This window comes from Candidatus Paceibacterota bacterium, from assembly GCA_035452965.1.
Classification (GTDB): Bacteria; Verrucomicrobiota; Verrucomicrobiia; order Limisphaerales; family UBA8199; genus UBA8199.
On record DAOTCE010000013.1, the window covers coordinates 1 to 115,343 of the forward strand.

General features: G+C 63.5%; 90 protein-coding genes and 1 tRNA gene (1 of these 91 running past the window's edge). 35 read left to right on the plus strand and 56 right to left on the minus strand.

Going from position 1 to position 115,343, the window contains the following annotated elements; translation table 11 throughout:
- Positions 1 to 120 precede the first annotated feature (120 nt).
- Positions 121 to 1,674 carry a murein biosynthesis integral membrane protein MurJ gene (murJ, locus tag P5205_11720; protein ID HSA11027.1) on the plus strand — a complete coding sequence of 518 codons (1,554 nt, stop codon included), beginning with the start codon at positions 121 to 123 and terminating at the stop codon, positions 1,672 to 1,674.
- Here murJ and P5205_11725 read toward each other — a convergent pair.
- The 3 genes from P5205_11725 to P5205_11735 all read right to left on the minus strand — a co-directional run bounded on the left by P5205_11725 (position 1,671) and on the right by P5205_11735 (position 5,414).
- Entirely contained in the window at positions 1,671 to 3,239 is a 1,569-nt protein-coding gene (locus P5205_11725) for a twin-arginine translocation signal domain-containing protein (protein ID HSA11028.1), read from the minus strand. The genes murJ and P5205_11725 overlap by 4 nt on opposite strands.
- Before the next feature lie 427 nt (positions 3,240 to 3,666).
- Entirely contained in the window at positions 3,667 to 4,812 is a 1,146-nt protein-coding gene (locus tag P5205_11730) for a hypothetical protein (protein HSA11029.1), read from the minus strand.
- Positions 4,813 to 4,871: 59 nt separating this feature from the next.
- Positions 4,872 to 5,414: a hypothetical protein gene (locus P5205_11735; protein ID HSA11030.1), complete on the minus strand. Its 543-nt coding sequence runs from the start codon at positions 5,412 to 5,414 to the stop codon at positions 4,872 to 4,874.
- A gap of 256 nt (positions 5,415 to 5,670) precedes the next feature.
- On the opposite strand from P5205_11735, the gene P5205_11740 reads away from it, so the two are divergent.
- From P5205_11740 to P5205_11785, 10 genes are all read left to right on the plus strand, one after another.
- Positions 5,671 to 6,381 carry a carboxypeptidase regulatory-like domain-containing protein gene (locus P5205_11740; protein HSA11031.1) on the plus strand — a complete coding sequence of 237 codons (711 nt, stop codon included), beginning with the start codon at positions 5,671 to 5,673 and terminating at the stop codon, positions 6,379 to 6,381.
- 9 nt (positions 6,382 to 6,390) lie between these two features.
- Positions 6,391 to 7,614 carry a COX15/CtaA family protein gene (locus P5205_11745; GenBank protein ID HSA11032.1) on the plus strand — a complete coding sequence of 408 codons (1,224 nt, stop codon included), beginning with the start codon at positions 6,391 to 6,393 and terminating at the stop codon, positions 7,612 to 7,614.
- Between the two features lie 2 nt (positions 7,615 to 7,616).
- Positions 7,617 to 8,654 carry a heme o synthase gene (cyoE, locus tag P5205_11750; GenBank protein HSA11033.1) on the plus strand — a complete coding sequence of 346 codons (1,038 nt, stop codon included), beginning with the start codon at positions 7,617 to 7,619 and terminating at the stop codon, positions 8,652 to 8,654.
- A 5-nt stretch (positions 8,655 to 8,659) separates the two neighbouring features.
- Positions 8,660 to 10,465, plus strand: coding sequence for a cbb3-type cytochrome c oxidase subunit I (locus tag P5205_11755; GenBank protein HSA11034.1), 1,806 nt, complete (start codon positions 8,660 to 8,662; stop codon positions 10,463 to 10,465).
- A 1-nt stretch (position 10,466) separates the two neighbouring features.
- Positions 10,467 to 11,249, plus strand: a complete 783-nt coding sequence (locus tag P5205_11760; protein HSA11035.1) for a cytochrome c oxidase subunit 3 — start codon at positions 10,467 to 10,469, stop codon at positions 11,247 to 11,249.
- A 6-nt stretch (positions 11,250 to 11,255) separates the two neighbouring features.
- A complete protein-coding gene (locus P5205_11765; GenBank protein ID HSA11036.1) occupies positions 11,256 to 11,573 on the plus strand; it encodes a cytochrome C oxidase subunit IV family protein in 318 nt (105 codons plus the stop codon).
- Positions 11,574 to 11,575: 2 nt separating this feature from the next.
- On the plus strand, positions 11,576 to 11,785 hold the full coding sequence (locus P5205_11770) for a hypothetical protein (protein ID HSA11037.1): 210 nt from the start codon (positions 11,576 to 11,578) through the stop codon (positions 11,783 to 11,785).
- On the plus strand, positions 11,782 to 12,207 hold the full coding sequence (locus tag P5205_11775; GenBank protein ID HSA11038.1) for a hypothetical protein: 426 nt from the start codon (positions 11,782 to 11,784) through the stop codon (positions 12,205 to 12,207). The genes P5205_11770 and P5205_11775 overlap by 4 nt, the downstream gene beginning before the upstream one ends.
- On the plus strand, positions 12,204 to 12,965 hold the full coding sequence (locus P5205_11780; GenBank protein HSA11039.1) for a cytochrome c oxidase subunit II: 762 nt from the start codon (positions 12,204 to 12,206) through the stop codon (positions 12,963 to 12,965). The genes P5205_11775 and P5205_11780 overlap by 4 nt, the downstream gene beginning before the upstream one ends.
- A 646-nt stretch (positions 12,966 to 13,611) precedes the next feature.
- A complete protein-coding gene (locus tag P5205_11785) occupies positions 13,612 to 14,790 on the plus strand; it encodes an ATP-binding protein (protein ID HSA11040.1) in 1,179 nt (392 codons plus the stop codon).
- Between the two features lie 24 nt (positions 14,791 to 14,814).
- Here the strand turns inward: P5205_11785 and P5205_11790 are convergent, their stop codons facing one another.
- Positions 14,815 to 16,656 (minus strand): cell wall anchor protein, encoded by a 1,842-nt coding sequence (locus P5205_11790; protein HSA11041.1) that lies wholly within the window; start codon positions 16,654 to 16,656, stop codon positions 14,815 to 14,817.
- 802 nt (positions 16,657 to 17,458) lie between these two features.
- On the opposite strand from P5205_11790, the gene P5205_11795 reads away from it, so the two are divergent.
- Genes P5205_11795 through P5205_11805 form a run of 3 tightly spaced genes read left to right on the plus strand, consistent with a single transcriptional unit; the run spans position 17,459 to position 19,558 of the window.
- The gene (locus tag P5205_11795) at positions 17,459 to 18,124 is read left to right on the plus strand and encodes an SCO family protein (protein HSA11042.1); all 666 of its coding nucleotides are present in this window, start codon (positions 17,459 to 17,461) and stop codon (positions 18,122 to 18,124) included.
- Positions 18,121 to 18,564 (plus strand): DUF420 domain-containing protein, encoded by a 444-nt coding sequence (locus tag P5205_11800; GenBank protein HSA11043.1) that lies wholly within the window; start codon positions 18,121 to 18,123, stop codon positions 18,562 to 18,564. Before P5205_11795 ends, P5205_11800 begins: the two co-directional genes overlap by 4 nt.
- A 7-nt stretch (positions 18,565 to 18,571) precedes the next feature.
- Entirely contained in the window at positions 18,572 to 19,558 is a 987-nt protein-coding gene (locus tag P5205_11805; protein HSA11044.1) for an L-histidine N(alpha)-methyltransferase, read from the plus strand.
- Positions 19,559 to 19,573: 15 nt separating this feature from the next.
- On the opposite strand, the gene P5205_11810 is transcribed toward P5205_11805, so the two are convergent.
- The 8 genes from P5205_11810 to P5205_11845 all read right to left on the minus strand — a co-directional run bounded on the left by P5205_11810 (position 19,574) and on the right by P5205_11845 (position 27,432).
- Entirely contained in the window at positions 19,574 to 20,461 is an 888-nt protein-coding gene (locus P5205_11810) for a dihydropteroate synthase (protein ID HSA11045.1), read from the minus strand.
- Between the two features lie 101 nt (positions 20,462 to 20,562).
- On the minus strand, positions 20,563 to 21,408 hold the full coding sequence (locus tag P5205_11815; protein HSA11046.1) for a lysophospholipase: 846 nt from the start codon (positions 21,406 to 21,408) through the stop codon (positions 20,563 to 20,565).
- Between the two features lie 40 nt (positions 21,409 to 21,448).
- Entirely contained in the window at positions 21,449 to 22,279 is an 831-nt protein-coding gene (locus tag P5205_11820; protein HSA11047.1) for a sugar phosphate isomerase/epimerase, read from the minus strand.
- Between the two features lie 62 nt (positions 22,280 to 22,341).
- On the minus strand, positions 22,342 to 23,310 hold the full coding sequence (locus P5205_11825) for a PmoA family protein (protein HSA11048.1): 969 nt from the start codon (positions 23,308 to 23,310) through the stop codon (positions 22,342 to 22,344).
- 4 nt (positions 23,311 to 23,314) lie between these two features.
- Positions 23,315 to 24,124, minus strand: coding sequence for a ThuA domain-containing protein (locus tag P5205_11830; protein ID HSA11049.1), 810 nt, complete (start codon positions 24,122 to 24,124; stop codon positions 23,315 to 23,317).
- A 35-nt stretch (positions 24,125 to 24,159) separates the two neighbouring features.
- Complete coding sequence (locus P5205_11835) at positions 24,160 to 25,467, minus strand: Gfo/Idh/MocA family oxidoreductase (protein HSA11050.1); 1,308 nt, start codon at positions 25,465 to 25,467, stop codon at positions 24,160 to 24,162.
- Between the two features lie 133 nt (positions 25,468 to 25,600).
- A complete protein-coding gene (locus P5205_11840) occupies positions 25,601 to 26,962 on the minus strand; it encodes an amidohydrolase (protein HSA11051.1) in 1,362 nt (453 codons plus the stop codon).
- Positions 26,959 to 27,432, minus strand: coding sequence for a GNAT family N-acetyltransferase (locus P5205_11845; GenBank protein ID HSA11052.1), 474 nt, complete (start codon positions 27,430 to 27,432; stop codon positions 26,959 to 26,961). The genes P5205_11840 and P5205_11845 overlap by 4 nt, the downstream gene beginning before the upstream one ends.
- 83 nt (positions 27,433 to 27,515) lie before the next feature.
- On the opposite strand from P5205_11845, the gene P5205_11850 reads away from it, so the two are divergent.
- Positions 27,516 to 27,803, plus strand: coding sequence for a Smr/MutS family protein (locus P5205_11850; protein ID HSA11053.1), 288 nt, complete (start codon positions 27,516 to 27,518; stop codon positions 27,801 to 27,803).
- A 71-nt stretch (positions 27,804 to 27,874) separates the two neighbouring features.
- On the opposite strand, the gene P5205_11855 is transcribed toward P5205_11850, so the two are convergent.
- Both P5205_11855 and P5205_11860 read right to left on the minus strand, forming a co-directional pair.
- Positions 27,875 to 30,367: a fibronectin type III domain-containing protein gene (locus P5205_11855; protein HSA11054.1), complete on the minus strand. Its 2,493-nt coding sequence runs from the start codon at positions 30,365 to 30,367 to the stop codon at positions 27,875 to 27,877.
- Positions 30,368 to 31,156: 789 nt separating this feature from the next.
- The gene (locus P5205_11860) at positions 31,157 to 32,623 is read right to left on the minus strand and encodes a neutral/alkaline non-lysosomal ceramidase N-terminal domain-containing protein (protein HSA11055.1); all 1,467 of its coding nucleotides are present in this window, start codon (positions 32,621 to 32,623) and stop codon (positions 31,157 to 31,159) included.
- 110 nt (positions 32,624 to 32,733) lie between these two features.
- Here P5205_11860 and P5205_11865 point away from each other — a divergent pair, with 110 nt between their 5' ends.
- The 5 genes from P5205_11865 to P5205_11885 all read left to right on the plus strand — a co-directional run bounded on the left by P5205_11865 (position 32,734) and on the right by P5205_11885 (position 36,111).
- Entirely contained in the window at positions 32,734 to 33,309 is a 576-nt protein-coding gene (locus tag P5205_11865; GenBank protein HSA11056.1) for a sigma-70 family RNA polymerase sigma factor, read from the plus strand.
- 40 nt (positions 33,310 to 33,349) lie between these two features.
- The gene (locus P5205_11870) at positions 33,350 to 33,664 is read left to right on the plus strand and encodes a hypothetical protein (protein ID HSA11057.1); all 315 of its coding nucleotides are present in this window, start codon (positions 33,350 to 33,352) and stop codon (positions 33,662 to 33,664) included.
- Positions 33,661 to 34,125: a hypothetical protein gene (locus tag P5205_11875; GenBank protein HSA11058.1), complete on the plus strand. Its 465-nt coding sequence runs from the start codon at positions 33,661 to 33,663 to the stop codon at positions 34,123 to 34,125. The genes P5205_11870 and P5205_11875 overlap by 4 nt, the downstream gene beginning before the upstream one ends.
- 129 nt (positions 34,126 to 34,254) lie before the next feature.
- On the plus strand, positions 34,255 to 35,628 hold the full coding sequence (locus P5205_11880; protein HSA11059.1) for a 3-deoxy-7-phosphoheptulonate synthase class II: 1,374 nt from the start codon (positions 34,255 to 34,257) through the stop codon (positions 35,626 to 35,628).
- Between the two features lie 240 nt (positions 35,629 to 35,868).
- Positions 35,869 to 36,111 carry a DUF5808 domain-containing protein gene (locus P5205_11885; GenBank protein ID HSA11060.1) on the plus strand — a complete coding sequence of 81 codons (243 nt, stop codon included), beginning with the start codon at positions 35,869 to 35,871 and terminating at the stop codon, positions 36,109 to 36,111.
- A 50-nt stretch (positions 36,112 to 36,161) separates the two neighbouring features.
- Here P5205_11885 and P5205_11890 read toward each other — a convergent pair whose 3' ends face one another.
- The 3 genes from P5205_11890 to P5205_11900 all read right to left on the minus strand — a co-directional run bounded on the left by P5205_11890 (position 36,162) and on the right by P5205_11900 (position 39,401).
- Positions 36,162 to 37,907 carry a hypothetical protein gene (locus P5205_11890; GenBank protein ID HSA11061.1) on the minus strand — a complete coding sequence of 582 codons (1,746 nt, stop codon included), beginning with the start codon at positions 37,905 to 37,907 and terminating at the stop codon, positions 36,162 to 36,164.
- 71 nt (positions 37,908 to 37,978) lie between these two features.
- Positions 37,979 to 38,959 (minus strand): hypothetical protein, encoded by a 981-nt coding sequence (locus P5205_11895; protein HSA11062.1) that lies wholly within the window; start codon positions 38,957 to 38,959, stop codon positions 37,979 to 37,981.
- A 368-nt stretch (positions 38,960 to 39,327) separates the two neighbouring features.
- Positions 39,328 to 39,401, minus strand: a tRNA-Gly gene (locus P5205_11900).
- Positions 39,402 to 39,554: 153 nt separating this feature from the next.
- On the opposite strand from P5205_11900, the gene P5205_11905 reads away from it, so the two are divergent.
- The 3 genes from P5205_11905 to P5205_11915 are packed head-to-tail and all read left to right on the plus strand — an operon-like array spanning position 39,555 to position 42,610.
- On the plus strand, positions 39,555 to 40,856 hold the full coding sequence (locus P5205_11905) for a Gfo/Idh/MocA family oxidoreductase (protein ID HSA11063.1): 1,302 nt from the start codon (positions 39,555 to 39,557) through the stop codon (positions 40,854 to 40,856).
- A 28-nt stretch (positions 40,857 to 40,884) separates the two neighbouring features.
- Complete coding sequence (locus P5205_11910) at positions 40,885 to 41,793, plus strand: sugar phosphate isomerase/epimerase family protein (GenBank protein ID HSA11064.1); 909 nt, start codon at positions 40,885 to 40,887, stop codon at positions 41,791 to 41,793.
- Positions 41,794 to 41,800: 7 nt separating this feature from the next.
- Positions 41,801 to 42,610: a sugar phosphate isomerase/epimerase family protein gene (locus tag P5205_11915; protein ID HSA11065.1), complete on the plus strand. Its 810-nt coding sequence runs from the start codon at positions 41,801 to 41,803 to the stop codon at positions 42,608 to 42,610.
- A gap of 142 nt (positions 42,611 to 42,752) precedes the next feature.
- Here P5205_11915 and P5205_11920 read toward each other — a convergent pair whose 3' ends face one another.
- The 6 genes from P5205_11920 to P5205_11945 all read right to left on the minus strand — a co-directional run bounded on the left by P5205_11920 (position 42,753) and on the right by P5205_11945 (position 47,748).
- On the minus strand, positions 42,753 to 44,135 hold the full coding sequence (locus P5205_11920; GenBank protein ID HSA11066.1) for an MFS transporter: 1,383 nt from the start codon (positions 44,133 to 44,135) through the stop codon (positions 42,753 to 42,755).
- A 3-nt stretch (positions 44,136 to 44,138) separates the two neighbouring features.
- The gene (locus P5205_11925; GenBank protein HSA11067.1) at positions 44,139 to 45,224 is read right to left on the minus strand and encodes a hypothetical protein; all 1,086 of its coding nucleotides are present in this window, start codon (positions 45,222 to 45,224) and stop codon (positions 44,139 to 44,141) included.
- 3 nt (positions 45,225 to 45,227) lie between these two features.
- Positions 45,228 to 45,989: an aldolase/citrate lyase family protein gene (locus P5205_11930; protein ID HSA11068.1), complete on the minus strand. Its 762-nt coding sequence runs from the start codon at positions 45,987 to 45,989 to the stop codon at positions 45,228 to 45,230.
- A 3-nt stretch (positions 45,990 to 45,992) separates the two neighbouring features.
- Positions 45,993 to 46,997, minus strand: a complete 1,005-nt coding sequence (locus P5205_11935; protein HSA11069.1) for an NAD(P)-dependent oxidoreductase — start codon at positions 46,995 to 46,997, stop codon at positions 45,993 to 45,995.
- Between the two features lie 205 nt (positions 46,998 to 47,202).
- Entirely contained in the window at positions 47,203 to 47,517 is a 315-nt protein-coding gene (locus P5205_11940) for a hypothetical protein (GenBank protein ID HSA11070.1), read from the minus strand.
- Positions 47,518 to 47,529: 12 nt separating this feature from the next.
- Entirely contained in the window at positions 47,530 to 47,748 is a 219-nt protein-coding gene (locus tag P5205_11945; GenBank protein HSA11071.1) for a DUF433 domain-containing protein, read from the minus strand.
- 429 nt (positions 47,749 to 48,177) lie between these two features.
- Between P5205_11945 and P5205_11950 the strand changes: the two genes are divergently transcribed.
- Entirely contained in the window at positions 48,178 to 51,114 is a 2,937-nt protein-coding gene (locus P5205_11950) for a choice-of-anchor Q domain-containing protein (GenBank protein HSA11072.1), read from the plus strand.
- Positions 51,115 to 51,422: 308 nt separating this feature from the next.
- Positions 51,423 to 53,141 (plus strand): 4-alpha-glucanotransferase, encoded by a 1,719-nt coding sequence (locus tag P5205_11955; GenBank protein HSA11073.1) that lies wholly within the window; start codon positions 51,423 to 51,425, stop codon positions 53,139 to 53,141.
- A gap of 31 nt (positions 53,142 to 53,172) precedes the next feature.
- On the opposite strand, the gene P5205_11960 is transcribed toward P5205_11955, so the two are convergent.
- From P5205_11960 to P5205_11990, 7 genes are all read right to left on the minus strand, one after another.
- Complete coding sequence (locus P5205_11960) at positions 53,173 to 54,732, minus strand: DUF853 family protein (protein ID HSA11074.1); 1,560 nt, start codon at positions 54,730 to 54,732, stop codon at positions 53,173 to 53,175.
- Between the two features lie 567 nt (positions 54,733 to 55,299).
- Positions 55,300 to 55,608: a DUF2249 domain-containing protein gene (locus P5205_11965; GenBank protein ID HSA11075.1), complete on the minus strand. Its 309-nt coding sequence runs from the start codon at positions 55,606 to 55,608 to the stop codon at positions 55,300 to 55,302.
- A gap of 51 nt (positions 55,609 to 55,659) precedes the next feature.
- Entirely contained in the window at positions 55,660 to 55,974 is a 315-nt protein-coding gene (locus P5205_11970) for a metal-sulfur cluster assembly factor (protein HSA11076.1), read from the minus strand.
- On the minus strand, positions 55,971 to 57,410 hold the full coding sequence (locus tag P5205_11975; GenBank protein ID HSA11077.1) for a cbb3-type cytochrome c oxidase subunit I: 1,440 nt from the start codon (positions 57,408 to 57,410) through the stop codon (positions 55,971 to 55,973). The genes P5205_11970 and P5205_11975 overlap by 4 nt, the downstream gene beginning before the upstream one ends.
- Entirely contained in the window at positions 57,394 to 57,903 is a 510-nt protein-coding gene (locus P5205_11980) for a DUF2249 domain-containing protein (protein HSA11078.1), read from the minus strand. The genes P5205_11975 and P5205_11980 overlap by 17 nt, the downstream gene beginning before the upstream one ends.
- A gap of 26 nt (positions 57,904 to 57,929) precedes the next feature.
- Positions 57,930 to 58,271 carry a cupin domain-containing protein gene (locus P5205_11985; GenBank protein HSA11079.1) on the minus strand — a complete coding sequence of 114 codons (342 nt, stop codon included), beginning with the start codon at positions 58,269 to 58,271 and terminating at the stop codon, positions 57,930 to 57,932.
- A 290-nt stretch (positions 58,272 to 58,561) separates the two neighbouring features.
- Positions 58,562 to 61,804: a family 10 glycosylhydrolase gene (locus tag P5205_11990; GenBank protein ID HSA11080.1), complete on the minus strand. Its 3,243-nt coding sequence runs from the start codon at positions 61,802 to 61,804 to the stop codon at positions 58,562 to 58,564.
- A 173-nt stretch (positions 61,805 to 61,977) separates the two neighbouring features.
- Between P5205_11990 and P5205_11995 the strand changes: the two genes are divergently transcribed.
- Positions 61,978 to 62,400 carry a hypothetical protein gene (locus P5205_11995; GenBank protein ID HSA11081.1) on the plus strand — a complete coding sequence of 141 codons (423 nt, stop codon included), beginning with the start codon at positions 61,978 to 61,980 and terminating at the stop codon, positions 62,398 to 62,400.
- Between the two features lie 47 nt (positions 62,401 to 62,447).
- Here P5205_11995 and P5205_12000 read toward each other — a convergent pair whose 3' ends face one another.
- Together P5205_12000 and P5205_12005 are read right to left on the minus strand one after the other, a co-directional pair.
- The gene (locus tag P5205_12000; protein ID HSA11082.1) at positions 62,448 to 63,062 is read right to left on the minus strand and encodes a methyltransferase domain-containing protein; all 615 of its coding nucleotides are present in this window, start codon (positions 63,060 to 63,062) and stop codon (positions 62,448 to 62,450) included.
- A 222-nt stretch (positions 63,063 to 63,284) separates the two neighbouring features.
- Positions 63,285 to 64,067 (minus strand): type II secretion system protein, encoded by a 783-nt coding sequence (locus P5205_12005; protein HSA11083.1) that lies wholly within the window; start codon positions 64,065 to 64,067, stop codon positions 63,285 to 63,287.
- Between the two features lie 149 nt (positions 64,068 to 64,216).
- On the opposite strand from P5205_12005, the gene P5205_12010 reads away from it, so the two are divergent.
- From P5205_12010 to P5205_12020, 3 genes are all read left to right on the plus strand, one after another.
- Positions 64,217 to 64,681, plus strand: coding sequence for a hypothetical protein (locus tag P5205_12010; protein ID HSA11084.1), 465 nt, complete (start codon positions 64,217 to 64,219; stop codon positions 64,679 to 64,681).
- Between the two features lie 232 nt (positions 64,682 to 64,913).
- Positions 64,914 to 66,407, plus strand: a complete 1,494-nt coding sequence (locus P5205_12015; GenBank protein HSA11085.1) for an MFS transporter — start codon at positions 64,914 to 64,916, stop codon at positions 66,405 to 66,407.
- Between the two features lie 62 nt (positions 66,408 to 66,469).
- Positions 66,470 to 68,575, plus strand: coding sequence for a M3 family metallopeptidase (locus tag P5205_12020; protein HSA11086.1), 2,106 nt, complete (start codon positions 66,470 to 66,472; stop codon positions 68,573 to 68,575).
- Between the two features lie 5 nt (positions 68,576 to 68,580).
- Here the strand turns inward: P5205_12020 and P5205_12025 are convergent, their stop codons facing one another.
- The gene (locus P5205_12025) at positions 68,581 to 69,576 is read right to left on the minus strand and encodes a hypothetical protein (protein ID HSA11087.1); all 996 of its coding nucleotides are present in this window, start codon (positions 69,574 to 69,576) and stop codon (positions 68,581 to 68,583) included.
- Between the two features lie 360 nt (positions 69,577 to 69,936).
- On the opposite strand from P5205_12025, the gene P5205_12030 reads away from it, so the two are divergent.
- The gene (locus P5205_12030) at positions 69,937 to 71,937 is read left to right on the plus strand and encodes a glycoside hydrolase family 20 zincin-like fold domain-containing protein (GenBank protein HSA11088.1); all 2,001 of its coding nucleotides are present in this window, start codon (positions 69,937 to 69,939) and stop codon (positions 71,935 to 71,937) included.
- 64 nt (positions 71,938 to 72,001) lie between these two features.
- Here the strand turns inward: P5205_12030 and P5205_12035 are convergent, their stop codons facing one another.
- Both P5205_12035 and P5205_12040 read right to left on the minus strand, forming a co-directional pair.
- Positions 72,002 to 74,518: an NPCBM/NEW2 domain-containing protein gene (locus P5205_12035; protein HSA11089.1), complete on the minus strand. Its 2,517-nt coding sequence runs from the start codon at positions 74,516 to 74,518 to the stop codon at positions 72,002 to 72,004.
- A 24-nt stretch (positions 74,519 to 74,542) separates the two neighbouring features.
- Complete coding sequence (locus P5205_12040) at positions 74,543 to 74,962, minus strand: hypothetical protein (protein HSA11090.1); 420 nt, start codon at positions 74,960 to 74,962, stop codon at positions 74,543 to 74,545.
- A gap of 745 nt (positions 74,963 to 75,707) precedes the next feature.
- Between P5205_12040 and P5205_12045 the strand changes: the two genes are divergently transcribed.
- On the plus strand, positions 75,708 to 76,538 hold the full coding sequence (locus tag P5205_12045; protein ID HSA11091.1) for a serine protease: 831 nt from the start codon (positions 75,708 to 75,710) through the stop codon (positions 76,536 to 76,538).
- 31 nt (positions 76,539 to 76,569) lie between these two features.
- Positions 76,570 to 77,613 carry a PDZ domain-containing protein gene (locus P5205_12050; GenBank protein HSA11092.1) on the plus strand — a complete coding sequence of 348 codons (1,044 nt, stop codon included), beginning with the start codon at positions 76,570 to 76,572 and terminating at the stop codon, positions 77,611 to 77,613.
- A gap of 122 nt (positions 77,614 to 77,735) precedes the next feature.
- On the opposite strand, the gene P5205_12055 is transcribed toward P5205_12050, so the two are convergent.
- The 3 genes from P5205_12055 to P5205_12065 form a co-directional block, all read right to left on the minus strand.
- Positions 77,736 to 81,428, minus strand: coding sequence for an immunoglobulin domain-containing protein (locus P5205_12055; protein HSA11093.1), 3,693 nt, complete (start codon positions 81,426 to 81,428; stop codon positions 77,736 to 77,738).
- Positions 81,429 to 81,559: 131 nt separating this feature from the next.
- A complete protein-coding gene (locus tag P5205_12060; protein HSA11094.1) occupies positions 81,560 to 88,105 on the minus strand; it encodes a putative Ig domain-containing protein in 6,546 nt (2,181 codons plus the stop codon).
- 524 nt (positions 88,106 to 88,629) lie between these two features.
- Complete coding sequence (locus P5205_12065; protein ID HSA11095.1) at positions 88,630 to 88,800, minus strand: hypothetical protein; 171 nt, start codon at positions 88,798 to 88,800, stop codon at positions 88,630 to 88,632.
- 284 nt (positions 88,801 to 89,084) lie between these two features.
- On the opposite strand from P5205_12065, the gene P5205_12070 reads away from it, so the two are divergent.
- Positions 89,085 to 90,113 (plus strand): uroporphyrinogen decarboxylase family protein, encoded by a 1,029-nt coding sequence (locus P5205_12070; protein HSA11096.1) that lies wholly within the window; start codon positions 89,085 to 89,087, stop codon positions 90,111 to 90,113.
- 190 nt (positions 90,114 to 90,303) lie between these two features.
- On the opposite strand, the gene P5205_12075 is transcribed toward P5205_12070, so the two are convergent.
- Positions 90,304 to 91,101 (minus strand): PEP-CTERM sorting domain-containing protein, encoded by a 798-nt coding sequence (locus tag P5205_12075; protein ID HSA11097.1) that lies wholly within the window; start codon positions 91,099 to 91,101, stop codon positions 90,304 to 90,306.
- An 844-nt stretch (positions 91,102 to 91,945) separates the two neighbouring features.
- Between P5205_12075 and P5205_12080 the strand changes: the two genes are divergently transcribed.
- Positions 91,946 to 94,600 (plus strand): tetratricopeptide repeat protein, encoded by a 2,655-nt coding sequence (locus P5205_12080; GenBank protein HSA11098.1) that lies wholly within the window; start codon positions 91,946 to 91,948, stop codon positions 94,598 to 94,600.
- Positions 94,601 to 94,628: 28 nt separating this feature from the next.
- Here the strand turns inward: P5205_12080 and P5205_12085 are convergent, their stop codons facing one another.
- The 4 genes from P5205_12085 to P5205_12100 form a co-directional block, all read right to left on the minus strand.
- Positions 94,629 to 95,426 carry a hypothetical protein gene (locus P5205_12085; protein HSA11099.1) on the minus strand — a complete coding sequence of 266 codons (798 nt, stop codon included), beginning with the start codon at positions 95,424 to 95,426 and terminating at the stop codon, positions 94,629 to 94,631.
- Between the two features lie 430 nt (positions 95,427 to 95,856).
- Complete coding sequence (locus P5205_12090) at positions 95,857 to 97,464, minus strand: glycosyltransferase family 39 protein (protein HSA11100.1); 1,608 nt, start codon at positions 97,462 to 97,464, stop codon at positions 95,857 to 95,859.
- Positions 97,465 to 97,478: 14 nt separating this feature from the next.
- A complete protein-coding gene (locus P5205_12095; protein ID HSA11101.1) occupies positions 97,479 to 99,842 on the minus strand; it encodes a hypothetical protein in 2,364 nt (787 codons plus the stop codon).
- Positions 99,843 to 99,966: 124 nt separating this feature from the next.
- On the minus strand, positions 99,967 to 100,488 hold the full coding sequence (locus tag P5205_12100; protein ID HSA11102.1) for an N-acetyltransferase: 522 nt from the start codon (positions 100,486 to 100,488) through the stop codon (positions 99,967 to 99,969).
- Positions 100,489 to 101,107: 619 nt separating this feature from the next.
- On the opposite strand from P5205_12100, the gene P5205_12105 reads away from it, so the two are divergent.
- Complete coding sequence (locus tag P5205_12105) at positions 101,108 to 101,416, plus strand: hypothetical protein (protein ID HSA11103.1); 309 nt, start codon at positions 101,108 to 101,110, stop codon at positions 101,414 to 101,416.
- A 100-nt stretch (positions 101,417 to 101,516) separates the two neighbouring features.
- On the opposite strand, the gene hypE is transcribed toward P5205_12105, so the two are convergent.
- The 13 genes from hypE to crtI all read right to left on the minus strand — a co-directional run.
- Entirely contained in the window at positions 101,517 to 102,572 is a 1,056-nt protein-coding gene (gene hypE / locus P5205_12110; protein HSA11104.1) for a hydrogenase expression/formation protein HypE, read from the minus strand.
- A complete protein-coding gene (hypD, locus tag P5205_12115) occupies positions 102,569 to 103,657 on the minus strand; it encodes a hydrogenase formation protein HypD (protein HSA11105.1) in 1,089 nt (362 codons plus the stop codon). The genes hypE and hypD overlap by 4 nt, the downstream gene beginning before the upstream one ends.
- Positions 103,654 to 103,947 carry a HypC/HybG/HupF family hydrogenase formation chaperone gene (locus tag P5205_12120; protein ID HSA11106.1) on the minus strand — a complete coding sequence of 98 codons (294 nt, stop codon included), beginning with the start codon at positions 103,945 to 103,947 and terminating at the stop codon, positions 103,654 to 103,656. The genes hypD and P5205_12120 overlap by 4 nt, the downstream gene beginning before the upstream one ends.
- Before the next feature lie 210 nt (positions 103,948 to 104,157).
- The gene (mutM, locus tag P5205_12125; GenBank protein ID HSA11107.1) at positions 104,158 to 105,012 is read right to left on the minus strand and encodes a bifunctional DNA-formamidopyrimidine glycosylase/DNA-(apurinic or apyrimidinic site) lyase; all 855 of its coding nucleotides are present in this window, start codon (positions 105,010 to 105,012) and stop codon (positions 104,158 to 104,160) included.
- A gap of 330 nt (positions 105,013 to 105,342) precedes the next feature.
- A complete protein-coding gene (locus P5205_12130) occupies positions 105,343 to 106,308 on the minus strand; it encodes an SDR family oxidoreductase (protein ID HSA11108.1) in 966 nt (321 codons plus the stop codon).
- 32 nt (positions 106,309 to 106,340) lie between these two features.
- Positions 106,341 to 107,711: a sugar transferase gene (locus tag P5205_12135; GenBank protein ID HSA11109.1), complete on the minus strand. Its 1,371-nt coding sequence runs from the start codon at positions 107,709 to 107,711 to the stop codon at positions 106,341 to 106,343.
- A 72-nt stretch (positions 107,712 to 107,783) separates the two neighbouring features.
- Entirely contained in the window at positions 107,784 to 108,536 is a 753-nt protein-coding gene (locus P5205_12140; protein HSA11110.1) for an exosortase-associated EpsI family protein, read from the minus strand.
- Entirely contained in the window at positions 108,533 to 109,537 is a 1,005-nt protein-coding gene (locus tag P5205_12145) for an exosortase/archaeosortase family protein (protein ID HSA11111.1), read from the minus strand. Before P5205_12145 ends, P5205_12140 begins: the two co-directional genes overlap by 4 nt.
- A 55-nt stretch (positions 109,538 to 109,592) precedes the next feature.
- A complete protein-coding gene (locus tag P5205_12150; protein ID HSA11112.1) occupies positions 109,593 to 111,074 on the minus strand; it encodes a phospholipid carrier-dependent glycosyltransferase in 1,482 nt (493 codons plus the stop codon).
- 11 nt (positions 111,075 to 111,085) lie between these two features.
- A complete protein-coding gene (locus tag P5205_12155; protein HSA11113.1) occupies positions 111,086 to 112,984 on the minus strand; it encodes a hypothetical protein in 1,899 nt (632 codons plus the stop codon).
- Between the two features lie 645 nt (positions 112,985 to 113,629).
- Complete coding sequence (locus P5205_12160) at positions 113,630 to 114,088, minus strand: SRPBCC family protein (protein ID HSA11114.1); 459 nt, start codon at positions 114,086 to 114,088, stop codon at positions 113,630 to 113,632.
- A gap of 3 nt (positions 114,089 to 114,091) precedes the next feature.
- Entirely contained in the window at positions 114,092 to 115,303 is a 1,212-nt protein-coding gene (locus P5205_12165) for an AarF/ABC1/UbiB kinase family protein (GenBank protein HSA11115.1), read from the minus strand.
- Between the two features lie 11 nt (positions 115,304 to 115,314).
- Positions 115,315 to 115,343 carry the final stretch of a phytoene desaturase family protein gene (crtI, locus tag P5205_12170; protein HSA11116.1) on the minus strand. It continues 1,492 nt past the right edge of the window, so the window shows 29 of its 1,521 coding nt (coding positions 1,493–1,521); the start codon falls outside the window, past its right edge; it ends in the stop codon at positions 115,315 to 115,317.

Genomic DNA, 115,343 nt, shown 5'->3' on the forward strand with positions numbered 1-115,343 from the left:
CTGCGCAAAACCCAGTGGCGGAAGGCGATGCTTGCTTGAAAAGGTGCGCCCTAGCGTTGAACCGCCTTTAGGCTTTAGGCCTTAGCCTCTGGCCCTTATCCTGCGTGCCGGATGTCTCAGATGTTGAAATCCTCCGGCGCAATGGCTGCCGCGACCCTCACCAGCCGCGTCCTGGGCATGGTGCGCGAGATGGTCTATGCGGCATTCATGGGCAACACCTGGGTCGCCAGCGCCTTCACCCTCGCCTTCCAGGTGCCCAACCTTTTCCGCCGCCTGCTGGGCGAAGGCGCGCTGACGGCCGCCTTCATCCCTATCTTCAAGCAAAAGGAGGTCAAAGAGGGGGAAAAGGAAATGTGGCGCTCCGCCAACGCCGTCATCTCCGGGCTGACCACCGCCGCCGGCGCGGTAACAGTACTGGTGGTGCTCGGGATCTCCCTCATACTCGGCGCCGGAAAATTCGAGCCAGAGACCCAGCTCATGCTCCGGCTCTTGCGGTTGATGTTCCCCTACATGCTATTGGTCTGCCTCGCCGCCGTGTTCATCGGCATGGCCAACGCCCGCGGCCACTTCTTTGTGCCGGCACTGGGAGCGGTGGTCCTCAACGTGATCATGATCGCCAGCGTGCTGCTTTTGGCCCCGCGCATGGGAGACCAACTCCAGGAGCAAATCTTCGGCCTTGCGATTGGTGTCCTGGCGGCCGGGTTGGCCCAGGCGTTCTTCCAGTGGCCGAGCCTCGCGCGCGAAGGCTACCGCTATGAGTGGGTCTCTCCCTGGCGCAACCCTACTGTCCGCGATGTCGTCCGCAAGATGCTGCCGGGTTCCATCGGCGTCGCCGCTTTCCAGATCAACGTGCTCATCACCCAGTGCTTCTCATTTTGGTACGACTCCACCATCGTCGCCACCTTCAACTACTCCGTGCGGTTGATGGAGCTGCCGCAAGGCCTGTTCGGAATCTCCCTGGCCACCTATTTGCTGCCGACCCTGGCCGGCCTGGCCGCCGCGAAGAAGCTCCCCGAGTTCCGCCAGACGCTGGCCCAAGGCTTGAGCTACCTGGCCTTCGCCAACCTCATCGCCGCGGCTATCGCCCTTGCGCTGGCGGTGCCCATTGTGCGGCTCATCTTCGAGCACGGCAAATTTGACCAGGACGCCACGCAGCGAGTCGCCCTGGCGCTGGCCTGCCTGGCGCCGGGGCTGCTCATGTTTTCGGCGAACAACATCCTGGCCCGCGCCTTCTTTGCCCTCAACGACATCAAGACCCCTATGAAGATCAGCATCGTGTGTCTTGTGCTGAACCTGGGGTTTGCCCTCTGGCTGGTGCAGTCCCACCGCGAAGCCGGCCTGGCCGTGGCCAACTCCCTGAGCGCCTCATTGAACACGGCATTGCTGGTGTACGCGCTGCGCCGCAAGCTCTCGCGCCTGGACCTGACTGGCCTGCGCCGCGCGCTGTTGGTGCTGGTCCCTAATGCCCTGCTGGCGGGAATGGTGGCTGCGGCGCTGGCCTGGCTCTGGGACCACCATCTCGGGCATGCCACGCTGATGCGCCAGGCCGGCATGGTCTTCATACCCGGCGGCGTCGCCGTGCTGGTCTACTGGCTGTTCGCGTTGTGGCTCAAAGTGCCCGCCGCCCAGGAGATGACCAGCCTGCTGGGGCAGCGCTTCCGAAAGCCGCGTTAGGCTTCCTCGACAACCTTCCAGCCGGTTGCCTCGGCCAACGCGTAAATCGGCTCTTTCAGATCGCCGTAGAACGTCACCCGGTGCCAGCTCCACTGGTCCCACATGCGAAACAGCTTCTCGATGTCTCCAACCGGCTCGGCGCACAGCTTCGTGCGGCAGGCGCGATCATCCGGATCGTTGGCTACTGCCAGCGCGCGGTGGAACAGTATTTCCTTGCGCCCCTGGTCAAACTCGAGGCTGGTCGTCATGTAGCCCGTCGGCAACAGCGACCGGACCGAAGCCCCCTGCCGGTCCTCCGAGTGCGTGAGAATCTCGTAAGGGTTCATCTTCCCCTCCGGGCCGAACGCCTTGCTGGGCGCCACGCAATGCGCGTAAATGATCTGCCGCTTCGAGGTGTCAATCACCGGATCTGAGATGTACCCGGGCCGCCCCTGCGTGAGCGTTGTCCCGATGACCATCGTCGCGGCTGAGCGCACATCACACTCGCAGCCGCCGATGAACCCTTCGTTGTTCAGTTGGTAAAAGCCCAGGCACGGATACGCGTGAATATGGCCCCCGTAAAACCCGCCGAGGCAGTTGATGGTCAAACCCTTCGCCCCGTGCCTGGCCAGCAGCGCCTTCTCTGCCAGATACATCGCCGCCGAGTTCTCCAGTTCCGCGCGCGTGACGCCTTCAATCTTCCTCGCCTCCTTCTCCCAACGATCCGCCACGGCTCGGGCCTCGTCCTTGTCCGCCTGCTTCCAGGCCTCGTTAAGTTCCGCAAACGGAATCATCTCCACCTTGACTCCCATCACCTCTCCGCCCGGCCCGGAATTCTGGTCTCGCACCGCGAGCACTTTCGCTTCGTTCAACCGGCGCGCGCATTCATCCGCGGCGAGGCACTTCACCGGATCCGCCTTGCCCGCCAGGCGGCCCGCGCCCGGAGTGCCTTTGATCCGCACCCGTTCCGTCGCCGCTACGAAATCGGCCGCCGAGCCGCCCCGCTTCGCCACCTGGAAGCACTTCACCGCGGCCACCAGGTCCCGCGGTCGCGACGAAGCCACAAACCCGACGTTCGGCGCCCCGCTGCGCAGGAACGCCGCGGTATACACCAGGAAGCCCCCGCTGCCGCCGAATTGGAAATCCGCGTAGAGCACCGGCTTGCCGGAAGTCGCCATCGTCTGCACCACGCGGTTCCAGCAGTTCATTTGGTAAACCACGTAACCGTCAATATTCCCAGCCGCCCGGTCCGCCTCCAGCAGCTTCTTCGCCTGCTCCTCGCCGGTAGCCATTGAACTCACGAACTCAAAGCCCGCGCACTCCTTCGCCAGCAGCGCGTTGATGCGATCCATGTGCGGGCGGAAGTCGAAGCCATGATTCGGCCAATCCGGCTGCGCCTGCTTCTCCGCGTGCAAGGCATACACCACCCGGATGCGCGTCTTCTCCCTCGGCTCTGCCGCGGGCAGCCACGCCGGTGCCGCCAGCACGCCCAGCGCGCCGGCGGTGGCAGTGCCCGCACGGGCAAGGAAGTTTCGCCGGTTCATGGGACAGCCGGCACAGCCTGAGAAGAGGTGGTTTGCTTTCATATCGGTGTTTTGTTCTTAAGAACAGTTTCAGAAGTTCATCGCGTGGCTTCGTTTACCCGGACCTGCGGCAAGCGCGTCAGCCGCCCGCGCAGCAACGCCTGGCGGCGCTCGGATAACTCGCTACGTATCCGGCTCATGTTTGCGAGTCTATTCGCCGCTGCAACGGGGTCAAGCCGGCAGAAATGGTCCCTCGATTCAACCCGACGCTGCCCGGATTCACGCCCTACCCCCCGAGGGAGTCTCACCGTATCCACACCGTATCCACACCGTATCCACACCGTGGATACAGCCTTGACATCAATGGCGGAGTCTGGCGTAACCCATTGTATTTGATGCACTTACGCTCCAATGGCCGCTGGGGGCCTTTTTTGAGGCCAAGAGAGCGTAAAAGCGCGGCCGGAAATCGGCGTGTTTGCGCGGGCAGCCCCTAACTTCGCGTCAGCACATTGACCAGGCAATGCAGGCAGCCAAAGTGCCGGTAAGCCGTCGTGCAGTCCACGGTCCGGACCTCGTATCCGAGACGTTCCCAGACCGCGCGGCCGGCGGCATTCAGCGGCTCCACGCCCCGGTAGGACGGGAGATAGACCAGCCGCCGGCCTCCTTGCTGGTCCATCAGCACATTGACATACGTCAGGTAAGTCCTCCCATCCCGCGCGGGCAGCACCGGGATGCGCACCACCCTGTAACCTGCCGCGGCGCATTGAGCGGCAACCGCGTCGAAGAGGCGCTGCGTTGCCGCCGTAAAATCCGGCCCCCCGGGCAGGTTCATGAACTCCTTCGTTGCGGCGCGGTCATGCTCCGCGAGTTGAACGGCCACCAACTCCCGCGCCAGGCCGGGATCGCCCACCAGCATCGTCCTGCCGCCCGCCGACGCCATGAACATCCCCGCGTGGTGGTCGGGCGCTTCGTCGAGCAAGATCACGGGGCGCCTCAGTTCACGTGCCAGGAGGTTGATGAACTCGGCCCGGCTGGCCACGGTCTGCTGGATGTTGCGCTGCAGCACCCGCGGCATGACGAACACGTTTTCGCCGTCCGTCAGAAAGTCGCCCCCGTCGAAATACAAGCCGCTGCGCCGCGCCCGAACGGACGGCCCCAGCGCCGCCGCGATATCCATTCCCACCCGCTCATCCCCGGCGCGCGCGGGCCAGATTTCCCCGCCGGCCTCGCCACGCGGGCTCCACAGCGTCGTTACGCCACCGGCCGACGGGCCAAAAGCCAGCCAGCGATCACGCGACCACGCCGTGATGGGATGCCCAACCACTATGGGCAGGAGCCTGCATTTGACCGGGCCCACGCTGGCGGCGAAGTCGGCAAACGCAAGCCGGTCGGGACAGACCACGTGGACGCGAACGTCCCCGTCGAGCGCGCCCAGAAAATCGCGGTGCACCGGCACCACAGCGTCTCTGGCGGACGGTTCATAATGCAGCACCAGATCCCGCAACTGACCGTCGCACTCCGAGAGAACCGGCCCGGACGGCGCCGCCCTCCGGTCCGGGCTGGTGCTCAGGGCCAGAATGGCGCCCCCGCCAACCAGGCCGATCATCACTCCGACCAGTCTTTGCCAACGAAACATACGCGCGGATTTCGGAATGGAGGTCTTGTTCGTCTTCGCGTTTCTCGCCGCCAGGAAAGCTATTGAAACAAAGCCACTGCCGGCCCCGCATTGGTCGCCACGGTCGAGAAGCTCAGCGCCGTTATCCCCAACAGCTCCAACGCCAACTTTGGGCCCGGCTCCCGCAGCGAAACGTTAATGATGCTGTTCGGCGGCAGGTTCGTGCGAGTGCTCAGCATGACCACCTTGGTCTCCCTGGGCTGGAGCGTCACGACCTGCTCCGCCTGCCACAAGGCGGATGGCAGGCGGATGGTGCGCGACAACGCGTCCATCGGCGAGGAGGCGGTCATGGCGATATCCACCGTGACGCTGGCCGGCTCGTCGGTCGTGTTGAGCGCAGTCAGATCGAACTCCGCCTGATCGCCCGCCTGGAGAACCCGGCCGCCCGCCGGGGCCAGCGACAGCTCGACTCCGCGCGAGACCAGCCGCGCCTTGGCGATCTTGGGCAAGGGCGCGTCGGCGTCATTCCCGGCGTCCAGGGGCGCCGCCAGGAACGCCGCTACGGTTAAGGTTGCGGTCCCGAGGGCCGCGGTGGTCATTGTCATTACGTCTTTCGCTTTCATGCTGTTTCTTTCAATTCACAAGGTTCACTCGTTCTCTGCCCGGCCATCCACGGGCCGCGGCAGCTTTCTCGCTCCACTAAAGCCCAAACCGGCCGGTGAGTTGTCAAAGCGGGGTAAGATGTTTGTAAAAAGGTTGTCTGGGCGCGGCTATCACCAAAGCAAAGGCAGAACTCAAGCGCAGCTAATGCCCCCACTTGCGCCCGCGAAACTCTGTGCTACGTTCCTTCGGTTTTACTAACTCAGACCACCAGGAAATATGCTGAAATTATTTGCGCTAATCACAGTTGCGAGCCTGGCAGGGGCCTTGCCGGTTGCGTCCGCGGGCGACATCACCGGCACGATCACCCTCAAAGGCCCGCCGCCCAAAGAAAAGGAAATCACCCCGCTGATGGAGGATCCAAACTGCGGCAAGTTGCACACCAAAATCCCCACCACCCGCTTCTATGTGGTCGGGCCTAAAGCAGAACTGGCGGACGTGGTCGTCTCCATCGAGGGCATCAGCGGCAAATCCACCGGCGCCTCCGCGCCGCCCGTCATCCTGGATCAAAAGGGCTGTGAGTACATCCCCTCCATCCTGGCCGTTCAGACCGACCAGAAGATCATCGTCAAAAACTCGGACCCCATCCTGCACAACGTGCACAACGTGCCGGCGGCGGGTTCGGGCAACAAAGAAAGGAACGAGGCGCAACTTCCCAACGGCGCCGACCTCACGTTCTCGTTCCCGAAACCCGAAAGTTTCCTCAAGTTCAAGTGCGACGTTCACCTCTGGATGTTTGCCTGGGTGAGCATCTTCGATCATCCCTACTTCGCCGTATCCGACAAGGACGGCTCCTTCAAGATCGCCAATGTCCCGCCCGGCAAATACAAGCTCCAGGCCGCCCACCGCAAGGCGGGCACCGTGACCCGGGAAATCGAGGTCAAGGATGGCGAGCCCGTCAAGGCCGATTTCACGCTGGAAGCCAAATAACAGGGCGCAATGGCTTCCAAAGGGTTGCATCGGTTCGCCGTCCTGACGGCCCTCGCGACGCTAGGTTTGATTGGCGTTGGGGGATTGGTCACCAGCCACGGCGCCGGCATGGCCGTGCCGGACTGGCCTAATACTTACGGCTACAACATGTTCTGCTTCCCCATCTCGCAATGGGTGGGAGGCATCTTCTACGAGCATACCCATCGCCTGGTCGCCTCGGCCGTCGGCCTGCTGACGGTTGTCCTGACACTCTGGCTCCACGGCACCAGCGCCCGCCCATTCATGCGCTGGGGCGGCTGGCTGCTCCTGCTGCTCGGCGTGGCCATCGCAATCGCCCTGCCACCGCGCCGGGTGGACGGCTTGGTCGTCGGCCTGACTGGTTTGGCGTCGCTGAGCGCGAGCTGGGTTTGGCCGCGCTGCCAGCCCAGCCCCAAGTGGCTCCGGTGGTGCGGCCTCGTGGCGCTCCTGGCGGTCATCCTGCAAGGCGTCCTCGGCGGCTTGCGCGTGGTCCTCCTGCAAGACGCCCTGGGCATCGTGCACGCGACGCTCGCCCAGCTCTTCCTTGTGCTGCTCTGCGCCATCGCCCTCTTCACCAGCCGCTGGTGGCAGACTGCGCCGGTCCGCGTCCCCCCGGCTGCCGGCCATCAACTGCCAACCCTCTTCCTCTTCGCCACCCTCTTGATCCTCGCCCAACTGACCCTGGGCGCGGTGATGCGCCACCAGCACGCCGGCCTGGCCATCCCGGACTTCCCGCTGGCTTACGGCAAGCTGTGGCCGGACATGGATTCGGAATCGGTCGCCCGCTACAACGCCCAGCGTCTGGAGATATTGGCCGTCAACCCCATTACGGCCTTTCAGATTGCCTTGCAGATGATCCATCGGCTGCTGGCAGTGTTGATTCTTGGCGCCGTCGCCTTTGCCGCCTGGTCTGCCCGGCGCGCGCTCGGCGCAGGCCACTGCTTGAGCCGCCTGGGCCTGGTCTGGCTTGGGCTGATCCTGGCACAAGTGCTCCTGGGCGCGATAACGATCTGGTCCGACAAAGCCGCCGACATCGCCACCGCCCATGTGCTGGTCGGGGCGCTCTCCCTGGCGCTGGGCGCGCTGATCAGCATGTCCCTCGTAGCGGCATCGCGGCAGAACGGTGCTGACTATCGAATTGCCAACCAACGGCCCGCCGCCGAATCGCGGCTGCGCTCGGAGCCCCAACCCTCCGCCAGTGCCGGTGCCGCCTGATCATGCAAGCCACTGCCCAACCCCTTGCCAATCGCATCTCTCAAACGAGAGTGGCCGCCGACGTCAGTCGGCGCATCATTGTCACTCCGAAGCTGGCGCCGGCTGATGTCGGCGGCTACGCCCTGGCGGAGAGCCTCGCAGCCGCCGGAGCGTCCAGCCTGAGCCGGGCCGCCTTTACGGAGAAGACCTGGCTGGCAGTCTATGCCGATTTGTTCAAGGCGCGGCTCACCTGCCTGGTGTTGCTGACCGCGGCGGTCGGGTTCTACGTCGGGTTCCGCGGGCCGGTGGACTACTGGCTCCTCGCCAACCTGCTCATCGGCACGGCCCTCGTTGCGGGCGGTGCGGCGGCGCTGAACCAGTTGCTGGAACGCGAGCACGACGCCAGAATGCGCCGGACGCAAGATCGTCCGCTGCCTTCCGGGCGCTTGCAGCCGCAGACCGTGCTGCTCATCGGCAGCGTGGCCGCGGTCCTCGGGCTGCTGTATCTCGCCCAGGCCGTCAACCTGGCTACGAGCCTGGTCGGTGCGTTGTCGCTCTTCTGTTATCTGTTCATCTACACGCCGCTCAAGCGCGCGACCTGGCTCAATACCGTGGTCGGCGCCGTTCCCGGCGCGCTGCCACCTTTGATGGGTTGGACCGCGGCGCGCGGGGAATTGAGCGGCGAAGGTTTGGCCCTGTTCGCCATTCAAGCCTGCTGGCAACTGCCGCACTTTATGGCCATCGCCTGGATCTACCGGGAGGAATACGCCCGCGCAGGCTTCCAAATGCTGCCGGTGCTGGATCCGCGCGGACACCGCACGGCCCGTGTGGCTCTCGGCTTCACCTTCGCCCTTTTGCTGGCGAGCTTGTGGCCATTCCTGCGGGGACTCACCGGCCCGATCTATCTCTGGACGGCGCTGGTCCTTGGGCTTGGCTTCGCGTGGTCTGCGCTCCAGTTCTCCCGCCAACTGACGCTTCCACGCGCCTGGCAACTGTTCTATGCCTCGCTCTTGTATCTCCCGCTGCTGCTGGCGGCAATGGTGCTGGACAAGCTCAAATAAGGACTATGCAAGCGACCGCGGAAGCTATTCCACAGGTTGAGCACAAGGAAGCGCATCACGAGGAGGCGGGATTCTGGCGCACCTATGTCTTTTCGACCGACCACAAGGTCATCGGCATCCAGTACGGCATCACCGCGCTGTGCTTCCTCCTGTTAGGCTTCTGCCTGATGATGATCATGCGCTGGCAGATCGCCCACCCGGGCGAACCAGTGCCGGTCCTTGGGCCCCTGCTGGCTGCGATCTTCGGCGATATCGCCGCACAGGGGACTGTGTCGCCGGACCTGTATAACGCCTTCGGCGCCATGCACGGCACGATCATGGTCTTCCTGGCCATCGTGCCGCTGGCCTTCGCCGCCTTCGGCAACTACGTGGTCCCGCTCCAGATCGGGGCGCCGGACATGGCGTTCCCCCGCATCAACATGGCCAGTTACCAGGCCTATGTCATTGGCGGGCTGATCATGTTCACCAGCTTCTTCATCCCCGGCGGCCCGGCGCAGGCAGGCTGGACGTCCTATTCGCCGCTGGCCACATCCATTCCCACCGACGGGCAGACATTCTGGATTATCGGCATGGTGTTCCTCATCACCTCGTCGCTCCTTGGCTCGGTCAACTTCATCGCCACCATCATCCAGTTGCGCGCGCCGGGCATGACCTGGATGCGCCTGCCGTTCTTTGTCTGGGCGCAATTCGTCACCGCCTTCCTGCTGCTGCTGGCGTTTCCGCCGCTGGAAGCCGCCGCCATCATGCAGTTGATGGACAAGGTGGCTCACACCAGTTTCTTCCTGCCCACGGGCCTGGCGATCGGCGGCAACCTCGCCAACGTCAGCGGTGGCGGCAGTCCCTTGCTATGGCAGCACTTGTTCTGGTTCCTCGCCCATCCGGAGGTGTATGTGCTGATCCTGCCGGCGATGGGTATTGTGGCGGAAATTATCACCAACAATACGCGCAAACCGATCTGGGGCTACAAATCCCTCGTCTACTCGGTCCTCGCGATCGGCTTCCTGTCCTTCATCGTCTGGGCGCATCACATGTATCTGACCGGCATGGGGGTGAAAATCGCCACCTTCTTCCAGACCACCACGATGATCATCTCCATTCCCTCGGTGATCGTCCTGACCTGCATGTTTATCTCTCTCTGGGGCGGGTCAATTCGCTTCAACACGCCGATGCTCTTTGTCATGGCCTTCCTGCCCATGTTCGGGATCGGAGGCCTGACCGGCTTGCCGCTCGGGCTGAGCTACGCCGATATTCACCTGCACGACACCTATTACGTCATCGCCCATTTCCATTACATCGTCGCGCCCGGGACTATCTTCGCCCTGTTCGCGGGGGTCTATTATTGGTTCCCCAAAATCACCGGCCGGATGATGAACGAATTCTGGGGCCGGGTGCACTTCTGGCTTTCGCTCATCTTTATGAACCTGGTGTTCCAGCCTATGTTCGCCCAGGGCATGGCCGGGATGCTTCGGCGCATGGCCGACGGCGGCGCGAACTACTCCCAGGCCAAAATGGAAGGCACCATCGGCGGCCTTAGCCCGTTCATGATGCAGATGCACACGTATATCCTCTGGGCGGCCGTTGCCCTGGGGCTGGCCCAGATCCCCTTCATCATCAATTTCTTCTGGAGCATCCACCACGGGAAGCCGGCGGCGTCCGACAATCCCTGGCAGGCCACCACCCTGGAATGGCAAACCCCCACCCCGCCCCCGCACGGCAACTTCCGCAAACCGCCCCGCGTTTACCGCGGCCCCTACGAATACAGCGTGCCGGGCCACCCCAAAGACTTCACCCCGCAAAATCAACCGGACTAGCATGGACATCCCCTACACAGTTCAGCCCCGTCCGGACACCGGCATTTACAACGCCAAAGTCGGCATGTGGCTCTTCCTGGCCTCCGAAGTCATGCTCTTCGGCGCGCTGTTCTCTTCCTATATCCTGCTGCGCGTGGGCGCCCCCGAGGGCACCTGGCCCCGCGGCTGGCTCAACGTCCCCATCGGCACGGTCAACACCCTGGTCCTCATCACCTCCAGCATTACCACCGTCATGGCCTGGGCCGCCTGCAAGATGAACCAGTTCGGCCGCTTCAAGCTCTTCCACGCCTGCACCCTCCTCCTGGCGCTGATGTTCGTTTGCATCAAGTCCTACGAGTACCACGACAAGTTCACCCATTACGAAATCACCCTCCAAGACGGCCGCTTCGCCGACGGCCACCTCGTCGCCAACCAGCCCAAGGCCGACCACGTCGTCATCTCCGGCCGCTACGTCCAGGACCGCAAAGAACTCTACGACCTCGAACCCCACAAAGGCCCGCACCACCACCAGGAAATCACCATCCCCCGCAGCCAGATCGTGAAGATGCAAAGCTACGGCCCCTGGCACAACACCTACCTGGCGATCTACTTCACCCTCACCGGCCTGCACGCCTTGCACGTCATCGGCGGCGCACTGGTCATCGGATTCCTCTGGGGCCCCGGCAGCCGGCTCTGGGCCACCGACCCCGAACGCTTCACCAACCGGGTCGAAATCTCCGGCCTGTTCTGGCACTTCGTGGACCTGGTGTGGATATTTCTGTTCCCTGTGTTATACTTACTATAAGAAGTTATGACTGCCCAGGACCAAGCGAATTTTGCCCGGCACGTGCGGGGCTACCTCTACGTCTTCTACGCGCTGCTGTTCGGCACGCTCATCACCGTGGGAGCCTCCTACATTCCCTTTGGCAACCACGCCGTCAATATCGCTGTTGCCTTGCTTATCGCCTCCGGCAAAGCGTTTCTGGTGGCCGGCTTCTTCATGCACCTGCTCTCCGAACGCAAAATGATCTACGGCCTGCTGGCCTTTACCGCCATCTTCTTCCTGGGCCTGATGCTCCTGACCGTCGCGGCGTATGCGGACTTCCCGCCGCTGACGGTTACCCGCTGATTATGTCGCTCAAGGCCTTTCATCTCATCTTCATCACGGCTTCCACCGCGCTGGCCTTCGGCTGCGCCGCCTGGAAGCTGAAGGACTTCTTCTCATCGGAAGGCCACGCGGCGGACCTCGTGTTCGGCTTGGGCGCTCTGGCTACAGGCATCGGCCTGATCATCTACGAGCGCCACTTCCTGAAGAAGCTAAAGAAAGTGAGTTACCTGTGAAGCATTACTGCCGCAAGGGCCCCGCTGCGGATTCCGGGGTTCAACCGTCCGCCGGCCTGCAAATCTGGACTGTGGCAGCTCGCGGCCGGGCGCCGTTAGGCTGCTTTGCCGCCCTTGCCGTCCTCAAGCCCGGCGCGCTCCTCGCCTGCGCCACCTGCTACGGTCAATCCGACTCCCCCATGGCCCAAGGCATGAACTGGGGCATCATGAGCCTGCTGGTGACTGTGGCGCTGGTCCTCGCAAGCTTCGCCCTGTTCTTTATTTACCTGGCAAGGCGGGCTGCCGCCGTTGCCGCCGCGCCCGAGGAAACCAGCCTTCAGAACTTGGGCATCCCGCTGACCTCAAGCTTCTCCCGCCATGGTCAGGAATCAGGGCTCGCGGGAACCTTCGCCGTCCCAAACCACGCCAACCCGGTTTTATGATGCAGAAACTCTTAGGGCTGCCGCCCGTAGCCTCTGAACACGGCCACCACGTGGATGACCTCATCATCTACCTCCACTGGCTCATGGGCGCCCTGTTCGTCGGCTGGCTGATCTACTTCACCTACACCCTCATCCGCTTCCGCCGGGCGCGCAATCCCAAGGCGGATTACACCGGTGTGCGGAACCACGCATCCAGTTACGTCGAGTGCGCCGTGGCGGCGGTCGAAGGGGTCTTGCTTGTTTTCATCGCCGTCCCGCTCTGGGCCCAGGCGGTTGACAAGTTCCCGGACAAGAAGGACTCCACCGTCATCCATGTCGTCGGCCAGCAATTCAACTGGAATGCGCTCTATGCGGATAAGGACGGGGAATTCGGCCGGCAGGACATGCGCTTTGTGAGTGCGACGAACACCTTCGGCCTCGACCCGAGTGACCCGCGCGGCAAGGAGAACATCCAGATAGCCGGCCTGGGGGAAATGCACGTCCCGGTCAACAAGCCGGTCATTTGCTACATCAGCTCCAAAGACGTCATCCACTCCTTCAAGGTGATCGCCATGCGCGTGACCCAGGATGCCATCCCCGGCCTGCGCATCCCGATGTGGTTCAAACCGATCAAGGAAGGCCGCTACCAGATCAACTGCGCCCAGCTTTGCGGCAACGCCCACGCCGCCATGTCGTCCGGCATGTTGGTCGTCGAAAGCCAGGCGGCCTACGACAAATGGCTCGCCTCCAAAGTCGGCGCCGCCACCAGCTTCGAATAACCCCGCCTCCTCTTTCGTCCTCGTCCTCCTCGTCCTCGCCGTCGTAATCGTAATCTTAATCCTGATCTTAATCCTAATCCACTCCCTCCCCCAATTGGCCATCGGCGATTGGCCATTGGCAATCCCTTCCCTTCGCCCCCTTCGCGCCCTTCGCGCGACCCCTCTCGGTTCCCCCGCGCTGCCCTCACCCGACCAGACCGCCCGCCGCTTGTGGCAGCTTTGTTACATGCTACCCTTGGAAGTGGTATCCAACTGTCCCGCTCCGCCCGCTCCTGCGCCATCTGGACGCGCAGCGAAGCCCGCCCGCACGCGCCTTACCTCACCATGGGCTTCCCTTTACACCCTTCACCCCCTTGATGCTATCTACACGCTTCAGTCGCTTCGCCTTTCAGCCTTCCCCACCACTCCCTCACTCCTGCCCGCTTCACGGCCATTGGTCGCCCCCGGCTTGGCTATCGGCTATTGGCCATCCCTTCCCGTCGCCCCCTTCGCGCCCACCGCGCGATCTCAGTATCCCTACGGCGCCCTCACCCGGCAAAGCCGCCTCCCGCCATTCGCTGCCGCAGGCTCCGTGAAGCGGAGCTGCCCCGGCAGGCCTGCCTCCAACCAATTAGGGTTTGCATAAAGTAAAGTCAGACTTTATCTTATGCGCATGTGGATTCCTCGCGCCCTTGAGCCGGTCCTGCTCCGGACTGTTGGGCAGCGCCCGGTGGTCGTCGTGACCGGCGCCCGCCAGGTGGGTAAGACCAGTCTCGTCCGACACCTGCTCGCCCAGCACCGCTACGTCTCCCTCGACCTGCCCAGCGAGGCCGAACAGGCCGAGCACGATCCCGCCAGCTTTCTGCAGCGCCATCCGCCCCCGCTGATACTGGACGAGGTGCAGTATGCCCCGGCGGTATTCCGCCATTTGAAATCCGTGGTGGACTCGCGTCGCGGAGAGAGCGGGCTGTTCGTGCTCACCGGCTCGCAGTTGTTTCCGCTCATGCGCGGCGTTTCAGAGTCGCTGGCCGGGCGGGCGGGCATTCTACAATTGGAGGCCCTCTCCTACGCCGAGGCGCTTGGCGGACACAGGCCGCTGACGGCCCTTGATTTCTCCCTGCGCGGAGGCTTTCCGGAGCTCCATGAAAAGCCGCAGCTCGACGGCCCGGACTTCTACCGCTCCTACGTGACGACCTACCTGGAGCGCGACCTGCGGGTCATGCTGAACGTGGGCAGCCTGCGGGATTTCGAGCGGTTTCTCCGCGCCGCGGCCTTGCGTTCGGCCCAATTGTTGAACAAAGCCGAACTGGCTCGCGACGTCGGCATCAGTCCGCCCACCGCGGCCCAGTGGCTGTCCGTGCTCGCTGCCTCTGGCCAGATCGTGCTCTTGGAGCCTTGGTTCTCCAACCGCACCCGTTCCCTCGTCAAAACGCCCAAGCTGTACCTGGCGGATAGCGGCCTGTTATGCGCCCTGCTCTCCGTGCAAACCGTCGCGGAGCTCCTTCCTTCGCCGCTCGTCGGTGCCGTCTGGGAGACCGTCGTCGCGTCGGAACTCCGCCGGGCGCTGGCTCATGCCGGCCGGGCCGGCGAGCTGTTCTTCTGGCGCGAACGCGATCGGGAGGTGGACTTTCTCCTCCACCGGGGTGGCCGGTTCTTGCTGGCGGAGGCCAAATGGACCGAATCGCCCCACCCGCGGAACGCGGCTAATCTCCTCGTCGTCGCCGCTCAACTACCCAAGGGCAGTGTGCGGCGGATGGCCGTCATCTGCCGTTGCCGGAACCGTTACCCGCTCGGGAACGGAGTGGAGGCGATACCGTTGGCCGATGTGAAGAGCCTGCTCGACTGAGCAAAGAAGTCACACTATTGCCTTCTACGGCGACCTTACTCGGTAAAACCGCCTCCCGCCGTTCGTCGCTCCCGAGTCCGTGAACTGGAACTGCCCCGACGTAACCTCCGTCAACCCAGTCACCGAAGCCCAATCGTTCAACGGCGCCCCCGGATCCGTCGCCGTCACCACCCCGAAGAATGCGCCCGGGGTATTGGTGAAGCAGAAGCGGAAAGAGCGGTTGGTTAGCGTTTGGGTGCCGGTCAGGATGATTGGGGAGGCGGGCGGGGCGGCCACCAACGCAGAACTGTGGTTGGCATACGAACCGCTGAAGACGTGGGTCAGACGCTGAGACGCGGGAAGCGGTGCGGTGCTGACCGCCACTGGCACTTTACGCCATGTCGTGCTGTTGTCGCCGAGTTGGCCGTAGGCATTGTGTCCCCAGGACGCGGTAGTGCCATCCGAGCACAGTGCCAGATTGTGCAGACCGCCTGCGACGATGGCCACTACCGTCTTGCCGTACAACGCCGAGACACCGGAATTCGTGTTCACCGCCACCGGCACGCTGCGCGGAGTCGTGGTGTTGTCGCCGAGCTGGTCGTAGTTGTTGTTGCCCCAGGCCGTCACTGTGCCGTCTGAGCACAGCGCTAAGCTGTGGTCCTGACCCACGGCGATAGCCACCGGCGTCTTGCCAAACAGCGCAGAAAGTCCCGCATTCGTATTCACCGCCACCGGCGCGTAGCGGTTTGCCGTGAAGGTATTGTCACCGAGTTGGCCACTGGCATCGGCGCCCCACCCGGCCATGGTGCCGTCCGAGCACAGGGCCAGACTATGGGAAGCTCCTGCCGCAATGGCCACGACCCACTTGCCGTACAGTGCCGAGACGCCTGACTCCGTGTTTACGCCCACTGGCGCGAGCCTTGGATATCCATGCTCTTGGTTGTCGCCGAGTTGGCCCGAGCCGTCGATGCCCCAAGCAGCGACGGTTCCATCCGAGCAAAGCGCCAAGTTGTGGTGACTCCCCGCGGCAATGCGAACCACTGTCTTGCCATGCAATGCCGACACTCCCGAATCCGTGTTCACCTCCACTGGCACGAGCGCTGTATTCGTGCTGTTGTCGCCGAGCTGGCCGGCGTTGTTCCAGCCCCACGTGGCCACGGATCCATCGGAGCACAGAGCTACGCTGTGGCGGTAGCCCGCGCCGATGGCTACCACCCTCTTGCCAGAAAGCGCCGAGCCTGGAGCCGTGTTAACCGCCACCGGCACCATGCTTTGAGAGCCCGATACTTGGTTATCACCAAGCTGGCCATAGTAGTTGTGGCCCCATGCTGCTACGGTCCCGTCCGAGCATAGGGCCAAGCTATGTCCAGCGCTCGGAGCAGCACCGCCAGCTGCGATCGCCACTACCGTCTTGCCGGCGAGCACGCCTGTGGCCATAACGGGCGCAGGCACGGGCCGAAACGTCGTGGTATTATCCCCAAGTTGGCCGCTGATGTTCTGCCCCCAGGCGAACGGACGGGTATTGGCCCACACAAGCATCAGGTCGTTGCCGTTGCCGCCGTAGTAGTCGGCGACGAACCCGTAAGTGACCCCGTCATAGCTCAGGACCACCGTCTGCCCTTGCGCGAGGTTGTCGAACGTGCCGCTGATGAAGGGTAATCCTCTGTTATTCACCACCATCAAGTCCGTGCCCGTCTCAGGAGCGAAGTTGAGCGTGAAGCTCACCGTATTGCCCGTGGCGGCATAGCCGTCGGCCGTGACCGGCACGTCGGTGGTAGAATTCCAGACGGCGTTCACTGTGTCGGCTAGGGTGATAGTGGGGGTCAGGCGTAGGGTCAGGAGCGCCCCAAGTGCCAGTCCTCCCAGGTGGCAAGCGCGGTTCTTCATAACTAGTTTGCTTCCGTTGATCGTTCTCGTGGCTTTGTGCCGCGAGGACCGGGGCCATCCCCGCTCAGCCCTGAAAAAAGAGAGGCGCGTCGCTGACGCACTCTCTTCGGGGCCACGACCAAGCGGCCTTCCAGAAAAGCACGCCAGGACGCGCGATTGCTCGCGCGCCGAGGCGGACTTTCTGGAGTTGCATTGGTCGTGTTTCGAAGAAGTCCAAGTCCTCGCACCGCAAAGACTCTGGCCAAGAGCACTGCGCTCACCGGCCTTGATGTAAAAGATCCACTAACCGTCTGCAGGATTGGCAAAACGCAGTGGAAAAGCAAGCCGCTTCTGAGCATGTCCTTCGGATCAACCTGGCCGGGTTGGCGGGCCTACGGCAGGTTTGTTACATGCTACACTTGCCCTCCATACCCCGGCCACGCTTCGGTGGCTCGAGCGCCATCTGGAAGCGCAGAGAAGCCCGCCCGACCGCGCATGCTCATTGACTCCAAAGCGTAACCCCCCGCCCAACTGCGCCATCTTGGCACACCGACCACACGAAGGCTGGCGACCATGCACCATCTAGCCTCGAGCCTGCAACCTTCCTTCCAGGCTACCCCGAGGCTGCCGGAGGCTTACCGGTGGCTTGGCGGTGGCTTGGCGGTGGCTTGCCGGTAGCTTGGCGGTGGCTACCCCGTAGAGAGGCCTTCCTGACCTCCAACTGTGCCATTTTGGCACACCCGGGCCGCCACACGCCGTCTTCCCGCGCATCGCGCCAGCGCTTGCCAGCGTCCGCGCTTGGGGTTATCTACTCTGCGGAAGTATGAGCAATCCTGATCCTCAGGCGCGCCGCCCCGGTTGGCCTCTCTTGGCCGGGGTGGCATTGGTGGTCGTGACCGTCCTGGCGGTGGTTCTTGTCGTGGGCCTTAAGTCACGCCAGCCGCCCGGCCCGCCGCTGCCCGTCTATGGCACCATCCCCGACTTCACCCTCACCAACCAGCACGGCGCCGCCGTCTCCCTGGCCGACCTGCGCGGGCGGGTCTGGGTCGCCGACATCATCTTCACACGCTGCGCCGGGCCTTGCCCGAACATGACCCGCCAAATGCGCCAGCTCCAGGATGCCTTGCCACCTGCCAGCCAGGCTCAACTGGTCACCCTCACCACCGACCCCGACTTCGACACCCCGGCGGTGCTGAACACTTACGCCGCGCGCTTCGGCGCCGACCCCAAACGTTGGATGTTCCTGACCGGCTCCAAGGACCAGATCGGCAAGCTGGCCATTGACTCGCTCAAGCTCACGGCCATCGAGAAAAATCCCGGGGAACGCGAATCGCCCGCGGACCTGTTTATTCACAGCACCATCTTCGTCATCGTGGACAAGCGCGGACAGTTGCGCGGCGTCTTCGAGACAGTGGGCGAGGGCATTGACCCGCGCGCGGTGCTGACACAGATTCTCGCCGCCGTGAAGCGATTGGAGCGCGAGCCATGACCCCGGCCGACCTGCCCGCCGTCAACGCCGCCCTCAACACGCTCAGCGCCGCCTTCCTGACCGCGGGGTACTGCTTCATCCGCTGCGGCCGCCGCCTCGCCCACCGCAACTGCATGCTCGCCGCTTTCGCCGCCTCCACCCTCTTCCTCGTCTGCTACCTTGCTTACCACACCTATCTCGCCTATTACCTCCACAAAGGCCCGACTGTTTTCCGCGACCCCGCCTGGTTCCGGCCCATCTACCTGGGCATTCTCCTCTCGCACACCCTGCTGGCCATGGCTGTTGTCCCGCTGGCCCTGATCACGCTCTGGCGCGCGCTCAAACAGCGTTTCGACCGGCATAAGAAGATCGCCCGCTGGACCTGGCCGATCTGGATGTATGTCTCCATCACGGGCGTGGCAATTTACCTCCTGCTTTACCAGATCTTTCCGCAGCGCTAAGCCACCGATGTCCCCGCTTGTTCAGGTAACCATTCACTCCAGCCAATTCCCGGAGAATGTGCGGCGCGATCTGCTGGAATCGCTGCGCACCCGCCGCGTCAACCACAAGTTCCACTACGACAGCGTTAAACAGACTCAGCAATGGCTGGCGCTGCACCAAGCATATTCCCCCTCGCGCACGGACCCGGACTGCGCCGCAGTCTACGATCGCAGCTTCGCCGCCGCTGCCTCCCGCATGGAATACCGGCGCGTGCACCTGATCGGCCTCGGCTGCGGCGGCGGGCAAAAGGACACGCGCCTGCTGAAACGGCTCCAGGATGCAGGCATGACCGTGCTCTACACACCCTCGGATGTCAGCGTCCCCATGGTCCTGGTCGCCCAGCAGGCCGCCACAAGCTTCATTCCGCCCGGGAACTGCTTCCCGCTGGTTTGCGATCTCGCCACCGCAGACGACTTGCCCGCCGCCCTCGACGCCTTGCCCGTCCCCAACGCGGCCCGGCTCATTACTTTCTTCGGCATGATCCCGAACTTCGAGCCACAGCTCATCCTGCCGCGCCTGGCCAGCCTGATGCGGCTCGGCGATTGCCTGCTCTTCAGCGCCAACCTCGCTCCCGGCGCTGATTACGCTGCCGGCGTGCAGCGCATCCTTCCCCTCTACGACAATGCTCTGACGCGCGACTGGCTGACCACCTTCCTGCTCGATCTCGGCGTGGCAGCCGACGACGGCGAACTTCGCTTCGTCGTCGAGGACGACCCGGCTGGCAGCGGCCTTAAACGCGTCGCCGCCTATTTCCAGTTCAGCTGGGCGAGGGAAGTTCGCGTGGATGCCGACAAGTTTGAGTTTTCTGCCGGCAACTCCCTCCGCCTGTTCTTCTCCTATCGCCATACGCCCGCGCGCGTGCGGGCGTTGCTCAGTCAGCATGGCCTCAAAGTGCTCGACCAGTGGATTGCCAAATCCCGGGAGGAAGGCGTGTTTCTGGCAACCTGCGCCTGAACCGCGCCGCCCGCGCTAATAAACCCGGAGCGTGTCCAGCACCGCCTTGACACGGGGAACCTCGTGCGTGCGGAACAAATCGGTCTTGCCCAGCGCGGCCAGAACCGCAAAGAAGGGTTCTGCGCAGCGCACCTCCTCGCAGAAATACTCGAAGGCGTGGGGCAAGGCATGGCAAATCGGAAAGCCCAGCGTGCGCAGCCGGAACGTGTTCAGGAACACGGTCATCTGGTGGCGCACCCGCACGCTGCTGTCCTGCAAGTTGCTATAGTAAAAGCCCAGGCCCGGATCTATGAAGATCTTCTCCACGCCGTTGCGGGCCGCGACCTCAATCTGACGCGCAAAGTAGTCTTGCATGAGCCCCACCGGATCGGCGCTGAGATCAAAATCACCCACTTCCCGCACGTTCCTTCCCTGCACGTAGCAGATTATGACCGCGGCATCGTGCGCCGCCACCATGCGAAACAGATCATCGCTGCGGTCGGCGCCAGTCAGATTCAGAATATTCGCCCCCGCTTCCAGGCAGGCGCGTGTCACTGCCGGCTGATACGTTTCCACCGAGACCAGGATACCCGATTCCCGCAAAGCCCGGATGACGGGGAGCAGTTTGCTGTTCTGACCCGAATCGTCCACCCGCGCCGCATGCGCCAGCGTGGATTCCGCCCCTACGTCCACAATATCCGCCCCCTGCTCGCGCATGACTCTGCCGCGACGCACCGCAATCGCCGTGTTAAGGCCGACGCTCTCCCGATACCAGGAGTCCGCCGAGAGATTGATGACGCCCATGATCGCGGATTGCGAGTTGAAGGCGAAATGCTTGCCGCCGACGGAGAATTCCTTCACCCGCGCCCCGGCAGCAGCGCGATTCCTTTCGAGTAACCCGGCCAATTGTTCCAGTCCCAGCATGGCCGCCAAGGTAGGGCAAATCCCGATTTAGCAAAGCCGGAACTCACTGCTCCGTATTACCGCGCGCGCCGTGACTCGAGCATGACCTCGAAACGCGGGCACTACCCGCGCTTCGCCGCATCCTTCAGCCAGGCCAGGATATAGGCAAAGACAGCGTCCTTCTCCGGCTCATTGTGCAGTTCATGATACGCGCCATCCCAAATCTTCAAGGTGCAGCACCTGCCGGCCCGCTCGGCGAATTGGCGGCTGGCATCCGCGGACGTCAATCGGTCCGCGTCTCCGTGCATGACCAGGGCACGCAGTCTCAGCTCCGCGGCATGCGCAAGGGCCCACAAGCCGGCCCGAGAGGCCTCCACATACAGTCGGGCTGAGATCAAGTCATGATTCAGCGGATCCTCCACGTATCGCCGGACAACCGCCGGATCGCGGGAAAGGGCTGCTGCCTCGCAACCACAAACATTCGAGTGGGCCGGCCGGACCCGATTCATCACCTTCGCCAGGATTACCCGATGCAGGGGTGGTTCAAAGGCCAGCCGCAACAAGGGTGCTGTGGCGATCACTCCAGCCAGGTGAGACTTGCGGCGCAGGGCAAAGTTGAGCGCCAAACCGCCGCCAAGACTCTGTCCATACAGGAAAATGGACTTCCCGGCATAGCGCCGGGCTGTGTCATCCAGAAGGCACTGAATATCATCCAGGCATGTCTCGTAGGATTGGACATGCCCCCTTTGACCCGGCGAATTGCCATGGCCGCGCAGATCAAAGGTGTTTAATACAAAGCCTGCCCTGGTCAGGAACCCTGCCACATGCGCATACCGGCTGCTATGCTCTCCAAGCCCGTGTATCAGACAGACAACTGCGTGTGGCGCCGACTCCGGCAGCCATTCCTGGGCAGATAGCTCCCAGTGGTCGGCCGTGTGCAGTGTGTATTGGTTTCTGGCGGGAATCATCGCGAGCAGCGGAGGCACACGAAGACACGGGCTCCGGGTTTCACTTAAGCAACGGTCTCAGGTGCTTGATCGAGCGCTCCGCCTGCTCCACCGTCCCGCATTCCACGGAAAGCACGATGTCGCGCGGGCAACCCTTGCGAATGATCTGAATGACCTTCTTCCAATCAATCACCCCGTCCCCACACGCGCAGCCGACCGGCGTGCCGGTGACTTTGCCCCGCTCGGCGCCGCCTTGCTGGACGGAGATGTCCTTGGCGTGCAGATGTACCAGCCTTTTGACGACATGCCTCAGCCACTGGTAGGGATCGTGGCCGCACAAGAAGGCATTGCCGGTGTCGAAGTTGATGCCAATGCTGGGGCTCCTGACGAGCTTCTGGATGCGGTCAAGACCGTCAGGATGTTTGCTATACTGCTGATGGCACTCCAAGCCGATGAGTATCCCACGCGGCTCGGCCACCTTGGCGGACTCCATTAGCGTGTAGCGCATCAGGACGAAATCCTCGGCCGCGGTGGTCCAGTCGGCCTTGGGTCCCTCGTCGGTGTTGACGACGGGGGCGCCGCATTCGGCGGCGAAACGGATGGCCTGCTTAAGGTATTCGGTGCCGATCTCGGGCTTGGTGATTGGGGTATGGGCGGACAGCCCGGAGAGCTTCACCCCCGCCCGGGCGCAGGCATGCCTCACCCGCAACGGGTCGTCGAGCATGGAAACGCTGTGGAAATAGCCAGCCTCGCTCAGCAGCTCGCGGCCCCAATGGACCATCGGCTCGACGTGCGTGTAGCCCAGGTCGGCGGCCTTTTCCACGCCCCACTCGAAGGGCTTGTCGTGGTGGCGGACAAATTCGAGGTTAATGCCAATGTGGATCTTGCTCATAGGATAGTGAGGAGTGTTGGAGTGCTGGGGTATTGGAAATGGAGAATTGGGCTAAGCGGCAATCACTTGCGTTCTTTATCCCACTGGTCGCAGCGACGCCGGATGAACTCGGTGGTCCTGGTTTCCGAATAGACTGTAAGCAGATAGCTCACGCTGAACTTGTCACCCGGCCCGTATTCCAGCGGCTGCTTGTCCAGCCCCTGCGTGACCGATAAATAAGCGAAAGGGTCGAGCATGGTAAAGAAGAAGCGGCGCGAGTCGGTACTGCCAAACAAGACCAGCATTCCCTCATGCCCGTTCAGCGCGCCTGAGACGCTCGTCCAGCGGGCGGCAATGACGTTCTGCGTGTTCGGACCATGGTAAGGCAGGCCCTCGGAGTTCTGGAACTTCGCCACGTGATTGAATGACTCCGGCAGTCGCAGGCCGAGCCCCGTGTAATTTGCCCCCCGGATCGTCACTCTGCCAGCGTTCGGCCCCACCTGGAACTGCCCATCCCATCGGAGGGCGACTTCCTGCTTTGCCTCGTCAACGGACAGCCAAAGAGTGCGCCGCTCGACAAGCACAGCGGCAGCTAAGGAGTCACTCGCCCCTCGGTTGGTCGGCCCCAGCCAGTGAATTAGCTCCGTGAACTGGGCCTCCGGCACACCCTTGGCGTCAACCGTAGCGCTCTGGCGCACTAGTTCGACGTGCTTCTGGATGCCGGGCGTTCGGTGCTCTTCCCAGAAGTTGATGCCGTTGACATGGACGGCATACATCAAGCCGTGATGATGCAGATGGTCCGGGGGCGCGTCGCGCAAGACGTTCTCTCCACGCAGGGTGTAAAGCTCGCGCACGTAAGGCTTGAACTGATTCGTGGCGAAGGCATAGACAAGCAGCTTGCGCCCCTTGAATTGGATTTCCAGTTCTCCCTGAGCCGCCTTCGAATCAATCGCGATGGCGGGGTTGGCTGCGCTGGCGGCGCCGGCCAGTGCCAACAACAGTGCGAGCCCAAAAGCGAAACGCCGGTATGGCAATGCTGGCTTGCGATGCATGTCGTTAGTTCTTTGGTTGTTGGACGGATTGCGTGGGCGCCGATGCGAGGCCCGCCGCCCAGGCGCAGCCGCGCCGAAACAGCTCCTGCGCGCCGGGCACACTGAACGCCTTGGCGTCGTGGCCAAGCAGGCAATGAAAGGTCCGCCCCTGCCCATAGTGCGATATAAAGGCCATCGGGTAGTATTTGCCGTCCACTTTGGACTTGGACTGCGCAAGGATTTCGATCGGGTGATCGCCAACCAGGCAAGTGTATAGTTCGTCCTCCGTGTCGAAGTCTGTCATGCCGCGCAGGATCGGATGATTGGGCCTGGTCAACTCAACGCGGAACGTTCCGTGGGGGTCATGATTGCGCACGCCTGACCCCTCCCCGGCCCACACCCGGCCGGCGATCTTCGCGAACTCCCGCCACTCGCCGACCCAGGCGCCGCAGGCGAAGTGTGCCAGCGCGACCCCCTTTCCACCTTCCACAAACCGGCGCAGGTTCTCGCGCGCCTGCTCGGCTGGTCCCGGCTGGTGCCAATTCTGAAAGTGCAGCAGGAGCAGGTCGTATTGGTGGATGGCCGCCGAATCCAGAAAGCCGGGGTCCTCCGCCGTGACAACCTCCAGCCGCAAGTCCTTGCGCAGCGCTTCAGCCAACGCGGGCGCCGTCTGCCGCCACAGGTGGCCAGGATAATCCACACCGGTGACCAACAAGATGCGCGCCTTCTCCCTGGTGGCGGCCGACACCGCGCCCGGGGCGGCGCACACCCGCCCCCCGCTGAGCACTATCAACACCGCCAGAATTACTGCCGTGCCTTTCTTATGCGTGTCCATTTGAATCCATCCACAGATAGACATTTCTCGCTCATTCAGATCATCTTCGTCCGCCCGGGTTCAGGCACCGGATAGCTGCCGTTTGGGCCCGGCCTGGTCGGAGGCTCCATCCCGTCTCGACATTCCTCCGGTCTCGGGGGGTAGTAGTAGTCCGAGGCCATGACCTGCTCCCACGTCACCTCCTTGCCGGTATAGCAAGAAAGCTGGCCCATGACCCCAATCATAGTGCTACGCGCCATGTAATCCCCGCAATTGATGGGATTGCCCGAGCGGACGCCCGCGAACAGCTTGTCATGCTCGACCTGGTAAGGATCGCACTGGCCCTCCCAGCGCCAGTTGGTCTCGCCCGAAATTCGGCAGCCCATGATAGAGGCCTTGCCTTTGCTGCCGAAGACCAGGCTCGAATACTCATCGTAGCAGCCTGTAGTCGTGCGGCAAAACGCGTAGACCCGCACACCCTTCTCAAACTCATACACCACCGAATGATGATCAAATACGTCTCCATAAAGCGCTTCCACCATGGTGGACCGGCCGGCCAAGCCGTGGCACTTCGTGGGGACTGCGTTGCCCAGCACCCAGCTCGCCCGATCCAGGTTGTGCACCAGGGACTGCGGCACGTCATCGCCCGACAGCCAGCGGAAGTGATATTGCGTGCTGCATTGCCAATCCAGTTCGCTGTACTTCGGCTTGCGTTCGGTGATGCGGTAAGGCGCCCGCAGGAAGTTCTCCTCGATGCTGACGACGTGGCCAATGGCGCCGTCCCGGATGCGCTGCACGGTCTCGTTATACCCCGTATGGAAGCGGCTATGCAGGCCCGAAACGATGCACAGCTTCTTCTCCCTGGCGAGGTCGCACGCCTGCTGCATGAGCCTAACGCCGAGCGGGTCAATCGCGTGCGGTTTTTCGACAAATACATGTTTGCCCGCCTGAATGGCCGCCATCGAGTGGAGCGGATGGAACTTCGCCGCATTGGCAATCAACACCACATCCGACGCCTCGATCACATGCTTGTAGCCATCGAAACCGGTGAAGCAGTGCGCGTCATCCACATTCACCTGCGCGCCCTTGGCCTGCGTGATCGCTTCCCGCGCCCCCTTGACTCGGTCCAAGAATATATCGCTCATGGCAACCAGCCGGGCGCCGGGGTCGGCGCTCAGCGCCTGTGCTCCCGCGCCGGTATTGCGGCCACCGCAGCCAATCATGCCCACCTTGATGATGTCGCTTCCGGCGGCATGGACGCCAAGGCTGACCGTGCCCACCGCGGCCGCGGAAGCAGCCACCGCCGAAGTCCGCAGGAAATCGCGGCGAGTGATGGTTTGCGCAAGGGGATTATCGTTCTTCATGGTCTCATTCAGCAGTTTGTTTCCACGCAACACGAGCTAGGCGCTCGCATGCGCCGCATTCAATCGCAGCCCGCATCACGTGGCAAACGCAAAATGAGCGCCCCGCCCGCCATGCGGTTCCTCGATGATGTCTTCAGGGCTGGCGGGGACGCTCGACCTCCCGGGCCGGGCTCAACTCGAGCACTGCCGCTGTCATGGCAGTGACGCCCGCTTTGATGCTCGGTTCGGGCTCCGGCGACCAGAATGGCGAGTGGAGAGAAGGCAGGGGTTTTCCCGTTTGCTTGCTCGCGTTGAGATCTTCAAGGCTGACCCCGCCGATGTTCAGCATGCAAATGGGAATCTTCGGCTCGGTCCGGCCAAACTCGGCGAAGTCCTCTCCCCCCATCGAGGCTCTCTTCTCGATGAGGTTGGTTTCACCGAACCAGCCTTTGAGCGCGCCCACCAGCCTTTCGGTCAGCTTCGGGTCGTTGTAAAGAGCGGGAGTGAGTTCTTCCATTACTCTCACCTCGGGCAGGCGGTCCTCCGGCAACCCCGCCGCCAGGGCCTGTCCGCGCGCTATGCGTTCAATGCCTTCCAGGGTTTGGCGCCGCGTTTCCTCGGCATAGGAGCGCACGGTCAATTGCAGCCGCACCTCATCGGGTATGATGTTGCGCCGGGTGCCGCCATGGATGGTGCCGACCGTTACCACCGCCGGTTCGCCGGGCTGCAGCTCGCGGCTGACAATAGTTTGGAGGGCGAGAACAATCTGCGCGGCGAGGACCACGGGGTCTTTGGTCTTCTGCGGGTAGGCGCCATGCCCGCCCACGCCGCGCACGATGACATCCACTGAATCAACGCTGGCGCAGAAGTAACCCGACCGGTAACCCACCGTCCCAACCGCCAGCTCCGCGTCGTCATGCAAAGCGAAGCAGAAGTCCGGACGGGGGAAGCGCTGGAACAAGCCGTCCTCGATCATGCCGGACGCCCCGCCGACGGCTTCTTCGGCGGGCTGGCCGACGAAAACCACCGTGCCGCGCCATTGATCCTTGACCTGACGCAGCACTCGCGCCGCGCCCACCAGCCAGGTCATGTGCATGTCGTGACCGCAGGCATGCATGACCGGCACTTGGTTTCCTTGCGCGTCCCTGGCGGTCACCTTGCTGGCGTAAGGCAGCCCCGTTTGTTCCTTTACAGGCAGCGCGTCCATGTCCGCCCGGAGCAGGACGGTGGGGCCGGCGCCATTGCGCAGCACGCCCACAACTCCGCCCCTGCCGACCCCGGTGGTGACTTCGCAGCCGGCTTTCCGGAGTTCCTCGGCCACGCGCGCGGCGCTTTGTGTTTCCTGGAAGGACAACTCGGGATGGGCATGCAGGTGCTGGTAAAGTTCAAGCAGGCCGGGGCACTCCTGCGTCACTCGTGAACGCACCATCTCCTCCGCCGGCGTGGCGCCCTGGCCCCGCAGGCAAGACGCCGCCAGGCAAGACGCCAGGATCCACTGCACCGCAGACCGTTTCACGATTGGCGCCCCTCCTCGCTCACATCCAACTCGAATATCTCGTACTTGGTGCGGCTCATGCCTAACCGCTCATACGATTCGCAAGCGCGGGTGTTATCCGCATGCACATAGAGCCGGAGACTGCAGACCTCCTTGCGAGCTTGCGCGAGGTTCCGCAGGTGGTTGAACAGCGAGCGAAACACCCCGGCGCGCCGGAACTCCGGCTTTACGTAAACGCTTTGAATCCACCACATGTTGCCGTTGCGCCAGTCGCTCCACTCATAGGTGATCAACATCTGCCCCACGATTGCGCCATGCACCTCGGCGACGTAATAAACGCCTTTGGCCCGGTCCGTCAGCAGGGCCGCAACGCCCGCCTCAACGCGAGCCGCCTCCAGCCTCAGCTCTTCGCTCTCCTGCGCCAAGCGCAGATTGAAGTCCGCAATCACCGGCGCGTCGCCCAGGGCCGCTTCCCGAATCTTGATTTCCATGCCAAAAGCTTAAGACGCGTAGGCCGGGAAGCAACTGGTTTCCCCTGGTGACAAACCGCGCGCCGGGAGTAGCATGGAAGGTGATGGACGACCCTGTTCAACTGCCGATTGACGGTGTGCTGGACCTGCACACCTTCAGCCCGCGGGAAGTCAAAGACCTCGTAACGGATTATCTGGCCGCCTGCCGGGAACGCGGCATTTTCCAGGTGCGAATCATTCACGGCAAGGGCATCGGCGCTCTCAAGCGCACCGTCCACTCGATGCTGTCCAAGCACCCCGAGGTCGTGTCCTTCGCCCTCGACCATCCCCAATACGGCGGCTGGGGCGCGACCATCGTCCACCTGCGCAAGCCGCAGGACCAGAACCAGTAAGAGGGAGCCCCGCCATGCGCAGGGTTGAGGTGCTGGTCTCTCCACTCCTCGAGCATTTCGCCCTTGCCCGGTCAAGGCGCAGCAAAGAAGCGCAGGGCATCCTTCATATACCGGGCGCGCACCTTGGCCGAGGAAAGGCATTCGAAGGGGAATCCAAGGCAAATTGCCTTCCCTCCGCCGTCGGATCCGTCGTATTGCACGGCAGCCGCTCCGGGACTTTCGGGGTAAAGCAGGCACGGCTGTGCGCCGGGTCCTGCCGGCCGCAGCCGGCAAACGCCGTTGATGAAGTAGCTTTGGTCGCTGGCATCACCGAACACGCCCGGCCGGTTGCGGCGAAAGATCGAACCTCTCGCCGGCACGAAGGAGAGGAACCGCGCGGAGGCCCCAGGCTCATCGGCCGGGACGGCGTGAAGTTGCCGGCTCAAGTCGTTGGCCCCATCCTCCGTGCCCCGCAGCGCTTCCGCAATGGCGGAGCCCGAGAGCAACAGATTCCCTCCCTGCCCGAGGTACGCCGTCAGGGCGCGCCGCTCCGCGGCGGTCACGATGTTTGTCGTTTGCCTCCCGGACGCCCAGAATACGACCTGATACCCATCCAGCGGGATGGTCCCGCTGGCGACGGCTTCGCGCTGACAGGAGTCGAACGCCACGCCATTCGCAGCCAGTGCCTGGCCGTGCTGGACCACATAATCAAAACCGTTGTTCAAGCGCGGAATGACCCGGTCCATCCTGCCGATGCCGGAGGGCGAAAGGTAGTTGGTGGCGCGCAAGGTCTGCCGGGGGTTGTTGAAACGGGCAAACTCGGTGAAGGCGTTCACAAATAACACTCGGGAGGCCGTCGCCTTGTTTGCCAGGCGGCAGCCCGCAACCTCTGAAGGCACCGACTCGCCGCCCGCGTTTACCGCTGTCACCTGGAAATAGACTGCCTGGCCGCGCGGCAAATCGGACACCGTTACCGCGGTTTGGGTGCCCGGGACACTAACCGGCTGTCCAAAGCCATATCCGTTCTCCGAACGGCAGACCAGGTAGCTGTCGACAGGATTCTGACGGGCATCCGACGGCTCGTCCCAGGCCACCAGCACCCCTTCCGGCACGCCGGTGACGCGAAGGTTCCCGGGCGGCCCCGGCAGGAACTGGAGCGGCAGCCCGTCGAACTCGTTCATGTATCGGACGAGGGCCTGGTAGCTGCATCGCGCGGCGATGTCCCGCACCTTCGGATCGCGCAGCAACCTGGCATCTGCCGGGCTGTCGTGAAACGCCACCTCAAGGATGGTAGCATCGAACTCATTCTGGATGGAGCGGTTGTTGATCTCGCCAAAGGCAAAGTCGCCGCGGGCAAACGCCACGGTCGAGCGTTTGAACCAGGGCAATTCGAGCGGCGGCACCGTCACCCCGCACAAGGTGGTAGTCAACTCGGCCCCCGCCAATTCCGCCAGGCGTCGTTGGTGCGGGGTATCGGTGCCGGGGAACCGCGCGGGATTATTCCAGAGACCGATGGCGCCACGGCCGCCGCCGGCATTGGAATGGAAGCCCAGGTAAACCCGCTGGTATATGTTGCCTTCCTGCTCCCGGTTCATCGCCCGGGCCATGCGCGGCGGAGCGCTGACATTGCTGGAGCCCTGGTCATCGGACCTCGTTGACAGGACGTTGGTCTGGCCCTGGCCCAGGCTGCTCCAAATCCAATACCACGACGCTTCATCTTCGCGCGGATAGGTTGAGATGGGCCCTCCCGGCGCGGGGACAACATCACCCATGCCATTCCCAAACCGGATGGCATCGGCCACGGCCACCGCTCCAAATCCGGGCGAAGGCTGCAGGTTGCTGACAACGACCGAGCCCCGCTTGCGATCGGCGCCTGCCTCGAAGTAGTACGTGCCCAGGTACACCCAGCCGTTGCCGACCATGTGATGAGGCACCCGCACGAGCGTCTGGCCTCCCGTGTGCAGGACCCGGTAAAGCTGGCTGGTGCGGTCCGACCCGTGCCGCACCCACGTATAAACGGGATAGTGACCGGCGGCGGGAAGCTTTGGTGTATAGGTCGCCGTGGCGGTTTCGGACTTGTCCAGCAGCACGAACCGATAGGGCACCGCCCCCACCCGGCCGTAGTAAACGGAGGAGCGGCTGTCGAACCACTTGCCGGAAAAGCGCACTCCCCGGGAATCATTGTCCAACACGACTTCATTCGGCTGGTAGCCGATGGGGCGGAAGGCGACCACCGTCGCACCGGAATTGAAGGCATAGGGGACAAAGAAGTTCATCTGGTCGAGGTTTCCATAGTCCTCGTTCATTTCCAGGGCAACCCCGCGCCCGGTAGTCCACCGTTTGCCGTTCCAGGCCCAGCCGTGGCCGGCGCAGGTATAAATGATTCGGCCCGACAACGCCCCAGCGCACTGCCGGGCCGCTCCAGCGAACTTGAACTCAGCATCCGTCAAGCCGCTGACAGCAGGTGGCCGCGCGTCGTCAGGCAGCGTCTCAAAGAACTCGTCCTGAGCGGGCAATCTGGACGGCAGGAGGCAGCTCAACAGAAGAGGCGCGAGGCCACAATGAACCAGTAGTCGGTCTTTCAAAGCGCCGTGCAGGAAACCGCATCCCGGCCGTCAGCGCCAGACAATAGTAACCGCTGAGGTCAGTTGGCACGCATATCAGTTTCATCGCGGATTTCCAAGGAACCCCAACTGCGATTCGTCGTCTGGAGCCCTCCCTTTTGCCCCCAGCACCCCCGCCGGACGGGCTCGGCCCCGTCGCCGTGCTACCGCGCTGGCATCGGCTCGCGGTTGGCTGGGGGATGGCTGGTTAGTGCTGTGGTGTCCCGGTGTGTATCCCATGGGGAGCGCTCCCCATGGGATACACACCGGGGCATAACCGTGCCGTCACCGTATCACCCAGCCATGGTTGCCGAGGTCAGTGGGGACTGATATAAGCTGGCAGGCAGCAATACTGTCCCAAAAATGGACAGTGCCGGGGATTGAGGCTGGGAGGCCCATCCGGTTCCGGCGGGAGGGCACTGATGGCCTTGGGTTCCCTTTGCCTGGGCGGGACATCTGACATCTGCAAACGCGGCGCGTGGGCATCCTGTCCGCTTCTACGGTTCAAGTGCTCCAAGCGGGCAGGATGCCCGCGCGCCGGTCTGGCGGCATGCTGTGTGGAACATGATCCGGGTTATGTGGATGAAAACCGCCGTTGGCGCTTCCCGAAGATTCGTGATGCACCGATTGTCTCACCCGCCCCCGATTCTCCGCCGGGTGCACGCGTTGAGGCAAGGATCAGCGCGGACTTACATCCGCGGCTACAAGGCGTGGCCGCCGTCGTCAGACGGCGCAAACATCACGTTGGCACGCCATCAACCCGTCCGGGCGCTAGTCCAGGCGCGCGAACAGCGCCATGAGTGTGTCCAGGATTTTCGGGGCGGCTTCTGTCTCCAGGTAGCTGGACCGGGCCCGCCATGTCTCGTAGCCGCCGAGCTTGTGCTGCTCGGGCGTGGGCAGGTAGCCGTTGTAGCCGTTGGCCAGCTCGATGGTGAAGGTCTGCTTGAAGGGGCTCTTCTGCTTGATCGCCAGCCCGATTTCAGCGAACACCTCGCACGGGATGGCCGCAATGCCTAGGTCGCCGATGCGCATCGCCTGGAGGATCAGCGGCACCTGGCTCGGGTAGTCCTTCATCAGCACCGTCTCGCGGGCATAGATTTGCTCGGAGGTTCTTAACGCTTTCCCTTTTGCCTCGGCCAATATCGTCTCAGCGCGGGCAACCTCTTCTTCGCAGGGCCGCCGCACGCCCAGGTTGATCTCCGTTTGCTCCACACCCAGCGGGACCCAATCCTGATACTGCAGCGTCCGGCAAACCCGGTGCACTTCAGCGGCGACGGCGTTGGCGACGGCCTGGATTTGCTCGTAAGGCTGTTTCGGCTCCGGCTTCCGGCGGAAGTTGATGTTGTTGATGTCGCCGCTGGTGCCGTTGGCCAGCATGGCGACGAAGGGCGGGTCGAGCCGGTCCGCGCCGAGCAACTGCTGGATGCGGTCGGCAAAGGCGCCGTAGTAATCCGCCGAAATGTCGTTTCCCCGGCTCGTGCCGACATAGTGCAGGGAGTAGTTGGCCAGCAAAGCGATGGCACGGCCTTCCGGCGACTGGACGGAAACGACGGAGACCTCGGGGTCGGTGGGGCCGACGGGCTCGACCAGGTCGGGGCTGGCATGGGGCGGGTTCATCTTGACGAGGTCGTTGGTGCCGCCGAAGGGATTGGGCGGGATGGTGCCGGGCTTCATTCTCCAACGCCGGTTAAAGACCTGATTGGGCTCACGGCCCGCGCCCCAGGCGATCCTGGCCGGGGCAAGGTTGTTAATCGCGCGCGCCACGCCGTCAGCAATGCGTTCCACCAGAAACCCACGGTAATGCGCGTCCGGTTCGCTCTGGAAAACGCCGGCGCAAGTCGGCGCCGTGTGGGTGTGAACGGCGGAAATGAGAATGTGGCCGGCGGCCAGGCCGCACTTTTCCTCGATCCTGCGCCTGGCGGCATCGGTTACTTCCCGCGGAATCATGCAACTGTCGCAAACCACAACGGCAAGGCGCGCGCGCCCGTTGTCCAGGACGAGGCAGCGGGCGTGCAGTTCGTCGTGTACGTGCGTGGCCGAGCGGTCGGTGAAATAGCCGTTGATGGATGTGCCCAGGCGGGGCGTGATGTTGCTGGCGGCGGCGCCGGCGCGGAGCTGGCGCGGCGGCTCGCCGGATTTGGCGGGCGCCGCGGGAGCGGCGCCGAAGCCCGTCATTCCAAAGCACAGGAGGGCCGCAAATGCCGCGCGGCGGAGATGCCTGAAAAGCGAAGCGCGCATAGACTTGTCGGCATTAGTTCAAAGTGATTGGCGGCGGTTGTCAAGGCCTTCCCTGCCCGCGCTTGGCGTGCTTTTGACTTTTGGCCCGGGGCAGTGGCATAGTGCGCCGGATGGAACGGACCGATGCGGAGTTGATTGCGGCGGTGCTCAAGGGCGACGCCGCCAGCTTCGAGCCGCTGGTCCAGAAATACTCGCCGCGACTCTTTGGGATGGCCCGTCGCTACGCCCGCCGCGAGAGCGAGGTGGAGGACATTGTGCAGGAGGCCTGGCTGAAGGCTTACGCAAACCTGCGCAGCTTCCGCGGCGACGCGCCCTTCGAGCACTGGCTGATGCGCCTGGCCATTCGCACCTGCTACGATGCGCTGCGCAGCCAGCGGCGCAACCGCGAGACGACCTTCGCCGACCTGACGGAGCCGGAGGGAAATTGGCTGGAGCGGTTCATCAGCGAGCCGGAATCGGCCAGGGTGGACGCCGAGGGCGCGCGGCAGCTCATCGCGCGCCTGCTGGAGCGGCTTTCGCCGGCTGCCCGGCTCGTCATTACCCTGGCGCATATCGAGGAAAAGTCGCCGAAGGAAATCGCGAAGCTGACCGGCTGGTCGGTGTCCATGGTCAAGGTGCGGGCCTTCCGGGCGCGGGCCGAGATGCGCAAGTGGCTGTCGCGGATGGCCAAAGAAAAGTACCTGTAACCGCGCCCGGCCACGGAGCGTCTGAACCGTTGCAGACTGTATGAATCTGGGCGAACTGGAACATAAACTCATTGCCGCGGCGCGGGCGAATCCGCCGAGCGACCGCGTGCCGTATGCCTTCGAGAAGCGCATCATGGCCCGCCTGGCCGCCCGACCGGTGATGGATGGCTGGGCGTTGTGGGGGCGCGCGTTGTGGCAGGCCACCGCGCCGTGCGTGGCCATCATGCTCCTGTTGGGCGCCTGGTCATGGCTGGCGCCACAAAGCAGCGCGCCGGCGGGTGACTTGAGCCAGGACCTGGAGCAGACGTTGTTGGCGGCAGTGGACCAGGATTCAACTGTTGATTCGACCTGGTGAATAGCTGGAAGGTCATTCTTGCCACAATGGTCATCTTCGGCACCGGGGTGGTGACCGGGGGGCTGCTGGTGGGTTTTGCCGAACGCGGCCGCGAGCACCGCCCACCGCGGGTTGGGGGTGTGGTCCGTCCCGCCCAGCCTTCCTCCGCGGGCGCCATGCGGATCGAGTTCCTGCGACGCGTGGAGAAGGAACTGGGATTGACTCCACAGCAGCGCGAGCCAATTGACCGGATCCTTCGCGACGGCCAGGAGCGGATGAAGAAGCTGATGGACACAGTGGAGCCCCGCCGGCGGGAAGAGTACAGGAAGACCGTCGAGGAGTTTCGGGCGGTGCTGACACCCGAACAGCAGCGGCGGCTCGACGGGCTGCTCAAACAGCAGCAACGCGCGCGCGACCAACGAAAGGCTTCCCCGCCGCGAGGCCGTCCGCCGCAAAGCCCGCCCGCGAACACGAACCTCTGACCAACGGGAGCGCCGGGCCCCGCGCAGTGCCGGCCTTGAGGGCACATCGCCCCGGGCTGTCACGTCCTCCGCATGCGGCACCGCTTTACATTTGAGCCCAAATCTCCGAGGCTAAGATTTGAGATAAGTATGACGACTGGATCCGATAAAGCCTCCGCTCGCGAAGATTGGTCGCCGACGTCCTGGCAAAGCCGGCCCGCCGCCCAGCAACCGGTCTATCCCGACCCCGACGCGCTGCACCGCGCGCTGGGCCAATTGGCGCGGCTGCCGCCCCTGGTCACCAGTTGGGAAATCGAGAACCTTAAGCAGCAGCTGGCCGAGGCGACTCGAGGCGAGCGGTTCCTGCTCCAGGGCGGCGACTGTTCTGAAAGCTTCGACGATTGCGAATCCGCCGCCATCGCGAGCAAGCTCAAGATTCTCCTGCAGATGAGCCTTGTGCTGGTGCAGGGCGGGAAGAAACGGGTGACGCGCATCGGCCGTTTCGCGGGCCAATACGCCAAGCCACGCTCCGCCGACACCGAAACGCACAAGGGCACCACCCTGCCCAGCTACCGCGGCGACATGATCAACCGCGCCGGCTTCTCCCGCGAAGACCGGACGCCGAACCCCGACTTTCTGCTGCGCGCATACGAGCGGTCCGGCCTCACGATTAACTTCATCCGCTCCCTGATCGAAGGCGGCTTTGCCGATCTGCACCATCCGGAATACTGGGAGCTGGGTTTCGTGGCCAACTCACCCCACGCCGCCGAATACATGCGCATGGTCCAAACCATCGGTGAGTCGCTGCGCTTCATGGAAACGATCACCGGCAGCGTGCTGGCCGACATCAACCGCGTGGATTTCTACACCAGCCACGAGGGCCTGCATCTCTATTACGAGCAGGCGCAGACCCGCCAGGTGCCGCGCCGCACCGGCTGGTACAACCTCTCCACCCACTTTCCCTGGATCGGCGACCGGACCCGCGCGCTGAACGGGGCGCACGTCGAGTATTTCCGCGGCATCGCCAACCCCATCGGCCTCAAGATCGGCCCCTCAGTCACCCCAGACGAGGTGCTGGCGCTGGACGCGGTGCTCAACCCGCAGAATGACCCGGGGCGCCTCACCTTCATCCACCGGTTCGGCGCGGACCGCGTCGAGAAGTGCCTGCCGCCGCTGGCCGAGGCCATCCAGCGCGCCGGCCGCAAGGTGTTGTGGTGCTGTGATCCCATGCACGGCAACACCGAGACGACCAAGGGCGGCATCAAGACCCGCCGCTTCGAGAAGATCCTCCGCGAGCTGGAGACTTCCTGCCGCATCCTCAAGGACTGCGGCACCCACCTTGGCGGCGTGCACTTCGAGCTGACCGGGGACAATGTCACCGAATGCGTCGGCGGCGCCAGCGGCGTCACGGAGGCCGATCTCAGCCGCGACTACCGCACCACGCTCGACCCGCGCCTCAATTACGAGCAGTCCATGGAAATGGCCCTGCTCCTGGCGCGGCTCTTGTCGCAGAACCGCGAGTAGTTGGCGTGGTGTTCATGAACAAAGTGGCCTGTATTTTACACATGTGCTGCGCCGGGATTATTGCTCGCTTCAGCGCACAAATCGAACTGAGCGCCGACTGTCGCCAAAGTAATCCCCTCCTCTGCGGAGAACAGAGCCACGGCGCACAAACCGCCACGCCCAAGCTTCCCGGAGGACAACCAAATACGCCATGACAGAGGAAGTTCCTCAACTGGGCAAACCCCAACTCGTCAAGCTCTGATGGATCAGGAGACCATCAACCAGGCGGAGTGGCGGAACCCGGACAATTGGAGCGGGCCAAAGTGGCTGTCCGTGTACTTCAGCAAGCGCGATTCGAGAGTGTGGGTGCCGGAGCAAATACCGGCCCTCGGTTGGACGGTCAACCTGGGCCGTCCGGGTGGTGTGGCGTGGCTGTTTGCCGTAATCGTCGGGCTGCCGTTGCTGGTCCTGGGGGCATGCCTGTTGGCGATCTCCTTTCGCTGAGCGCCGTTGGGGCTGGGCGCTTTTGGTGAAGCGCGGGCCGGAATGCAAGATCACTTGGGAATGCTCACAACCACTTCCTGGACTGTGACCGTCCCGGTGAAAGGCACGGTGAGCACGATACGCCCTTCTTCAGGCCCGGCTCGACCGTCTTTGCGATACGGATTGTGCGGCAGCACAGGCCAGGTAATGCTCGACTTCCCGGGCAGCACGACGCGCCAGCCATTGTGCTCAAACCAGGTTCCTGCTTGCGCGGCTGTCAGCTTCAATGGTTCTGATCCGAGCCGGCCGGCCTTGCCCGAGGCGGCGCGCCAACCTGTCCCGGGCGCAGGCAGGAAGGTGACGTGCGCTTCCACTGGAGCAGTCGGTGCGTAAGCCCGCGCCGCAAAGGTCAGCCGCGCCCGGTCAGGCTTGGAAACGTCCAAGACCACGCTGCACTCCGCCGACCCGTATTCGAGCCCGAGACGCTGGCCGTCAGATGCCAGAGTGGCTTTGGAGGGGACGTGGAGGAGGCCGGCAGGCTGCGAGAATTTGGGGTTCTCATCCCCGGGATGATGTTTGAGCAAGCTGGTGTCTCCGACCGTGAAGGTGCTCCAGAGCGGCTGCAGCTTTGTGTTTCCACCGCCCAGGATCAGACCCGTGCTTTCGTGGAAGAGGCTGATCAGGTTCTGACGGTCCTGAATCCAGCGGCTGGAGGACACAGGGCAAGTGTAAGCCGACAGGACGCCGCACCACGGGCCCTTCCGGACCACGGAGGCTTTCCCGTCATCCGTCACGAATACCGAATCGCGGTCCAGGCTCGGGGAGGAGGCAACCGAGCCTTCTTCGCCGTAAAGCAGCAGGGAGGCCAGTGTATCGGCGTGCTCAGTCGGCGGCCGTCCCCTGAGCCGGTTCCATTGCAGGCGCAACAAATCGCGTCCCTCGGCGCAGAATGTGAAACCTGCACCGGGCAGGGTGATCCTGCGCAAATAGGGATTCCGCTCGTCAATCGTCTCAATGCAGCTCCCATCGGGATAGGTGAACCGCGAATGGAACCGGGCGGCGCGCTCAAGAGCATCGAAGACCTTCCTGTCTTGCGAGAGGCCGTAGTAGGTTCCGAGCGCGTCCACGTAAACGGTGTTGTAATTGACGACCGGGCCAAGGTGTTCCGACCAGAAACCAATCCGGTCCTGCGCTTCAGCTACACGGGCGAGAAATGCGCCAGCTGTGGCGCACCACTCCGGATGATTCAACGTCTTCCCGGCAACATAGAGCCCCATGGCATGGTGGGCCGGAATGTTATGGACCCGGGACATTTCGCGCTTCACGATTCCCGAATATCCAAGCTCCAGCGCACTCTGCCAGCGCGCGCGCCGCTCAGGCGGCATGGCGCTTTGAATCAGGCTGAAGGCCCTTGCCCAGCGTGAATAGACCCACGGATTGAAGTGGTTACCCCAGGTCGAGTTGTCTTTCTTGCGGAAGACCCAGCGGCCTTCCTTGTCCTGCGTGGCGGCGAGCACATCGCCACCCCGCATGATCGCCTCAAGCAGACTTGGATCATGGTAGCAGGGATTTCTCGAATCGTTCAGCGCCCAGGCGGCCGCCAGAGGATAGATCACGTTCTGGTCTGTGGGAATCCAGATTCCCTTGCCAAAACACCCGTTTGTCCGGTCCTGTCCCTTTAATATGCTGGGAACCGCCTTGGCCAGCACCGGCAGAAACTCCCGCTTAAAATGCCAATGGGAGGTGTCTGCTGCCTCGGCTCGGCCTGCGACCGCTGCAGCCAGAAGTAACGCAAAGTGAAGGAACGACCATCTCATGTGCCAGCGCGGCCGTCCTCGCATATCTTCGGTGCGGCCGTCTTCGTCACACTCAACCGGCTGCCGGGGCGCTAAGGCACCCAGCGCGCGCGGTAGAACCGGCGGGGCATCCCAATCGCTTCGTCGTCCACGCAATCAAAGTAGCCGCCCATTGTGACGTTGGTTCTTAAAGGCACCCAATTCAGAAGATTCGTAGAGGCATCGACCGCAAAGACCAAATCAGGGATGCCGGACAGGCGCAAGACCGGAGCGCCGCCCAGCAATCCAAATAGCCGGACTTGCGGCGAAGGCAGCGAAGCGGTAACGAGGTAGTTGTCGAATACCATGTAATTGTCGCCCGGCGCGCTTGGCTCAAAGACCACCCACCCAGCATCAATGTCTCCCAGATTCAGCGGCGAACCAAGCGTGGTGATTGGCTGGTTGGTCGCCAACAGGGCACCATTGAACGTGGCGCTCCAGCGGTTACTCATAAAATCCAACTCCAAATTCAGCGGGTATGCAACGCCGTTCGCGAACTCCAGTCCGGTTGCCACTCGGGAGTTGGTGCTATCCAGGTAATAGTAAACCTTGCGTTCATAGTTGTCGAAATCCAGGCTAACCAGTTCATCTCCCTCCTGATTGTAAACGCTCCAGAAAAAGTTATCGTAGTTCTCATTCGTTTCGCTGGAGTCATAGATGCTGAACATCACCGAGAACTTAACATACGGGAGGGTCTTGTTGATTGGCTGGTAGACTAGCAGGTAGTTATCTCCCTCTGCTGGCGCCTCGAACCCGATGTAGCCCTGCTGCCCTTGCCCAGGGAACTCGCCCACCACCAGACCATTGCCGCCGGAACCTATGCCCCTCCAACCCGCCTGACCTGCCAGCGTGAATTCGGAATTGTAGCCCTCGCTGATTTCAAAGCCGGTCGAGTAAACGGTCGTTGCAAGCAGAGCGGCCGGATTGAAGACGGCAAGGATAACAACGATGATCAGTGGAATGACACTAAGAAGCAATCGCCCTTTCGTAGCACCGTCCCGATAGGAAAAGTAGTTAACAGACGTGGTCACCATGCGATGCTACCTTGCCCCCCCGCACAGTCAAGGCCAAACCGGGGAAAGGGGTCAGGAACACCTTTTTCGGAGCCGAAGGCGACGTGTCCTCCTCGATGAAGTGGGCAGTCCCGGCGTTGCCCGAGAGCAGCAGACCAGGCCAACCTAAGTCCCTCACCCCACCTCGGGCAACACCGACCGGCAACTCCCCCATCCTCCCGTCGCTCTCCACGTCTACGCCGCCCTCGTCACCTCATTGGGCGCGGCACCAACACACGGGTTCGATTCCCTTAAAGTGGGTCGGACGGAGGAGGGGATGTACTGTTTTTCCCGAGGTCGCAGTTTACTGCACTTTTACCGCACACCTTCAAAAAACCCAATGAAATCAATGGAGCGGGTGAAGGGAATCGAACCCTCATCTCAGGCTTGGGAAGCCCGCATTCTACCACTGAACCACACCCGCCACCGTTGCTCTCTATATGTAGCAGGAACCCCGCGTCGGCGCAATACCCTTGTTGCCCTTATTTCACCTGCGGGCCTGGCCCGTTCCTCCCGGCCATTTAGGGATTTACTTGGCCTGAATTTTCGGCCTGAATGACAGTCTATTAACTTTATCATGAATACCGTATCCAACAGTTTGACTTCACGCCGGGATTTCCTAAGAACCTCTGCACTGGTCGGCGGCGCGTTGGCCGCCCCGGCTATTTTGCCGGGACAACTCTTCGGCCAGGGAAACTCTGACACCCTGCGCGTCGGCTTGATCGGTTGCGGCGGACGGGGTTCCGGCGCCGCCAGCCAGGCGATCAATGCCGACCCCAAGGTGGTGCTGACCGCGATGGGCGACGCGTTCGAGGATCAACTCCAACGCAGCCTGCAGAGCCTTCAAAAGCAGCACCCCGACAAGGTGAAAGTCACCCCCGAGAAGTGCTTCGTCGGGCTGGACGCCTACCAAAAGGTAATTGACAGCGGCGTGGATGTCGTGCTGCTGGCCGCTCCCCCGGGCTTCCGCCCCGTCCATCTCAAGGCGGCGGTTGACGCCGGCAAGCATATCTTCTGCGAGAAGCCAATGGCTACCGACGCGCCAGGTGTTCGCGCCGTGCTCGAGTCGGTCAAGGCGGCCAAGGTGAAAAACCTCTCGCTGGTAGCCGGTTTTTGCTGGCGCTACGACGATGCGCGCCGGGAGTTCTACAAGCGCATTCACGAAGGCGCGATCGGCGACCTCCGCTCGGTTTATGCCACTTACTATGCGGGGCAGGTCAAACCGATGCCCGCCCCCGGCGAGCGCCCGGCAGGCATGGGCGACCTGGAGTGGCAAATGCGAAATTGGTACAACTTCACCTGGCTCTCCGGCGATGGCTACGTCGAACAAGCCTGCCACAGCGTGGACAAGGTGGCCTGGGCGCTCAAAGATGTGCCGCCGCTTAAAGCCGTCGCGGTGGGCGGGCGCCAGACACCCAATCACCAGGGCAATATCTTCGATCACATGTTCGTCGTGTACGAGTATCCGGACGACCTGCGCGCGTTTGTAGGGCAGCGGCAGGTGGGCAACACGTACACCGACAATTCCGACTACATCATGGGCAGCACCGGCTTCGCCAAAATTCAGGGCTGGACCGGCGTGATGATCAAGGGCAAGGAAAACTGGCGCTACAAGGGCCCCAAGACCGACATGTACCAAAACGAGCACAACGAACTGTTCGCCAGCATCCGCAGCGGCAAGCCGATCAACGACGGCGTGTGGATGGCGCACAGCACGCTCTTGGGCATCCTGGGCCGAATGGCCGCCTACACCGGCCAGGAAATCACCTGGGAACAGGCTATGAATTCACAGGAGAAGCTGGTGCCTGACCAGCTTGACTGGAAGATGAAGCTGGACTTTCCGTCCATGGCCCAGCCGGGCGTGACCAAGCTCGTGTAAGCCGTGCCGGCACTATTCGTCTTGTCATATGAATCGGCGTGAATTTCTGAATGCCGGCGCGGGCGCGCTTGCGCTGGCGGCTTTGGCTCCGGGGACGTCGTTTGCCGCCGAAGAAAAGCCAGCCGTGGCCGCCCCGAAACGGGCCATCAAAAAGGGCATCATGTGGGGCACGGTGGGGGTGGCGGGTTCCGTGGCCGAGAAGATGAAGGCCATCAAGGCGGCCGGCTTCGACGGCGCAGAGATGATGAGCCACATGGAGGTGGAGGAGGTGTTGCGCGCGCGCGACGCCGCGGGCCTAGCGATCCCGAGCGTCTGCAATCGAGATCATTGGTCCAAGCCGCTATCCCACCCCGATCCCAAGGTGCGCGAGGAGGGGCTGGAGTCGCTCAAGCAGGCTTTGCGCGACGCAAAGCGTTACGGCGCATCCTCGGTCCTGCTGGTGCCGGCGGTAGTCAGCAAGGAAGTCGCCTATGACGACGCTTACAAACGCTCCCAAGCGGAAATCCGCAAGGCCATTCCGTTGGCCGAGGAGTTGGGCGTCAAGATTGCCATAGAGAATGTCTGGAACCATTTCCTGCTGAGCCCGCTGGAGGCCGCTCGCTACGTGGACGAATTCGACACCCCGGCCGTCGGCTGGCACTTTGATGCCGGGAACATCCTCAACTACGGCTGGCCGGAGCAGTGGATTCGCATCCTCGGCCCGCGCATGAAGATGTTCCACATCAAGGAGTTCAGCCGCAAGAAGCGCGACAGCGAGGGCCTTTGGAAGGGTTTTGACGTCAAGCTGCTCGAGGGCGACAACGACTGGCCGGCGATTTTGAAAGCGGTGGACGACATCGGCTACCATAGCTGGGCCATCACCGAACAGGGCGGCGGCGGGAGCCCGGAAGGGCTCAAGGACCTCGCCGACCGCCTGGGCAAGATTCTCGCCTCTTGAGGCGCCCATGAAACGCAACCTGAAGAAAGGACTGTGGTACTCTTCCGCGCCGGGTGGGTCAGTACTGGAGAAGTTCCAGGCAGTCAAAGCCGCCGGCTTCGACGGCATCGAACCGCCCAGCCACCTGGACCAGGAGGAAGTGCTGCGCGCGCGCGAGGCGACCGGACTGGCCATTCCCAGCGTTAGCTGCGGCAAGCACTCGCGCGGCCTTTCGCATCCGGACACCGCGCAACGCACCGAGGCGGTCGAGGGCCTCAAACACGCGCTGCGCGACGCCAAACGCTACGGCGCCTCATCCATCCTTGTGGTGGCCGGCGGCGTAACCCAGCAAGTCTCCTACGCCGACGCTTACCAGCGCGTGCAGGAGTCAGTGCGGCAAGCCGTGCCGCTGGCTGAAGAACTGGGCGTAAAGCTGGCCTTTGAGAACGTGTGGAACCATTTCCTGCTCAGCCCGCTTGAGGCCGCCCGCTTTGTGGACGAGTTTCGCAGCCCCGCGGTGGGCTGGCAATTCGACGTCGGCAACGTGATAAACCTCGGCTGGCCCGAGCAGTGGATTCGCATCCTGGGCCCGCGCATACTAACGTTGCACATCAAGGAGTTCAGCCGCAAGAAGATGAATGAAAAGGGCCCATACGCGGGCTTCGCCGTTGAGTTCCTGGAGGGAGACAACGACTGGCCGACGGTGATGAAGGCGGTGGACGCCATCGGCTACCACGGCTGGGCTATCGTGGAGCCGGCGTGGCAGCCTAAAGATGTGGATCCGGCCGTCCGCCTCAAACAAATCTCCGCCAAGCTCGATCAAATCCTCGCCACGTAATTGCCGGGCAGCACTTGTCCGCAGGCGCTCAGCACAACGCCGGCTTCAAGTCGAGCATACCCAAAGCCACCCGGTGAGAAATAAACGTCTCCACCGGTCCGTGATGGCAGCGTGAGGCCGCGTGTGAAGGCAGGCGGAAGGGTCACTCATCCTCCATCAACGGCTGGCCCCTGGTCTCGGGCGCGCGCAGCAGGACGAGCAATCCCAGGAGATAGATGGCCGCCAACGTGACGGCGCCGACGCGGAACGGGTCGGCGACGCCGAGCGCCCGGAAACCGTCGCGTATCGAGTTGCCCAGCACCATGACGATTGCCGCGGAAAGGCGGGCGACATTGTAGCCGAAAGCGGTGCCTGTGGAGCGCAGGCGGGTGGGGAAGATCTCCGGGAAGTAGATAACGAACCCGCCCATGACGCCGATGGTGAAGAAGCCGACCAGCGGCAGCAGCACGTAGGCCTGCCATTCGGACTGGAGCGTCAGAAAGGCCAGCGCAATGGAGAAAAAGCCCCCAAGAAAGACCGCGGTGAAACTGACGCGGCGCCGGATATGATTGGCCAGGACTGTCAGCGTGAGGATTCCCAGGAAACCGCCGACGTCCTGCAGGAGCGTGGCCACGGCCTTAACACGGCCGATGTGCTGGGCAAGCTCGGCGGGCAGCGTCTGGCCGCGGAGCTCCGGGGGTGTGAGCGCGCTGCTGATGAGTTCCGGCGACCAGAAACCAACGCCCCAAACGCCGACGATGCCCGCCGTCGCGAGCCCAACCGCCACGAGCGTGTGCCGCCGCCAGCGCGGGTGGCCGAACATGCTCCTGAGGTCGCCCATTTGGCGCGCGAGGTTTTCGCGGGCCAGCGTGCGCGCGGCCTGCCACTTCTCGGACTCGCGCAGCGTGGGGATGACCAAAACCGTTAGCAGGGCCGGCGCCGCGCCGACGAAGAACAGGAGCCGCCAGCCGGGGGCGCTCGTGCCCAGCCAGTCCAGGGTGTAGGTTTGCTCCGGGAGAAAGAGCCACCGCGACAGCACTGAGCCGGACATGTTGCCCAACACCGAGAGCGCCGAAAAGAGGCCGAGGCAAAAGGAGCGGGCGTGGTCGGGCATGGTTTCGGCGATTAGAGTGGCCGCCGCCGCGAAGGCGCCGCCGATGCCGCTGCCCATGAGGAGCCGGTAGAGGCAGAAGTCCCACCAGGTGGTCGCCAGGCCGCACAGGCCGGTGAACAGGGAGTAGAGGAAAATGGACGCGGCGAGGGTCTTGACGCGGCCCCAGCGGTCGCCCATGACGCCAAAGAAGAGGCCGCCAATGGCCCAGCCGACCATGGTGGCGGCGGTGGCCCAGGTGGCGTAATCCACGACGAGGCGGTGCGTCTGCGGCAGGCCGAGCAGGTCGGACAGCGCGGGCGAGCGGGCGAGCATGAAGATGCGCTGGTCTGTGCAGTCGAACAGCCAGGCGAGCGCGCCCACACAGAACACCCACCAGTGGTAGGGCTTGAGGCCTTGATACCAGCGAACACGGGGCGTGGAGGATTCGTTCATGGCTTAAGAGGGGAAACAGCGCGACCAGATGCCGCCGGCGTGTTCGGGCGAGGAGACGACGGTGATGACCGCGAGGCCGGCGGACGGGAGCCGGGTGAAGATCCAATCAAGGTCGCGCCCGGATAAATTGCCCCAGATGACCAGCGGCTTGTGGGCGAGGATCTTCACATGCGCCGCGTGGAGGTCTTCGGCGGAAGGGCCGCTTTCGTCAACGTGCAGCTCGAGCGCGAGGAAGGGCATGCGGAGGTAGTAATCTGTTGGCACGAACTTCGTCGGGTGCTGGTGCATGATGACGGCATCGCAGGCGCGCGCGATGCGGTCGTCGTGCTCGCGGATGAACTTATCGTAGAGCGCGGGGGAGAGCAATGCCGCAGCGTCCTCCTGGTGCCAGACGGTTCCCGGCGGCGCCCAGAGGTTGTAGTAGAACGAGCCGACACCTCCGTGGAAAAGGGGAATGCGGGCGAGCTGGAAGCGGGCGAAGGCGATCCAAAATTCCGTGAGCTGACGGCAGACTTGCTTCACCTCGCCGGGCCGTTCGAGCATCGCAAGGATGAACTCCGTGCCGCCATAGAGGGCCGAAAGCAGGTCCGCAATGCCGCGCATTCGCGTGGTGCCGATCGGCCACCGCCCGTCGCTGTGCGCGGCCAGGCGGTCGAGGAAATCCCCGGCAAGCCGCATCCAGGAGGAGCGGGGATCAAAGGCGGGGAGCGAATCGGGCCCGGAGAAGCGCGCCGGGCTCCGGGCGTGGATGGAGCCGGTGGCGTGGTCGGCGAAGATGGGACAGCCCAGGGCCGCTTCGAGCCACGGGATGCCCCAGAAGGCGCTCGCGCTCCAGATGAAGTCCCCGCCGCAGGCTTCGTGCAGGCCGAACAGCCGGTCGCAGTCGTCGAGGTAAGGCGCGACGGCGAAGTCTTCCGGCGCTAGTGGCCGGTCCGTGGACAGGGAGCCGGAGGCACGGTAGCGGCGGAGAGGGTAATCGCTGCCGACAAAGAAGCCGAGGAGCGGTCGATCGTTGGCCCGCTGGTAAAACTGCCGGAACCGCGCAACGCGTTCTTCGACGGGGAAGTGTGGGGCCGAGCCGGCGGGCATAAGTCAGCGCCCCGCAGCCTTGAGCGACGCACGCGCGCTTTGCTCGATGAACACGTTGTCCAGGCCGAGCGCGAGCATGGTGTAGCCCTCGTCCAGCGCCCGGCGGACATTGGCCTCGCTGGGGCGAATGATATGCAGGCCCGCGGATTGCTTGTGCGCGCGGCAGGCGGCGCGGTATTTGTCCAGCGCGGCAACCATCTGCGGATGATCGAGCTGGCCCGTGATGCCCATCGAGCCGCTAAGGTCCAGCGGGCCAATGAAGACGCCGTCCACCCCTTCCACGCGCAGGATGGCGTCAAGATTGGCGATGGCGTCCTTGTGTTCGATCTGCATGACCATGGCGATCTCCTCGTTCGCCGACTCGATATAGGTTTCGAAGTCCGCGCCGTGGAGATTGGCGCGGGAGTAGCCGAAGCCGCGGACGCCGCGGGGAGGATATTTGGCCTCGCGCACCGCCGCTTCGGCCTCGGCGGCGGTCTTGACCATAGGGATGATCAGTCCGCGCGCCCCGGCATCGAGCGTGCGGTGGATCCAGATTGGGTCGTTGAGGGGCAGCCGCGCCACGGAGACGCAGTCGAAGCCGCCGAGCGCGCGGAAGAGGTTGGCCGTCGTTTCCAGGTCAATCGCGCCGTGCTCCAGGTCCACGCAGACCCAGTCGAAGCCCGCGCGCGCCATGACCTCAGCGCAGGCGGGGTGGCCGATTTGAATCCAACTGCCCAGCGTGACCTGACGTTCGAGCAGCGCGCGCCGCAACTTGTTCTTCATAGATTAACTTTGCTGTCCAAGTTTCGCCAACACCTCCGGGTTTAGCAGGTCCATGTCGGCATGCTTCCCCGCCTCCGCCAGGAGAATGTTCCGCAGCGCGCGGCTGGCCATCCGGTCGCACGCCTCGCGCGTGCTGCTGCTGATGTGCGGCGTCATGATCACGTTGGCCAGCGCGCGCAGGTCTTTCCCCGGCGCCGCGGGCTCGTAGGGTTCCTGTTCAAACACATCCAGCGCCGCGCCCGCGAGCCGTCCGCCCGCCAGCGCGTCGTATAGCGCCGCCTCGTCCACCACCGCGCCCCGGGCCGTGTTCACCACCCAGCAACGCGCCGGCAGCCGCCGCAGCCGCTCGCCGTTCAGGAAGTGGCGGGTCTGTGGCAGAGACGGGATGTGCAGGCTCACGAAATCCGCGCCGTCCACTGCCTCCCCGAAATCCCTGACGACCGACGCAAAGCCGCACTCCGCGCACAGCCGCTCCACGTCCAGGTCTGCGACCTCACAGCCTGCCACCTTCATGCCCAGGCCGCGCGCGGCCATCTGGCCCACACGACGGCCGATCGCGCCGCAGCCAATCACCGCCAGCGTCTTTCCCTTCAACTCGCTCCCCATCTGGGGCGCCCAATCCCCCGCGCGCAGCCGGGCCGCCTGGGCCACGGTGTGCCGCGCCGCCGCGAATAGCAGGTTAATCGTGTGCTCGGCGACGGAATCATCGAGCGCGCCCGGCGTGTTAGTGCATAGCAAACCGCGCGCTGTGGCTTGCGCCTTGTCCACCCCGTCGTGTCCCACTCCGAACCGGGCGATAATCCCCCCGGCGCTGAGCGCCTGGTACAACGGCCCGTGGTAGCGCTCGACCCCGATGATGGCGTGGCGCATCTTGCCAACCCGGATAGCCTCCGCCAGGGCTCCCTCCTCTGCCGGCGCGCGCACGCAGTCGCAGCCTTCGTCCGCCGCGCGCACAAACAGTGTCTCCGCTTTGCGGTATTCGAGATCAGTTACGGCGACTCTCACCATGACACGGTTCTGGGGTCTGGCCAGCCCGCAGAGTGTGACGGCCCCACCTGCGAGTGTCCAGCCAGGAAAGCCGTGTGGCCGAGCAGGTCGTGGCGCGCGGACCAAGGCGCGGCGGGACGCGGGCCGAACGATGACGAAAGTCCCGGGTGATGCGACGCTGCTCCGCAGGGACTCCTACATCGTGATCCGAGGAGTGAATGCCGGACTACCACCGCAGTTCACGGTAGCTGCCAGGCTGGGTGGCGGCGGCTGCCGCGGTGATTTCAGCGAGGTGATCCTGGATGTCCGGCCAGCTTGTGGTTGGCAAGACGAGGATCGCGAGGCGGCGGCCGGACAAGTCTTGCTGGTGGCGCAGGTTCTGGTCTGTGGTAATTAGAACGTCAAAGAGTGGCTCAGCCGCGTTGAGCAAGTCCCCATTGGCAAGTGAGGTCCATCCCATCTCGTACGCCGTGGAAACGGAATGATCCGCGAGCGTGCGTCGCAACGGCGCCGGTGTGCCCTGGTCGAAGAGTATTCGCATGAGCGGAAGCGCTCAGGCCGCCGCTAGACTCTCTTCAGCGTGGCGAAGCACAGCAGTCACTTGCTCGCGGGCGACGCCGGGGAACCACTCGAGGAAGTCTTCGACTCGCGCACCGTCCTCAATGTTCTCGAACAAGGCGCGGACCGGGACACGCGTGCCCTTGAAGATCCACGCGCCGCTCACCTTGCCGGGAATTCGTTCGACGGCCGGGCATTGGGTCCAATCGATCATCAAACCTAAGCTGCCATTGTTTCCAGGGGCCGGCAAGCACCCAATCCCGAGCCCGGCCTATTGGGCGCAGACTGTTTCCACCAACACGTGGCGGCAGGCATCTTGCCTGCCGTAGAGCCGGGCAACATGCCCGGCGGAATGGACGCGGGTTTAGGCTGGGCACGCCGGTCCGGGCGGCAAGATGCCGCCCTTCACGGCAGGCAGGATGCCCGCCGCTACATAGCAGTAGTGGCAGAATGCGCCCGCCGGCGTCGGAGCTGTGGTTTTCTCTCTTGCCCTGGCTGCGGTCTTCTGCTACAAGGGGTCCCGGCTGGTTTGCCACCGGTTTGGGTGCCGGAGGCCGGGGACTTCCTTTCAAGCCCCCAGTCGCGCCGGCCGGAGCTGGATTGCGAGCCGGGAAACGCAGATGAAATTCAACCCTCGGAGACTATGATACGTAATGCCTTCTTACTGGCGGCGGGCAGCCTCGTGTGCGCGGCGCTCACCGCGTCGGCCACGACCCGCTATGTGAACCTCAACAACCCCGCGCCGGCTCCGCCCTATACGAGCTGGACCGACGCCGCCACCAACATCCAGCACGCCATAGACGAGGCGGTGGATGGGGATGAGATTATCGTCACCAACGGCGTCTATGCCACAGGCGGCCGAGCCGTGTACGGCACGATGACCAATCGCGTGGCCATTGACAAGACGGTGACGGTGCGCAGTGTCAACGGCCCGCTGCTGACGGTCATCGAAGGCCGCGCGGTGCCGGGAACGACGAATGGGGATGGGGCGATTCGGTGCGTGTATGTGGGGACCAACGCGGTGCTCAGCGGGTTTACCTTGACCAACGGCCACACGCGGGAGTATTATGAGGACTCTTACGAGGAGCGGAACGGAGGCGGAGCATGGTGTGAGACGTCGGGGGTGGTCAGCAACTGCACCTTGAGCGGCAACTCGGCCGGCATTGCTGGCGGCGGGGCATATCGGGGCACCCTGAACAACTGCACCTTGAGCGGCAACTCGGCCTCCTCTGGCGGCGGGGCGTATTCTGGCACCCTGAACAACTGCACCTTGAGCGACAACTCGGCCTCCGGGGGTGGCGGGGCGCATTCTGGCACCCTGAACAACTGCACCTTGAGCGGCAACTCGGCATCCTTCTCTGGCGGCGGGGCGTATGAGGGCACCCTGAACAACTGCACCTTGAGCGGCAACTCGGCCACCTATGGCGGCGGGGCGTCTTACGGCACCCTGAACAACTGCACCTTGAGCGGCAACTCGGCCTCCTCCTCTGGCGGCGGGGCGTATGAGGGCATCCTGAACAACTGCACCTTGAGCGACAACTCGGCCTCCTCCTCTGGCGGCGGGGCGTCTTACGGCACCCTGTACAATTGCACCTTGAGCGGCAACTCGGCTAACTGGGGCGGCGGGGCGTATGGTGGCCTCTTGAACAACTGCATTGTCTACTACAATTCGGCTGGTGGCGGGCCAAACTACGCTGGCTGCAGCTTCAGCTACTCGTGCACGACGCCGCTGCCAGGGGGCACAGGCAATTTCACCGCAGCGCCCCAGTTTGTGAACACCAATGGCTGGAGCAATCTGCGCCTTCAAACCGGCTCCCCCTGCCTCAACGCGGGCAACAATGCTTATGTTGTGGGGGCGATCGACCTGGATGGCAATCCCCGCGTTGTCGGCAGAACGGTGGATGTGGGAGCCTATGAAGTTCAGCCCGTGCTTCATTACGTGACGATGACCAACAGCAACCCGCTGGCTCCCTACAGTTCGTGGACCACCGCCGCCACCAACATCCAGGACGCGATAGACGTGGCGGTGGCAGGAGATGAGATTGTCGTCACCAACGGCGTCTATGCCACGGGCGGCTGGGCCGTGCACGGCACGATGACCAACCGGGTGGTCATCAACAAAGCGGTGACAGTGCGCAGTGTGAACGGACCGCTGCTGACGGTGATCGAAGGGCGGGCGGTGGCGGGGACGACGAATGGGGATGGGGCGATTCGGTGCGCGTATGTAGGGACCAACGCAGTGCTGAGCGGCTTTACTTTGACCAACGGCCACACGCGGGCAACCGGGCAGTTTATCAAGGAACTGATGGGAGGTGGAGCATGGTGTGAACCGTCGGGGGTGGTCAGCAACTGCGTCTTGAGCGGCAACTCGGCGTACGAAAGTGGCGGCGGGGCGTATGAGGGCACTCTAAACAACTGCACCTTGAGCGGCAACTCGGCGTCCCGACGTGGTGGAGGGGCTTGTGATGGCACCCTGAACAACTGCACCTTGAACGGCAACTCGACTTACGAGGGTGGCGGCGGGGCGGCTTATGGCACCCTGAACAACTGCACCTTGAACGGCAACTCGGCCGATTTTGGCGGCGGGGCGTATTATGCCACCCTGAACAAGTGCACCTTCATCGGCAATTCGGCCCGCCTCGGCGGTGGGGCGTATGATGCCACCCTGAACAAGTGCATCCTGAGCAGCAACTCGGCCACTGCCGATGGCGGCGGGGCGTGTAATAGCACCCTGTACAACGGCACATTGAACGGCAACTCGGCCTCCAACTCTGGCGGCGGGGCTTGTGATGGCACCCTGCACAACTGCACCTTGAGTTGCAACTCGGCCTCCTCCGGCGGCGGGGCGTGTCGGAGCATCCTGAGCAACTGCACGTTGAGCGGCAACTTGGCTGACTGGGGAGGCGGGGCGAATAGTGGCGCCCTGAAGAACTGCATTGTGTATTACAACTCGGCTCCCAACGGCCCAAACTATTGCTACGGCAATCTCGAATATTCCTGCACGACGCCGCTGCCTGAGGGCGCAGGCAATTTCACCAATGCGCCGCTGTTTGTGAACACCAACGGGTGGTGCAATCTGCGGCTCCAAACCCACTCACCCTGCATCAACCGGGGGAACAGTGCCTACGCCCCCGGCTTGACCGACCTGGATGGCAGCCCGCGGATCGCCGGCGGCAGGGTGGACATCGGCGCCTACGAATTCCAGGGCGCGGGGTTTAGCGGTTTCACCGCCTGGCTCTGGCAATACGGCCTGCCCAGCGACGGCTCCGCCGACTACACCGATACGGATGCCGACGGCCACGACAACTGGCAGGAGTGGCGTTGCCAGACCGATCCCACCAACGCGCTCTCGGCGTTGCGGATGGTGTCAGCCCTGCCCGCCGGGACCAATGTGATGGTGGCCTGGCAGAGCGTGGCCGGGATGAACTATCACCTTTTGCGCAGCACCAATCTGTCGGCGCAACCCCCGTTCTCGCTCGTGGCGACCAACTTGGCGGGCCAGACCAGCGCCACCAGTTACACTGACACCAATGCCGCCAGCCTGGCCCCGCTCTACTACCGGGTCGGGGTGGGGGACTAGCCGGAACATTCCGCACCTGCGAGGCCGGCGCGCGGGCATCCTGCCCGCTTACACGGTTAGAGTGCTCCAAGCGGGCAGGATGCCCGCGCGCCGGTCGGTCGGCATTTCATACGGAACATGAAATATCCGTGTTCGCCGGGCGGGGCGCGGCCGGGGGGGTTCCGCCGGGCAGGATGCCCGGCTCACCGGCAGGCAAGATGCCTGCCGCCACGTGGTGGTCGTAGTAAGGAGCGCGGAGCCAGTGCGGCGAAACTCGCCCAAGCTTGACGGGGCGGCGCGCTTGCGGCCAAGCTTTCGGGCCATTGCTTATGAAACTGAGCCCCAACCAATCGCTGGCCGGCATTTTGGAGCCGGTTTTTGCCATACGCACCGAGGACGATCTCGGCATAGGCGATGCCGAGGGGGTGCGGCAGATGATTGACTGGTGTCATCGTCATCAACTCAACATCCTTCAGACCCTGCCGATCAACGAGGTCAGCGACGACAACAGCCCTTACAACGCCCTGAGCTCGCTCGCGCTCGAGCCCGCCACGATTGCTGTTTCCCCGCGCCACATCCCGGACCTGGCGCCGGGCGTTTTCGCGAAGCTGGCGCCGCCTGAGTTGCTGGCTGAGTTGCGCAACGGGCCGGTGAATTATCCCGGCGTGAAGAAGCTCAAGCGCAAGCTGCTCGAAGCGGCGTTTGAGAGCTTCGCGGCGCATCACCTCAACCGGGACAGCGAGCGATCCCGGCAGTTCGACTCGTTCCAGAAGGAGAACGCCGCCTGGCTGTCCGATTACGCCCTGTTCCGCTTGCTGATGGAGGAGAACGGCGGCTTCCCCACCTGGGACCGCTGGACGGTCAAGCACCGGTCGCCGCAGGCCGCTCGCGCCTGGCTTGAATCACTGCCGGAGAAGCGCCGCGCCGAGCTGACCCGGAAGCAGCTTTTCTTCATGTATGTCCAATGGCTCGCCTTCGACCAATGGCAAGCCCTGAAGGCCTATGGCACCACTCGGCACGTTTATCTGATGGGCGACATCCCTTTCGGCGTGGGCCGATTCAGCGCGGACGTCTGGGCCAACCGCGACATTTTCGACCTGGACTGGAGCGGCGGGGCGCCGCCCGAGAAGGTGTTCAAGGTGGACGCCTTCACCGAGAAATGGGGGCAGAACTGGGGCGTCCCCAATTATCGCTGGGAGGAATTGCGCCGGCGCGACTTTGATTGGTGGCGCACCCGCGTCGGCAACATCCAGAAGGTTTTCCACCTCTACCGCATTGATCATGTGCTGGGCTTTTTCCGCATTTACTCGTTTCCGTGGACGCCGGACCGCAACGCCGAGTTCCTGCCGCTGACCGAGGCTGAAGCCGCCGTCAAGACCGGCGGGCGCCTGCCTGGGTTCAAGCAATTCCCCGACGACACCCCGGAGCACCAGGCGGCCAACCAGGCCCAGGGGGAGGAAATCCTGCGCGTGGTGCTGGAGGGCTCCGGGGAGACCACCGTCGTGGCGGAGGACCTGGGGGTCGTGCCGGAATACGTGCCGCCCACTCTCCTCAAGCTCGGCATCCCTGGGTTCCGGATCCCGATGCTCTTCCGGGAGCACGACGGCCGTTACCTGGACCCGGGGACCTATCCGCGCCTCTCGCTGGCCCAGCCCACCACGCACGACCATCCGCCGCTGGCGGCGGCGTGGGCCGAGTGCTGGCGCAACATTGATGCGGGCAAGGAGGTGGCCATCCAGCGGCGCGAGCTGCGCCAGATGCTGGAGTTCGCCGGCCTGAAGGGCGTCGAGCCCGCGCGCGAATTTACCGACCAGCTTCACGAAGCCTTCACCCGGCGCGTCCTGCAATCGCCCTCCTGGCTGGCCGTGTTTCAGATCACCGACGTGTTCGGCATGACTGCCCGTTTCAACACCCCCGGTTCAGTGTCGCCCACCAACTGGACGCACCGCCTCCCGTTCAGCGTTCAGGAATTGGACGAGGACCCGTTCCTGTTGCAGCAAGCGGAGATGTTTTCCCGGCTCGCCAAGGAGAGCGGGCGGGTGAGCTGACCGGTTGGCCGGTTTCGGACGGGGGCGGAGCTTACCGCCGGCGTCCGCCCATGATGCCGCCGAGCACCCCGCGCATGATCTGGCGGGTGAGGCCGCCGACCACGGCCGTGGTGACGGTGCGCGTGGCGCTCTTGGCGATCATGGTTGCGAAGGTGTCCGGCTGGCGTCCCGCCGGGCGCTTGGGCACGGTCGGCAACGCCGGCGGAGCGGCCGGCGCGGGTTTGCCGCCGCGGGCTCCGAAGATGGAGCCGAAGAAGCCGGGCTTCTCTACTTGCACCGGTGGCGCCTGGGTTTGCCCGGCGCTGGCCCCGACGGCCCCGGTCAACCGCTCGTAGGCCGACTCACGGTCAATGGCTTTCTCATAGAAATCCGCCACAATCGAGTTGGCCATGAGCGCCTTGCGCTGCTCGGGCCGGATGGGTCCGATTTGGCTGCGCGGCGGCATGACGAAGGCGCGTTCGACAACCGTAGGCTGGCCGCGTTCGTCGAGCAGCGAGACCAGCGCCTCGCCCACCGCCAGTTCCCCGAGCACGGATTCGGTGTCGAGCTGGGGATTGGGGCGGAAGGTTTCGGCGGCGGCCTTGACGCGTTTTTGGTCGGCCGGGGTGAACGCGCGCAAGGCATGTTGCACCCGGTTGCCGAGCTGGCCCAGGACGCTGTCGGGCACATCGCGCGGGTTCTGGGTCACAAAGTAAACACCCACGCCCTTGGAGCGGATGAGCCGCACGACCTGCTCGATCTTCTCGAGCAGCACGGAGGGCAGGTCCGCGAAGAGCAAATGGGCCTCGTCAAAGAAGAACACGAGCTTGGGCTGCGGCAGATCGCCAACCTCCGGCAGGTTCTCGAACAGCTCGGAGAGCATCCACAGCAGCAGGGTGGCATAGACCTTCGGCGAGGTCATGAGCTTGTCGGCGGCCAGAATGTTGATCATGCCGCGGCCGGCGGCGTCGGTCTGGATGAGGTCGTTCAGGTTCAGCGCCGGTTCGCCGAAGAACATGTCCCCGCCTTGCGCTTCGACGGCGAGGAGGTTGCGCTGGATGGCTCCGATGCTCGCGGCGGAGATGTTGCCGTATTGGGTGGTGAAGGCGGGAGCATTCTGGCCCACGTGATTGAGCATGGCGCGCAGGTCTTTCAGGTCGAGCAGGAGCAGCCCGTGTTCGTCGGCAATGCGGAAGACCAGGCTCAAGACGCCCGCCTGGGTTTCGTTGAGCACGAGCAGGCGCGACAGCAGTAGCGGGCCCATCTCGGAAATGGTCGAGCGCACGGGATGGCCGCTTTGGCCGAAGACGTCCCAGAACGTGACCGGAAAGGCGGCGGGGGCGTAGGTGTCGAAGTGCAACTGCTTCACGCGCTCCAGCACCTTGGGCGACTGGCCGCCCGGCTGGCTCAGGCCGGCGAGATCGCCTTTCACGTCGGCGAGGAACACCGGCACGCCCTGGGCGCTGAATCCCTCGGCGAGCCCCTGCAAGGTGACGGTCTTGCCCGTGCCGGTGGCGCCGGCGATGAGGCCGTGGCGGTTGGCCATCTGCGGCAACAGAAACAGGTCCGTGCGCGAATTGCGCGCGACGAGGATAGGTTGGGACGTGCTCATATTCGGATGTGGTTTGGAGTCATTTCTTCGGCCTAATGAACCCTCGCCCGGCATGGTTTGCAAGCCGGGATTGCAGCCGTGCCCGGCCTGGCGGCGGCCGGCGGTTCTGGGCGGCACATAGTGCGCCGCTGCAATCCAAGGTGTGCCGGAATGACACGACGCTCAGATGCTGAAACTCGAAGTGTGCCACTTTGGCACGTTTTAAGTCAGCACCGCCGCCCAATCGCTGCCGCCGTGGGGATCTACTTGGGTTTTGCAGGGCTGGTGGATCCCGAGAGCGCGAATTGGGGCGAAAACTGGCGTAAGTTCTTTAATCGCAGTGAGTTACCACAATCGGAGGGGCTCTGGGGGGCAATTACGCGTAAGTAACGTGGGCGTAATGGGTTACCCAGGTGAACCTACGGTGTGGATACGGTGTGCATACGGTGAGGATACGGTGTGTCTCCCTGGTGGGCCGGGGCCCGGGGCAGAAGGCGAAGCGCCAAGCCGCTTTTTCATGAACGGCTACGCTCGTGTTGCGTTGCGGGCCCTGCGCTGTGCCACCCCCCGGTCCAGGCTGTCGTCGGCTTAGTGCCCCGAGCAGCCGTAGGATTGCCCGGTCTCGATGGCAGGCGGCAGCGGCTTCAGCTTGGTGAGCTTGACGCGGAAGTCCTCCGGGCCGCGCTCCAGGTAGTCCCAGGTGAATGCCTCGGGAAACTCGGCCTCGAACTGGTAGCGCAGCGGCACGGGGTCGTGGTCGTTGAGCAGGATGAAGTGATCGCCCACGGGCAATTCACGCCAGGTCTTGAGGATAAGCCCGTGCTTGATCGAGCAGGGGATGGGACGCACGTCCATGACTTTGTCCGCGCCGATGAGGGGTGCTGTTGGTGTGTTCATTTGAATTATTGATGATGGGTGATAGGTGATGGGGGATTGAGTTCGAGGTGGTTAGCCGTTCATGCCCACGCATTCGCGGGCGTAATCGCTCATCATGGAGGGATGCCACGGCGGATCCCAGACGATCTCGACTTCCGCCTCCTCGACCGCTTCGAGGTTGCGCAAGGCGTTCTTCACGCCCCAGGCGATGCTCTCGTGCATCGGGCAACCCCGCGTAGTGAGCGTCATTTGGACGGTGACCCTGGCGCCCTCGATGCAGGTGCCGTAAACCAGGCCCAGGTCCACGATGTTGCAGCCGATTTCCGGGTCAACGACCTGGCGGAGGGTTTGGAGGATCAAGGCTTCGTTCAGTTCCGGTGCGCTCATAGACTGGCGGCTGCCGCCCGCCGCAGGGTAAGGGGTTGGATTTGAGGGCGGATAAGGTGGCTGAGGATTTTGATGACGTTCAACGCAAGCGTTCCGAGGCCCAGCCCGAGCAGCAGGAGACCGCCTCTCACTGCCGCCGCGTTTCCCAGCACGATGGCGATGCTGGTGCCAGCCAGGCTCGCCACATACAACCAGTAGCCCGCGACCTGCAGGGCGGGCGAATAGAGATCGGCCAGCGAGGGAACTTTGCACAAGCCGATTTGCCGGCTGTAGCTGCCATACCAGACCAGGAATGGGAGGATTTTGTAGAACATGCCGATGATGGCGAAGGAAACCACGCCCATGAGCGCGAGGAATCCATATACATTCTCAAGCTGGCCGGTCAGGGCTGTGAGCGGCAATCCCGGCCACGACAGCCCGAGCGCGAGGATTGCCAGCGGCCCGAGCAGGCTCAGGGCGGTCAGAAAATAGCGCATGCCCCAGTCCAGCGTGGCGCGCTTGCGCGCGCGGAGAATGGCCAGCAACTCGATGCCGAAGCACGCCAGGCCGGCCACGACCACCAGGGCAAAGGCCATCTTGAGGGGGTGGCGAAGCAGGACGGCAACGAAAGAACCGAGCAGGCCCACGTTGAGCAGGAGCACGGAGGCTCCAGCCCGGCGGGGGCTCTGGATCTCACTCAGCGTGAACATTGGCACGAGCTTGTAGGAGATGCCCACGATGAGCATCACGAACACGCCCAACGCGCCCAGGTGCGCGTGCGCATGCATGGCGCTGATCTGATCGAAGCGCGCGACCAAGGCGGCCACGGCTTTCAGTCCGACCAGGAGCGTCCCAAACGGGTTGCCGGGCGCCAGCGCCGCGGCGGAGTCGTAGCTGCACTTGCCCACGGCGATGGTCAGCCCCGCACATACCGCCAGCGACAGCCAGCCCAGCGCGGACGCGATGGCGGCGGCAACGACATTCCAGCGCGGCACGCGGAGCAGGGTCCGCGCGATGTTGTAAACGAAGAGGCCCACGCCCACGGTCAGCACACAGCCAAAATGCCCGACCTGTTTCATGTTCCAGGCCCAGAACATCCAGACCATGCCGGCGAACCCGACCAGGTGCAGGGCGAATTGCCAGGCGGCGAGCCTCTCGCTGTGGAGCCTGGTCTCCAGCGCGACCGGCACGAGCTGGTACATGGCGCCCATAACGACGGTGCAAATCCAGCCCAGCACGAACAGGTGCGTGACGGCAATTACGTACTGGTTGTAGTGGTAAGTCGCCAGCATCTCCGGCCGCAACACGAGCAGGACCACCCCGGTGAACAGGGCCAGCAACCCGGCCGCCAGGAAGCGCAAGGGAAGGGCGATGGATGGCGCGTTGAGGCTGGAGACGGAAGTCGTGCCCGGCGAGGACACAGCGCGCGGGATCATGGTCTTAACGGCGTCGGACATGGGTGATGAAACTTCCATCGGCCTGTTCTTCCGTCTCGCCCACAAAGCCGCGTTCCTCCAGGTGAGCGTAAAGGTGCATCGGCCGCCGGTCTGTGCGCGCACGCAGCGCGGCGCCCTCGGGTAACGACGCCAGCGCCTCCAGAATTGTAACCAGCGGTTGGGGCGGCTCCAGCCCGCGGGCGTCAACTTCGACGACGGGCGGGCCCGTGCAGGAACGGGGATGCGAGCGTGCGGTACCGGGGTTTGGCTTGGCGGGCCCACTGCCACCGCGCGTGAATAGCACTTCACAGTCGCCACCGGGTGTGGCTTTGGACTGATGGGAAAATCCCTGCCGGGCCAGGACCGCATACAAGGGCACGGGTTCGAACGGCGCAACCAACATGAACTGCTCGTTGCCTTTGAGGCCAGCGACCGCCCGCATAATCCTCTCAAATGGCTCCCGGCCACTGCGGATGTCTTCCCGGACATCCAGGGTGACGATGCGTTGGTTCATCGGTGATTGGCCGGCGCTGGATTGCTTCAGGCCGGCTTGAAGAGTGTCAGCAGCATCGAAAACTGTTTGGTCGCTTTGACCGCGTGTGGCACGTTCGGCGGCATGTGCAGGAAGTCGCCGGGCTTGAGTTGGTGCGGCTTGCCGGCCAGCGAGAACTCGCATTCGCCGGATAACACCTGGATCAAGGCTTGCTGGGTGGAGGTATGTTCGGTCAGTTCCTGGCCCTCAGCGAATCCAAACAGCACGACCCGCACGGTGGGCGTCCGCAGCAGGGTGCGGCTGACAATGCCGTTGGGGGCAAACTGTGTTTCCTGCACCAGCGAAATGATCTTTTCGCTCTTGGCATCCAATAATGGTTGCTCACTCATGCCGGCAACCTAAGCCAGCTCAGGAAGCCGTGTTTTGATTCAAATCAAAGAAAGCAGGATTTCGGCGGGGGACTGGTTTTGGCGGGTGTTGCCGGGCGGAGACTCATTGCCACAGCCGCAGGGAACAGAGCCTCCATGCACCGACTGCTGCGCGGTCGCTGGCTTCGCAGCCAGCGCGGTGTTGCTTCGGATCACCTTTCCAACCGCGCGGAGGCCGGGTTTACTGGAACCAATGACTCTGCGCCAATCACCGCGTTTCAACTGCCAACAACTGGCGATACTCTTCGTATTCAGCGCATCGGCGGCGCCGAGGTAACACCGAGCCGCAGCGGCGGGAGAAACCGGGTTGCCAGCTTCTCGGTCAGATTGAAGATGACAAAGCCATCGGCGCCGAGTTCGCGCGACAATTGGATTTGCGCGGCAAGTTGCTCCGGGCCGGAAAGTTCGTGGGCGCCGATGCCCGCGTAGCAGGGGATCTTGTGGCTGACCGCCGCGACCTGTTCGCGGACCCACCTGGAGAAAGCGACATCCTCGCCCTCGTAGTTCATCGGACAGACAAAGTCCAGGTAACCGGCGTCAACCCAGGCTTTTGCGTCCTGTCCCACCACTCTGCGGGCGCTTTCCCAGTTGCCAAAGACCGCCGCGGAGACCTTTATCCCCGGCTTCAGCTGGTGGGCCTCCTGGCTCACCGCGCGCACCAGCCGTGTGACTTGTTCGCGCCGCCAGTCCCCAAACGGCTGGGCAGACTTTCCGGCCAGCACGTCTTCGGGCCACCTCTCGACCTTGCTGCCCGCAGCTTGCTCGAAACGCTCGCGGCAACCCTCGCAATAGCAGGCATCGGCATTCGGGTAGCGGATGTAATCGAAGTGGATGCCGTCCACGTCGTACTGGCGTGCAAGCTCGAGCATGGAATCGCGCTCCAGGGCGAAGTTCTCCGGGTGTGAAGGACAAAGCCATGTAACCTCTCCGCCTTTTCGGTCCTTTTGTGTGCGGCCGGCAGCGCGCAGCTTCGCGACGAATTCGGATGGGGCACGCAGCAGGTTGTGGTTGACCTTCCAGACATGCATCTCAACGCCGTACTTGCGGCAGGCTTTGAGGCATTCGGCCACTTGATCGCCCTCCTCGGCGACCTTCGGGCTCACCGGGAGAACTTTGCTGGGATAATAAGCCACACCGGCCCACACAAGGTTCGGGATGATGGCGTTGAATCCGTTGGTCTTGAGCACGGCGATCGTCCTGTCCCAGCCCCAGCCCTCGATCCCAAAGGCCGAGTGGATCCAGGTGGCACGAAACTCCCCCGGCTTGGACGTTTGTGCGCGGAAGAAGGCCTCCTGCTCAGCCGGGCTCCTGGCTGGAGCAGCACTTGCTTTCACCAGCCGCACACCGGCGGCCTCACCCCAATTCAGCCTGAGGGCGCCGTCATTCTCGCGTTTGCGCAGCCTGGTCTCGCGCCAGACCGAACCGTCCTCACGCAATAGCAGTGCTTTCCATGAGCCTTCGGGGAGCCGCAAGCACACCGGCTCCGACGCCGGGCCGTCCTTCCGGATTTCGATGGCCTCGCGGGTGGCCCGCAGGCGCAAGACCAGGTTCTGGAAGCGAACCCGATCCACCGCGAGCTCCGGCCAGTCCGCGGGCAGCCGCGGGTCGAGCTTGAAGCCGTCGGCTCGCGGGGCGAAACCGAGAAAGCCGTTCAGCATGATCTGCGGGACCATTGCGCTTTCGAAGAACTCCATGTCCAGCCCGAGGCCGCCCGCCGTGCCGCCGCCTTGCAGTGAGCCTTCGCGCGACCCGTTGTAATACTTCCGATAGCCGCCGGCGGCCTGCACCTCGTCGAACCACGGCACGATTTCGCGCAGTCGCTGCCACGCGTTGTCCGGTCCGAGAACCCTGAGCCGCGCCATCAAGTCGTGGTAGGCGAATCCGAACACCGCGCCTCCATCCTGCACCTGGCCGCCCCACGGGATGCTCTCCGGACTGCTCCAGGCCCAGAAATACCAGTCCACGTTGCGCCTGGTTGTGGCGCGCGGCCCGAAACGCCAGTGGTAGATGTCTGTGCCTTGCGAGGTGTCGCCCGCCACCACGCGGTCACCGTTAATCCAGCTCAGGATGGCGCTCGCATGCCGCGGCATGGCGAAGTCGTAGTAGATTGCCTCCAGGTTGAGAAACGTGAACCCGTAATCGTGCGTCTTGCCATCGGCATCCACACACGCATTGAAGCGTTGGGTCTCGGGGTTCCAGAACACGCGGTTGCCTTCGGTTTTCACCTCCGCCGCATGGCGCTCCAGCATTGCCGGGTCCAAACTCAACACGCCGCCGGGTATCTGCCATTCCGGGTGCGCCTCGATCTCGCGCTCGATGACCGCCATCACGCGGACCGCGTCGTAATATTGGATTGTCGCGTAGGTATCCAGCCCGCCGAACGGCAAGAGGTCCCAATAGTTGTTGCCAATGCCCTGACCGGTGTGAATGGTCTTGGCGCCGTCCGCGCCTCGCTCCAGACCGCTGCGGCCATCATGCCCCACCCAGTCGGTGTAAACGGCCTTGCGCTCCAGCGCGTGGTGCTCGGTCATGACGTGCCGCAAGGCAGTGCGCATGCGATTGATCTGCGCGCGCAGGAATTCCAAGTCGCGCGTCCACCAGAAGTATTTCGCGCAGCCGCGCACGAAGTTCTGACTGTTGATGTTGTGCCGGGTGTCGTATTGCGAGAAGAACGCCTGTATCGTGACGCTGCACGGCGCGGTGTTGCCCAGGCCGATGCGCAGTTGGGCGACTTCACCGGTCCACTGCGGGTGGCGATACATCGGGATCATCGTGCAGCTGATGCGGTCGCCTTTCACCGCCTCAAAGTACATCCGCCGGCCAAGACTGAAGTTGGTCGCCGAGGGGGTGGTCCATTCGACAAATGGCCGCACCGCGCCCCGGCCGTCGGTTTGCCAGCGGAGTTGGAGGAAAGGAACCTCGAACGTGTGACACTTCCACGGCGGCGCGGTCACCACCGCGGCGGCGTTGGTCGCCTCCAGGCGCCAACCATCGTCGTGCACGCCGGCGTCGCGCAGTCCGGTTAGCTTCCAGCCAGCGGGCTTGCTGAGGTCGTTTGGCCGCCAGCCCGGTCCTATGGTGTCCTTGAACGAGAAATGCCAACCGCAGCCGCGCCGGCCCTGGTTCCAGAAGGGAAATGGCCAGCCGAGCTGGTGGGCAATGCTGGCGTGCTGGTGCGTCGCCACGTAACCTTCCGGATCCACAATCCGCGCGCCGAGCGTCTCGGACCACGCCTGGCGCATGGCGTCAGCCTTGTTCTCCGTCGAAACAGCGGGCCACAGCGAGGCATCCGGGAGCCACTCATCCCAAAGCGTGGCCTTGGGACCCGCCCCCGGGTAATGCAGCCAGAACAGGTCGCGCAAGGAGGCCATCTCCTTCTCGTGGCCGGGCACCTGGAAGCGAGGGAAGTCATCCGGTGGAGCGGATTGGGCTGCCAAGCCTGACAGCAGCAGCATTATACAGGTTAGAATCACTGGTTGTTTGCGCCGGCTCATGATATGTAGCGGGCCTTAATACTCGAAGCCCGGACGCCGCGCACGGCAAAAATGTTCTCGCTGATCCTGATTGTCAAAACCGGCGTGGCTGCTACACTCTCGTTGACCGTGTGTATTTGGGCGCACCCTGTTTGGTGCGCCTTTTTTGGATCAACCACCTGCGAGGACATCGCATGGGCCGTTCCTATTGGTTTGAGTGCTTCAAGTGCGGTTACCGGGCCAGAGTCTCCGGGCGCGCCGACCGGGGCGTGAGCCTTTCCGTCCAGACCATCCTTTGCCGCGAGTGCCGGGAACTCTATGACGCCGTCACGCGGTTGAAGGTTCCGGCTGAAACCGCCGGCTGGGGGAACTTCGGCCGGTTGTCGAAGGCCAGGCTGCCAGGAGTGCGCCCGACACTCAGAACCCCACCGACCTTCCAAGCGGCTTTGAACCGGCTGCTCCCGGCCGAAGCGAAGCACTACCAATGGCTCAATTTCAAACCGCAGTGTCCCGTTTCGGCGGTTCACCGGGTTCGAGGCTGGAACGATCCGGACAAATGCCCCAAGTGCGGCAGCTTTCTGGAGAAGAGCGCGCTGCCGTATCGGGTCTGGGATTGAGACACAACCTCGGGAGCGTCGCCCCGGGTGGGGCGGGTGGCCGAAGGCTACTTCCGCGCGTAGTAAACGACCGCCGGCGGGAAATTGAGCAAGACCGGGACGGTGCGCAGGCTCTTAAACCGCGAGCGGATGCGCTTCCGGTCAATCAGCGAGTATTGGAACTGGATGTACCAGCCGCCCTGATTCAGCGCGCTGTTGACGGCGTCAATCAACGCCTGCGCCCGCTCACCACGGAGGTTCCCCAAGGGAATGCCCGAGATCACATATTCCGTTTTGTCCATTCCCCGCCGGTTCATTTCCGACAGGAGGTGGCCGGCGGAATCAGAAATCACTTCGACCCGGCCGTTGATGCCGGCGCGGTCCAGGTTGTCCCGCGTCTTGCGCGCCAGCATGGGGTTGATTTCGCAAGCCACTATGTGCGCTTTGGGGCAGCGGGCGGCCAGGCGGAGGGTCAAGGCGCCATTGCCGGCGCCCAACTCGATGATGCGCCCCGAATAAGCCGGCGACACCGGGGCAATCATCTTGCCGATGAGAAACCTCTGCGAGGGCACAATGGCGCCCGTCTGCCTGAACTTTATCAGGGCGGCGCCCATGAAGTGCAGGTAACTTGCCACTGTGTTATTCATCGAGACTCTGTAATCATCCGGACTAGGTTGGGGCATGGTCACCGAATGTTACCTCACGCCCAATTGGCCTTTTCTTCTCATTGCCTGCAGCGCCAGGTGTTGGCCAAGACCTGCCGCTCCAATCGCCCACTGGCGTACCAACGGATAAAAGCTAACACGCCTGCCAGGGCGTTTCCAACCACAATTTCACGGGAGACACGCCGGGGGGCGCAGTTTGCCATCGCTTTCACACTGCGGCGGGCAGCAGGCCGGCGTCCGCTACGGCTTCCAGGCAAAGGCCAAACGGTTCGATTCGTTGACCGCCCAGAGGTTCAAGGGCCAGACCGTGTTCCCATACCGGATGTAGCGCGCGCTGCCGTCCACATAGGCGAAGTTGGACCCGCCGGAGTATCTGCCCTTGCGCGTCACCGAATGGCACCCCTGCTCGACCTGATCCAGGTCATTGCCCACGCCCTCGCTCAGGTCCATGAAATAGTGCGTGGATCGGGGCGGGTTTTCGCCGGGCAGATTCTTCTTCTCGCCGAAGAGGAGTGTTTCCGACGGATGGATCACGGCGGTTTCCCTCATGGAACGGGCGGCATCCAACGCATCACTGAAGTAGTCGTTCCACCCGTTGATCAAGTAGCTGCGGTCGGCGCGATCAGCGGGCATCAGCGACGACCGGTCGGTCGGGGGCGGGCCGCGGAGGGCGTCGGTCGTGCAGACCAGCAGATTGGTGGTGCGGTAGTATTCCAGCAACTGCGTGGGCCAGCGCCAGCTATTCGTGCGCGGGGGGAACAGCCCGTCAAAATCGTCGGCATACAGCTTAACCGACAATCCCAATTGCTTGAGGTTGTTGACGCACTTGATGCGGTTGGCGGACTCTTTGGCCCGGGCGAGCGCCGGCAGGAGCATGCTGGCCAGAATGGCGATGATCGCAATGACCACCAGCAGCTCGATCAGCGTAAAGGCTGATGATTTGGCGGGGCGCACTTGCGCCCGCGGGTTTGCCCGGTTGCGGCTGGGGGCGTTCGAAATCCGGCGGTAAATGCCTCGATTCATGCTCTTGCTGCAGTTTGTATCTTAAGATTAGACTGACATTGTGCCTGATGCCGCCGGGGCTGCCGGTCGGCGCGTTGTGGTCGGATCCCGATTCATCCAACGTTCCGCTCGAATATCTTTGGCCGCGTCAGCGTCAACCCATCGCCCATATGACATGGAAACAATGGCTGCTGGTCGCGCTGGCCGTCGTGCTCGGCGGCGTCTCGCTTTATCTTAACCAAGACTGGTTTGCGAGCGAAGATATTCAAATTCATCATCGTTCACGGCCGGCGCGCGCCGGCATTCTGCGCCGCAGCAAGCCTCTGGTCCCGGCAGACACCGACCCGGTTTACTTCGCCTTCGAGCCGAGACTCAAGCTCACGTCTCTCAAAGTCATACCGGTTCATGAAATTGAGACCAACAAGTACCCTCATCCGATCTGGCACCTGGTTTCAGATTCCAACTCAGTTCCGGTATCCGAATGGTCTTACGGGACGACAATCCGGGGCATGCGGCCATCCGTAAAGGGCGCGACCCCCGATCCGCTGCGCCCGGGCGTTAAATACCGCCTCCTTCTCGAGACCAGCAAGACTAAAGTCGAGCACGACTTCACTCCCCAGCCCCGGACGCGGTAGATGCCGGGCCCTCCGGCCCAACCAGCCAGGACGCGCGCCACGCGTCAATGCGCAGACATACAACACTTCCCGTGCCAGTTGCCAGCGCCGCGTGAGGACACGCGGCCTGCAGGGCCAGGGCAGAACATGCTTTACCCGCCGGCGGGGCAGCCTCTACCCTTGCCGGCCAGAATGACGAGCAGCCACTGGCCCCGGGCGGCAATGAATGAGCCGGCCTCCACCATCAACCCCCATGGCTGACCCAGCGATCCCGCCGGCAGCCGCAGCGCCCACGAGTTTTCTGGGCAAGTTCACAATGCTCTTCCGCGCGGTACGCGAGCTATGGATTGTCTTTGCCATCGTCCTGCTGAGCAACCTGGCTTACCGGGTGGTGAATTTCACCTTGCGCCTGTGGCTCTCCTCGGACCTGGGGTTCAACGACGTCCAGGCCGGCATGGTGGTGCTCTTCTGGTCCGCCGGCTTAACGCTTTGCATCGTGCTGGTCGGTTCGCTGACCGATGCGCTCGGGTTACGCAAGACGTTCCTGCTGGGATTTGCGCTATGCATCATTTCGCGTGTGTTTGTCACGTTCTCCACGACCACGTGGGCCGCGCTGGGAATCGGCCTGACCTTGCTGGCGCTCGGGGAAGGCATGGGCGCGCCGGTGACCATTGCCGCCCTGCGGCGCTACACCACGACCGCGCAGCGCTCCATCGCGTTTTCCGTATTCTACGCCATCATGAACGCAGGGTTCCTCATCGGCGTTCTGATATTCGACGCCTTGCGCGCGGCGCTGGGGGAACACGGCAGCCTGACTTTGCCCGGGCTGGGCATCGAGCTTAGCACCTACCGCGCGACGCTGCTGGCCAGCTTGGCGCTTTCGGTCCCCAGCTTCCTGATCATTTACTTCTGGCTGCGCGAGGGGGTGGAGGCCACGGATCAGGGCGTCGTCATCACGCCGGAGCAGCCGAAGTATCCGGGCAAAAATGCCTTGCAGGTGCTCAAGCTCACTGTCGGGGATACCGCACGCGCTACGGTACGCATCTTCGCCGGGCTGTGGCGGCAAGCCGGCTTCTACAAGTTCCTGGCCTTCCTGACCCTGGCGGTGTTCATCAAGATGATCTTCGTACACATGGACTACACCTACCCGACTTTCGGCATCCGCGAACTTGGGGAAGGGGCGCCCGTGGGACATCTCTACGGGCTGAACAACATACTCATCGTCATCCTGGCGCCGTTGGTAGGTGTGCTGACGCAGCGCATACCCGCTTATCGCATGGTGATCTTTGGCAGTTTCATCGCTGCGTCGTCGGTCTTCATCATGGCAGTGCCGCCACAGTGGTTCCGGCCGCTTGCCGACGACTGGTGCGGCCATTACATCGCCCACGTCTGGCTGCGAGTCAATGGCCCGGTCAATCCCTATTACGTGATGATCTTCCTCTTCGTCCTGTTCCTCTCGATCGGCGAGGCCTTCTACTCGCCGCGGCTTTACGAATACACCGCGGCCATCGCTCCCAAGGGCCAGGAAGCCTCCTACATGGCCATGTCCTCCCTGCCGTTCTTCCTGGCGAAGATAGGCGTGGGGCCGCTCTCCGGGGTGCTGCTGGCTCAATTCTGCCCGGCGACGGGGCCCCGCCACTCGGAAACGCTCTGGCTGATCATCGGCCTGAGCACGATGATCGCGCCGGTGGGGTTGTTCGTGTTCCAGCGTTTCATCCGTGTGCACGAAGCCGGACGCGAGGACTGAAGTCGAACGCGGCGCCGAAATCCGCTTGAATGAAAGAGCTCAGGCAGTAGCTTCGGGGTAGAATGTACTGGAAATGCGCCCTGTTTGCTCTGCTCGCCCTCCTTGTAACAGCTCTCGCCGGCATGGCCCAACCCACTAACCAGATAGACCGATTGAAGGAGTTCAAGAAGCGCGCCGCCGCCTTCAAGTCCGTGATCACGCTGCCGCTATTCGAGACGACCAGCAACGCAATCCGCTTTGAGCTGCGTCAAACCATCGCCGTCGGCAACGCCGCCCTGGACCGCCTCGGGGCCCTCCAGCCCCGGGAGGTCAAGTTCGAGAACACGGTTCGGGCCCTGGACGACATCAACTACCAGGTCAGCCTGACCGCCGACCGTTTCGGGCTGATCAAGGAAACCAGCACAAGGGCCGCTTTGCGCAATGCGGCCACCGAGGCGCTCAAGGAACTCCAGGAATGGACCGTCGGCCTGGACTATCGCGAGGATGTCTACCGAGCCATCAAAGCCTACGCCGACCGCAAGCCGAGGCTGAAGGTCGAGGAGGCGAAGCTGCTCGCCGAAACCATGCGCGATTACCGCCGCGCCGGCCTGGACCTGCCCAAGCCCGAGCGCGACGAGGTCGAGCGTCTGCGCAAGAGCCTGACGCGCCTGATGACCGACTTCGAGTCCAACATCAACAAGGCGAGGAAGACGGTGAAGTTCACCCGGGCCGAGCTGGAAGGCGTGCCCGACAGTTTCCTGGCGCAGGCGAAGAGCGGCGATGACGAATACACCGTCAAGGTGAACGTCACCTGGCACTACCAGAGCGTGATGGAAAACGCCCGCCGCGAGGCCACCCGCAAGCGGCTGCTGCTGTCGCGCGACAACCTGGCCCGCACGGAAAACCTACCGCTGCTGGAGAAGATCCTGCCGCTGCGCGATGACATCGCGCGCAAGCTCGGCTACCCGTCCTGGGCCGACTACCAAACCGAAATCAAGATGGCCCGCAACGCGGCGGCGGTGGTTGACTTCCTGGAGAAGCTCAAGACCGGCCTGCAGCCGAAGTTCGACGCCGAGCTGGCCGAGTTCCGCCGGATTAAGGCCAGGGAAACCGGCGATCCCAACGCGCAGGTCCACATCTGGGACTGGCGCTATTTGAATAACCAGCTCAAGAAAGAGAAGTACAACGTGGACGCGGAGCAGTTGCGCGTGTTCTTCCCCTACGAGCGCGTCCTCGACGGCATGTTCAAGATCTACCAGACCATTTTCGGGCTGAAGTTCGACCCGGTCCAGCCGCCCTACAAGTGGGTTGACGACCTGCAGCTCTACGCCGTTTCGGACGCGCAGACCGGCGAGCCGCTCGGGGTGTTCTATCTCGATATGTTCCCGCGCGAGGGCAAATACAATCACTTCGCACACTTCCGTCTCGTCCAGGGCAAGCTCCTCGCCAGCGGAAAGTACCAGCGCCCGACGGTCGCCCTCATCTGCAATTTCCCCTCGCCCACCAAAGACAAGCCCTCGCTGCTGTCGCACAGCGACGTCGAGACGATCTTCCACGAGTTCGGCCACGCCATGCATTCCATGATGACGCGCGCGAGCTACGCCCGCTTCGCCGGCACCAGCGTCCCGGGCGATTTTGTCGAGGCGCCCTCCCAGATGCTGGAGAACTGGGTCTGGGACAAGAAGGTGCTGGACAGCTTCGCGGCCGACTACCGCGACCCTTCCAGGAAGATCCCCGCCGACATCCTGGCCCAGCTCAAGGCCGCCAAGCTCGCCACCGAAGGCACCCGTTACCGCCGCCAGCTCGCGTTCGGCCTGACGGATATGGCCCTGCACACGCAAATCCACACCAGCAACGCCACCAATGCGCTGCCGCTGTCGAACAAGGTCCTGGGCGAGGTGTTTCTGCCGATGGCGCCGAAGACCGCGTTTGTCGCCTATTTCGGGCACCTGATGGGCTATGACGCCGGTTACTACGGCTACGCGTGGGCTGATGCCATCGCGGCGGACATGGCCACGGTCTTCGAGCGCTCTCCCAACGGTTACTTCGACTCCGCCGCCGGCCGCCGGCTGCGCGACGAGATCTACGCTCCGGGCGACTCCCGCGATGCGAACGTCTCGATCGAGGAGTTCCTGGGCCGCCCGCGCTCGCTGGAGCCCTTCCTGCGCAAGCTCGGCATCGAGAAGTAGTAAGACTACGGGCGCTCCCGCATCACGGCCGCGAACCGCAGGCCCCGCGTGCTGATCCGCAGCTCGCGGAAGCGAAATTCCTCCATCAGAGCGTGATAAATGACCACGCCCATGAGAATGACGTCCGCCCGGTTCTTCGGCAGGCCAACGATCTTCTTGCGCTCCTCCAGCGGCACTCCCCACAGCCGCTCCGTATGCCACGCCACCCGCTCCACACTCAGCCTGGCCGCCTCCAGCCGCGCGCGGTCAAACACCACGAGTTCGGCTTCCATGCAGCCCAGAATGCTCGCCGTCCCGCCCACGCCGACCAGTTGCACGCCTCCTTGCGCCTGCGCCGCAGCCGGCGCAAAGAGGTTCAAGCCTTCCATCAGCTTTGGCCGCATTTCCCTTTGAACGAACTCCTTCAGCCATTGGCGGCACGCAGCTAGTTCCGCCGGTTTGGGCGGATCGCCGCACGGGAAGGTTTCCATGAGCCGCACCGTTCCCAGCGGGAAGCTGTGGCCGCCCATTCGCCGCCCATCCCGCCCGAAAACGCATTGAGTGCTGCCGCCGCCGGCATCCAGCACCAGCAAGGGCAGCTTCGCCAGCTCCGGGTTGGTCGTTACACCCTGAAATCCCCAATCCGCCTCCTGCTCACCCGAGATGACCTCGACTTTCACACCGGCAGCCTTTTCGATGGCTGTGGTCAGCTCGTGACGGTTGGTCGCATCCCGCGCCGCGCTGGTGGCGAAGACAAGCACCGAAGCCGCCTGCAGTTCCCGGGCCCTGGCGGCGTACCCTGCCACCGCCCGGGCGGTCGCATCCATCGCCTCGGGGCGCAGGCGATGCGTCTGGTAAAACCCCTGGCCCAGCCGCGTCTGGTGGCTCTGTTCGCACACGGGCTGCACCTCGCCTCCCGCCACGTCGGCCACCAGCAGCTTCACCGAGTTGGTGCCCACGTCAATGACCGCGCGGCGGATAGGTTGGCTAAGAGCCGCAGTCGCCAGGAGCATGCTATCCATTCGGTGGACTGTAGCCAACGGCAACCGCAAAGGCAACGGCTGCGCAAGGCCTCAGTCCTGGGTGGGGCCGCCTGTTCGGATTAATGTGCATGGGTAATTACTGGCTACCCACCCTCCCCGGGCATTGGGGACTCCTGACGAGGATATTGAAGGCAGAGTCGGCGAGGCAGGTGAGGTAGTCTGCCGAAAGCCAGCGTGTGGGCAGCCCTAAAATGAACTAAACTATGCTTTGACCCGTTTCGCGGCTCGTGGCGCTGTCCGGCATGTTGACATTCATTCCTCGCTCGCCGAGTATTCCCTGGCCTGGCTGCCCGCTTGGGACTGCCGGCCGATCTGGCGCTGACTATGCCCTGCCGAAGTATGAAAATGCCGCGAATTGCCCTCACCCTGCTCGTCTCGGTTCTCCTTGCCGCCCCCCTCCGGGCTGCGGCGCCGTTGCCGGTAACGGCGTCCGAGGCGGAGGCGTGGCTTCGCCACACGATCCCGTTGCCCAGGCAGATTGAGATCAAGTCGAAGGTAATCCTGCCCGCCGCCGACATCCGTATCGTCGAGCCGGCCGACGCCAGCCCTGTGGCCAGGCAGGCGGTGAAGGAATTGCGCGAACGCCTTTCGGCAGAGGCGAAAGCGGGTCAAAAGGTGGACGCGGGCTTCAGCCTGATGCTGCAGCTCGGAGGCCCGGAGGCGGCTGAGTTGAAGGCGCTCAAGAACGCTGATCAGGCCTGCCGGATCATTCCGGACGAGGCCGGAATGTCGCTCCGGCTGGTCGCGCTCACACCGCGGGGGCTCTATTACGCGGCCAAGACGATGCAGCAGTTGCTCAAGGCGCGCGCCGACGGCCGGATCGAGATCCCGCTGGCACGCGTCACCGACTGGCCCGACATGGAGAAGCGGGGGCTCTGGGGCTCGGATTGCCACGACCACTTGCGCTGGCTGGCGGACCGCAAGATGAACATCGTGGAGCAGATTTCGGACATTGGGGTGAATGCGCAAGGCAAGCCCTACGCACGGCTCAAACAAGGGCGCGAGCCGATGGTCGAGGACGGGCCGCGCTACGGCATCGAGCCCGTGCCGGTGGTCCTTCACCTGGAACAGCTCTCGGCCAAGGGAATCTTCCAGGCTTATCCGCAGCTAAAGTCGCAGGGCGGCCAGGAGGGCGCCATCTGCTACTCGAAGCCGGAGTTCGCGGGGATTCTGGCGGAGTGGCTCGTACAACTCGGCGGCCTGCCGGGAGTGGGCGAAGTGGACGTGTGGCTGGCGGAGAACATGCACGACCAGGGGGGCTGCCAGTGCGCCGCATGCGCCAGGGAGGACCGCAGCGTGCTCGAGACGCGGACGGTGGTGGCGGCCTGGAAGAAGGCCCGGGAGAAGCTGCCCACACTGGCCATATTCGTGCTGACCAGCGAGGAAACCGAGAAGAGCAATCCGCGCATCCTGCAGGAGCTGCCGCCGGAAGTGAAGCTGTGGTACTACCACAGCCTGCTGACCTACAACAGCTCCGAGGCCCCGATGCTGCGGAGGTACTTGGAGGAGGCCGCACAGGGCGGGCGCTGGATCGGGGTCTGCCCAAACCTGACGGCTTTTGTCAACTTCACCCACCCGTTCACCGGGGCGGGCTTCGTGCACTACAGGATGAATGAGTTTGTGAACAAGGGGATGTCGGGGCTGATCGGATACGCCACCCCGCTGGTGCATTACTCGGTCTTCAACGTGGAGGCGGCGGCGGAGTGGAGCTGGAACGCCAGGGGCCGGACGCCGCGCGAGTTCGCGCTCTCCTGGGCGGTGCGGCGGGGAATGAAGGATCCCGGGAAGTTTGCGGACTGGTCGCAAGCGCTCGGGCCGGTGGCGTGGGACGTTTACGGTTCGGACTGGCCGAGCGGCGAGATGCGGAGCACGCCGCCGCCCGTCGCGGACCGGCTGCGCAAGGGTGAGTTCCGCGGGCTGGGCTCAAACCTCTGGGGCGTGTACCGCTCGCCGTGGGGGGACATCAAGACCGTCGAGCAGCTCAACAACGATGTCGCCCAGGCGGATCGGGCGGTGGCGCTCGCCCGCGAGTTGGGGGACGAAGGAATTACACAGGAGAGTCTTGTGGTGCAGGGCTACATCCGATCGCTCAAGGCGCTCTACGAACTGCGCGAGATCATCAAGCGCACGGGTCAAGTGCCGCCGGACCGGCGTGAGGATGCCAAACGACACTTCCGGATGTATGCCGACAGCCTGAGGCAAACCGCGGCGGCGCTGCCCAAGTGGGAGGCAACGGTCCGACGGCACGGCGACGAGGGCAATCTCACCGGCAAACCGGTCAAGGTGATCACGGGGGCGCTGGAGCAGATGCGGCAGTTGCATACCGACCTGGGACTGTGAGCGGACAGCCGGCTGCCGGCAACGGAACGTCGCAACGCCTCCAAGGACCTGCGTCGCGCGGCCCTCAGTTGGCGGTGGTCGTTGCCCGGTAGGTGATTATGCGCGCCGAGGGCTGGCCGGGGGCGGCGATCAGGAGACCGTGCTCAAGCAGTTCGCGGCCGCCCAGTTCCCGGGCGGCGGCGGGATCGTCGAGGTCGGCCACCACGTAGCTGGCCAGGGGATCGAGGTTGCGGAGCTGGAGGCGGGCGGACTCGTAGTTGCTGCCGGCGCGGCGGAACACCTGGACCATGCCCCAGCGCTGTTCCGGCAGGTCGAATTGCCAGGCCAGCCAGAGCTCCTCGCTTAACTGGTAGGAGGTCAATGGGTAGAAGTCGCCCAACATGCAGTCGGCGACCTGCCGCCACTGCTCCGACAGCCGCCGGATCAGGGGCCAATCTATGCCGGGCTTGCGGACGTCAGCGCAGAGGGCGAAGGCCGGCGACAGGTAGCTGCGCACCGAATACACAAAGTCGCGGTCGGTGTAGTAGGCGCCATGTCCGTAGTAAGGAATCCAGGAGGAGAGACCGTAGGTATGACCCTGGTTGCCGGGGGCGAAGTCGGGGTTGCCGTCGAAGGCCTGGTAGTCGCTGCGCAACAGCGGCACGGCGCGGCGAAGCGTCTCCAAGTCGTTGCGCCGGCCGCCCGAGGCGCAACTGTCAATCAGCAGGCCCGGGTGCCGCCGCCGCAGCTCGTCCCAGTAGGCAAGGTAACCCTCGATGTGACGCATCTCGGCCAGGCCCTGGCGGTCGGGCGCATCCGCCGCGCGCCAGTAAGGCAGGGGATCAATGTTGAAATCCTGCCGGTAGAAATCAATGCCCTCGCGGGTGAGCATGGCGTCCACATGGTCGGTCAGCCAGCGGCGGGCGTCGGAGTTGCCCAGGTTCAGCAGCTTCTGTTCGCCGTCGCGGCCCAGCAACCAGGCGGGGTTGTTGGTGTAGAGGAATGTCCCGGGCGTCACCCGTTCCGGCTCGAACCAGACGATGAGCCCCGCGCCTTTCGAACGCGCCAGCTCGCTCACCGGCCGGAAGCCGCGCGGGTAGCGGATCGGATCGGGCATCCAGTTGCCGACCTGGGGCCAGTCGGCGCACGTGTACCAGCCTGCATCAATCCACCAGTAGTCGAGCTTCACACCGGCTTGCGCGAAGCCTGTGATGAATTGGCGTTCGCCCTCCTCACTGGTCCTGATGCCGGGGAAGAACCCGCCGCTGCACGAGCTGAGGATGGGCGGCGGCGGCTTGCCGTCGCGCGTGCGCGGCAAGTTATGAGCGAGCATCCAGCGCCGCCACACGTTCTGCGCCCGCACGCGGTCGCCTTGCCAGAACTGGAGCGCGATCAACGGCGAGCGCGCCTCTTCCCCCGGATGCAGCTTGAACCGCGTCAGCTCCTGCCCGCCGCGCATTTGCAGCCCGTCGTCGGCGTCGCGGGTGAATCGGGCGTTCCACTGGCCGGGCCAGCCAATCACGACGATGAGCCCCTCGCCGGGCCATTCGAGGTTGAAGCAGGGAAAGCCAACGCTGGTGGGGCGCCCGCCGGCGGGGGCGAACCGATGTTCGGACTTCGGCTCCAGGGTCAACCGGCGCGGCGCATAGCTGTTGGGGCTGCAATCATCCCCCGCGTGATGGTTGAGGACGTACTCACCCGAACCGGTCCGCCTCAGCGTGAGGTCCACCGCCTGGATGTCCGACAGGATCGGCGTGTCGGCGGGGCCGGTGTTCCTGAAATGCACCACCCACTCGACGGTGGGGAAGTCCCCATACTCGATCCCCACAAGGCGGACCTGCAGGCCGGTCGCGGGATCGGTCCACACTGCGGTTCGCTCCGTGCGCTGTGCGTCCAGCTTCCGTGCGCTCCGCTGGCAGGGCCAGGCCTTGAGCAGCTCGGCCGAGTTCCTGCCGTCATAGACAAAGGAGAACGGCGCATCGGTCGAATAAGCCGCCCGTTCACCCTCGCGCAGCGGGAGGTCGGCCAGCCAAAGCGTGCTGCCGTCCAGCAGCGTGACTTTCGCCTCGGCCCAATCCGCCTGATCGCAGGCGATGCCGTCCGGCGTCTCTTCGATCTGCAAGACGAACTCCGTTGCCCCGGCCAGTTTCACCGCGACGCGTTTGCCCGCCATGCCCTCCCGCATCATTCCCGAGCGGAACCGTTCTTCCCCGCGCACCTTCACCGAGAAATCCACGCTGCCGCGCCCGCCGCTGGTCTGGTCGTTGGTGTCCACCCCGGCAACGGCCTCGAAGAGTCCCCCCGCGCCGGGCAACAGGACGAGGATCTTGCTGGGCGCATGGCAAAAGAGGCCGCGCGTGAATTCCTTTTCCCCGAGGTGCAGCGGCCGGGCGCCGCGGGCGTTCTTCTGCACCGGGCCGTGGTTGGCCAGGACCACCAGGCCGGGCTCCGGCTTCTCCGGGGCCTGCGCTCCCGCGAGCTTTGCCGCCGCCCAGCGCCGCGCCTCGGCCAGCTCCGCCGGGCCGACCGCTGCTCCCGCCGTTTGCGCGCCGATTGCCAGCAGCGGACACAGCAACGCGGCGGCGGCCAGGCTCTTGCGCATGCTCATCCTTTCCGAGTTGCGCCCTCAGGGTTTTGCGGCCGGCTGCCTGGCGCCGCCGCAGCCGACGCGTACGCTGCCGCACATGCCGCCGAAGCGCGCGCGCTGAACTGATCCTGATAGGCAATCGTTTTTTGCGCGTCCGCATGTACCCAGCGCTGCGCGGGTGACGTCCTTGTATGCCTCGGCGTAGCCCTGCTCGTTGTCAACATCCCAGCCGAGGGATTTGAAGAGCGGGTCGAGGAATTCGCGGCGGAGCTGGGTTTCGTTGTAGTGGGGCGATTTGTAAGCGTCGCGGTTGCGGTCGAACCGCTGGACGAGGTCCAGGACTGCTGGTGGTGGTTGCGCCATCTGGGCGGGAAGTGTCTTTGGTGAAGGGGGAAAATTCAAGGTTTTTGGGGTGACCACGGATGGATAAAAACGACGTTGTCCCACCTTGGCCTTCATAATCCGGTTCTTGACGAGGCGGGGAAACTGCATTTTGCCGGCGCTAACCGTGCCTGCGTTTTCGTTGATTGCGATTCCAGATCGTTCGCCAGCCGCAACTGGTGAGACGATCCGTTCACTTCTCACTATTGACACTATGGCTGCGCCTCGGCATCAGAAGGGCATGGCGGCACGGAGCGGTTTACCGCAACGCTGATCGCTGGCGAGCCAGACATTCTTTAGGTGGTATTGAGGACTCCTGACGGGGAGGAAGGGGAAAACACGGAATTGAGCAAGGCCTCTGTCTTGGGCGGGGCCGCCTCGCCGAGGCGGCCAAACGGTGGCGCTTTCGGCGAGAGTGCCCTGCCGGACTGAGGGGTTGCGGATTTGAGTTGTTTTTGCGCAAGTATCTGCAGTTGCGCCACTTGTGACGGATTTGGCCTTTGGCAGCAGCGGGCGGCCGATCTTTCTCCGTAAGTGCAACAATGACAGTGGGTTACGTTACTTGTCGCCGCTGATGTCAAGGCTGTATCCACGGTGTGGATACGGTGTGGATACGGTGTGGATACGGTGAGACTCCCTTGCGGGCGGCGATCATCCCAGGGGCATCGGCAAAGAAAATCGCTTGGCATTGAGCCGGGCAGGCGGCTGGTCCCTTGACCGCAGGCCGGGGCGGGTTAAGGTGCACGTAGATTTTCGACCGCGCCTGAAGGCGGCGAAGCTCGGCTTCGTCGCTGTCGGACCAGGAACCGTGACCTTAACGCAGATGAGAGAGAGTTTGGGAGCGAGGCCGGCGGTGTGGCTGTGCGCCGCGCTGGTGGCGGCGGCTGTATCGGCTGCCGCTCCCATGGCTCCGGGCGCGGAGACGAACCGGCCGGGGCGTTCGGCTGGCAAGGTGAAGTCCGCTCCCGTTCCCGCCAGCAAGAGCGCCTCCCTGCCGGTCCTCCCGCGGCCTGCCGCGGCTCGGCGCGCGGACCTGCCCAGCGCCTTTGCCGCAGCCGTCCCGGCCTCGGTCGCCGAGCTGAGGTCCATCGAACGGCACATCAAGTCGCTGGCGGCGCGGTTGTCGCCGTCGGTGGTGGCAGTGGGGGTCGGGAGTGGCAACGGCAGCGGGGTGGTTATCTCGGCGGACGGCCTGGTGCTGAGCGCCGGGCATGTGTGCGGACGGCCCGGCCGCAGCGTGCGCTTTACGTTCCCGGACGGCAAGACGGCGCGGGGCAAGACGCTGGGCGTGGATGACGAGCGAGACACGGGCCTGATGAAGATCACCGACCGCGGTCCCTGGCCTCACGCGGAGCCGGGCGACTTGCAGCAAGCGCGCGCGGGCGACTGGGTGCTGGCATTGGGCCATCCCGGGGGATTCGACCCGAAGCGCTCGCTGGTCGTGCGGTCGGGGCGGGTCATTCGTTTGACGGGGGATGGGCTGCAAACGGATTGCACCATCAGCCCCGGCGACTCGGGCGGGCCACTGTTCGACATGCACGGCCGCGTGATTGGCATCCATAACGCCATCAGCACTTCGGTGGCGGAGAATTATCATGTGGCCATCACCGAGTTTTACGACACCTGGGAAGTCCTGGCCAAGGGGGCCGACTGAAGCCGAGGCGCAAGGCTCGCCCCGACTGCTTATGAATCTGCGGCCTGGTTCCCACCACGCGCTGGCGGCCATTGCGCTGGCGTGGCTGACGCAGCTTGGGCTGGCGCAGGAATTATCCACGTCCCGGCAGCTGCCGCGCGATCGCTACCGGAACGGAGAGGGGACGTTGCGCGCCTTCGCGCCGATCTCGGCCGCCACCCGCCATTCCATCGTCAAGTTCAACGTGGACGGGGCGACGGTGGCGCTGGGCGCCGTGGTGGATGCCAATGGGCTGGCGCTGACCAAGGCCAGCGAGCTCAAGCAGGGGAAGCTGACGTGCTGGCTTGCAACCGAGAAGGAGGTGGGGGCGGAGGTGATCGGCATTGATGAGGACGAAGACGTGGCGCTCGTGCGGGTGCGGGCCCGGGGCTTGAAGCCGATCTCGTGGACTGAGGGTGCGGTGGCCGTGGGACAATGGGCCATCACCCCCGGCATCTCCGAGACCCCTCACGCCGCCGGCATCGTCAGCGCGCTGCCGCGCCGGATACGGCCCCCGCGGGCGCTCATCGGCGTTCAGTTTGACTATGGCATCGTCGAGCCCAGGATTGATTTGATCCTGCCCGGACTCGGCGCCGAGAAGGCGGGCCTGCAACCGGCGGACTTGATTCTCGCCATCAACGGCATGGCCGTCACGAATCGCGAGCAGGTGGTGGAGACGCTGCGCGAGTTTCGCGAAGGCCAGACCGTGCGGCTGCGCGTGCAACGCGCGGAGCAGCAATTTGACTCGCAAGTGCGCATGATGGTGCCGCGGTCCGGCCAGCCCGGGGCAGAGCTCTATTATCAGCAACGGAACAGCCGGCTGGGCGGAGCTGTCAGCGAGCGGGCGGGAGGGTTTGAACTGGCGATCGAACACGACTCGGTGCTGCGTCCGTGGCTTTGCGGCGGACCGCTGGTGGATCTGGACGGCAAGGCCATCGGGCTGAACATTGCCCGCGCGGGACGGATCACCACCTACGCCTTACCAACCGCTCTCGTGAAGCGGGTGTACGAGCAACTCAAGCTCACGGCCAACGGAGCCGCCACGACCGGCAAGTGATACCCCTTCGCAGGAGACTCCGGCAGGAATCAATCGCAACCTCCCTCCCGCCTTCGGCAGGTTCAACCTCTCAAATGGGGTTGGTGCCAGGAGTATTCAGGCGCGTCTGGCCGCTGCCGCGCTCAAGGCGCGGATTGGGCGCGATAGAAGCGGCGGGGGAAGTTGGTTGCCTCGGAATCGGTGTAAACCTGAAGACCGTTGGTTAGCGTATTGGTGCTTAAAGGAATCCACCCTGACAAGTCAGTCGAGGCCAGGATGCTGAAGATCTGGTCGTGAGCACCGGTAACGGTGAACTGGAACTGGCCGTTCTCCAGGCGCAGGGGTGAAGAAAGCGCCAGCGCCTGGGGCAGGCTCAAGGCCAGGGACGCATTCGAGCTAAACACGCTGCCGGCCAGGTTGGTGACCATGACCGAGTAGTTGCCGGCGTCGGCGGGCTGGCTGTTGGTGCGGGTGAAACTGCTGGCGGTGGCTCCGGGCAGGTCGTCGCCTTCGAATCGCCATTGGTAGCTGAGCGGTTCGGTGCCGGCGGCAGTGACCGTGAATGTCGCGTTTGAACCTCGTGGAATGGTCAGGCTGACGGGATGGGTCAGAATCGCCGGGGGCACCAGCACGACCAGCGTGGCATTGGAACTGGGCGCTCCGCCAAAGGAGTTGCTGACGACGACGGAGTAATTTCCCGCATCGGCGGGCTGGACATTCGCGCGGGTGAAGCTGGAGCCGGTGGCGGCCGGAAGGTCAGCGCCGGCGAAACGCCATTGATACGTCAGCACAGGCGAGCCAGTGGCGATCACCGTGAAAGTGACATCATCGCCCTGGCTGACCGTCTGGCCCTGCGGGTGGGCGATAATCACCGGCGGGGCGTTCACGACGAGCGTCGCATCGGAGCTGACCACTGAGCCGGCGTCATTGGCAACGACAACCGAGTAGTCGCCGGCATCGGCCAATTGCACATCAGTCAGGTTGAGGCTACTGGCGGTCGCTCCGGGCAAGTTAGTGCCGGCCAGGCGCCACTGGTAGCTCAAAGGCGCGGTGCCGGTTGCGGTGACGGCGAAAGCAACGTTGGCACCGGCCATTACCGTCTGGCCTTGCGGCTGCGCGGTAATTATCGGCGGCACGCCGGCCACAATGCGCAGGGCGACACTGCCGTAATTGCCATTGTAGCCGTCCACGGCAATCTGGTAGGTGGCGCCGCTTGTCGCGGCGAAGGTCACGAGGCTGGTGACGCCGCCGTTCGGATCGTCGTCGTTGCTGGCGACCTCGGCCAGGGCCGAAAGCTCGGCGCCGGCATAGACGGCCAGCACGGTATCGAACACTGTGCCGGCGGTGGAAATGGTCACGGTGTCCGTGGTCGGGGCGGTCCACGACCACCAGATCGAGCGCCCCCCGTAGATTCCGGCGTGGTAGGGTTCATCCATTTGCCTGCCGCCGCCCGTGTTGTCGCCATTTGTCACCACCAGCGCGCCGGAGACCAGGATGCGCTTCTCGAAATCGTCGTTTGGCGGCGCCGGCGCGTCGTGCCACTGGGCAAAATGGTAGGAAGGCAAATCGCCAGCGCGGGTGAAGTTGCCCCCGAAATAGACATCCGTGCCGCCGACGGCCAGTGTGGCAACCGGCTGGTTGATTCCGCTGCCCAACGCGGTCCAATTGGCACCGTCCCACCGGGCGACGTTGGCGGCTTCGGTCGTGCCGGCCAGGGTGAATGAGCCGCCGACGAACAGGACCTGGCCTTGGACATCGAGCGCCGCCACCGAGGCATTGGTTTCCGCATTGTTCACGCCGCCGCCCAGCGCCGACCAGGCCATGCCGTCCCAGCGAGCCACGCCCGTCGCGCTTTCGCCCCCAGCCTCGGTGAAGTCGCCCCCGGCATACAGGCCGTTGCCGGCAACGGCGAGGGCATGAACCGCGTCGTCCATGCCCAGCCCAAGCTCCGACCAGTTGGCGCCATTCCAACGGGCGATGTTATTGACGGTTATGGTGCCATCGGCTGTGCTGAAGCTCCCGCCCACGAATAGATCGGGACTGCTGCCGGCCAAAGCGAACACCGGCCCGTCCAGGCCTTCGCCCAAGGCGTTCCAAGCCGCGCCGTCCCAACGGGCGATGTAGTGGACGGGGACGCCGCCGGCCATGGTGAAACTGCCTCCGGCATACACATCGGCATCCACGACGGCTATGGCCGTCACGGCATCGTCCATGCCCCCTCCGAGCGCCGACCAACTGCCGCCGTCCCACTTGGCGATGTTTGCCGCGCTTACACCGCCGGCGGTGCCAAACGATCCGCCGACATAAAGGTCGGTGCCGCTAATACAGAGAGCTGAAACCGGTCCGTCCACCCCCGCATCGAGCGCCGACCAGAAGCTGCCATTCCAGTGGGCGATGTTGTTGGCGGGATACTCACCGGCAACGGTGAAGAATCCGCCCACATAGACATCCACTCCACTGACGGCAACCTTCAGCACCGTGCCGAAAGGCACGTTGCCGCTGCCGGCTCCCAGAGCGGACCAGGTAAAGCCGTTCCACTGCGCCAGGTTGTTCGCGCTCAAGCCTCCGGCGGTGTCGAAATCGCCACCGACGTACAAGGTGGTGCTGTTGGTGGCCAAGGCATAGACACTGCCGCCGACGCCGGAGCTGAGCGGGGTCCAGGCGCTGCCGTTCCAGCGGGCGATGTTGCCGGCCGGGTAATTGCCGGCAGCGGTGAAGGCGCCGCCCACATACACGTTGTTGCCGCTCACCGCGATGGCGAAGACGAGTTCATCCACTCCGTTGCCAAGGGCGGACCAGGTGCTGCCGTTCCACACGGCAATGTTGGCCGCGGCGACACCGCCGGCGGTGGTGAAGCCGCCGCCAGCATAGACATTGGGGCCGCTGGCGCCGAGGGCCAGCACGGTGCCATCGGTGCCATCGCCAAGGGCGGACCAGGCGCTGCCGTCCCAACGGGCGATATTGGTCGCGGCAATGCCGCCAGCGGTGGTGAAGGAGCCTCCGGCGATCAAGTCGGTTCCGCTGACGACCAGTGCGGCCACACCAGCGCTGTTATCGGGGTTGGCGTCGCTGAGACCGTCGCCGAGGGCGGACCACGTTGACCCGTTCCAGACGGCAATGTTCGCAGCGCTGACGCCGTCGGCGTGGGTAAAGGACCCGCCGGCGTAAAGGCTGGTTCCGCGCACAGCCAGAGCGGCGACGGCGCCGGAGCCGTCGTCGTTGTCAACGCCCGACCCCAGAGCTGACCAATCTGCCCCATTCCAGCAGGCGATGTTCGTGGCGCTGATGCCGCCCGCGCCAGTGAACACGCCGCCCACATAGACATTTGTCCCGCTAACCGCGAGAGCCAGCACAAGTCCGCCCACCCCGTCGCCCAGCGCCTCCCAGGCCGTCCCGTTCCACCTGGCGACATTGGAGGCGCTGATGCCGCCCACGCTGCTGAAATCGCCACCGACGAAGAGGCTCGTGCCGCTGACGGCCAGCGCGTGAATGACTCCGTCCACCCCGGGTGGCGCCACGAACCGCCCGTCCCAGTTGTTATCGCCCTCGACCGCAGATTCGCGGGGGCCGCCGGCGAAGGCACCCGATGCGGAAGCTGGACTGGCGGTGGTTGACCTCACGAAGCGGGGCCCACTCCCGGGGGCGGCGACCATGGTCCAACCGCGGGCATCGAGGGTGCCGGAGAAGCCGCGGGTGAGGTCCAGTGTGCCATCCGGCGCGAGTTGGGATGCCAGGGGTGCGGACGTTTGGGCACTCACGGGCGCTGCAACCAGCGGCCTTTGGACCGCCGAGAGGAGCAGTAACAAGCCAATCGCGGAGGCAAAGTAATTCAGCATGTGTTGTGGCAAGGTTGTATAGCAGGGCGATCGTTCCGGGCCGCGACGGTCTGGGGACTGCCAAACCGCCGCCTGCCCGGCCGAGAAGATTGTGACAAAAGAACTGGGCCGAGTAAAATTCCGCAGCCGGCTCACCGCGGCCGGAAGCGATAGAACCGCTGCCCAGACGACTGCGCCGGGTCGTGGACGACAGCCACGCTGCCATCGCCAGCTACCGTCAGCAACGGCAGCCACTTTGGCTTGGTGAGCGAGTCGGTATACTCCACTTCGTATGTCTTTCCGGCTTCGGTCCCAAAGCTGAAGCTGAAGTTTCCGCCAACCATCCCAGCGTCGAGAAGCTCTGGCACTGGTGACGGCACGACGGTGCCGGCATCCACCAGAGACTCGGGCTGGGCCGTTTCTTCCGCCTGTTCGGCCGGGGATGTATAGACGGTCACGTTGAAGCTTCGCGTGTCACTCAAACCGCCCGCGTCGGTGACCCGCACTGTCACGGCGACAGTGTAGTTGGTCTTGGCGACGACCCGGAAGTTATCCACGTAAATCGTATTGGTGAGACTGGCGCTGGTGTCACCCTTCGTAACCGCCAGGCTTTCCAGCACGCCCCAGTCACCCGTGACGGTGCCGTCGCCACTGAAGTTCTCGCATGGGTCACCCTTCAGGTCGTAGGTCAGAGTTTGCCAGGAGTTCGCGCTGACAGCCTTGCCGCCCGGCGCGACGCTGGAGGTGCCGGGAACCGTCGCCCCGACCCATTCAATCGGGCCTGTGGCGCCACCGTTGGCGCCCACCGGCCCAGTCCCGCCCGTCTCGCGAACGCCCAGGGACACCTTCAGCGCGCGCGTGGAGTAGATGTCAAACCGCACGAGGTGGTTCAAGTCCACTGCGGGATTCGGCACCCCCGTGCCGTTGTAGGTGTTCAGACGCGCCCAGTTCGTGGTGGCGGAATTGACAAAGGCGAACAGGAACTTGCCCGCCTTGCCGCCGTGGCTGGGCGCATCGGTGACAACATCCATGTCGTTCGGCAAGTTCCGGAGGAAGTTAGCCGTGGTGGTGGAGTTTCGAGGCTCGTTGAAGCCGTATTGCGCGCCGACCGTGCCGGCCTCGAAGTTATTGAACGTGGTGCCGCCAATGGCGGGAGGCGTCCAACTGAACGCGCCCGCCGAGGAGACGGTCGCGCCGGAGGGGCCGCTCACCAGGCTGTAGGTCAGCGTGTTGGCCGGCAAGTCCGGATCGGTGGCGGACAGGTTGAAGCTCAGCGTCTGGCCATCGAGAGCGGTCTTGTCCGCAACGGACAATGCGGGAGCGAGGTTGACCTCGTTGACGGTGACGCTGAAGGTCTTCGTCCCGATCGCTGGGGGCGAGCCGTCGTCCGTGGCACGCACGGTGATGCTGTAAGTGCCGGGGCCTTGGGCCTCGGTCGGCGTCCACGCAAACACGCCGGTCGCCGAATCAACGCTCGCGCCCGCCGGCGCGCCGGCATCAAGACTCCAGGCAAAGGCGTCACCATCGGAGTCGGTGGCAGTGGCGGTGAAGGTCAGCGCCGCCAACTCATTGGCCGTCTTGTTGGCTATGGCGGCCACGATGGGCGCGTTGTTGACGTCGTTCACGGTCACGGTGAAGATTTGTGCCGCGCTCTTGGGCGGCTGACCTTCGTCGGTTACGCGCACGGTAATCGGATAAACGCCCGGGCCCTGCGCTTCGGAAGGCGTCCACGTGAAGGCGCCGGTGGCGGCGTTGATGCTTGCGCCTGCGGGCGCGCCGGCATCGAGGCTCCAGGCCAGCGTGTTGGCGGGCGCAACGATGAAGTTGTCGAGATAGACGTTATATGCCCCCAAGCCGCCGGCCGGCACAAAGGCCAACGCATCCAACACACCCTTGCCCGTCGTGGATTCGAGGATGCCATTGCCCGTAAAGCTGGTGACCGCCTCATCCGGGAGGCTGAAGACGACCGTCGTCCACGAGCCGGCGGCAATCGTGCGGCTCGGGTTCGGCGCGGTGCCGTTCAGGCTGGGCACCCCGACGAACTCAACTGTCCCGCTGACGCCGCCGTTGGCCCCGATGGCGGCCACGGTGCTGGTCTCGCGCAACGCCAGGCCCACCTTCAGCGCTTTGTCGGTGTACATATCGAACTTCAGCACGTGTCCTAAATAGAGAGTGGGGTTCGGCAGGTTCACCGCATTGTAGGTTGCCAGTCGCACCCACGGGTTGGTGGTGCCCGCCTTGAACGTCCACGACGCCCGGAGCACGTTGGCACCCGAGTGGCCGCTCGGGAAGCTGCTCACTACTTTGCAGTAGTTGGTCACGGTCTGATCCACGAAGGCACTGGTGCTGCCCGAGAAGTCCGGCTGCCGGAACATCACCGTCCCATCCACCGTCGGCGCGGTGTAGCTTTCGAACGTGGTCACGGTGACCGGAGACCAGGCGGATTCCGGATCGCTGGCGGCGGCGGTGAAGGTCAGGGCGGTCAGCTCATCCACCGTCTTGTTCGCGAGCGCGTTCAAGACCGGCGGCTGGTTGGGCGAGGTCACCAGCACGGTGAAGGTCTTCGTATCGCTCAAGGCCGGCGTGCCGTTGTCGGTCACCTTCACCGAGATGGTATTCGTACTCGGGGCCTGCGCGCTGGAGGGCGTCCAGGCGAAGGCGCCGGTGCCCGGGTCAATAGTTGCGCCGGAGGGCGCGCCAACCAGGCTGAAGGCCAGCGTGTTGGCGGGCAGGTCCGCATCGGTCGCCGCCGCTGTGAGGCTCAGCGTCGCCCCTTCCGCGATGGTTTTGTTGGCGATGGCTGCCAGCACAGGGGCTTCGTTCACCTCATTGACCACGATCGCAAAGGCTTTCGTGTCAGCCAATGGAGTGGCCGCGTCATCAGTGACTCGAACCGTGATCACGTTGGTGCCGGGCCCCTGGACTTCCGTCGGCGTCCAGGTGAACACGCCCGTGACCGGATCCAGGCTGGCTCCGGCGGGTGCGCCGCTGTCCAGGGTGTAAGCCAGCGAATTGGCGGGCAGGTCGGCATCCGCCGCCGCAAGCGAGAAAGTCAGCGCGCTCTTTTCGTTGGCGGTCTTATCGGCAATGGCCGGCAGGATCGGCGCTGCGTTCACTTCGTTCACAGTTACCGTGAACGTCTTGGCGTCGCTCATCTGCTTGCTGTTGGCGGCATCGGGGTTGTTATCCGTCACCCGCACGGTGATGGGATAAGCCGCCGGTCCTTGCGTCTCGGTGGGTGCCCAGGTGAACACACCGGTGGCCGGATCAATGCTTGCGCCCGCGGGTGCGTTCGAATCCAGGCTGAAGGTCTTGCTGTTGGCCGGCAGGTCCGCATCCGACGCCGCCGCGGTGAACGTCAGTGTGCCGTTCTCGTTGACGGTCTTGCTGGAGATGGGATTCAACGTCGGGGCGACGTTCACTTCATTAACCGCCACTGTGAACGTCCTGGTATCGCTCAGGTTGGGCAAAGCGTTGTCGGTAACCCGCACGGCGATGGTGTAGGTTCCCGGCCCCTGCGACTCGGTGGGGGTCCAGGCAAACGCGCCCGTACCGGCATTGATGGCCGCCCCGCCGGGCGCGCCGGGCTCGAGACTGTAGGTGAGCGAATCGCCGTCCGGATCGCTGCCAGAGGCGGTGAGGGTCAGCGCGGTCTTCTCGTTGACCGTCTTGTTGGCCAAAGCCGCCAGCACCGGCGGGTTGTTGACGTCGCTCACAACCACTACGACGCTCTTGGCATCGCTCATCAGGCCGTCGCTCACCCGAACCATGATGATGTTGGTGGTGTTGTTCTGCGCGGGCGTCGGCGTCCAGGTAAAGACGCCTGTCGCGGGGTCAATCGCCGCCCCCGCGGGCGCGCCGGGTTCGAGACTGAAGGTCAACGGATGCACCGGCAGGTCCGGATCAGCCGGGATGGCCGCGAACGTCAGAGTGCGGGTCGGGCGGACGCGCTTGTCAGGGATGGCCGCCAGCGTGGGTGGCGTATTGACTTCGCCCACGGTGATCGTGACCGCCTGGCTATCGTTCAGCGCGGGCGAGCCGTCGTCGGTGATGCGCACAGTGACGCTGTAGGTGCCTGGCCCTTGCGCTTCGTTTGGCGCCCAGGTGAAGACGCCGGTCTCTGGATCAATGACGGCTCCGGGCGGCGCCCCGGCATCCAGGCTGAAGGCGATCTGGTCGCCCGGAATGTCGGAATCCGTCGCACTGGCAGTGAAGCTCAGCAGGGCAAGCTCGCCAATCGCCTGGGCTGGGATTTCCGCCAGCACCGGCGCCGAATTCAGCTCGGCCACGGCCGCCGTAAAGGTCTTGGCATCGCTCTTGGCCGGCGAGCCGTTGTCTGTGACCCGCACCGTGATGGGATAATTGCCCGGGCCTTGCTCCTCGGTCGGTGTCCAGGTAAATGCGCCGGAGGCAGGATTGATGCTGGCCCCGTCCGGCGCACCGGCATCGAGACTGAAGGTCATGGTGAGGGCCGGGTTGGAATTGGACGCGGATGCGGTGAAGCTCAGCAGCGCGCCTTCATTGACCGACTTGTTCGGGATGGTCGTCAGGCGCGGGCCGTCGTAAATCTCATTGACGGTGACAGTGAATGCTTGCGTGTCCGTCTGCGCCGGAGAGCCATAGTCCGTGGCCTTAACGGTGATGGTGTAGGTGCCCGGACCCTGGGCCTCAGTTGGCGTCCAGGAGAACAGACCGGTTGTCGGGTCAATGGTGGCGCCGGTGGGCGCGCCGACCAGGCTGTAAGTAATGTTGTTCTCGCGCTCGTAAACGAAGTTATCGAGGTAGATCGTGTAGGCGCCCGTGCCCCCGGCGGGCACCAGCACGAGGTGTTCCAGCGCGCCTTTGCCGGTCACATCCTGAATGAAGCCGTCACCCGTGAAAGCGGTCACCGGCTCGAAAGGAATGTTAAAGCTGAGCGTCGTCCAGGTGGCGGCGGCGACGGAGCGTGTCGGGCTGGGGGTTCCGCTGGTGCTGCCGTTCACGCCAACCCACTCGATCGTGCCCGTGGTCCCGCCGTTGGCGCCAATGGCGGCGCTGGTCCCCGTCTCGCGAATGCCCAGACCCACTTTCAGGGCTTTGTCGGAGTAGATGTCGAACTTAAGCCTTTGGTTGATGCCGACAGTCGGGTTGGGGAGCGTTGCCGTGTTGTAGGTAGCCAGCCGCATCCAGGGATTGGGTTTGCTGGTCCCGAAGGTCCACTGCCCCTTGAGCATCTTGCTGGTGCGGCCCCCGCCGGAGGCTACGATTCTCGCATAGTTGGTCGCGGTCGTCAGAAACCCGCTGGTAGTCCCGGAGAAGCCGGGGTGGCGGAACATGATCGTTCCGTTGGCACTGTCTTCGTCATAGCTTTCGAAATTCGAGATGGTCACCGTCGAATCCGCCTCGTCGGCGTCGGTTGCCGAGGCGCTGAACTGGAGCAGGGATCCTTCATTGACGGTTCTGTTGGAGATGGCCGCCAGCACGGGCGCCACGTTTGCGGTCGTGGCGCTGTCCACCGCGGTATAGGCCGAGTTGCCCCACGTGTTGTAAGAGCACACACGGTAGTAATAGGTGGTCGAACCGCTCAGTCCGGTGTTGACGTAAGAAGTCACGTTGGCGCCCACCGTGGCGATCTGGGCGTAGGTTCCGCCGGAGGAGGTGGCTCGCTCGATCTTGAAGCCGGTTTCGTCGCTGGAGTTCTGGGTCCAGGTCAGGTTGATTTGGCTGGTTGAAACTGCCGTCGCCGCCAGGTTGCTGGGCGCGCCCGGCGGCAAGCCGTCGGTTTTGGCGCTGTCCGTGTTTGAGTAGCCTGAGTTGCCGACCGAATTATAGGCCCGCACCCGGTACCAGTAGGTCGTCAAGGCCTTCAGGCCGGTACTGGTATAGGACTTCACATTGGCGCCGACGGTGGCGATTTGGGTGAAGGGGCCGCCGGAGGCGGTGGCGCGTTCAATCTTGAAGCCGCTCTCGATGCCCGAATTGTCCGTCCAGGTGAGCTTGATCTGCGAGGCGTTCACCGTGGTGGCGGCCAGGCTGCTCGGGCCGGACGGAGTAGAGGAGGTGCCCTTGATCAGGTTCATGAAGTGCGTCCAGTTCCAGTACGGGCCGGGGTCGGTGTGGCTGTTGCAGTTGACGAAGCTGGAGCTGTAGCCCTGGTTGTACATCCATGAGCGCCAGGCGGAACTGGATTTCTGGCCATGGGCGATAATGTGATTGCGGTCCTTGGCAATGCCGAACCTCTCCGCCACGTGCTTGTGCAGCGCGGCGGAGGCCTTATACATGGTATCGGTGAACCACGCCGGGTTGCTGACAAAGCCCTCGTGCTCGGTGCCCACCGAATAGCTGTTCCAACAACGGGCGTGCCAGGCGTAATAGGATTCCCGCACTAACTGCGAAATCTCGCCCGCCGCCGCATCCGAGGAGGTATCCTTCCTGCCGTTGACCGTGTAATGGCAACTCGCCTGCACGCCACATTGCCGGAGATAAGAGGTGCCGGACAGGTAGTAGCCCTCCATGGAATGAATTATGATGAACCTGTGGCCGTAGCCCGAGGTGCTGTACTTGGAGCAACTGACCGGCCGCCAGATCGCGGGGCCGTAGTCTGTGCTGGCGTAAACAGCCCCCGCACTGCCCAGCGCGCCCGCAGCCAGCATCAACCGACCGAAGATGGCCGAGGGTCGTTGATCTGTGCCGATGATCAAGGATGGTTCAGTTTTCATAGAATGTTCTGTTCTGGCTGGTGTCGTTCTGACGGTTTTTTTGTTCAAGGGAAAAGCGGTAAGGCAAGCGGGTCATGCGCCCGTCTCCCAATGGGAAAAGCCGCTGCAAAAACTGTCGTGGATGCAAAACCAAGGCCCGCCCCCATTGTGTGCAAAGAGTATGGATGTCGAGACCATGGCACTCCCCTCATTCTCGCCGGACTGCAAGATTCGCCCGGCAATCCATCCACCGCTGATGAACTGAAGTGATCCGCAATGTGGCCGCATTCTAGCTGTAAGAGAGCATTGCCGTCAAACTTTTTGTTTCGCTTTTCTTGTTCAGCCAGACGCCTCTTACCACTGCCACTCTGTAGCGGCGGGCATCCTGCCGCCCGGACCGGTGTGCCCAGCCCAACCGGCGCCCATTCCGCCGGGCAGGATGCCTGCCGCTACCGATTGGTGGCGGGCCGCCGCGCCGAGGCGGCCAAACGGTGGCGCTTTCGGCGAAAGCGCCCTGCCAGACTGAGGGATTACAGACTGGTGTTTTAGCCGTTGAGTATCGCGGGCGTGTCGTTAGTCTCCTGTGAATGGTCCTTGGCCTCGTATTGTGCGGCTTGCCGGCCTGGCACCTGGAAGCAGAGCTGGAGGGCCATAACTACAGCCCCGCTGAGATGCGCGCGCGCTTCGGCCAACTGAATGCGCTGGATTCCAGACACGCCGCCGAGTTCATCATGACCCAAACCAATGCCGTGGATAGTAGGGCCCCAGTCTTGGGTGGGGCCGCCTCGCCAAAGCGGCCAAACGGTGGCGCCTTCGGCGAAAGGGTCCTACCAGACAGAGGGATTACTGTAAATTCACGAGTCCGCTTGTGGGGGTTGCAAGCGCAACCACTGGCAACGCATGTTCTTTTGGGAGGCCGCGCCCCTCAAGCCAGACCGCTCCGGGCGGCTGACGCGCACTCCCGCGGCCAACCCGGAGCGCGAAGCCACGAGAGCACGCGATGACTGGCAAGCAACGAGCACTCGCGGCTTTGCGGGGCCAGCGGGCCGATCGCGTGCCGGTGATTCCCATTGTCGGGCAGGCGGCTGCAAGCTTCTGCGGCGTTTCCATCCGCGAGCACGCGCACGACGCCCGCACGCTCGCCCGCTGCCAGGTCGAATGCGCGCGGCGATTCGGCTACGACGGGGTGTATATCGCCGCTGACACCTGGGTCAACGCGGAGGCGGCGGGATTTCCGCGCGTGGAACATCCAGCGGACGCCCCGGCCTGCGGGCATGGCACGTGGATCGAGTCCGAGGAGCAGATTGAGGCGCTGGAGCTGCCGGACCCGAAGCGATCCGGGCGCTGGCCGCTCATGGTTGAGGCGGTCCGGCACGCCGTCGCGATGGCCGGCGATGAGCTGCTGATCATCGGCAATTTTGACCAGTCGCCATTCGGCCTGGCCTGCCAGCTTCGCGGGATCAACCGTTTCCTGCTCGACATTGTGGAGAATCAGGAGCTGGCCCATCGGTTGCTGGATTACTGCACCCGGGCGGTGAGCCGATACGCGCTGGCCCTGGCCGAGGCGGGCGCTCATGTGCTCAACACCGGCGACTCCGCCGCCGGCGGCAGCCTGATCGGCGCGCGGGCCTATGCCGAGTTCGCCTTTCCCTACGAGCGGAAGGTATTCGCGGCCGTCCGCGCGCGTTTCGACACGCCCATAACGCTGCACATTTGCGGAGACACGAGCACCTGCATTGACCGCATGATCGAAACCGGCGCCACTGGCATCGAGATTGACCATGCGATGGACCTTCGGCGTGTGCGGCAGGTCTGCCGCGAGCGCGTGACCGCGATTGGCAACGTCAACCCGGTTGACACCCTTCTCGGCGGCACTCCCGATTCGGTCAGGGCCGCCTGCCGCGCCTGCCTCGAGGCCTTTGCCGGCTCGAATCGGTTCATCCTCGCCACCGGCTGCGCGATTTCGCCTTTGACCCCGCCGGCCAACTTGACGGCAATGGCGGAAGCGGCGCTGGAAGGGCTTGGTTAATCCTGCAGGCGCGAATAGTGGCTCGCGCTGCATTCGTGCTTGCTGATCCAGTTAGCGCCGACTGACGTCGGCGGCTACACAGTTCTTGAAGACGATGGGGGTCTTCGCTCCCCCCGCCCGCGCACCAACTCTGTACAGCACAAGGGCCGCCAGCGATGGCGGCCCTTGGCAGCTTAGAACAAACTAACAATCAGGCCGAACGACGGCGGGCGATCCACAGAAGCCCGACGCCACCGAGCAGGCTCAGAGCGAGAGTGGAGGGCTCAGGCACCGTGACAACGCTAAAGTTATCTGTAGCTGAACCGGCTGTAGTCGTGCTAACTGCCCCACCGATTACCGCGTAGGTTAGGCTATAGCTGTTAATGTTCCCAATGCTGCCTGCCAACACGGTATCCACGTAGAACTCCAATCTTGTCTTTCCAGCATTCAAAGGATCCGCCATTCCCAAGACCTGCATGTCGTGCCACGCCCCCGTGCCGCGAGGAGCGCCTGTCAGGGTAAACCAGCCCCCCCCTGCCGTCCCGGTGGTCACGGCGCCGTCGGCAAAAACCGCCCCGGTTATGGCTGAATAGCGTCCCATGTAATGACCAGCCGTACCGGTGTTATACACGCCAATCGCCAGCGCGGTCTCCAACCCGACTCCCCACGCGCCAGTGTAAGCGTAGAGGCCATTGAAATCGCGCGACCCTCCAGCATCAAAAAAGTCAAAACTCCAATTCAGCAGATTTGCCTGCACTCCCATGCCGGCAGATCTTCCTACACGTGACGCTGCTGTGGTAGTTTGCTTCACGACGTTTGGAGATGAGACCGCAGCCGGGGTGCCTGAACTGTCGAGCAGCATCTCGGTTCCCGAGAGGGCCTGATTCCAAACGGCTGTCAAAGCCGCCTGGTTAGCGTAAGAGTCAAAGTTGTCGATGAAGTCTGCTCGGACGGTGAGGGTTAGTGCCGCACTGATCGCCCCGACTGCCAGAAGAGTTTTGCTTTTCATAGTGGTAGTTAACAAAGTTGCCTGTGATAATTGTTCTGTCGCGCCTAGATTTGCGGATTTTGCACAAGCTGTCAACAGTTTTCTTAAACTTTTTTTTGGGGGGGGCTGTGTCACATTTCTGAGGGAAATGGCCTATTGCCAGGGGGGAGGCGGGCGTTTTTGCGATCCCAAACAACTTTGGAATGCTAACGCAGTCAGAGTTCGCGGCTACGCTCGGTTTCCAATCAAGAGGTTGGGCAACGTGGCCCTGCATCGCCACTGCCATTGCTACTACTGCCGCCTGCAAGTCACCCAAGGCCGGAGGGCCAGCTTGCAAGCGGCTTGGAGCCGCAATCCATCAATACAATCCCCAATTCCTGGACCGAGCAGCCGCCCCGGTGCGACAACGCTGTGACGCCCGTTATAGCCCGGTGTGGTTCCCATGGGGCCCGACCCCCATGGGAACCACACCGTAATCCCGCCGGATTGGCACCGTCCCATCGCCGTAGTCGGTTTGGGCGCGGGGCGGCTAAAGCCTGGGGAAGGGGCGGCAGTCGGGGGGGCGTGACCGGATACACCCGTCTTGCAGCGCAAGTCTCGAGTCCACCTGCCCGGGAAGACGAATCTAATCGATACTGGCCAGGTTGCGTTCTGTGCTATGGGCACGCTATACGTTTGTGGATTTGCGGCATCACGCACTGGGAAGATGCTTCAGCACCATTGCATCCCTCCACATACCAATCCCTCAAAGTCGCCCGGCAGTCAGCTTGCGGATGGCAGCCTCGATTTACGCCCGACTAATCGGTTCTGTCGGCATCGGCATTGATTAAAGGGGGGAGGATCACCTACGCTTGCCGGGGTGTTAATGAACTTTGACTGGAAGAGTCGCGTGCCGCTGCTCATTGGCTCGCTGCTGGTGCTGTTGACGCTTGCCGCTTATTGGCCGGCCCTCAACTGCGGTTTCATCAATTACGATGACCATCAGTATGTCGTCGGCAACCCCCGCGTTCATACCGGCTTGAGCCTCGAGAACTGCCGGTGGGCCTTCAACATCGGCTATGCGTCCAACTGGCACCCGCTGACCTGGCTGTCCCACATGGCGGATTGCCAGCTCTTTGGATTGGATCCGCGTGGGCATCATCTCATGAATCTGATCTTCCACCTGGCCAACACGCTTCTGCTGTTTGGCGTGTTGTGCCGGATGACCAGGGCGGTTTGGCCGAGTGCGATGGTGGCCGCTTTGTTCGCGTGGCATCCGGCCCACGTCGAATCGGTCGCCTGGGTGGCCGAGCGCAAGGATCTGCTGAGCACCTTCTTTTTCCTCCTCACACTTGGCGCCTACTACGCTTACGCGCAGCGATCCGCAGTCGGCGGTCCAAAGTCCAGGGTCTGGTATGGGACGGCCCTGTTGCTCTTCGTGCTCGGCCTGATGAGCAAGCCTATGCTCGTGACCCTGCCGTTCGTCCTGTTGCTGCTCGACTACTGGCCGCTGAATCGGTGCGCGCCGGCCGAGAAGGACCCGATGCATAAACCGTTCCTCCGGCTGCTTCCGGAGAAGCTCCCCTTCTTCGCGCTGGCCGCGGCTTCATGCGTGGTAACGCTGATCGCGCAGAAACGCGGGGGAGCGGTGGTGCCTATGGAAGTCATTTCCCTCGACGCGCGCGGATGGAATGCGGTGGTTTCCTACCTGCGCTACGTCGGCAAGCTGTTCTGGCCGCACGATTTGGCGGTGATTTATCCCTACGTTTACGGATGGCCCGGGTGGCTGATCGGGCTGGCGGTGGTCTTTTTGCTCGGGGCAAGCTGGCTGGCGATCTTGCTTCGGCGCTCAGCGCCCTATTTACCCGTCGGCTGGTTTTGGTTCCTGGGAGCGCTGGTACCCGTGATTGGGCTGGTTCAGGTGGGGGAGCAGGCGATGGCGGACCGCTATACCTACATTCCCTCTATCGGCCTGTTTATGGTGGTTTGCTGGGCCGTGCCTCAGTTGCCCGGTTCCTGGCCGCTGCGCAGGCCGGCCCTGGTGATGTGTGCCATGATGGCGCTGGCCGCGTGCGCCACGGCGACGCGCCTGCAGTTGCAGCACTGGCGAACTGGCGTCGCCCTGTTCGAGCATGCGCTTGCCGTAACGCAGAGGAATCCCATAGCTCATGCCACGCTGGGGCTCGCTCTGATGGATGAGGGAAAACTCGAAGATGCCGTCGCGCAGTATGAGGCCGCTCTGCAAATCAGCCCAAACTACTCGCTGGCTCATAACAACATGGGGGTGGCGCTGGCGCGCTTGGGGCGCTTTGACCAAGCAATAGTCCATTATCGGACCGCCCTCCAGTTCAACCCAAGGGACCCCGAAGCGCACTTCAATCTGGCCACCGCCTTCAACCCCAGCTATGTGGACACCTACACGCAGGAAGAGTATTCCGGCGATCACCGGACAGATGCCCAGCAAGCCCGGGAACACTACCAAACCGCGCTGGCTCTCAACCCTGGATTAACCAAAGCCTACGTCAACTGGGGGAACCTGGAGCTGGCGGTGGGAAATCCCCAATCGGCCATCCGCCACTACCAGGATGCGCTCCTAATCGACCCCCTCACCCCTCTGGCCCATCTCAACCTGGGGAATGCGCTGGCGAAAACGGGTGCGACCAACGAGGCCATTAGCGCCTACACGAGAGCCGTTGAAATTGAGCCGGGTGATGCTCTAACTCGGCTTCGTCTGGCGAATCTGCTGGCTAGCCAAGCCGAGTTTGAAAAAGCAATCCCGCATTATCAACAGGCAATCAGGCTCGACCCCGGCCACTTCGCAGCCTCCTCCAACCTGGGCAGCGCTCTGGCCAAGCTCGGGAGATATCAGGAAGCTGCGGCGTGCTTTGCCGAGGCCATCCGAATTCAGCCGGGCTACGCGGATGCGCACGTGAACATGGCAAAGCTGCTGGCAGAGCAGGGAGACCTGGACGGAGCGCTCAAGGGGTGCTTCGAGGCGCTACGGCTCCGGCCGAACAACCCGGAGCTTCACCGGCAGGCGGCGCTTTGGCTGTCGCAACAAGGCAAGCTGCAGGAGGCGGCCGGCCAGTTCGCCGCAGTGGCAAAGCTCACGCCTGCAGCGCCAGGCGCGCATTATGACCTTGGCGTGGCCCTGGTCAAACTCGGCAAGAGCGAGCAGGCCGTTAAGCACTTCAAAGAAGCGTTGCGCCTGAAGCCTTCCTGGGTGCAGGCCATAAATAACCTGGCGTGGATTCTGGCCACGCACGAGAAGGAGCAAGTCCGCAACGGACCGGAAGCCGTAAGTCTCGCCACCCGGGCTTGTGTGCTCAGCAGCTACAACGACGCGCGCGTGATGGGGACGTTAGCCGCGGCTTACGCCGAGGCGGGCCGGTTTCCCGAAGCGGTGGCGGCCGCCGAGCAAACTTGCGAACTGGCTCTGGCCGCGGGTGACCAGGGTCTCGCCGAGAAGACCCGGGCGCGCCTCAAGCTCTACCAGGCCGGCAGGTCCTGTCGCGAAACCGGCTCCCCCGCCGCCCAGTGAGCCGAGAGCGGGTGGCGGGGAAGCCTCCTCATGCTACACGCCGCCTGGCCTGCCGGAGCGCCACCAGACAGCCGCCGAGCGCGCACAGCAGAGTCGCCGACGGTTCCGGAACCGTCACGGAGATGCCGTCATACCACACATCTTCCCTGAAGGTTCCCGCGCCGTAGCCCATCGTGATCGTATCCCAGCTCCCGGCGGTGGCGCCTGTAATCGTCCGGCCCAGGACGTCGTCCACGTAAAAGTTGATGGTCGTTTCGTCGGCCAGTCGTTGGATGGTGAACTTGTGCCAGCCCACCGAGCGATCGGGCGCGCCTGGGGCGCTCAGGTTGAAGTAGCCGTTCGCCGAGCCGAAAGTGACGCGCCCCTGGTATTTCGTGGCGTCGTAAACGTCGCCGGGGAGCGTCACAGTCGTGTATTTGCCAATGGCCAAGAGTTGGGTCAGGGAGCCATCCGGAGTGGTGCCGCCGTTGGGCAGGCCCGTGCCGCTGTAGCTCAGCGCCTGCACGTGCCACCGGGAGTTTGAAAACCCAGTGTCGTAAATGTAGGCGGTGAACCAACTGGCACCCGAAACCTCCGGGCCGCCATTGTCCTCAAGCAGGTTGTGATGCATGCGATCCCCTTGCGAGTCGGCATAGGCACTGTAGATGCCCCCGGGAGGGTCGGCATTGGGGCCGACGGCTATCGTCATCGGGCCGCCGGTCGTGGCAGTCCAGTTGTTCAGCGTGCCGGACTCGAAGTCGTCGTGGAAGACGGACCTTTGTGCTGTGGCGCACTGTGTGCAGAGGACTACAGAGAATCCAATCTTCAGAAGTACGGTATGTTTCATAGTTTTCCAAAACCGTTTTGGAGGTGACCGTGGAAAGCTGGAAAGACCCCTGGCTTACGTCAATCAGAATGTCTCCTTTGAATTCTCTCCTTGGGGGGGCCATCACATAAGCTCATGTGAGGCCCCGGAGTTTCCCACAGGACGGTCCCTGGACGGCCGGGAGGCGGCAAAGGAGACGGCCTGCACGGGGAGGCCGGTTCGCCGCCAGGTCGGATTAGCGGACACGGGCAGGGTGCTTTGCTAGCCCCCGTGGGTATCGGGGACTCCTGATGAGCGAACCCCGCCGCACCCGACCCGTCAGATCACCGTCTTTCGGCTAGCGGGCTTCAGTTAATCTTGCAGCCGCGAACGTTAGCTCGCGCCAGATCGTCTCCTGCCCATCCAGTGTGCGCCGACTGACGTCGGCGGCTACGCCATTCCTGAATGCGCTCTAAAGCCGACGCCGGAAGATGTAAATGGCTTCCCGTTCCCGGTCGAAGTTCTCTATGGGCTTGAAGCTTCGCCAGAAGAGCTCCGGGCGGTAAACGCACATCCAGAACTGGTCCAGCGTCGCGACTTGCTGATACGAGAGGCTGGGGTTCCAACCGCGGATTGCGGTCATTGCCCGGCCTGCGAATGGGCCAAAGCCGACAATGAACTCCGGCGGCTCAGCCAGTTTGAAATGAATGGGCGCCAGGTTGGCGAACTGGCCCCGCGGCGGGCTGTCGAGCTGCCAGGCGTAGATCGGCTTGGGCGCGTGGAACATGAGCGGATACATCATGAAGGCGGGCTCAACGAGCACGGACTGGAACTCGCGCACATTCGCGTTGATCCAGGCGGCGGCGGCCATGAACGGATCACCGGGGGGGTGCCGCAGTTCGCCGGCATACGCCGCGAGGCTGGAGCGCAAACCACCCGGTAGCCAGGGACCGCCATGGAGCAGGTTCGTGCCGAAAGCGGCCAGGGCCAAGGGCAGCGCCAGCCAGCGCGCTTTGGCGGTCGCCGCCCGGATCGCCAGGACCCCGATGGCAATGCAGAGCGGGATGACGGGAGCGATATACCGGACGTCGGCCACCCGCGTGGATTCATCAACAGGCTGCGGCGAGAGCAAAGTTTCCAGAGCTACGAACGCCAGCAACCCCAGCGTCGCTCGCCGCAGCCATTCACCGCGAGGCAGCAAGGCCAGCACAGCCCCGGCCAGCAGCAGGAGGCCCACGCCGAATTCACACGTGTTCAAGTCCCGAAAGTTCCACCAGAACAACTTCAGCCGGTGGAGGGGGAGTGTGGTCGAATAGGCGGAACTGATACCGGTTTGGAAGGGATTCCATACGATGGCGATCATGCCGCAAATCAGTATTTGGGGGGCAAGCAGGACCAGCCAGTCGCTTGATTTCAGCGGCTGCCGTCGCCTGCCCCAGACCAGGTAGTCGAGCGCCAGGCATCCGTAGAGCACAACGTAGTTCAAGTAGTTCGCGGCAAACAAGACGCAAGACCACAACGCCAGCCACCAAAGGCTGGCCCGTCGGCCGTCCCGGCGAAGATAAAGGAAAGCAATTACCACGGAGGCCAGGATGGCCACGGCATAATACCGGCACTGTCTGGCGTAGAGGAACAAGGAGACGTTCCCGATCAGCGCCAGCGAGGCAGTTGTCCACGTCCACCAATCCGTGTCTGTTTTATACAACCACCACAATATCAGACTCACACACGCCAAGCCGCACAGGGCAAAGGGCAGCCGAGCCGCCCACGGCCCTTTGCCAAATAAGGCAAAGGACGCCGCCGTCAGGTAAGCCGGCAAGGGCGGTGTGGAGCGGTCGTGCAGGCCGCGCAAGCATAATCCGCCCCGATAAGCAGCCAGGTTGTGCCCCACCATCGCTGTCGTGTCACCCGTGGCGAGAATGCCCTCGGCGCTGAGCGCGGTCAGCGCCTCATCATCCCACAACGCGTAATGCCCCAGCCGAGCAAACAGCAGCAAGCCGGCGGCAGCCAGAACGACCGCCGACAGCACCGCGCGTGCGCCCCGCTCACTCACGGCCAGCTTGAGAACAGCCCAGTGCACCGGGCGAAGGGAAATCAGGACCTGAGCCTTGTCAAGCTGGAACCAAGGCGGCACCAGCCAGCCAGCCCAAGGCAGGCGAGTAACGAGAGCGCCGATACCCACCGCCCCAGCCGGAAGCCCGGCGGCGAGTATTCCAGGCGCAGCCGGTGGTGGCCGGCGGCCAGCGGAATCGCGCGCAGGCAGTAATTGGCCGGCATTACCTCGTAGGCGGCTTGGGCGCTGCCCGACAGTCCGCGCGCCCGCCAGCCCTTCGCGTAGGTGTCCGTGATGAGCAGCAGGCAGGGCGTTTTCGCCTCCGCTTCAATGGTCAAGTGGTCCGTGGAGGAATCCAGCAGCGTGACCGTGCCGGGATCGGCGGAAGGCTGGGGCTCGGGTCTCGGCGCGGCTTCGAGGATGACTTCTTCGCGGGGGTCGAAGGTGGCGTTGGTCAGAGCTGCGAAGAGGGCGTCCCGCTGCGAGATTACCCGGCATCGGGATATCAAATGCAACTGGGCCATGGCGTTGGTGGACGGATAGACGGCAGTCCTGTTCTGCTCCGGCACAAACGTGAAGCGGAGGCGCAGCATCGAGTACAGGCAGTGGCCGCGCGAGAAGGCAAGGTATTGGGACGCCTGGTTTGGATCCCGATCTTGCGTCAGCGCCATCAGCTCGGCGTAACGTCGCAGCGCGCCGGGATCGTAGCCCCAAATGTCTTTGGCCCCTGTGCTCAAAGCGCTGTTGGATGAACCCGCCAGGTTGAGTATCCGGTAATCGCCCGGGCGATCCGCCAGCACCTGTCTTACCGCCGTGTCCGCGGCCTCACTCAAGGCAAAGCGATCCAGCGAGCTTCGCCCGAACCAGAACAGCTCGGCCACCGCCAGCAACACCAGCAGCCAGGGCGCGCGCCGCCAGGCGCCGGCCGCAAACAGCGCGCCTGCCACCACGGCGAGCGTGGCTGCCCCCAGGAGAAGGCTCGCCGAGGCTTGCGCGCCTGCCTGCCCCACAAAGGCCGGATCGCTGTAGGCTCCTGCCGGCAGATAAACCTCATGGGTGTTCTGGACGGCCAGCATGATCTTGTGCCATGTGGTTTCAGCCGGAGCGGCGGCCGCGCCGAATTCGTGCAGCCAGAGACCGCCCCCCGCCAACAGGACGGCGCCGCCGGCCAGGGCGACGCCGAACGCGCGCGGCAGGCGCCGGCCGCTGAGCAGCAGGTCGAGCCCGATGGCGGCCAGCAGCGCAAGAAACAGAGAGGCGAGGAAGATGAACTTCGAGCTGCCGCGGAACTTGTCGAAGCCCGGAACCCACTGGTAGAGAAGCTTGAACAGGGGAGTGTGCGCGCCCAGCGCCAGCACAAACAGGACCACGACCATCAGCGCCGCGAAGCGCCGCCGCTGCCCGCCACCCCATACGGCGCCGGCCACAGCCAGCGCCAGCCCTGTCACGCTCACAAACAAGGACATCTCCCACAGATAACAGCGGCCCCAGTAGGGAAGGCTCTTCATGTCCCCAAAGAACTTTGGCGCCAACAGCGTCAGGAAGTTCTCCGGCGGGAAGGAAAACATCGCCGCGAAATCATACGTCAGTCCGGCGCTCCGGATCGTCTCACCCGATTCTTCCAGGCCAGCCCACAGTTGCACCGCGCTCAAGCCCGCCCCGCCCACGATGATCCCGGCCAAGCCAAGCAGGAACCGCGTTCGCCCCCGGGCCTTCCAACCGCACAGCGCGCCGTAGATTCCCGCCGCCACGCCGGTGTAGAAGACGTATTGCGGATGGCCGGCCAGCACCTGCATCGCCACGGCGAACATCCCCAGCAAGCTCCAGCCGACCGAAGGCTTGGCGAACAGGCCGTCAATGGCCAGGAACACCAGCGGCGCCCACACCAGCGTGCACAGGTTCGGCAGGTGCCCCGCGTAAATATGCAGGAAGTGCGCGCCGCAGAACATGAACATCACCGCCGCCAGGAAGCACGCCAGCGGATGCAGACGGCGATGCGCGGTCCACAGGTAAGCGAATGCGCCGCCCAGGAAGACGTGCAGGGCAATGCTCCAGTTGATGGCTTGCGCCACCGGCAGGATCAGGAATAACGCGTTGCCGGGGTAGAGCAGGGCGGACTGGAAGCCGCCGAAGTAGGGCGCGCCGGAGAATAGATGGGGATTCCACAGCGCCAGGTTGCCGCTGCGCAACTCGCCAAAGCCGAACGCCCGCCAGTGCAGGAACTGACTGAAGACATCCGTGCCGCGGCTGGAGAGCACCTTGTCTCCCGGAGAGAAGAGCACGTCGCCAAACATCGCCAGCGTAAGCGCTCCAAGCGCCGCCAGCGCCATCAGCAACGAACCCGGCGTGTGGCCGTCGCCTGGCGCCGTACTGTCAGCAAAAGCCGGGGGGTCAAAATCGGCCATTGGGCGAATCCGCTGCCGTTGGATGCAAAATATCTGCAACGGCCCGAGCTTGACCAACGGTCGGCTGAAAAGCCAGCACGCTCTGCTTCATTCCCCAGCTCCTATTCTACTCCGGTCGGCGGTGTCAGCCCTTCACATCAGTTGCTTTGAACGCTTCGTGGAAGACAACCTTTCCCTGCGGAGTGTGGCCATCAAAAGACAGAGCGAAGAAGACCTCCGGCGGGTCGCCTGCAACCACAAGTCCGGGCATGTTGGCAAACCCGAATTTCCGGTAGTAGCCAGGATGGCCCACGAGACAACATCCCCGGGCATCCATGTTCTTCAATCGTGACAAGCCTTCCTTGATCAGGGCTTGGCCAATGCCTTGCTTCTGGCAGGCCGGCAACACCGAAACCGGTCCCAGGCCATACCAGTCTCGGGTGCCGTCGGAGATGCGCACCGGAGAGAAAGCAATATGCCCAACCACCCGGCCATCCGCTTCTGCGACGAGCGATAGCGTGAGGGCCTTGGCCGCACGCAGCGCCGCGATAATGAACTGCTCGGTGTGCTGGCTGACCTCCAAGGTCTTGAACGCGGCGATGGTGACCTCCGCAATCGTGTTTGCATCAGCATCGGTTTCGCTCCTGATAGTAATCTTAGGGTGCATTCGTTTCGTGTTTCCCTTACAGGGCCGGCCAGGGCCTGCTCAGCAATTCGGGCGCATGCTGAACCACTGAACTTCGATAAGCAAGACGTGCAGCACGCCCCCCCGGCGCTTTCGGCGAAAGCGGCTACCTTCGCTGAGGGTTGGCGGGGCCGCAGCCCTTTGGTGGTTGAGGCTTGAGGGTTTAAGGCTCAGGGACGGAAGGGACGATTGGGACGGAGGAGACAAGGGGGGCGGTGTTCTGGTCAATGTCCGGCTTACTATTTTCGATGCCGCCTTCCCCGGCATCGGAGCTACATTCCGCCAGCTATGAAATACCTGTTGAGAACCGGACTGATTTTCCTGCTGGCGCCTGTTCTGTTGTTCTGCGCCTTCGGGTTCCTCGCCACTTTCGAGCCCAGCTCCCCCGCTGCACAATGGGCCTGGCGCCTCATCTACTGTGCTGCCGCTTCGCTCGCCACACTTGCCTCCATGAGACTCTGGCGAGCCACGTCCGCTCTGCCGCCGAGGCCATAGCCCCCACAAATGCCTCCGGGCAAAGGACTCCCTCTTCTCGGTCAGTATCCAAAGTGTGTTCATTTTGTTCTTGTGTGTTCTGTATTGTTCTATATTGTATCAGTATATGGAACAGGAAGAATCGCTGCCCAGCCCGCAGCAGTTGCAGGCCGAGGCACAGAAGGAGCCGCGACGGCGTGGCTTGGAAGACTATCACGAGACGATCCGGGTTCTTAAGGAGGAGAAGGGATTCTCGCTAAGGGAGATTGCAGCCTGGTTGCGGGAGCGAGGACTGATTGCTGACCATAATGCAGTCTGGCGCGCCTATTCGAAGGGAATGCACGGCGGCAGTGCTTCGAACATATCAAAACAAAGCGAACGATACGAACAATACCGCAGATCGGATGAGGCTATGCCGTGGTTAAGGGAGGCATAGGCCTCTACTGAGCAGCAGATTGCCCGGATTCCGTCCCTGGAGCCCCGGTTTGTCCGTCCCTCGCAACCGATGATGGGCCATGGCTCCGCAGCCGGAGGCCTCAGCAGATGCGCGGCAGCTGTTCGCCGCTGGACATGTCGAGTATGCGTTGGGCGCCGATGGCGCTTTTGAGGAGGACCTTGGGGGAACGTTGATCGGTCGCTTTGCCAATCCGGCAGGCGCCGGGGCTGGCCGGGTGCGCGCGCAGGATGGCCAGGGCGCGTTCGGCGTCCCGTTCCGGCACAAAGGCGGCAAACCGGCCTTCGCAGGCGACCTGCAGCGGGTCAAGGCCCAGGATTTCGCAGGCGGCGCGGACATCTTCGCGGACGGGAATGAGCTTCTCCTCGACCTGCAAGGCAAAGCCGGCGGACTCGGTGATTTCGTTCAGAACACTGGTCAGCCCGCCGCGGGTTAGGTCGCGCAGGCAGTGGAGCTCGATGCCCGCCCGAAGGAGCTGCAAGACCGGCTCCGCCAGCGGGGCGGAGTCGCTCTCGATGGCGCTCTCGAACTCCAATCCTTCGCGGACAGCCATGATCGCCATGCCGTGCCGGCCCACGTCGCCGTTGACGAGGATGGCGTCGCCGGGCTGGACGCTTTGCGGGCCGATTTTGAGCTGGTGCTCGAGGAGGCCCACCCCGGCGGTATTGATGAACAGGCCGTCACCTTTGCCTTTGTCCACGACTTTGGTGTCGCCGGTAACGATCTGCACGCCGGCCTGTTGAGCGGCGTGTTGCATGGAGGAGACGATCTTCCACAGCGTCTCCATCGGCAGGCCCTCCTCGATGATGAAGGCGGCGCTGAGGTAGAGCGGGCGCGCCCCCGCCATCGCGAGGTCGTTGACCGTCCCGTGCACGGCCAGGGAACCGAGGTCGCCGCCGGGGAAGAAGAGGGGGCGCACGACGTAAGAGTCCGTGGTGAAAGCGACACGCTGGCCGCCGATCTCGAGCACGGTGGCGTCATGCTGCGCTTCGACCAGGGGATTGTGGAAGGCGGGCAGGAACAGCTTGCCGATGAGCTGGTGCATCAGTTTGCCGCCGCCGCCGTGCGCGAGCAGCACGCGCGGGTAGTCCTGGATCGGGAACGGGCAGGAGAGGGTGAAGTCGCGGGGGGTAGTCATGGTTCACGGCGGTAGCGGTAGTAGGCGGCGCAGGCGCCTTCGGAGGAGACCATGGTCGCGCCGAGAGGATGTTCCGGGGTGCAGCGCGTGCCGAAGGCGGGGCATTCGTGGGGCTTGATCTTGCCCTGCAATACCAGCCCGCTGAGGCACTCGGTGGGCTCCTCGACGCGCAGGCCGGCCACGCCGAACTTGCGCTCCGCGTCGAACGCCCGGTATGCCTCGCTCAGGCCCAGGCCGCTTTGGGGGATTTCGCCAATGCCGCGCCACTTGCGCGGGGTGACCTGGAACACCTGGCGGATCAGCTGCTGCGCGGGCTGGTTGCCCGCCTGGTGCACCGCGCGGCTGTATTGGTTTTCCACGACCGCCCGGCCGCTTTCCAACTGCCGCACACACATCAGCACGCCTTGCAGGATATCCAGCGGCTCGAACCCGGTCACGACAATGGGGACGTGGTGCTTTGCGGCGATGGGAATGTATTCCTCCCAGCCCATGACGGCGCAAACGTGGCCGGCGGCCAGAAAACCCTGCACGCGGCGGTCTGGCGCGCTCAGAATCCCCTCCATAGCGGGAGGCACCAATACGTGCGACACGAGCAGGGAGAAATTCTGGAGCCCTTTTTGGGCCGCCTGATAGACGGCCATCGCGGTGGCGGGGGCGGTGGTCTCGAAGCCTACGGCAAAGAAGACCACTTCGCGGGCCGGGTTTTGCTCGGCCAGCTTTACGGCGTCGAGCGGGGAGTAGGTGATGCGCACATCGCCGCCGCCGGCTTTGATGGACAGCAAGTCGGCAGCGCTGCCCGGCACGCGCAGCATGTCCCCAAACGAGCAGAAGATCACCTCGGGCCGGGCGGCAATCTCCAGCGCCTTGTCAATGAGCTCGAGCGGCGTGACGCAGACCGGGCAGCCGGGGCCGTGAATGAGCGTGATTTGCCGGGGCAACAGCTCGTCTATGCCGAACTTGACGATGGCGTGGGTCTGGCCGCCGCAGACTTCCATGAGCGACCACGGGCGCGTGGTGATGCGGGCGATCTCGCGCGCGAGCTTGTGCGCGCCCTCGGCGTCGCGATATTCGTCGAGGTATTTCATTGCGCCGGGGGGCCGGTGGCCGGCGCGGGCGGGCGGCCGGGCGCGCTTTCGTCCAACTCGCTCAGCTCCTGCATCTGGCGCAGGTACTCGAACACTTGTTTGGCCTCCTCTTCATCCACCCGGCTGAGGGCGAAGCCGACGTGGACGATGACGTAATCGCCGAGCTGGGCTTCGGGCACGTAGGCGAGGCTGACTTCCTTAAGGATGCCGCCAAAATCCACCTTGCCGGTTCGCAGCATCGGGTCTTCGCCGCTGATGCTGGTGATCTTACCTGGAATAGCCAGACACATTGCGGCAAGCCTACACTTAATCAGCCGGCGCGGCAATGTCGCCACTGGCAGAACGGCCTGAGCCTGAGACCGTGAGCCGGGCGATCATCGCGCCGTTCGATTATGCGCGGGAGTCTGATTTGTGCCCGCGGCTGGCATTGCTTTGTTCCTCCCGCGCGCGATCAGCCGCCCCAGCGGGAACGGCATCCAGCCCGGCGAATGCCCTTCGTGTCAGGCGCGCTGGCAGCGGGAGCAATAGAAGGTGCTGCGGGCCGCCTGGACCCGGCGACTGATCGGGGTGCCGCACTTTGTGCAGGGGCGGCCCGCCCGGTCATAGACCCGCAAGCGCTCCTCGTAATAGTCCGGCGCGCCGGGTGCGCGGCCGAAATAGAACAGCCCATCGCGCGTGCCGTGGCCCGCGTAGTTCAGGGGGACGGTGCTGCCGCACGCAATGGCCTCGCGGAGCACGACGCGAAGGGCGCGCCAAAGCCGCCTGACCTGGGCTTTGGTCAGGCGCCGCGACGGCAGCGTTGGCGCAATGCCCGCGCGGAACAGGGCCTCGCTGGCATAGATGTTCCCCACGCCCGCGAGCAGGGATTGGTCGAGCAGTCTGACCTTGATCGGCTGCCTGGATCGGCGCAGCGCCTCGCCAAAACACTCCACTGTGAACTCCGCTCCCAGCGGCTCCGGCCCCAGTTTCTCCAGTCCCCGGAGGTCCAGTGTCAGCCGCCCGAAGTAGCGTGTGTCTTCGAAGACGAAGTTCTCCCGGCCCAAGCTCAGCACGGCAGCGGCGTGCCGGGGCAACCGCGCGGTGGCCGGCAACAAGTACATCCGCCCCGTCATGCCCAGGTGACCCACGAGGGTCAGCGGCGCGGCCCGGCGCGCCTGGCGCAGCTTGAATACGAGGTACTTGCCCCGGCGCGTCAGGCTGGTGAATGTCGCTCCGCGCACGGCCTGGGCGAACTCGCGGACGGACAGGGGTGCCAGCACCTTGGCCCGGCGCACACGAACGGCTTGAATCGTCCGGCCATTCAGCAGCGGCGCCAGGTGGCGGACCAACACTTCAACTTCCGGCAATTCAGGCACAAATGGAAGCTAGCTGGATTGGAAGACGGACTCGATTCATTTGTGCGCCCGCAACTGCTTTCCGCCGTCACGAGTGCTGCGCATGGCCACGGTCAATCGGCCCGAATAAATGGCACAAGCTCAATATTTACAGGGAGTTACGTAAATTATGGTCAGAGATGCCCCGGTTTCAGGCCTGCGCGGATATAAGTCGAGCAACGGCAGTGGGTTACGCGGAACCGCACCCGGGATGTCAAGGCTGTATCCACGGTGTGGATACGGCGTGCATACGGCGAGTATACGGTGAGATTCCCGTGGAGAGGAGGGCTGAGCCTCGCTTGCGCCGCCGCCTCAGATCTTGCGGCGGAAGTATTCGATGGTCTTGGTCAAACCGTCGGCCAGCGGCACCCGGGGCTCCCAACCAAGGAGTTTTCTGGCCAGGGTGATATCCGGCCGGCGTTGGCGGGGATCGTCCTGCGGCAGGGGTCGGAAGGTGATCTTGCTGCGAGAGTTGGTGGCGCGGATAATGGCCTTGGCGAATTCCAGCACGGTCATTTCCGCCGGGTTGCCGATGTTCACCGGCCCAACGTGAGAACCCATCATGAGCCGGTATATACCTTCAATGAGGTCCGACACGTAGCAGAAACTGCGGGTCTGCTGGCCGCGGCCAAACACCGTGATCGGCCGATGCTTCAGCGCCTGGCTGACGAAGGCCGGCACTACGCGGCCGTCGTTGAGGCGCATCCGGGGGCCGTAGGTGTTGAAGATGCGCACAATGCGGGTCTCGACTTGATGCTCCTTGTGGTAGGCGACCGTCAGGGCCTCGGCAAAGCGCTTGGCCTCGTCGTAGCAGCCGCGCGGGCCGATGGGATTCACGTTGCCCCAGTAGTCTTCGGTTTGCGGATGGACGAGCGGGTCGCCGTAGATCTCCGAGGTTGAGGCGAGCAGGAAGCGCGCCCCCTTGTTCATGGCCAACCCCAGCGCCTTGTGCGTGCCCAGCGAGCCGACCTTCAAGGTCTGTATGGGCAGCTCCAGGTAATCAATCGGGCTGGCGGGGGACGCGAAGTGCCAGACGAACTTCACCGGCACATCCAGGAAGAGAAACTCGGTCACGTCCTGCTCGATGAACTTGAAATTGGCGTTACCCCCCAGGTGGGAGATGTTGTCCACGGAGCCGGTGACAAAGTTGTCGATGCCGATGACTCTGTGTCCGCGGGCCAGCAAGAGATCCACCAGGTGCGAACCCAGGAAACCTGCCGCACCGGTAACGACGGAGGTGGGCTGGGATTGGGAGGGAGTTTTTCGTTTGTGGTTCATAAGTGGTTTGACGTGTCGGTCTGCCGGGCACCTCACTTTGCGCCCTCGCCGGACAGCACGACCGGCAAGGTGCGAAACAGAATCTTGAGGTCCAGCCACAGCGACCAGTTGTCAATGTACTCCAGGTCCAACCGGACCCACTCCTGAAAGTCGGAAATCTTGTTGCGCCCGCCGATCTGCCAAAGGCAGGTCAGGCCCGGCTTGACGCTCAACCGCCGGCGGTGTGCCAGATCGTAGAACTGCTTGACTTCGTCCACTGGCAGCGGGCGCGGGCCTACCAGGCTCATCTCGCCGCGCAACACATTCAACAGCTGGGGGAGCTCGTCCAGACTGAACTTGCGGAGGAACCACCCGATGGGGGTGACTCTCGGATCGTTGGTCACTTTGAAGACCGGCCCGGTCATCTCGTTCATCGCGGCCAGCTCATGCTTGAGTTGCTCCGCATTGCTGACCATGGTGCGGAATTTATAGAGAGTGAAGGGTCGGCCGTTGACTCCCGACCGCCGCTGACGGAACAACACCGGGCCCGGGGAGGTCCACTTGATGAGCACGGCAATCAGCACCAGCAACCACGAAAGGGAAATCAGAAGCACGAACGATCCTACGAGATCCATCAAGTGCTTCATCATCCGCGGCCACGAGGACTCCGGCGCGGAGCGGAAGACCAGAATTGGCAAGCCATAATAGTCATCGAGGCTGGTGCGTGAGATTTTTGCTTTGAAGAAATCCGCCACCAGCCAGGCCTCGACCCCCTCCAGCTCGCAAGCGCGGATCGCGGCTTCGATTCGTTCGAAATAGGCGTGCTTCGCGCTGAGGATGACGCTGTTGACGGAGTACTCATGCAGCATCTCCACCAGACGTTCCACGGGGGCGGCGCTCAGGTCCAGACGCGCCAGGATTTCCACTTCCTTCTCTGACCTTGCCTTTAGCGCCGTCTCCATTCGGATCGTTTCATCAGGCGTGCCGACGAGGATGACTCGCCGCCGGTATTGCGCCTGGGCCATCTTGGTGCCGGCTAACCATCGCACGATCTCTTCCTTGGCAAACACCAACCCAAAACTGATGAAGCTAAACCAAATCACGATCCAGCGGGCAACCGGAGGGATCTTGAACAAATACATCGCCAGCACCAATCCGAGCGTGGTGAAGCAGCAGCCCTTGAACAGCATCCACGCAGTCGTGCTCCGGGGACAGAACGGTGGACGGGCGTAAAAACCCTGTCCCTCCAACAACAACGGCGCGGCCGGTATCAAAATCAAATAAAGCCCTACATAGACGTCGAATGGCGCGTCCCACCCCCTCAGGCCGAACAGATCAATGATGTCCAGGTTCGAGCGCAACCTGTAAGCCAGCCAGAAAGCCAACGCGAACAGGCAGGCATCCATCAACTGATGGATTTGCATCCGAATTAGGCGATCACGGCGCAGCATGTATCGTTAGGCTTCAGTAGAGTTCAGGCGAGAACAACGAAGATGTTACTGCCCGGGCTTCGGCCGCGGGACCCCGACAGTCTCTTCCGGTCGAGGGACCAGTTGGAACTCGGGCACCAGCGCGCCGATGAGCTTCTTCATCCGTTCGAACGTGGCGTCCTCCGCCCCGGGCGCGCACTGGGCAAAGAAGCTGACTGAGGCCCAGCGCTGCAGGACACCTGTGCACAGAAGGTCGCGGGCCATCCACCACATGCGTTGCCAGTGCCGGGCAGTGTACTCGTCCTCAGCGACAAACCAGACCACGTAAACACCCCGAACAGTCACAGTCCGTCCCTCGGATTTAACGTCCCGGGTGGCAATAAACTTCATCACAGGCAGATCATACGGATAAGGCCGCTCCATGCGCACCTTGGCTTCCGCTGTGGCGCTGCGGTCAATTTGCCACCCTTGTCCTTCCAAACAGAATTCTGTCTTGTGAAGGCTGGTCCGGTCGCTGCCCATCAACACCACGTTCACCGCTGTGTAGAACCCGTCCGGCGCCCGATACAGCCGCTGGCCAAAGCTGGTATCCTGCGGCAGCCATTCAAGCGTAGCCTTGTCCACCTCTACCGCCTCTGACGTATAATCCAGCGCCCGCTCGGGCAGTTCGACCTGGAGCCGCTGGCTGCCGGCAATGGGGCTGGTCTTAACAGCCGGCCGCCCCAGTTTCTGGTTCGCCTGCAGCCTCGTCAGGACGCTCGCCGCGCCTCCCATCAGACCGAGCGCCACGATCAGGATAATCCACTTTTGTTTGTTCATAGATGCCCGGATCCGTTGGGTTGGACCACCGCGGGCGGAGCATCGGGCTTTGACTGGTTCCCGCGCAGCCAATGCCCAAGCAGCATCAAACCCGCAAATGCGGCCACATACGGCAACAGGCTTAGAATTCCGAACGGCCCGCCATCATGCACGTAGGTTCCGGCCTTCTGCCCCCCAATCTCCGCGGCAATGATAATGGTCAGCATGCGCAGGGTATTCCCTATGATCGCCAGCGGCACCGCCGAGACCATCAGCACGCCGCGCTTCCACCACGACCGGAATGAGAGCATCGCGTAGATGATCGCCACCGCCACAGTGGCGAACAGGCTGCGAATGCCGCTGCACGCCGCCGCCACGTCATACTGATAATGGCCCGTCGGATCAATCAGCGCGGTGCCCACTCTCAGGACGTCAATTTGCAGGATGAAACTCGCAATCAACTCCACCAACCGGCACACCAGCAGCCGCATGGGGAATGTGACGGATACCGCGGACCACCCCAAAGGCACGCAAAATGCGAACAAGCAGAATGGGAAGAAGCTGTCGCGCAGCCATTTCGGGCCCCAGACCAATCCGGTCAAACCGTAGATGCCGGTAAACAGCGCGACGATTGAGATGCGCGGTTGCTGGCCCATGTATCCCAACACATGCAGCGCCAGCGCCAGCGCCACCAGCAGCAGCCCGGGCCACCACATACGCAGTTGCAGGGCCAGTAGTTCTTTGCGTTTCCACCAGAAGAGCGCAAGCACGACGAAGGGAATCAACCTGCCGCGGCTATCGTCGGAACCGCTCGTGTCTTCGCTCCCGTAAACGAGGTGCATCCACTGCAGCAGCGACGGGGTCGAGATATAACCCAGTGTGGAGTTGCCCAGGAAATGGAACAAAGCCAGCCAGGCGATCAGCAGGACAAAGAACAAGCCCTTGTTCGGCAGCCGCTGCCAGCATTCCAGGAATTGAATGCGAAAGTCCTCCAGGATCCCGTTTTCCGGTTGGTTTGCCATGTGCGCGTTAAGTCGAGATTATTGGATACCTGATTCGCCGATCCTGCTCAATCAATTATTCGGGTTCGCGGCGGGCCTGCTCGCATACGTAGAGTTCAAAGCCCGCGATGGCGGGGATGGGCCGCACCGCTCCAGCGCTGGCATAGTAGGCCGCAACGATCTTGTCCGGTTCCGTAACGTGATGCCGCCGCCCGATGATCAGCGCATCGGGAACCGGCGGGAACGAGGTGGTATGCGCCTGGGTTGGGGGCCGCTTGCCGGCGAGCACTTGCGGGTGGGCCCGCAAATACCACTCAACGGACAAACTCAGGTAGTCAGGCAGAACCGTCCACGACTTCACGCTGGGCTGGTTAGCCACCAGCCACTGCGCCACCGCGCGCGCATCAGCTTTCCGATACGCCGGGCTGTAGAACCATTGCGCATCCGCCCACAATCCCAGCAGCAGCACCGCCCCAAACGCCAGGCCGCCCATACCGCGCGGATTCACGCGCCGACTCAGCACCGCGGCCAGCGCCAGGAAGCCCAGCAGCGCCGGCAGTGTATAGCGGATGTTATAGGGGAATGAGAAGATCAGCGTCGTAATGGACACGAAGCCGAGGTTCAGGACGACCAAGCTGGTTTCTTTGCCTCGAACCAGTGAGCGGAACTCAAGCCCATAGGCCACCGCCACCAGTGCCAGCACGCCACACAGTATCCCGACCTGGACGAGGTTGCGCGACACAGCCCCCATAGCGCCATGCGACTGGATGTCCGTGATGGATGGGCCGAAGGAATATCCCCCCACAAACGTCATGAAGGTGTAGCCCAGCTCCAGGACAGACCTCGATCGCCCGCTTTCCGGCGGCGGCGGATACGACCTGAGCAGCAACGCTCCGCACACCACGCCGAGCGTCACAACATGCACGGTCAGGTCCCGGAAACGCCCCTTCTCGCGCCACACGTTCAACCCATGCCAGAGAGCACAGGTCACCGGGAAAATGACGGCCATCTTATGCAAGGCGATTGCCGTCAGGGCGCACACGAAGTAGATCCCCCACCACCACGGTTTGCGGGATGCCCGCGCCAGTTCGTAAACCAGCAGGGTCAGCAGCCCAAAGAACAGCATGGTCGCATAGGCCCGCACCTCCTGCGAATACCACAGGTGCAGCGGATTGATGGCCAGCAGCAGGCCCGCCAGCAACGCCGCCGGCCACCGCCGGCGCCAACAGTACACCACGCCTATGAACAGCGGCACAGACAGTCCCCCCGCCAGGGCCGACAGCCCGCGCGCCCGGATTTCAACGCCCTGGTCGGCGTCACCCAGCACGGCTCCCAGCAGGAGAAAATACCCCGGCAGATAGACATTCTCCGAACCGCTCTCCTGGGTCATCTGCGACAGGGGCTTCCGGGAGGTTTCGACGGAAGACACCTCATCCGTCCACATAGACTGGTTCGAGAGCCGATAGAAACGCAGCGCAAGCGCTACAAGTGTGAGCAGAATCACCAACCCGATGACTACTCTCCGCTGGTGCACGCTTGTTGACGGTGTGCCAATCACATTATTGCGGGTTAATCCGGAAACCGCACGAGAGACCAATTGCGCGGCCCCTGGCTGACAGTCATTGTCGCCGTGGTCGTCGCGACCACTTGCGCCCCGGTCCTCGCCTGCCAGGCCGCCAGGGTTGTGTTGTTTTCCAGCAGGTTTGCTTCGCCGACCACCGCATACAGAATCTGGCGGCTGCGGATTTGTTCCAAGGAATCGCTCAAGAGGATGTGCTTTACCCGCCTCGAACCAAAGGGCCGCCACAGCGAAATGTCAATGTCGTCACAGGTGCCCACGAATCCCACCACGGACAACCCCGCTGGCAGCATTGCCCGCACGCCAGCCAGGGTATCGGAGCGCACATCGTAAACGCTATAGACCGTCAGGGCCCTCTTAAGCAAACGCTGGTCGGGTTTCCAGGCCACCAGCCTCGATAGGATGGTCTGGGCCGGCCATAACGGCCGTCCGGGCGTCAGTACCAGCACCGGCACGGCCAGCAACACGACGCCGCAAGCCATTACCCGCCACCAGCGGCGGCGGACGATCTCGGCTTGCCGCGCGCTTATCAGCAGCAACGGCAGCAGCAGCGCGTAGTAGGCCGAGATGAGACGCCCGGCGTCCACGATGCCGGACTTCATGCAGTAGGCCAGCAGCGCCCCCCACGGCGCCACCACCAGCAGCCACCGCAATTGGCGGGGGATGAACCGGCTGCCGGTCCATGCGCCTTGCGCCTTAGAGCGGATGAGCCAGGCCGCCAGCACGGAAATCACCACCAGCCAACTGATCCCAAAACCAATGCCCGTGGTATCTTCGACCGGCATTTCCCCCAAGCCGAGATACCCCTCTTCGAAACTCCGGTCCATTCTGCTGGTTATCGCGGGCGGCACGATGGACCGCGCCGAGTGGTTCCACCAACCCGCCTGTGGAAGGAAAGGTGGCACGAAGTTCTTGGCCAGCAGCAAGGCGTTGCCCCAAATCCCTACTACCGGGCTTTTCATATCCATCCCCGTCTTCTCCATGTTCAGCCCCGACCAATCGCCGCAGTAACGCATGTTCAACGCGGCCGTAGGGAGAAACGAGACGGTGGCCCCCAGCAGCACTGTCGCAAATGTCATCGCTGGCCGGCGCAGCAGCAGCGGCACCAAACCCAGCACGACCAGGCCGCACGGCAAGAGCAGGGGCAAGTTGGTCGCCTTGGCCCCGGTCAACAGGGCCGCCGACAAGATGGAAAGGCATAAGTCCGAAAGCCGGCGCGACTCCCAGGCGCGGAGACCAAAATCCACCGCGGCAAGCGCATAGACTGCTGGGTAGGCGTCATTGCCCAGGCTGCCGGCCTGCAGGAGGAAGCTGTAACCCGTCGGCAGCAGCCACATCCACCACCAGGCCACCTGCCGTCGCACTCCCAACCGCGTAAGCACACTGTAGGTCAGGCCAGGCAGCAGCAGGAACGAGACGAAGTTGATCAGGAACAAGGCACGGTCTGATTTCATGAACAACAGCACCGGCGCGCTCAGCCATTCAATGCCGCAACACCGGAGATTCATCCGATAGTTGGGGGTGTGAATCCAATGCCAGTTCCCCTCCGCCAGCCAATGCAGCACGCGGGGGGTTCGATACGACATCGCCGTATGATTGGACGGCGGGTAGAGCGCGCCGCCCAGCAAAACCAGGAACGCCAGCCCCAGAAAGCACGCCGGTAGCCATCGCCGAAATCGCACCCGCGCCTTCCGCCAATTGAACACCGGCTCCGCCACCACCCACCGCAGTTTCCTGCGCCCCAGCCAGATGCCAATGGCGGCCACTACGGCAAAAGCCGCATACCCGGCCCGATTCAGTTGCCCCAAGGCGGACAACCCCCATCCCGCCACGCTGGCGAGCACCGATACCCAAATCCAGACCCTGACCAATGGCAGAAACGACATCATTGAAGCAGCGCGCCTGACGGTAGGGGCGCCCCACGCGCCAGTCAATGCCCGTCCTCCGCCTCCCCAGGCATGCCCCTCAAGCCAACGCTGCCAGGATAGCTTGTCAGTGCGGTCAGGCTACGGTGTGGTTCCCATGGGGGCCGACCCCCATGGGAACCACACCGTAACAGAACCATATTGTCACCGTAACCCCGAGCCAGAGGTGCCGGGTTCGGCGGGGACTCGAGAAGGCAGGCAATCAGCATCACTGTCCAAAATTTGGACACTGCGCAGGTTAGAAGTCGGAAGGGCCTGTCCGGTGTTGGCTAACCCTCCCGGCGACCCGACTCGCCTCTTCACATCCGGTCATCTCCTCGGATGAAGCGCATCCGTCGTAAAGACCTTACCCTGCAGCACTACGACGTAGAAATCGTAGCCGTTGCTACGCCCGAAAGCGAGCGTGGACCTCCAGAACTGAGGCCTGACAACAGGTTAGCCGCAGGCGGAAGCTCTTGTGGTGCCAGGCCCCCGCTCCGGGGCGCTACCGCGCTGCTATGAAGTTCCCCGCAGGACGGTCCTTGGACGGCCACTTGACGGCCAGTCGGACTTTGAGGGCCTCCCCGGCAAACCCGGGGATCTCCCATTCATCCAGACGCGCGGGCACACTCATGTGTTCGGTGGTGCGGGGAAGTGCTTCCGGAGCGCCTCGGCGCGGAAATGGAAGATCGCTTGGATGTCAGGTCGCACGAGCCAGCGATGCGTCAGGGAATCCAGCGGCACGGCGTAACGCACATGGTCCCGGGCCAGTGTGCCGCCATCACGCGGCTCGAAGGAGTGCTCGTGAATCCACTGGCGATAGGGGCCGCGCAGTTGCTCATCCACAAAGCGATGCGGCGGCTGCCAGGCGCTGATGCGCGTCCGCCAGCGAACGGTGATGCCGCGAAAACGCAGCCGGTAATCAATCAACGTGCCCACGCGCATGACAATCGGCCTTGGGGTGACAATTTGAAAGTGCAGCCATGGCGGGGTAATGGCGTCGAGATTCGCCGCCTCGGCGAAGAACGGAAACACCTGCGCGGGCGGCAGCGGCAGCCAGAGCTCAGCGTGGAAGTCGCGGAGGCGCATCGGTCAAATCCGTCGCCCAAACTCGGCGAGGTAACGGCGCATGTCACGCAGCAGCACGGCGTCCGGTTTGCATCGGAGCACCATGCCGTCCAGATACATGAGGCTGCGTATGATGGCGAAGATGCCCTTGTCAAACGTCATCCCGGAGTGTACGCCAAGTTTAATGGTCTGCATCATTTTGCGGGTAAGGCTCACCTGTGCCACGGTGCGACCTTCGAAGTCGGCGTACAACTCCAGGAACTTCTGCTTGAAGGCTTCAAAGGCCTCGGCAGTGAGTTCGCGCCCGGACATACGGTTCAACGCCGCCGCGCAGAGCGGGTAATCGTACTCCGAAAGGGCGGCAAAGAACTCAAAAAGCCCATGTCGGAGACGGGGACTGACGCGGCCGATGTAGCCCGTGTCAATGAAGCAGAGCTGGTCGCCGGTGCGGAGCACGTTTCCAGGGTGCATGTCACCGTGGAAAGTGCCGATGCAGAACATGAAGAAGCCATGAATGTGGAACAGTTCGAGCAGCGTTTCGTAACGCAGGTCTCCCGCTTCGAGCAACTCGTCGAAGCTGCGGCCGGGGATGTAATCGGACACCATGACGTTCTCGTTGCATAGCGGCTCATGGACACGCGCGAACGCGAGGCGCGAGAGGTCGAAAGTGTCGCGATGCTGCTCGTAGATAGAGCGCAGGGTTTGCTGCCCGGCAGCCTCGCGGCGCAAGTCCAGCTCGCTTAGGGTGTATTCTTCGATGTCACCGAGAATGCCAATGGGATCCCCTACTTGGCGAATCTTGGGATAGACAAATGTGGCCAGGCGAAAGAGCCGCTTGAGGCTGGCCACGTCTGCAATGAACTGTGAACGGAGGTTGCGCTTGACAGCCTTGATAACGACGGATTGGCCGCTTCTGAGCGCCGCGCGATGCACCTGGCCGACGGAAGCGGAGGCGAGCGCGGTTTGTTCGATTTCGGCAAAATGGTCAAGGAACTCCGCCCCGGCGGAGGCGCGAAGCAAGCTCAGGAAATCGTCGGCAGGCAACGCGGCGTTTCGGCGGTAGAGCCTGGCGAGATGCTCGCATTTCTCGCGGTCGAGGAAGTCTATTCGCAGGGCATGAACCTGGCCAAGCTTCACCGCAAGGAGACCGAGGCTCTCAATCCAATCGAGGTCGGGTAGTTTGCCCCCGCGGCTGTAGATTGAATGAACGAGTCGGCCAAACTGAACCCAGTTCATGGCCAGGGGGGCTAAACCTTCGTGTTCTTGGAGACGAATG

Excerpts from the sequence above, each read along its gene's own strand:
- murJ (HSA11027.1), top strand. The coding sequence starts at position 121 with ATGTTGAAATCCTCCGGCGCAATGGCTGCCGCGACCCTCACCAGCCGC.
- P5205_11725 (HSA11028.1), bottom strand. The coding sequence starts at position 3,239 with ATGAAAGCAAACCACCTCTTCTCAGGCTGTGCCGGCTGTCCCATGAAC.
- P5205_11730 (HSA11029.1), bottom strand. The coding sequence starts at position 4,812 with ATGTTTCGTTGGCAAAGACTGGTCGGAGTGATGATCGGCCTGGTTGGC.
- P5205_11735 (HSA11030.1), bottom strand. The coding sequence starts at position 5,414 with ATGAAAGCGAAAGACGTAATGACAATGACCACCGCGGCCCTCGGGACC.
- P5205_11740 (HSA11031.1), top strand. The coding sequence starts at position 5,671 with ATGCTGAAATTATTTGCGCTAATCACAGTTGCGAGCCTGGCAGGGGCC.
- P5205_11745 (HSA11032.1), top strand. The coding sequence starts at position 6,391 with ATGGCTTCCAAAGGGTTGCATCGGTTCGCCGTCCTGACGGCCCTCGCG.
- cyoE (HSA11033.1), top strand. The coding sequence starts at position 7,617 with ATGCAAGCCACTGCCCAACCCCTTGCCAATCGCATCTCTCAAACGAGA.
- P5205_11755 (HSA11034.1), top strand. The coding sequence starts at position 8,660 with ATGCAAGCGACCGCGGAAGCTATTCCACAGGTTGAGCACAAGGAAGCG.
- P5205_11760 (HSA11035.1), top strand. The coding sequence starts at position 10,467 with ATGGACATCCCCTACACAGTTCAGCCCCGTCCGGACACCGGCATTTAC.
- P5205_11765 (HSA11036.1), top strand. The coding sequence starts at position 11,256 with ATGACTGCCCAGGACCAAGCGAATTTTGCCCGGCACGTGCGGGGCTAC.
- P5205_11770 (HSA11037.1), top strand. The coding sequence starts at position 11,576 with ATGTCGCTCAAGGCCTTTCATCTCATCTTCATCACGGCTTCCACCGCG.
- P5205_11780 (HSA11039.1), top strand. The coding sequence starts at position 12,204 with ATGATGCAGAAACTCTTAGGGCTGCCGCCCGTAGCCTCTGAACACGGC.
- P5205_11785 (HSA11040.1), top strand. The coding sequence starts at position 13,612 with ATGCGCATGTGGATTCCTCGCGCCCTTGAGCCGGTCCTGCTCCGGACT.
- P5205_11790 (HSA11041.1), bottom strand. The coding sequence starts at position 16,656 with ATGAAGAACCGCGCTTGCCACCTGGGAGGACTGGCACTTGGGGCGCTC.
- P5205_11795 (HSA11042.1), top strand. The coding sequence starts at position 17,459 with ATGAGCAATCCTGATCCTCAGGCGCGCCGCCCCGGTTGGCCTCTCTTG.
- P5205_11800 (HSA11043.1), top strand. The coding sequence starts at position 18,121 with ATGACCCCGGCCGACCTGCCCGCCGTCAACGCCGCCCTCAACACGCTC.
- P5205_11805 (HSA11044.1), top strand. The coding sequence starts at position 18,572 with ATGTCCCCGCTTGTTCAGGTAACCATTCACTCCAGCCAATTCCCGGAG.
- P5205_11810 (HSA11045.1), bottom strand. The coding sequence starts at position 20,461 with ATGCTGGGACTGGAACAATTGGCCGGGTTACTCGAAAGGAATCGCGCT.
- P5205_11815 (HSA11046.1), bottom strand. The coding sequence starts at position 21,408 with ATGATTCCCGCCAGAAACCAATACACACTGCACACGGCCGACCACTGG.
- P5205_11820 (HSA11047.1), bottom strand. The coding sequence starts at position 22,279 with ATGAGCAAGATCCACATTGGCATTAACCTCGAATTTGTCCGCCACCAC.
- P5205_11825 (HSA11048.1), bottom strand. The coding sequence starts at position 23,310 with ATGCATCGCAAGCCAGCATTGCCATACCGGCGTTTCGCTTTTGGGCTC.
- P5205_11830 (HSA11049.1), bottom strand. The coding sequence starts at position 24,124 with ATGGACACGCATAAGAAAGGCACGGCAGTAATTCTGGCGGTGTTGATA.
- P5205_11835 (HSA11050.1), bottom strand. The coding sequence starts at position 25,467 with ATGAAGAACGATAATCCCCTTGCGCAAACCATCACTCGCCGCGATTTC.
- P5205_11845 (HSA11052.1), bottom strand. The coding sequence starts at position 27,432 with ATGGAAATCAAGATTCGGGAAGCGGCCCTGGGCGACGCGCCGGTGATT.
- P5205_11850 (HSA11053.1), top strand. The coding sequence starts at position 27,516 with ATGGACGACCCTGTTCAACTGCCGATTGACGGTGTGCTGGACCTGCAC.
- P5205_11860 (HSA11055.1), bottom strand. The coding sequence starts at position 32,623 with ATGCGCGCTTCGCTTTTCAGGCATCTCCGCCGCGCGGCATTTGCGGCC.
- P5205_11865 (HSA11056.1), top strand. The coding sequence starts at position 32,734 with ATGGAACGGACCGATGCGGAGTTGATTGCGGCGGTGCTCAAGGGCGAC.
- P5205_11870 (HSA11057.1), top strand. The coding sequence starts at position 33,350 with ATGAATCTGGGCGAACTGGAACATAAACTCATTGCCGCGGCGCGGGCG.
- P5205_11880 (HSA11059.1), top strand. The coding sequence starts at position 34,255 with ATGACGACTGGATCCGATAAAGCCTCCGCTCGCGAAGATTGGTCGCCG.
- P5205_11885 (HSA11060.1), top strand. The coding sequence starts at position 35,869 with ATGGATCAGGAGACCATCAACCAGGCGGAGTGGCGGAACCCGGACAAT.
- P5205_11890 (HSA11061.1), bottom strand. The coding sequence starts at position 37,907 with ATGAGATGGTCGTTCCTTCACTTTGCGTTACTTCTGGCTGCAGCGGTC.
- P5205_11895 (HSA11062.1), bottom strand. The coding sequence starts at position 38,959 with ATGGTGACCACGTCTGTTAACTACTTTTCCTATCGGGACGGTGCTACG.
- P5205_11905 (HSA11063.1), top strand. The coding sequence starts at position 39,555 with ATGAATACCGTATCCAACAGTTTGACTTCACGCCGGGATTTCCTAAGA.
- P5205_11910 (HSA11064.1), top strand. The coding sequence starts at position 40,885 with ATGAATCGGCGTGAATTTCTGAATGCCGGCGCGGGCGCGCTTGCGCTG.
- P5205_11915 (HSA11065.1), top strand. The coding sequence starts at position 41,801 with ATGAAACGCAACCTGAAGAAAGGACTGTGGTACTCTTCCGCGCCGGGT.
- P5205_11920 (HSA11066.1), bottom strand. The coding sequence starts at position 44,135 with ATGAACGAATCCTCCACGCCCCGTGTTCGCTGGTATCAAGGCCTCAAG.
- P5205_11925 (HSA11067.1), bottom strand. The coding sequence starts at position 45,224 with ATGCCCGCCGGCTCGGCCCCACACTTCCCCGTCGAAGAACGCGTTGCG.
- P5205_11930 (HSA11068.1), bottom strand. The coding sequence starts at position 45,989 with ATGAAGAACAAGTTGCGGCGCGCGCTGCTCGAACGTCAGGTCACGCTG.
- P5205_11935 (HSA11069.1), bottom strand. The coding sequence starts at position 46,997 with ATGGTGAGAGTCGCCGTAACTGATCTCGAATACCGCAAAGCGGAGACA.
- P5205_11940 (HSA11070.1), bottom strand. The coding sequence starts at position 47,517 with ATGCGAATACTCTTCGACCAGGGCACACCGGCGCCGTTGCGACGCACG.
- P5205_11945 (HSA11071.1), bottom strand. The coding sequence starts at position 47,748 with ATGATCGATTGGACCCAATGCCCGGCCGTCGAACGAATTCCCGGCAAG.
- P5205_11950 (HSA11072.1), top strand. The coding sequence starts at position 48,178 with ATGATACGTAATGCCTTCTTACTGGCGGCGGGCAGCCTCGTGTGCGCG.
- P5205_11955 (HSA11073.1), top strand. The coding sequence starts at position 51,423 with ATGAAACTGAGCCCCAACCAATCGCTGGCCGGCATTTTGGAGCCGGTT.
- P5205_11960 (HSA11074.1), bottom strand. The coding sequence starts at position 54,732 with ATGAGCACGTCCCAACCTATCCTCGTCGCGCGCAATTCGCGCACGGAC.
- P5205_11965 (HSA11075.1), bottom strand. The coding sequence starts at position 55,608 with ATGAACACACCAACAGCACCCCTCATCGGCGCGGACAAAGTCATGGAC.
- P5205_11970 (HSA11076.1), bottom strand. The coding sequence starts at position 55,974 with ATGAGCGCACCGGAACTGAACGAAGCCTTGATCCTCCAAACCCTCCGC.
- P5205_11975 (HSA11077.1), bottom strand. The coding sequence starts at position 57,410 with ATGTCCGACGCCGTTAAGACCATGATCCCGCGCGCTGTGTCCTCGCCG.
- P5205_11980 (HSA11078.1), bottom strand. The coding sequence starts at position 57,903 with ATGAACCAACGCATCGTCACCCTGGATGTCCGGGAAGACATCCGCAGT.
- P5205_11985 (HSA11079.1), bottom strand. The coding sequence starts at position 58,271 with ATGAGTGAGCAACCATTATTGGATGCCAAGAGCGAAAAGATCATTTCG.
- P5205_11990 (HSA11080.1), bottom strand. The coding sequence starts at position 61,804 with ATGAGCCGGCGCAAACAACCAGTGATTCTAACCTGTATAATGCTGCTG.
- P5205_11995 (HSA11081.1), top strand. The coding sequence starts at position 61,978 with ATGGGCCGTTCCTATTGGTTTGAGTGCTTCAAGTGCGGTTACCGGGCC.
- P5205_12000 (HSA11082.1), bottom strand. The coding sequence starts at position 63,062 with ATGCCCCAACCTAGTCCGGATGATTACAGAGTCTCGATGAATAACACA.
- P5205_12005 (HSA11083.1), bottom strand. The coding sequence starts at position 64,067 with ATGAATCGAGGCATTTACCGCCGGATTTCGAACGCCCCCAGCCGCAAC.
- P5205_12010 (HSA11084.1), top strand. The coding sequence starts at position 64,217 with ATGACATGGAAACAATGGCTGCTGGTCGCGCTGGCCGTCGTGCTCGGC.
- P5205_12015 (HSA11085.1), top strand. The coding sequence starts at position 64,914 with ATGGCTGACCCAGCGATCCCGCCGGCAGCCGCAGCGCCCACGAGTTTT.
- P5205_12020 (HSA11086.1), top strand. The coding sequence starts at position 66,470 with ATGTACTGGAAATGCGCCCTGTTTGCTCTGCTCGCCCTCCTTGTAACA.
- P5205_12025 (HSA11087.1), bottom strand. The coding sequence starts at position 69,576 with ATGGATAGCATGCTCCTGGCGACTGCGGCTCTTAGCCAACCTATCCGC.
- P5205_12030 (HSA11088.1), top strand. The coding sequence starts at position 69,937 with ATGAAAATGCCGCGAATTGCCCTCACCCTGCTCGTCTCGGTTCTCCTT.
- P5205_12035 (HSA11089.1), bottom strand. The coding sequence starts at position 74,518 with ATGCGCAAGAGCCTGGCCGCCGCCGCGTTGCTGTGTCCGCTGCTGGCA.
- P5205_12040 (HSA11090.1), bottom strand. The coding sequence starts at position 74,962 with ATGAAGGCCAAGGTGGGACAACGTCGTTTTTATCCATCCGTGGTCACC.
- P5205_12045 (HSA11091.1), top strand. The coding sequence starts at position 75,708 with ATGAGAGAGAGTTTGGGAGCGAGGCCGGCGGTGTGGCTGTGCGCCGCG.
- P5205_12050 (HSA11092.1), top strand. The coding sequence starts at position 76,570 with ATGAATCTGCGGCCTGGTTCCCACCACGCGCTGGCGGCCATTGCGCTG.
- P5205_12055 (HSA11093.1), bottom strand. The coding sequence starts at position 81,428 with ATGCTGAATTACTTTGCCTCCGCGATTGGCTTGTTACTGCTCCTCTCG.
- P5205_12060 (HSA11094.1), bottom strand. The coding sequence starts at position 88,105 with ATGAAAACTGAACCATCCTTGATCATCGGCACAGATCAACGACCCTCG.
- P5205_12070 (HSA11096.1), top strand. The coding sequence starts at position 89,085 with ATGACTGGCAAGCAACGAGCACTCGCGGCTTTGCGGGGCCAGCGGGCC.
- P5205_12075 (HSA11097.1), bottom strand. The coding sequence starts at position 91,101 with ATGAAAAGCAAAACTCTTCTGGCAGTCGGGGCGATCAGTGCGGCACTA.
- P5205_12080 (HSA11098.1), top strand. The coding sequence starts at position 91,946 with ATGAACTTTGACTGGAAGAGTCGCGTGCCGCTGCTCATTGGCTCGCTG.
- P5205_12085 (HSA11099.1), bottom strand. The coding sequence starts at position 95,426 with ATGAAACATACCGTACTTCTGAAGATTGGATTCTCTGTAGTCCTCTGC.
- P5205_12095 (HSA11101.1), bottom strand. The coding sequence starts at position 99,842 with ATGGCCGATTTTGACCCCCCGGCTTTTGCTGACAGTACGGCGCCAGGC.
- P5205_12100 (HSA11102.1), bottom strand. The coding sequence starts at position 100,488 with ATGCACCCTAAGATTACTATCAGGAGCGAAACCGATGCTGATGCAAAC.
- P5205_12105 (HSA11103.1), top strand. The coding sequence starts at position 101,108 with ATGGAACAGGAAGAATCGCTGCCCAGCCCGCAGCAGTTGCAGGCCGAG.
- hypE (HSA11104.1), bottom strand. The coding sequence starts at position 102,572 with ATGACTACCCCCCGCGACTTCACCCTCTCCTGCCCGTTCCCGATCCAG.
- hypD (HSA11105.1), bottom strand. The coding sequence starts at position 103,657 with ATGAAATACCTCGACGAATATCGCGACGCCGAGGGCGCGCACAAGCTC.
- P5205_12120 (HSA11106.1), bottom strand. The coding sequence starts at position 103,947 with ATGTGTCTGGCTATTCCAGGTAAGATCACCAGCATCAGCGGCGAAGAC.
- P5205_12130 (HSA11108.1), bottom strand. The coding sequence starts at position 106,308 with ATGAACCACAAACGAAAAACTCCCTCCCAATCCCAGCCCACCTCCGTC.
- P5205_12135 (HSA11109.1), bottom strand. The coding sequence starts at position 107,711 with ATGCAAATCCATCAGTTGATGGATGCCTGCCTGTTCGCGTTGGCTTTC.
- P5205_12140 (HSA11110.1), bottom strand. The coding sequence starts at position 108,536 with ATGAACAAACAAAAGTGGATTATCCTGATCGTGGCGCTCGGTCTGATG.
- P5205_12145 (HSA11111.1), bottom strand. The coding sequence starts at position 109,537 with ATGGCAAACCAACCGGAAAACGGGATCCTGGAGGACTTTCGCATTCAA.
- P5205_12155 (HSA11113.1), bottom strand. The coding sequence starts at position 112,984 with ATGATGTCGTTTCTGCCATTGGTCAGGGTCTGGATTTGGGTATCGGTG.
- P5205_12160 (HSA11114.1), bottom strand. The coding sequence starts at position 114,088 with ATGCGCCTCCGCGACTTCCACGCTGAGCTCTGGCTGCCGCTGCCGCCC.
- P5205_12165 (HSA11115.1), bottom strand. The coding sequence starts at position 115,303 with ATGAACTGGGTTCAGTTTGGCCGACTCGTTCATTCAATCTACAGCCGC.